The organism is Sphingomonas rhamnosi (genome assembly GCF_036663615.1).
GTDB lineage: Bacteria > Pseudomonadota > Alphaproteobacteria > Sphingomonadales > Sphingomonadaceae > Sphingomonas.
In genome coordinates this window covers 786,426-901,768 of the sequence record NZ_JAXOJJ010000001.1, presented here as the reverse complement: position 1 = coordinate 901,768, position 115,343 = coordinate 786,426, and the positions used below count along the sequence as shown (strand labels likewise).

The 115,343-nt window shown below is 65.2% G+C and carries 100 protein-coding genes, 2 tRNA genes and 1 pseudogene; 50 read left to right on the top strand and 53 right to left on the bottom strand.

What is annotated here, in order from left to right; all coding sequences use genetic code 11:
- The first annotated feature begins 119 nt into the window (after positions 1-119).
- The 8 genes from rfbC (at position 120) to U1701_RS04400 (ending at position 8,135) form a co-directional block, all read left to right on the top strand.
- Positions 120-692, top strand: a complete 573-nt coding sequence (gene rfbC / locus U1701_RS04435) for a dTDP-4-dehydrorhamnose 3,5-epimerase (protein ID WP_332781304.1) — start codon at positions 120-122, stop codon at positions 690-692.
- An 11-nt stretch (positions 693-703) separates the two neighbouring features.
- The gene (gene rfbB / locus U1701_RS04430) at positions 704-1,759 is read left to right on the top strand and encodes a dTDP-glucose 4,6-dehydratase (protein ID WP_332781303.1); all 1,056 of its coding nucleotides are present in this window, start codon (positions 704-706) and stop codon (positions 1,757-1,759) included.
- Complete coding sequence (rfbD, locus tag U1701_RS04425) at positions 1,756-2,643, top strand: dTDP-4-dehydrorhamnose reductase (protein ID WP_332781302.1); 888 nt, start codon at positions 1,756-1,758, stop codon at positions 2,641-2,643. Before rfbB ends, rfbD begins: the two co-directional genes overlap by 4 nt.
- Positions 2,640-3,503, top strand: coding sequence for a glucose-1-phosphate thymidylyltransferase RfbA (gene rfbA / locus U1701_RS04420; protein ID WP_332781301.1), 864 nt, complete (start codon positions 2,640-2,642; stop codon positions 3,501-3,503). Before rfbD ends, rfbA begins: the two co-directional genes overlap by 4 nt.
- 297 nt (positions 3,504-3,800) lie before the next feature.
- Positions 3,801-5,546, top strand: coding sequence for a hypothetical protein (locus U1701_RS04415; RefSeq protein ID WP_332781300.1), 1,746 nt, complete (start codon positions 3,801-3,803; stop codon positions 5,544-5,546).
- Between the two features lie 80 nt (positions 5,547-5,626).
- Complete coding sequence (locus tag U1701_RS04410; RefSeq protein WP_332781299.1) at positions 5,627-6,883, top strand: glycosyltransferase family 2 protein; 1,257 nt, start codon at positions 5,627-5,629, stop codon at positions 6,881-6,883.
- Between the two features lie 8 nt (positions 6,884-6,891).
- A complete protein-coding gene (locus tag U1701_RS04405; RefSeq protein WP_332781298.1) occupies positions 6,892-7,296 on the top strand; it encodes a GtrA family protein in 405 nt (134 codons plus the stop codon).
- On the top strand, positions 7,293-8,135 hold the full coding sequence (locus tag U1701_RS04400; RefSeq protein ID WP_332781297.1) for a class I SAM-dependent methyltransferase: 843 nt from the start codon (positions 7,293-7,295) through the stop codon (positions 8,133-8,135). Before U1701_RS04405 ends, U1701_RS04400 begins: the two co-directional genes overlap by 4 nt.
- Here U1701_RS04400 and U1701_RS04395 read toward each other — a convergent pair.
- Positions 8,132-9,391, bottom strand: coding sequence for a glycosyltransferase (locus tag U1701_RS04395; protein ID WP_332781296.1), 1,260 nt, complete (start codon positions 9,389-9,391; stop codon positions 8,132-8,134). The two genes, U1701_RS04400 and U1701_RS04395, sit on opposite strands and share 4 nt — an antisense overlap.
- A 966-nt stretch (positions 9,392-10,357) precedes the next feature.
- On the opposite strand from U1701_RS04395, the gene U1701_RS04390 reads away from it, so the two are divergent.
- Positions 10,358-12,901 carry a TonB-dependent receptor gene (locus U1701_RS04390; protein WP_332781295.1) on the top strand — a complete coding sequence of 848 codons (2,544 nt, stop codon included), beginning with the start codon at positions 10,358-10,360 and terminating at the stop codon, positions 12,899-12,901.
- Positions 12,902-12,967: 66 nt separating this feature from the next.
- On the opposite strand, the gene U1701_RS04385 is transcribed toward U1701_RS04390, so the two are convergent.
- Complete coding sequence (locus U1701_RS04385) at positions 12,968-14,251, bottom strand: metal-dependent hydrolase family protein (RefSeq protein WP_332781294.1); 1,284 nt, start codon at positions 14,249-14,251, stop codon at positions 12,968-12,970.
- Between the two features lie 34 nt (positions 14,252-14,285).
- Between U1701_RS04385 and U1701_RS04380 the strand changes: the two genes are divergently transcribed.
- Positions 14,286-16,496: a penicillin acylase family protein gene (locus tag U1701_RS04380; protein ID WP_332781293.1), complete on the top strand. Its 2,211-nt coding sequence runs from the start codon at positions 14,286-14,288 to the stop codon at positions 16,494-16,496.
- A gap of 30 nt (positions 16,497-16,526) precedes the next feature.
- Here the strand turns inward: U1701_RS04380 and U1701_RS04375 are convergent, their stop codons facing one another.
- The 6 genes from U1701_RS04375 to U1701_RS04350 form a co-directional block, all read right to left on the bottom strand.
- A complete protein-coding gene (locus U1701_RS04375) occupies positions 16,527-16,685 on the bottom strand; it encodes a hypothetical protein (RefSeq protein WP_332781292.1) in 159 nt (52 codons plus the stop codon).
- Positions 16,686-16,741: 56 nt separating this feature from the next.
- Positions 16,742-19,225, bottom strand: a complete 2,484-nt coding sequence (locus U1701_RS04370; protein ID WP_332781291.1) for a hypothetical protein — start codon at positions 19,223-19,225, stop codon at positions 16,742-16,744.
- 461 nt (positions 19,226-19,686) lie between these two features.
- Positions 19,687-20,046, bottom strand: coding sequence for a TfoX/Sxy family protein (locus U1701_RS04365; protein ID WP_332781290.1), 360 nt, complete (start codon positions 20,044-20,046; stop codon positions 19,687-19,689).
- A 51-nt stretch (positions 20,047-20,097) separates the two neighbouring features.
- Positions 20,098-20,532, bottom strand: a complete 435-nt coding sequence (locus tag U1701_RS04360) for a DUF3617 domain-containing protein (protein WP_332781289.1) — start codon at positions 20,530-20,532, stop codon at positions 20,098-20,100.
- 82 nt (positions 20,533-20,614) lie between these two features.
- Complete coding sequence (locus U1701_RS04355) at positions 20,615-22,714, bottom strand: phosphocholine-specific phospholipase C (RefSeq protein WP_332781288.1); 2,100 nt, start codon at positions 22,712-22,714, stop codon at positions 20,615-20,617.
- A 62-nt stretch (positions 22,715-22,776) separates the two neighbouring features.
- On the bottom strand, positions 22,777-25,152 hold the full coding sequence (locus U1701_RS04350) for a TonB-dependent receptor domain-containing protein (protein WP_332781287.1): 2,376 nt from the start codon (positions 25,150-25,152) through the stop codon (positions 22,777-22,779).
- A gap of 162 nt (positions 25,153-25,314) precedes the next feature.
- Here U1701_RS04350 and U1701_RS04345 point away from each other — a divergent pair, with 162 nt between their 5' ends.
- Positions 25,315-26,073: a DeoR/GlpR family DNA-binding transcription regulator gene (locus U1701_RS04345; RefSeq protein ID WP_332781286.1), complete on the top strand. Its 759-nt coding sequence runs from the start codon at positions 25,315-25,317 to the stop codon at positions 26,071-26,073.
- 6 nt (positions 26,074-26,079) lie between these two features.
- Here the strand turns inward: U1701_RS04345 and U1701_RS04340 are convergent, their stop codons facing one another.
- The gene (locus tag U1701_RS04340; RefSeq protein ID WP_332781285.1) at positions 26,080-27,297 is read right to left on the bottom strand and encodes a DUF5690 family protein; all 1,218 of its coding nucleotides are present in this window, start codon (positions 27,295-27,297) and stop codon (positions 26,080-26,082) included.
- A 713-nt stretch (positions 27,298-28,010) separates the two neighbouring features.
- Between U1701_RS04340 and U1701_RS04335 the strand changes: the two genes are divergently transcribed.
- From U1701_RS04335 to U1701_RS04305, 7 genes are all read left to right on the top strand, one after another.
- On the top strand, positions 28,011-29,600 hold the full coding sequence (locus U1701_RS04335) for a DUF4153 domain-containing protein (RefSeq protein ID WP_332781284.1): 1,590 nt from the start codon (positions 28,011-28,013) through the stop codon (positions 29,598-29,600).
- A gap of 11 nt (positions 29,601-29,611) precedes the next feature.
- Positions 29,612-30,322 carry a response regulator transcription factor gene (locus U1701_RS04330; RefSeq protein ID WP_332781283.1) on the top strand — a complete coding sequence of 237 codons (711 nt, stop codon included), beginning with the start codon at positions 29,612-29,614 and terminating at the stop codon, positions 30,320-30,322.
- Positions 30,319-31,890 (top strand): sensor histidine kinase, encoded by a 1,572-nt coding sequence (locus tag U1701_RS04325; protein ID WP_332781282.1) that lies wholly within the window; start codon positions 30,319-30,321, stop codon positions 31,888-31,890. The genes U1701_RS04330 and U1701_RS04325 overlap by 4 nt, the downstream gene beginning before the upstream one ends.
- Before the next feature lie 569 nt (positions 31,891-32,459).
- Positions 32,460-33,398: an alpha/beta hydrolase gene (locus U1701_RS04320; RefSeq protein ID WP_332781281.1), complete on the top strand. Its 939-nt coding sequence runs from the start codon at positions 32,460-32,462 to the stop codon at positions 33,396-33,398.
- 88 nt (positions 33,399-33,486) lie between these two features.
- Positions 33,487-35,976, top strand: a complete 2,490-nt coding sequence (locus U1701_RS04315) for a glycoside hydrolase family 9 protein (RefSeq protein WP_332781280.1) — start codon at positions 33,487-33,489, stop codon at positions 35,974-35,976.
- Entirely contained in the window at positions 35,976-36,857 is an 882-nt protein-coding gene (locus U1701_RS04310; RefSeq protein ID WP_332781279.1) for an alpha/beta hydrolase, read from the top strand. Before U1701_RS04315 ends, U1701_RS04310 begins: the two co-directional genes overlap by 1 nt.
- A gap of 798 nt (positions 36,858-37,655) precedes the next feature.
- Positions 37,656-38,837 carry a tyrosine-type recombinase/integrase gene (locus U1701_RS04305; protein WP_332781278.1) on the top strand — a complete coding sequence of 394 codons (1,182 nt, stop codon included), beginning with the start codon at positions 37,656-37,658 and terminating at the stop codon, positions 38,835-38,837.
- A gap of 117 nt (positions 38,838-38,954) precedes the next feature.
- Here U1701_RS04305 and U1701_RS04300 read toward each other — a convergent pair whose 3' ends face one another.
- Complete coding sequence (locus tag U1701_RS04300) at positions 38,955-40,550, bottom strand: primase-helicase family protein (RefSeq protein WP_332781277.1); 1,596 nt, start codon at positions 40,548-40,550, stop codon at positions 38,955-38,957.
- 138 nt (positions 40,551-40,688) lie between these two features.
- On the opposite strand from U1701_RS04300, the gene U1701_RS04295 reads away from it, so the two are divergent.
- The 3 genes from U1701_RS04295 (at position 40,689) to U1701_RS04285 (ending at position 42,332) form a co-directional block, all read left to right on the top strand.
- The gene (locus U1701_RS04295; protein WP_332781276.1) at positions 40,689-41,378 is read left to right on the top strand and encodes a helix-turn-helix domain-containing protein; all 690 of its coding nucleotides are present in this window, start codon (positions 40,689-40,691) and stop codon (positions 41,376-41,378) included.
- Between the two features lie 458 nt (positions 41,379-41,836).
- Complete coding sequence (locus U1701_RS04290; RefSeq protein WP_332781275.1) at positions 41,837-42,073, top strand: helix-turn-helix transcriptional regulator; 237 nt, start codon at positions 41,837-41,839, stop codon at positions 42,071-42,073.
- A 1-nt stretch (position 42,074) separates the two neighbouring features.
- The gene (locus tag U1701_RS04285) at positions 42,075-42,332 is read left to right on the top strand and encodes a hypothetical protein (protein ID WP_332781274.1); all 258 of its coding nucleotides are present in this window, start codon (positions 42,075-42,077) and stop codon (positions 42,330-42,332) included.
- A gap of 705 nt (positions 42,333-43,037) precedes the next feature.
- Here the strand turns inward: U1701_RS04285 and U1701_RS04280 are convergent.
- The 8 genes from U1701_RS04280 to U1701_RS04250 form a co-directional block, all read right to left on the bottom strand.
- A complete protein-coding gene (locus U1701_RS04280; RefSeq protein ID WP_332781273.1) occupies positions 43,038-43,784 on the bottom strand; it encodes a hypothetical protein in 747 nt (248 codons plus the stop codon).
- Positions 43,785-43,995: 211 nt separating this feature from the next.
- Positions 43,996-44,310 (bottom strand): recombinase family protein, encoded by a 315-nt coding sequence (locus U1701_RS18675; RefSeq protein ID WP_443025990.1) that lies wholly within the window; start codon positions 44,308-44,310, stop codon positions 43,996-43,998.
- Between the two features lie 302 nt (positions 44,311-44,612).
- Complete coding sequence (locus U1701_RS04275) at positions 44,613-45,158, bottom strand: recombinase family protein (RefSeq protein ID WP_332781272.1); 546 nt, start codon at positions 45,156-45,158, stop codon at positions 44,613-44,615.
- 539 nt (positions 45,159-45,697) lie between these two features.
- Positions 45,698-46,342 (bottom strand): hypothetical protein, encoded by a 645-nt coding sequence (locus tag U1701_RS04270; RefSeq protein ID WP_332781271.1) that lies wholly within the window; start codon positions 46,340-46,342, stop codon positions 45,698-45,700.
- 2 nt (positions 46,343-46,344) lie between these two features.
- The gene (locus U1701_RS04265) at positions 46,345-47,274 is read right to left on the bottom strand and encodes a hypothetical protein (protein ID WP_332781270.1); all 930 of its coding nucleotides are present in this window, start codon (positions 47,272-47,274) and stop codon (positions 46,345-46,347) included.
- Positions 47,275-47,875: 601 nt separating this feature from the next.
- Positions 47,876-48,910: a hypothetical protein gene (locus tag U1701_RS04260; protein ID WP_332781269.1), complete on the bottom strand. Its 1,035-nt coding sequence runs from the start codon at positions 48,908-48,910 to the stop codon at positions 47,876-47,878.
- A 24-nt stretch (positions 48,911-48,934) separates the two neighbouring features.
- Positions 48,935-50,119, bottom strand: coding sequence for a DNA cytosine methyltransferase (locus tag U1701_RS04255; protein WP_332781268.1), 1,185 nt, complete (start codon positions 50,117-50,119; stop codon positions 48,935-48,937).
- Positions 50,120-50,278: 159 nt separating this feature from the next.
- A tRNA-Ser gene (locus tag U1701_RS04250) sits at positions 50,279-50,371 on the bottom strand.
- A gap of 158 nt (positions 50,372-50,529) precedes the next feature.
- On the opposite strand from U1701_RS04250, the gene U1701_RS04245 reads away from it, so the two are divergent.
- Together U1701_RS04245 and U1701_RS04240 are read left to right on the top strand one after the other, a co-directional pair.
- Positions 50,530-51,273, top strand: a complete 744-nt coding sequence (locus tag U1701_RS04245) for a DUF1134 domain-containing protein (protein ID WP_332781267.1) — start codon at positions 50,530-50,532, stop codon at positions 51,271-51,273.
- Positions 51,274-51,430: 157 nt separating this feature from the next.
- Entirely contained in the window at positions 51,431-51,766 is a 336-nt protein-coding gene (locus tag U1701_RS04240; protein ID WP_332781266.1) for a hypothetical protein, read from the top strand.
- Here U1701_RS04240 and pyrC read toward each other — a convergent pair.
- On the bottom strand, positions 51,763-52,809 hold the full coding sequence (gene pyrC / locus U1701_RS04235) for a dihydroorotase (RefSeq protein ID WP_332781265.1): 1,047 nt from the start codon (positions 52,807-52,809) through the stop codon (positions 51,763-51,765). The two genes, U1701_RS04240 and pyrC, sit on opposite strands and share 4 nt — an antisense overlap.
- Positions 52,810-52,890: 81 nt before the next feature.
- Here pyrC and ygfZ point away from each other — a divergent pair, with 81 nt between their 5' ends.
- Positions 52,891-53,616, top strand: a complete 726-nt coding sequence (gene ygfZ, locus U1701_RS04230; RefSeq protein WP_332781264.1) for a CAF17-like 4Fe-4S cluster assembly/insertion protein YgfZ — start codon at positions 52,891-52,893, stop codon at positions 53,614-53,616.
- A 247-nt stretch (positions 53,617-53,863) separates the two neighbouring features.
- Here the strand turns inward: ygfZ and U1701_RS04225 are convergent, their stop codons facing one another.
- The 16 genes and pseudogenes from U1701_RS04225 to U1701_RS04150 all read right to left on the bottom strand — a co-directional run bounded on the left by U1701_RS04225 (position 53,864) and on the right by U1701_RS04150 (position 69,224).
- Positions 53,864-54,982 (bottom strand): OmpA family protein, encoded by a 1,119-nt coding sequence (locus tag U1701_RS04225; RefSeq protein ID WP_332781263.1) that lies wholly within the window; start codon positions 54,980-54,982, stop codon positions 53,864-53,866.
- Positions 54,983-55,248: 266 nt separating this feature from the next.
- Positions 55,249-55,749: a DUF2793 domain-containing protein gene (locus U1701_RS04220; protein ID WP_332781262.1), complete on the bottom strand. Its 501-nt coding sequence runs from the start codon at positions 55,747-55,749 to the stop codon at positions 55,249-55,251.
- Complete coding sequence (locus U1701_RS04215) at positions 55,746-57,875, bottom strand: phage tail protein (protein ID WP_332781261.1); 2,130 nt, start codon at positions 57,873-57,875, stop codon at positions 55,746-55,748. Before U1701_RS04215 ends, U1701_RS04220 begins: the two co-directional genes overlap by 4 nt.
- 396 nt (positions 57,876-58,271) lie before the next feature.
- Positions 58,272-59,078, bottom strand: a complete 807-nt coding sequence (locus U1701_RS04210) for a phage/gene transfer agent baseplate hub protein (protein WP_332781260.1) — start codon at positions 59,076-59,078, stop codon at positions 58,272-58,274.
- A gap of 399 nt (positions 59,079-59,477) precedes the next feature.
- A pseudogene (locus U1701_RS04205) lies at positions 59,478-61,744 on the bottom strand (DUF2460 domain-containing protein).
- Positions 61,745-62,053: 309 nt separating this feature from the next.
- Positions 62,054-62,590 (bottom strand): tail tape measure protein, encoded by a 537-nt coding sequence (locus U1701_RS04200; protein ID WP_332781259.1) that lies wholly within the window; start codon positions 62,588-62,590, stop codon positions 62,054-62,056.
- Positions 62,583-62,795 (bottom strand): phage tail assembly chaperone, encoded by a 213-nt coding sequence (locus tag U1701_RS04195; protein ID WP_332781258.1) that lies wholly within the window; start codon positions 62,793-62,795, stop codon positions 62,583-62,585. The genes U1701_RS04200 and U1701_RS04195 overlap by 8 nt, the downstream gene beginning before the upstream one ends.
- Positions 62,796-62,798: 3 nt before the next feature.
- Entirely contained in the window at positions 62,799-63,113 is a 315-nt protein-coding gene (locus tag U1701_RS04190; protein WP_332781257.1) for a gene transfer agent family protein, read from the bottom strand.
- Between the two features lie 83 nt (positions 63,114-63,196).
- A complete protein-coding gene (locus U1701_RS04185) occupies positions 63,197-63,604 on the bottom strand; it encodes a phage major tail protein, TP901-1 family (protein WP_332781256.1) in 408 nt (135 codons plus the stop codon).
- A gap of 167 nt (positions 63,605-63,771) precedes the next feature.
- Positions 63,772-64,158, bottom strand: coding sequence for a tail completion protein gp17 (gene gp17, locus U1701_RS04180; protein WP_332781255.1), 387 nt, complete (start codon positions 64,156-64,158; stop codon positions 63,772-63,774).
- Positions 64,155-64,466: a head-tail connector protein gene (locus U1701_RS04175; RefSeq protein ID WP_332781254.1), complete on the bottom strand. Its 312-nt coding sequence runs from the start codon at positions 64,464-64,466 to the stop codon at positions 64,155-64,157. Before U1701_RS04175 ends, gp17 begins: the two co-directional genes overlap by 4 nt.
- Before the next feature lie 148 nt (positions 64,467-64,614).
- Positions 64,615-65,613 carry a phage major capsid protein gene (locus tag U1701_RS04170; RefSeq protein ID WP_332781253.1) on the bottom strand — a complete coding sequence of 333 codons (999 nt, stop codon included), beginning with the start codon at positions 65,611-65,613 and terminating at the stop codon, positions 64,615-64,617.
- 128 nt (positions 65,614-65,741) lie between these two features.
- The gene (locus tag U1701_RS04165; protein WP_332781252.1) at positions 65,742-66,137 is read right to left on the bottom strand and encodes an HK97 family phage prohead protease; all 396 of its coding nucleotides are present in this window, start codon (positions 66,135-66,137) and stop codon (positions 65,742-65,744) included.
- Positions 66,134-67,243, bottom strand: coding sequence for a phage portal protein (locus U1701_RS04160; protein WP_332781251.1), 1,110 nt, complete (start codon positions 67,241-67,243; stop codon positions 66,134-66,136). The genes U1701_RS04165 and U1701_RS04160 overlap by 4 nt, the downstream gene beginning before the upstream one ends.
- Positions 67,240-68,565, bottom strand: coding sequence for a DNA-packaging protein (locus tag U1701_RS04155; protein ID WP_332781250.1), 1,326 nt, complete (start codon positions 68,563-68,565; stop codon positions 67,240-67,242). Before U1701_RS04155 ends, U1701_RS04160 begins: the two co-directional genes overlap by 4 nt.
- Positions 68,562-69,224 (bottom strand): hypothetical protein, encoded by a 663-nt coding sequence (locus U1701_RS04150; protein ID WP_332781249.1) that lies wholly within the window; start codon positions 69,222-69,224, stop codon positions 68,562-68,564. The genes U1701_RS04155 and U1701_RS04150 overlap by 4 nt, the downstream gene beginning before the upstream one ends.
- 372 nt (positions 69,225-69,596) lie before the next feature.
- Between U1701_RS04150 and U1701_RS04145 the strand changes: the two genes are divergently transcribed.
- Entirely contained in the window at positions 69,597-70,283 is a 687-nt protein-coding gene (locus U1701_RS04145; RefSeq protein ID WP_332781248.1) for a hypothetical protein, read from the top strand.
- Here U1701_RS04145 and U1701_RS04140 read toward each other — a convergent pair.
- The 4 genes from U1701_RS04140 to U1701_RS04125 form a co-directional block, all read right to left on the bottom strand.
- The gene (locus U1701_RS04140; protein ID WP_332781247.1) at positions 70,280-71,347 is read right to left on the bottom strand and encodes a beta family protein; all 1,068 of its coding nucleotides are present in this window, start codon (positions 71,345-71,347) and stop codon (positions 70,280-70,282) included. The genes U1701_RS04145 and U1701_RS04140 overlap by 4 nt on opposite strands.
- A complete protein-coding gene (locus tag U1701_RS04135) occupies positions 71,325-71,846 on the bottom strand; it encodes an ImmA/IrrE family metallo-endopeptidase (RefSeq protein WP_332781246.1) in 522 nt (173 codons plus the stop codon). The genes U1701_RS04140 and U1701_RS04135 overlap by 23 nt, the downstream gene beginning before the upstream one ends.
- Positions 71,843-72,181 (bottom strand): hypothetical protein, encoded by a 339-nt coding sequence (locus U1701_RS04130; RefSeq protein ID WP_332781245.1) that lies wholly within the window; start codon positions 72,179-72,181, stop codon positions 71,843-71,845. Before U1701_RS04130 ends, U1701_RS04135 begins: the two co-directional genes overlap by 4 nt.
- Before the next feature lie 448 nt (positions 72,182-72,629).
- Positions 72,630-75,350: a TonB-dependent receptor plug domain-containing protein gene (locus tag U1701_RS04125; protein WP_443025988.1), complete on the bottom strand. Its 2,721-nt coding sequence runs from the start codon at positions 75,348-75,350 to the stop codon at positions 72,630-72,632.
- 317 nt (positions 75,351-75,667) lie between these two features.
- Here U1701_RS04125 and U1701_RS04120 point away from each other — a divergent pair, with 317 nt between their 5' ends.
- Entirely contained in the window at positions 75,668-77,749 is a 2,082-nt protein-coding gene (locus tag U1701_RS04120) for a S9 family peptidase (RefSeq protein WP_332781243.1), read from the top strand.
- 99 nt (positions 77,750-77,848) lie between these two features.
- Positions 77,849-78,241 carry an acyl-CoA thioesterase gene (locus tag U1701_RS04115; RefSeq protein ID WP_332781242.1) on the top strand — a complete coding sequence of 131 codons (393 nt, stop codon included), beginning with the start codon at positions 77,849-77,851 and terminating at the stop codon, positions 78,239-78,241.
- A 160-nt stretch (positions 78,242-78,401) separates the two neighbouring features.
- Here U1701_RS04115 and glmM read toward each other — a convergent pair whose 3' ends face one another.
- Positions 78,402-79,739 carry a phosphoglucosamine mutase gene (gene glmM / locus U1701_RS04110; protein WP_332781241.1) on the bottom strand — a complete coding sequence of 446 codons (1,338 nt, stop codon included), beginning with the start codon at positions 79,737-79,739 and terminating at the stop codon, positions 78,402-78,404.
- Between the two features lie 66 nt (positions 79,740-79,805).
- Between glmM and U1701_RS04105 the strand changes: the two genes are divergently transcribed.
- Both U1701_RS04105 and U1701_RS04100 read left to right on the top strand, forming a co-directional pair.
- Complete coding sequence (locus U1701_RS04105; protein WP_332781240.1) at positions 79,806-81,080, top strand: dicarboxylate/amino acid:cation symporter; 1,275 nt, start codon at positions 79,806-79,808, stop codon at positions 81,078-81,080.
- Positions 81,055-82,047, top strand: coding sequence for an aldo/keto reductase (locus U1701_RS04100; RefSeq protein ID WP_332781239.1), 993 nt, complete (start codon positions 81,055-81,057; stop codon positions 82,045-82,047). The genes U1701_RS04105 and U1701_RS04100 overlap by 26 nt, the downstream gene beginning before the upstream one ends.
- An 88-nt stretch (positions 82,048-82,135) precedes the next feature.
- Here U1701_RS04100 and U1701_RS04095 read toward each other — a convergent pair whose 3' ends face one another.
- On the bottom strand, positions 82,136-83,929 hold the full coding sequence (locus U1701_RS04095; protein WP_332781238.1) for a peptide MFS transporter: 1,794 nt from the start codon (positions 83,927-83,929) through the stop codon (positions 82,136-82,138).
- A gap of 114 nt (positions 83,930-84,043) precedes the next feature.
- On the opposite strand from U1701_RS04095, the gene U1701_RS04090 reads away from it, so the two are divergent.
- From U1701_RS04090 to U1701_RS04080, 3 genes are read left to right on the top strand one after another with little or no spacing between them, the layout of a single operon-like run.
- The gene (locus tag U1701_RS04090; protein ID WP_332781448.1) at positions 84,044-84,622 is read left to right on the top strand and encodes a nitroreductase family protein; all 579 of its coding nucleotides are present in this window, start codon (positions 84,044-84,046) and stop codon (positions 84,620-84,622) included.
- A gap of 47 nt (positions 84,623-84,669) precedes the next feature.
- Positions 84,670-85,026 (top strand): GntR family transcriptional regulator, encoded by a 357-nt coding sequence (locus tag U1701_RS04085; RefSeq protein WP_332781237.1) that lies wholly within the window; start codon positions 84,670-84,672, stop codon positions 85,024-85,026.
- 14 nt (positions 85,027-85,040) lie between these two features.
- Positions 85,041-85,640: a DUF2238 domain-containing protein gene (locus U1701_RS04080; protein WP_332781236.1), complete on the top strand. Its 600-nt coding sequence runs from the start codon at positions 85,041-85,043 to the stop codon at positions 85,638-85,640.
- A 53-nt stretch (positions 85,641-85,693) separates the two neighbouring features.
- Here U1701_RS04080 and U1701_RS04075 read toward each other — a convergent pair.
- Positions 85,694-85,768 (bottom strand) — tRNA-Gly (locus tag U1701_RS04075).
- 140 nt (positions 85,769-85,908) lie between these two features.
- Here U1701_RS04075 and U1701_RS04070 point away from each other — a divergent pair.
- From U1701_RS04070 to U1701_RS04040, 7 genes are all read left to right on the top strand, one after another.
- Complete coding sequence (locus U1701_RS04070; protein WP_332781235.1) at positions 85,909-86,670, top strand: hypothetical protein; 762 nt, start codon at positions 85,909-85,911, stop codon at positions 86,668-86,670.
- A complete protein-coding gene (locus U1701_RS04065) occupies positions 86,579-88,108 on the top strand; it encodes a Y-family DNA polymerase (RefSeq protein WP_332781447.1) in 1,530 nt (509 codons plus the stop codon). Before U1701_RS04070 ends, U1701_RS04065 begins: the two co-directional genes overlap by 92 nt.
- Entirely contained in the window at positions 88,105-91,515 is a 3,411-nt protein-coding gene (locus U1701_RS04060; protein ID WP_332781234.1) for an error-prone DNA polymerase, read from the top strand. The genes U1701_RS04065 and U1701_RS04060 overlap by 4 nt, the downstream gene beginning before the upstream one ends.
- A gap of 62 nt (positions 91,516-91,577) precedes the next feature.
- Positions 91,578-92,471, top strand: coding sequence for a tetratricopeptide repeat protein (locus tag U1701_RS04055; RefSeq protein ID WP_332781446.1), 894 nt, complete (start codon positions 91,578-91,580; stop codon positions 92,469-92,471).
- Positions 92,468-93,082 (top strand): LON peptidase substrate-binding domain-containing protein, encoded by a 615-nt coding sequence (locus tag U1701_RS04050; protein ID WP_332781233.1) that lies wholly within the window; start codon positions 92,468-92,470, stop codon positions 93,080-93,082. The genes U1701_RS04055 and U1701_RS04050 overlap by 4 nt, the downstream gene beginning before the upstream one ends.
- 43 nt (positions 93,083-93,125) lie before the next feature.
- Entirely contained in the window at positions 93,126-93,272 is a 147-nt protein-coding gene (locus U1701_RS04045; protein WP_332781232.1) for a hypothetical protein, read from the top strand.
- Positions 93,269-93,460: a Trm112 family protein gene (locus U1701_RS04040; RefSeq protein ID WP_332781231.1), complete on the top strand. Its 192-nt coding sequence runs from the start codon at positions 93,269-93,271 to the stop codon at positions 93,458-93,460. Before U1701_RS04045 ends, U1701_RS04040 begins: the two co-directional genes overlap by 4 nt.
- Positions 93,461-93,547: 87 nt before the next feature.
- Here the strand turns inward: U1701_RS04040 and U1701_RS04035 are convergent, their stop codons facing one another.
- On the bottom strand, positions 93,548-94,762 hold the full coding sequence (locus tag U1701_RS04035; protein WP_332781230.1) for a UbiH/UbiF/VisC/COQ6 family ubiquinone biosynthesis hydroxylase: 1,215 nt from the start codon (positions 94,760-94,762) through the stop codon (positions 93,548-93,550).
- Positions 94,763-94,876: 114 nt separating this feature from the next.
- On the opposite strand from U1701_RS04035, the gene U1701_RS04030 reads away from it, so the two are divergent.
- The 5 genes from U1701_RS04030 to U1701_RS04010 all read left to right on the top strand — a co-directional run bounded on the left by U1701_RS04030 (position 94,877) and on the right by U1701_RS04010 (position 100,534).
- Entirely contained in the window at positions 94,877-97,183 is a 2,307-nt protein-coding gene (locus tag U1701_RS04030; protein ID WP_332781229.1) for a DNA translocase FtsK, read from the top strand.
- Between the two features lie 81 nt (positions 97,184-97,264).
- Positions 97,265-97,879: a LolA family protein gene (locus U1701_RS04025; RefSeq protein WP_332781228.1), complete on the top strand. Its 615-nt coding sequence runs from the start codon at positions 97,265-97,267 to the stop codon at positions 97,877-97,879.
- A 326-nt stretch (positions 97,880-98,205) separates the two neighbouring features.
- Positions 98,206-98,988 (top strand): exodeoxyribonuclease III, encoded by a 783-nt coding sequence (locus tag U1701_RS04020; RefSeq protein WP_332781227.1) that lies wholly within the window; start codon positions 98,206-98,208, stop codon positions 98,986-98,988.
- Positions 98,985-100,028: a GTP cyclohydrolase II gene (ribA, locus tag U1701_RS04015; RefSeq protein WP_332781226.1), complete on the top strand. Its 1,044-nt coding sequence runs from the start codon at positions 98,985-98,987 to the stop codon at positions 100,026-100,028. Before U1701_RS04020 ends, ribA begins: the two co-directional genes overlap by 4 nt.
- The gene (locus U1701_RS04010) at positions 100,028-100,534 is read left to right on the top strand and encodes a YdcF family protein (RefSeq protein WP_332781225.1); all 507 of its coding nucleotides are present in this window, start codon (positions 100,028-100,030) and stop codon (positions 100,532-100,534) included. The genes ribA and U1701_RS04010 overlap by 1 nt, the downstream gene beginning before the upstream one ends.
- Here the strand turns inward: U1701_RS04010 and U1701_RS04005 are convergent.
- Together U1701_RS04005 and U1701_RS04000 are read right to left on the bottom strand one after the other, a co-directional pair.
- Positions 100,511-101,185, bottom strand: coding sequence for an HAD family hydrolase (locus U1701_RS04005; RefSeq protein WP_332781224.1), 675 nt, complete (start codon positions 101,183-101,185; stop codon positions 100,511-100,513). The two genes, U1701_RS04010 and U1701_RS04005, sit on opposite strands and share 24 nt — an antisense overlap.
- Positions 101,182-101,838: a YggS family pyridoxal phosphate-dependent enzyme gene (locus tag U1701_RS04000; RefSeq protein ID WP_332781223.1), complete on the bottom strand. Its 657-nt coding sequence runs from the start codon at positions 101,836-101,838 to the stop codon at positions 101,182-101,184. Before U1701_RS04000 ends, U1701_RS04005 begins: the two co-directional genes overlap by 4 nt.
- Positions 101,839-101,859: 21 nt before the next feature.
- On the opposite strand from U1701_RS04000, the gene U1701_RS03995 reads away from it, so the two are divergent.
- Positions 101,860-102,375 (top strand): thiamine phosphate synthase, encoded by a 516-nt coding sequence (locus U1701_RS03995; protein ID WP_332781222.1) that lies wholly within the window; start codon positions 101,860-101,862, stop codon positions 102,373-102,375.
- Between the two features lie 19 nt (positions 102,376-102,394).
- Here the strand turns inward: U1701_RS03995 and U1701_RS03990 are convergent, their stop codons facing one another.
- Positions 102,395-103,090 (bottom strand): hypothetical protein, encoded by a 696-nt coding sequence (locus U1701_RS03990; protein ID WP_332781221.1) that lies wholly within the window; start codon positions 103,088-103,090, stop codon positions 102,395-102,397.
- A 274-nt stretch (positions 103,091-103,364) separates the two neighbouring features.
- Between U1701_RS03990 and U1701_RS03985 the strand changes: the two genes are divergently transcribed.
- Genes U1701_RS03985 through holA form a run of 4 tightly spaced genes read left to right on the top strand, consistent with a single transcriptional unit; the run spans position 103,365 to position 107,892 of the window.
- The gene (locus U1701_RS03985; RefSeq protein ID WP_332781220.1) at positions 103,365-103,808 is read left to right on the top strand and encodes a DUF3576 domain-containing protein; all 444 of its coding nucleotides are present in this window, start codon (positions 103,365-103,367) and stop codon (positions 103,806-103,808) included.
- A 9-nt stretch (positions 103,809-103,817) separates the two neighbouring features.
- Positions 103,818-106,385 (top strand): leucine--tRNA ligase, encoded by a 2,568-nt coding sequence (gene leuS / locus U1701_RS03980; RefSeq protein ID WP_332781219.1) that lies wholly within the window; start codon positions 103,818-103,820, stop codon positions 106,383-106,385.
- Positions 106,382-106,876: an LPS assembly lipoprotein LptE gene (lptE, locus tag U1701_RS03975; RefSeq protein WP_332781218.1), complete on the top strand. Its 495-nt coding sequence runs from the start codon at positions 106,382-106,384 to the stop codon at positions 106,874-106,876. Before leuS ends, lptE begins: the two co-directional genes overlap by 4 nt.
- Entirely contained in the window at positions 106,873-107,892 is a 1,020-nt protein-coding gene (gene holA, locus U1701_RS03970; protein WP_332781217.1) for a DNA polymerase III subunit delta, read from the top strand. Before lptE ends, holA begins: the two co-directional genes overlap by 4 nt.
- A gap of 8 nt (positions 107,893-107,900) precedes the next feature.
- On the opposite strand, the gene U1701_RS03965 is transcribed toward holA, so the two are convergent.
- From U1701_RS03965 to U1701_RS03940, 6 genes are read right to left on the bottom strand one after another with little or no spacing between them, the layout of a single operon-like run.
- A complete protein-coding gene (locus U1701_RS03965) occupies positions 107,901-108,803 on the bottom strand; it encodes a ParB/RepB/Spo0J family partition protein (RefSeq protein ID WP_332781216.1) in 903 nt (300 codons plus the stop codon).
- Complete coding sequence (locus tag U1701_RS03960) at positions 108,800-109,579, bottom strand: ParA family protein (protein WP_332781215.1); 780 nt, start codon at positions 109,577-109,579, stop codon at positions 108,800-108,802. The genes U1701_RS03965 and U1701_RS03960 overlap by 4 nt, the downstream gene beginning before the upstream one ends.
- Complete coding sequence (gene rsmG / locus U1701_RS03955; RefSeq protein WP_332781214.1) at positions 109,576-110,190, bottom strand: 16S rRNA (guanine(527)-N(7))-methyltransferase RsmG; 615 nt, start codon at positions 110,188-110,190, stop codon at positions 109,576-109,578. The genes U1701_RS03960 and rsmG overlap by 4 nt, the downstream gene beginning before the upstream one ends.
- Positions 110,187-112,019, bottom strand: a complete 1,833-nt coding sequence (gene mnmG, locus U1701_RS03950; RefSeq protein ID WP_332781213.1) for a tRNA uridine-5-carboxymethylaminomethyl(34) synthesis enzyme MnmG — start codon at positions 112,017-112,019, stop codon at positions 110,187-110,189. The genes rsmG and mnmG overlap by 4 nt, the downstream gene beginning before the upstream one ends.
- A gap of 58 nt (positions 112,020-112,077) precedes the next feature.
- Positions 112,078-113,355, bottom strand: coding sequence for a tRNA uridine-5-carboxymethylaminomethyl(34) synthesis GTPase MnmE (gene mnmE, locus U1701_RS03945; RefSeq protein WP_332781212.1), 1,278 nt, complete (start codon positions 113,353-113,355; stop codon positions 112,078-112,080).
- 5 nt (positions 113,356-113,360) lie between these two features.
- Positions 113,361-113,597: a DUF6489 family protein gene (locus U1701_RS03940; protein ID WP_332781211.1), complete on the bottom strand. Its 237-nt coding sequence runs from the start codon at positions 113,595-113,597 to the stop codon at positions 113,361-113,363.
- 145 nt (positions 113,598-113,742) lie between these two features.
- Here U1701_RS03940 and U1701_RS03935 point away from each other — a divergent pair, with 145 nt between their 5' ends.
- A complete protein-coding gene (locus U1701_RS03935; RefSeq protein ID WP_332781210.1) occupies positions 113,743-114,435 on the top strand; it encodes a dienelactone hydrolase family protein in 693 nt (230 codons plus the stop codon).
- 85 nt (positions 114,436-114,520) lie between these two features.
- Here U1701_RS03935 and U1701_RS03930 read toward each other — a convergent pair whose 3' ends face one another.
- The gene (locus tag U1701_RS03930; RefSeq protein WP_332781445.1) at positions 114,521-115,240 is read right to left on the bottom strand and encodes a TerC family protein; all 720 of its coding nucleotides are present in this window, start codon (positions 115,238-115,240) and stop codon (positions 114,521-114,523) included.
- Positions 115,241-115,343: the final 103 nt, after the last annotated feature.

Sequence of the window (115,343 nt, the reverse complement as noted above, 5' to 3'; positions counted from 1 at the left end):
GCTGCCCCGCGACACCGACGATCGCCTCCGTCCCCGCCAGCGAGGCGAAACATCGGGTGACCGCGTCGGCAGAGCCGCGCAGTTGCCCGTCGACCGGGCTTTGTCTATCAATATCCGCCATGATCGACAGCCCCGTGAAACTGATCCGTCCACGTCGCCACGGCGATGCGCGTGGCTGGTTTACTGAAGTGTACAACGTCGAGACCTTTGCCGCGATCGGCATCGATTGTCGGTTCGTCCAGGACAATCATTCGCTGTCGGTCCCGGCGTTCACGCTGCGCGGCCTGCACTTTCAGACCCCGCCGCACGGACAGGACAAGCTGGTCCGGTGCATTCGCGGCCGCATCTTCGACGTCGCGGTCGATCTTCGGGCCGAATCCCCGACCTATGGCAAATGGGTCGGCACCGAACTGTCCGCCGACAACGGGCACCAGCTGTTCGTGCCGGTGGGGTTCGCGCACGCGTTCGTCACGCTCGAGCCGGACTGCGAGGTGTCGTACAAATGCTCCGATCTCTACGCGCCCGATTGCGACGGCGGCGTACGGTGGGACGATGCGACGATCGGGATCGACTGGCCGCTGCCGGCGGGTACGAAACCCGAACTGTCGGCCAAGGATGCTGCATTGCCGGCACTGTCGGCATTCAACTCGCCGTTCGTCTATGACGGCCGGCCACTTCTCGACCTGGAATAGGGGCCACTCTCATGCGGATCTTCGTCACCGGCGGCGCCGGCTTCATCGGCTCGGCATTGGTCCGTCACCTGATCGAGAACACCGCGCACGACGTTCTGAACTTCGATGCGCTCACCTATGCCGGAACGCTGTCGACCGTCGAGAGCGTCGCGGACAGCGATCGATACCGTTTCGTGCACGGCGACATCTGCGACGCGCAGGCGGTCCGCGCCGCGATTGCGGAATTCAGGCCCGACGTGATCACGCATCTCGCCGCGGAAAGCCATGTCGATCGGTCGATCGACGGCCCCGGCGCCTTCGTCCATACCAACATCGTCGGCACCTTCACGATGCTGTCCGAAGCGCGCGCCTATTGGCTCGGGCTCGACGACGACGCCAAGGCGCGCTTCCGGTTCCATCACATCTCGACCGATGAAGTTTACGGCTCGCTGGGCGACGACGGCCTGTTTACCGAAGAGACGCCCTATGATCCGCGCTCGCCCTATTCGGCGTCGAAGGCCGGGTCCGATCATCTGGTCAGTGCCTGGGGCCATACCTATGGCCTGCCGGTTCTGATCACCAACTGCTCGAACAATTACGGGCCGTACCACTTCCCCGAGAAGCTGATCCCGCTGGTGATCGTCAAGGCGCTCGCTGGCGAAACGCTGCCGATCTACGGCAAGGGCGATCAGATCCGCGACTGGCTGTACGTCGAGGATCACGTCCGCGCGCTGCAGGCGGTGTTCGAGACCGGCAAGGTGGGGCGCACCTACAATGTCGGCGGCCACAACGAAAAGCGCAACCTGGAGGTCGTCGAGACGATCTGCACGATCCTCGATCGGTTGCGGCCGCGCGCCGACGGCGCATCCTATGCGACCCAGATCGGCTATGTCGCCGACCGTCCGGGCCACGACAAGCGCTACGCGATCGACGCCGGGCGCATCCACGACGAACTCGGCTGGGCCCCGGCCGAAACGTTCGAAAGCGGCATCGAGAAGACCGTCACCTGGTATCTCGGGAACGAATCGTGGTGGCGCGCGATCGTCGACCGGCATCAGGCCGACCAGCGTCGCGGGCTTGCCGCATGAAACGCGTCCTGGTCACCGGCGGCAACGGACAGCTCGGCACCGAATTGCGTCGCCATCACTGGCCCGACGGCTGGACGGTGACCGCGATCGACATCGACGCGCTCGACCTGCGCGATCCCGCGGCGATCACCGCAATGGTCGAATCGCAGCCGTGGGACGCCATCATCTCCGCCGGCGCCTATACCGCGGTCGACAAGGCCGAGACCGACAGCGTCACCGCCTGGGCGGTGAACGCGCTGGCGCCGGCCGCGTTTGCCACCGCCTGCGCCAAGGCCAGCATTCCGATCGTCCAGGTCTCGACCGACTATGTGTTCGACGGCGCGCGCGATGGCGCGTGGGAGGTTGACGACCCGGTCGCCCCGCTCGGCGTCTACGGCGCATCGAAGCTCGGCGGCGAGCTCGCGGTGCGGACCAGCGGCGCGCGCCACGTGATCGTGCGGACCGCGTGGGTCGTCAGCGCGCATGGCAGCAACTTCGTCAAGACGATGCTGCGCGTCGGTGCGACCACCTCGCCGCTGCGCGTGGTCGACGACCAGCGCGGCAGCCCGACCGCGGCGGCCGATCTCGCGGCGGCGCTGGCCACCATTGCGGTACGCCTGGCAGACGATCCCGCCGCGCCGACCGGAACCTATCATTTCAGCAACGCAGGCGCGGTGACCTGGGCCGGTTTCGCCCGCGAGATCTTCGCGCAGAGCGCGGCGCGCGGCGGCCCGAGCGCGGCGGTGGTCGGGATTCCGACCAGCGACTATCCGACCCCTGCCACGCGTCCCGCCAATTCGCTGTTGAGCCACGCCGCGATCATCCGCGACTATGGCATTCGCCCGGCGGCATGGCAGACCGGGCTCGCTAACATCCTCGACGAACTGATCGGAACACCACAGTGAAGGGCATCATTCTGGCCGGCGGATCCGGTACCCGGCTTCATCCAGCGACGCTCGCGGTGAACAAGCAGCTGCTGCCCGTCTACGACAAGCCGATGATCTATTATCCGCTGTCGGTGCTGATGCTCGCCGGCATCCGCGATATCCTGATCATCTCATCGCCCGAATTCATCGGCAATTACGAACGCTTGTTCGGGGACGGCAGCGCGTTCGGCCTGACGGTATCCTATGCCGAGCAGCCGAGCCCCGACGGGCTGGCCCAGGCGTTCACGATCGGCCGCGATTTCATCGGCAGCGACAATGTCGCGCTGATCCTTGGCGACAACATCTTCTTCGGCGCGCATCTGACCAACCTGCTCGCCAGCGCGGTGGCCCGGACCGAGGGGGCGACCGTGTTCAGCTACCGTGTCGATGATCCCGAGCGCTACGGCGTCGTCGAACTGGGCAAGGACGGCAAGGCGCTGAGCCTGGAAGAGAAACCCGCATCGCCAAAATCGAACTGCGCGGTGACCGGGCTGTATTTCTACGACAACAAGGTCGTGGACTATGCCGCCAACCTGCAACCGTCGGCGCGCGGCGAGCTCGAGATAACCGATCTCAACCGCCTCTACATGGAGGCGGGCGACCTGTACGTCGAGCAAATGGGTCGCGGCTATGCATGGCTGGACACCGGCACGCACGACAGCCTGCTTGAAGCGAGCGAATTCGTCCGCACGATCCAGCATCGCCAGGGCATCCAGGTCGCCTGTCTGGAAGAAATCGCGTACGAAAATGGCTTCATCACGCGTGATCAGGCCGAAGCGCGCGGACAGATGTTCAGCAAGACCGCCTATGGCCGCGCGATTCTTGCAGCGATCGCGTAACGACCGGGGAGACGCGCGCCGACGGCGGCCCTAGTGCGCCCATCGAGGACGGGCGCGTCAAAACCGTCGTCATAGCGACAACCCTGATCGCGAAGATGCGTGGCGGCGGGATCAGACGGGGTCGATCAACGGCGTATCGTTAAAGCTGCGGTCCGGTCTACACATTGCCCGGATAGGATCGGAGCCGCCGACGGCTGCGGAGAGCCCTTCGCGCCCGCGTAGCTTTTTTACCTCTCTCTTCTACGACCGGCATACCGGCAGCAGCCGAGCCACTTCCCTGCGCATTCAGGAGCCCCGATGCCCGAGCCACGGTCCGATCCCGCGTTGCCGCCGGTCCTGATGCGGTACGCCGTCTATATCGTCATCGTGACGGCGTTTTTGCGGCTGGGGTTTCCCGGCAACGGCACGCCGCTCTATCTCTTCCGGAGCCAGGATCTGACGAGCTTGGTGCTGATCGCGGCCATGCTGGTCGGGATCGCGGTAACGCTGGGGCGCGGTCGCATCATACCCCCTCCGGTCGTACCCCACCGGTTCGTTCCCGGGCTGATCATCGCCCTGATCGTCGTGCTGTGCGCGCTCGGCGCCTGGCTGGTGTTCGGCAACTACGCCTTTTCCCGCGACGAAGTCATGGCGGAGTTCGATGCCGATATCCTGCGCACCGGCCGGTTGATGGTACGCGCGGCGCCGGGCTGGATCGGCTATACCGATGCGCTCATCCCGCTGTTCCGCCACGAGGTGCCGGGGAACGTGGCCTGGATGTCGGACTATCTCCCCGGCAACGCGCTGCTGCGCGCGCTTGCCGACCGGACGGTCGGCCGGACCTATGCCAGCCCGTTGCTGGCAGCGCTCGCGGCGTTCGCGTTGTACCGGGTCGCACGCCGTCTGTGGCCGCAGGCGCCGGCCGCGCCGACACTGGCGCCGCTGCTCGCGCTGGTGCTCCTCGCAACCTCCCCCCAATTCCTCGTCACCGCGATGACGCCCTTTGCGATGACCGCGCATCTCGCGCTCAACATGGTGTGGCTGTGGTGCTTCCTCCGCGATGACCGGCGCGGCGTAGCGGGCGGCCTGGCGGTCGGGTTTCTGGCCACCGGGCTGCATCAGCTTGTCTTCCACCCCCTGTTCGTGCTGCCGTTCGTGATCGAGTTGCTGATCACCAAACGCTGGGCGCGCGCCGCCGCATACGGCGTCGGTTACGCAGCGATCGGCCTGTTCTGGATCAGCTATTGGCATGTCGCCTATGCGCTCAACGGCATCGTCGATGACGGTGGTGGCGCTGCGGCGAGCGGCGTCGTGCGGCTCGGCCAGGTCGTCATGACGCTGGCCAGCCAGTTCGACCTGGGCAGCATCATCCTCATGCTGCTCAACCTACTCAGGCTGATCGCATGGCAGCATATCCTGATCATTCCTCTGGCGCTGCTGGCCTGGCCTGCGGTGCGGCGTGGCGACGGGATCGCCCGTCCGCTCGCCGGCGGAATCGTGCTGACCCTCGCGGTCGCGCTGGTGCTGATGGCCGATCAGGGCAATGGCTGGGGCTATCGCTACCAGCACGGACTGCTCGGCAATTTGTGCCTGCTGGCGGTCTATGGCTGGCAGGCCGTGGCAAAGGCGGCCGACGCGGCTCGGCTGCGCACCGCCATGCTGATGGCGACCGGGTTCACGCTGTTCGTCCTGCTGCCGCTCGACGTCACCGCGGCCTATCGGCTGGTGCGCCCCTATCGAACCGCGCATGCCATGATCCAGGGCGCGGCGACACCGATCGTGCTCGTCGACCCGGCCGGATCGATGACCGCGCAGGATCTGGTGCGCAACGCGCCCGATCTTCACAACCGGCCGCTGACCCTGGACCTCGGTCAGCTCGGCACCGCACAGCTGCGCGCGCTGTGCGCGCGCTATCCGATCGCGCTGTTCGCACGCCGCGAGGCCGCGATCGCTGGCATACCCGGCGATCCCCCCGCCGACCTACCGGATCACCGCCGCACGCTGGAGGCGATCGGCTGCCGGGTGGTTCGCCCTGCCGCATGGGCGAGCGCGCAGCCGGGGTGACCCGCGCGGCCGCGCCGATCATCGTTAACCAAGTCTTAGCGCCAGCGCGGTAGGTTCGATCGGTCACAGCGGAGGTTTCAATGCGCAACGAACGGATTGCCGATTTCCGCTTAGCGATCAAAGCCGGTCGATCGATCGACGTGACGATCGTCATGCCGTGCCTCAACGAGTTCGACTGCCTGCCGCACTGCATTGCCAATGCCCAAGACGCGCTGGCGGCGATCCAGACCCAGCTCGGCCTTTGCGGAGAGATCGTCATTGCCGACAACGGGTCGACCGACGGCAGCCAGGCGCTGGCCGCGTCGCTCGGTGCGCGGGTGGTCGCGGTGCCGCAGCGCGGGTATGGCGCGGCGCTGATCGGCGGGGCGAATGCTGCGTTCGGTCGCTATGTGCTGATGGGCGATGCCGACGGCAGCTACGATTTCACCGACGGCATCGCCATGATCCGGTCGCTGCACGACGGCGCCGAACTGTGCATGGGCTCCCGCTTCAAGGGCGGGATCGCGCCGGGCGCGATGCCGTGGAAGAACCGCCATATCGGCAACCCGGTGTTGACCGGCATCCTCAACATCCTGTTCCGCGCGCGGATCGACGATGCCCATTGTGGCCTGCGCGCGATCCGAAAGGACGCCTTCCTCGGTCTCGGCCTGACCGGCACCGGCATGGAATTCGCCAGCGAAATGGTGATCAAGGCTGCGCTCAAGCAGCTGACGATCACCCAGGCACCGGCCAAGCTGCTCGCCGATCTGCGCGATCGCCCGCCGCATCTGCGCCCGTGGCGCGACGGTTGGCGGCATCTGCGGTATCTGTTCATGCTGAGCCCGACCTGGCTGTTCGCGGTCCCGGGGGTCGCCGCGATGGGGATCGCCGCCTGCGTGCTGCTCGTGGCGCTCGCGCATCTGCTGGGCGCGTTGCACGGCGAAACCCCGTTCGGCACCAGCTGGACCATCGCCGCAGGGTTCCTGTTCACGACCGGGCATCTGGCAGCGATCCTGGCGCTCGCGACGCATTTGTCGAGTGTCCGGCAGGGGTATCGCCGGCTGGGACGCGTGCTGACGCGTCACGCGCGTGCGCTGACGCTCGAAACGATGCTGGCCGCCGGGGCGGCGATGATTCTGCTGTCGCTGATCGGCCTGTTGGGGATCGGCTCCTATTGGCGGAGCAGCGGCTTTGCGGCGTTGCCCAACACGCTGCCGCTAGTGCTCGCGGCACTGTTGGGCGCGGTCGGCGCGCAGAACGTGCTCGGCGGATTCCTGCTGGCAATCATCGCCGGGCATGAGGCCAAGTTCATGCCCGCCCCGCCGCTGGCCGCCCTGCCGCTCGTCGACGCGGCGTAATGCCAATTTTGCCCAGACGCGAGCTGCGCTACGTCGGCGTGTCGGGCTGCTGCGCGCTGGTGAACAACGCCCTGCTGATCGGCCTGGATTCGGCGGGCCTGGGCGCGCTCGGCTGCGTACTGGTTTCCGCGATCGTGATGATTCCGCTGGCCTATATCCTGCACACGCGGTGGACCTTTGCCACCGTCGCCGAAAGCGCGGGCTTCGTGCGATACGCCGCGGTTGCGTTGCTGAACCTGCCCGCGTCGGCGCTGCTCGTGCTGCTGCTGCACGATTGGGTGCGGCTGCCGATGGTGGCCGTCGCCCCGATCGTCACGATCGTGCTGTTCTGCTTCAACTTCTTCGCGGCGCGCTGGTCGATCGCACGACAGCACGGCAGACCGCTCGCCACCTTCCACCGAGGACGCTCATGACCATTCCCACCGGCCTGCTCACGGACTTCGTCGCGCGTTATCCGGCCCAGCCGGCGACCGCCTTCTTCCGTTCGATCGAGATTGCCGTCCTGGCGCGGGCGATGCGCGGCCACACGGATGGCATCGGGCTCGACCTTGGCTGCGGCGACGGAATCCTGACCGATATCCTGTTCCAGGAAATCGGCGAACGTCCCGACCTGATCGGGATCGACATCGACCCGCTCGAAACCGAGGCGGCCGCGGCCTATTCCTTTTATCGCCGCATCCACACCGCCCCCGCGCAGGCAATCCCCGAGCCCGACGCCAACATTGACTATGTCGTTTCCAACTCGGTCCTCGAACACATTCCCGATCTCAACGGCGTGATCGCCGAGGTGGGCCGCGTGCTCCGGCCGGGCGGGCGGTTCTTCTTCACGGTCCCGTCGGCAGAATTCCGCGACAATCTGTCGGTCGACCTCAAGGGCCAGGCGCGCAGCCGCTATCTCGAGAAGCTCGATCGGCGGCTGGCGCATTTCCATTATCTGTCGGCATCGGACTGGCACGAGATGTGCGGCCGCCACGGGCTTACGGTAGAGACCACCGACGGCTATCTCGACTATCCCGAGACGCGGCGATGGGAAACGCTGTCGAACATGACGGGTGGGCTGCTCCACACACTGGCCGGTGGCAAGGATCGACCGATCGAGCTTCAGCGTAAATTGAAGGTCCGGCAGCTCCAGAACACGATGCGGATCCCGCGCCCGATCGCCTCTGCCGTCGCCAACGTCGTCAAGATGAACATGGCCGAGCATTCCGTCACGAACCGCCAATCCTGCTTGCTCGTCACCGGTCGACGCTAGGACGGCGTTCGCTGTCCGGCCGCGTCGGACAGCACGCTCTCGATCGACGTCTCGATCGAGAGCCGGGTCCGGTTGCGCGCATACCATTCGCGCGTCGACGTTCGCAGCACCGCGCCTGCCCGGTCGCAGGCGAGGATCGCCTCGGCAAGCGCGGCCGGCGTCGCGTCTGCCGCGACGAAGCCGTTCTCGCCGGACTGGACCAGCTCGACCGCGGCATTGTCGGGTCCGGGGACGACGACGACCGGAACGCCGCGCGCCGCCGCCTCGACGACGACCATTCCATAGCCCTCGCGTGCCGAGGGCTGAACGATCGCGATTGCGCCAGCCATCGCCTTTTCCATGACGGGCTCGTCGACGAACCCGGGCAGCGCGATGCGGTCGCCGAGCCCCAGCTGCGTGATCTTTGCGGACACGGCGGCGTGATCGGGACCCTGGCCGAACAGCGTGGCCCGAAGCGCGGGACGCTCGTGCATCGCGATCGCCAGCGCGTCGATCAGCAGCGACAGCCGCTTTTCTGGGATGAACCGTCCCGCATAGACGACGGTCGGGGGCGTCGAACTCTCGAGCAGGTCGTGATGCGCGTCGCTCGCGTAGAGACCGGGAAGCAACGCGGACTGGCCCTTGAAGCCGATCGCCTGAAGCCGTGATTGGTGCACCGTGCTGAAGCTGTACGCGGTTTGCGGCACCTTCGCGCACAGCGCCTGTACCCACCAGCCGACCGCACCGAGCGGCCCCAGATACTCCGCCCAGTAGGGCCGGCTCCAAACCTCGAACCAGTCGACCGCGATCGTGAACCGGGCAAATGGTCGCACCAGCGCGGCCGCCAGCAGCGAGAAGAACGGGAACGATGCGGTGTGGACCCGGTCGTAGCATCGCCCATGTCGCAGCAGATGGAAAAACACACCGATCCCGAACCGTATCGGCGGCCAGACCCGCCTTTTGCCGTTGCTGTAGAGCGGCAGGCGAGGCCCGACCGCCACCACGCGCACGCCGGCCAGTTCCGGTTCGTTCCCGGGGGCCCATTGGGTCAGGGTCAGATAGGTGACGTCATGGCCCGCCCGCGCCAGCGCCAGCGCGAGATTGCGGTACCAGCGCTCCGCCCCGCCGATCGTCCACGGATAGAGGCAGTCATACATGATACAGAACCGCTGTGCCGTCCGCCCGTCGGCGGAGGCGGCCCCGTGGCCATCTTTGCGCTCGGAACCAATTGCCGGCACGCCACCGATCATCGCCATCCGCTGCGGGGTGTTGCTCAAGCCGAAGCCCTTTTTCCAGCCGATATGCGACCGAATGCCCGGCCGATGAGCAGCTCGTGCGACCCAATGACCGACATAAAGCACAGCTTTTACCCCCGGTCGCAACCATCAATCCCACATCCGCGCGGATCCGCGACGACGGTGCTGCGCGGTCGCTCTCGCACCGTATCGTCGACGCGGTTTCGGCGCGAGGCGCGAACACCGCGTTGATCCTGTTCGCACTCACGTCGCCACGTCGAGGACTTCCAGGCGCTCAGTCGCTAGAGCGCATTTCCGAGGACGGACGTTCTTTCCTCCGCTCCTGAGCGCCACCAAGCGTGACGAGAACGGTTCAGGTTCGCCCTGTTACTGTAGCGCAGATAGAGGTTTGACAGGGGTACGACGATGCAGACCCATGCGGCGGCGACGGCGCGATCTGCTTGCCTAGCTTGCCTTTCAGCGTTGGTCGCTAGCTGCGCCTCAGTCAGCCCGGTCGAGGGACCGGTACGGTTGGGGCAGACCGCTTCGGTCAACGGACCGCGTGTACGTGCAGAGAGGGTGATTGAAGACAGCCGATGTCCAAGCGACGCGCAGTGCATTTGGGCCGGTCGCCTCATCGTGCGCACGCTTGTCCTAGGCGGTGGATGGTCGAAGCGGATCGATCTTACGCTTGGCGTACCCGAAAACGTCGCGGACGGCAGTCTGACGCTGATCGACGCAACGCCGGCTCGGAAGGTCGGGAAGCGGGGCAACAGGCAGTTTCCGTATCGCTTTACCTTCGCGTTTCGAGGCGGCCTCTGACCTTGTCGCCGGCCGGCTGGCGAACGCGTCCAAACGGGTGCCGCTGCCGAGACTGAGCCGGCCTATCGGTGCGGCATCGCCGTTGGCTGTCATGTCTTTGCAACCGAAGCTTCGCAAAATTGGCACGATCGGAAGGCACATCGCGCCTCGCGGGACCGCAAGAACGGCCGCGCTTGGGGGAACGTCATGATCCGATCTGCTACTAGCCTTTTCGCTCTGGCCGCAGGGCTTCTGTGCGCCGACGCCGCTTCCGCCCAGACGGCGAACGAGACCGGCGAGGCATCTTTGGGCGACGCCCCCATGATCGTCGTCACGGCGAAATCGACGCGGTCCTCGACGGCCATCGCGCAGAGCGAGATTCAAAAGATCCTGCCGGGTGTCTCGCCGCTCAAGGCGATCCAGACCCTGCCAGGCGTGCTTTACATCACGGCAGACCCGTGGGGCTACAACGAGCAGAACGCGCAGATTTTCATCCACGGCTTTGCCGCCAACCAGCTTGGCTACACGATGGACGGCATACCGCTGGGCGACCAGAGCTACGGCAACTACAACGGCCTGTCGCCGCAGCGTGCGGTGATCTCGGAAAATGTCGGGCGCGTGGTCGTCTCCACCGGTGCCGGCGATCTCGCCACCGCGTCCAACAGCAATCTGGGCGGGACGGTCGAGACCTTCTCGTCGAATCCGCTCGACAAGCTCGGTGTCCAGGCCGCGCAGACGGTCGGCAGCTATGGCACATCGCGCAGCTACGTCCGCGTCGATAGCGGCACCTTCGGCGGCAACAATTCGGGCTATGTCTCGGCCGCCCGGCAGCGCGCCCGCGCGTGGGATTTCGATGGCATCCAGGGCGGTTGGCAGGCCAATGCCAAGTTCGTGCACGACGACAGCGCGGGCAAGCTGACACTCTATGCCGACTACAACGACATGACCCAGCCGAACGAGGATGCGACCGTCTTCTTCAAGCCCTCGGCCGGCGGCACCGCGACCGCGGTCCAGCTCTACACGCCCTACACCAAGCCGTTCTTCTATCCCGATTTCACCGGCTACCGGACCGCCTACTTGAGCGCGCTCGGCAACTCTCCCGCATCCGCGGGCAGCAACTACCGCAACTATTATTCGGATGCGCAGCGCACCGACTATCTCGGCTATGCCCGCTACGACGCGCGTCTGTCGGACAAGATTACCTGGTCGACGACCGGCTATTTCCATCACAACGATGGCGCCGGCGTCGTCGCCGGCCCGCTCGGCCAGTCGATCACCACGGCGCAGCCTTATCTGGATCCGGCCTATGCGACGCTGCCGGCCAATTGCCGCTTCACCGGCAACAACAACGGCGTGCGCCCGGCAGCCTGTACCGCGCTCACGAGTGCCCAGGCCGCAGCGGCCGGCGCCGCGCTGGTCGCCGCGACCGGCGGATCCGGCCTGATCACCCGCACGACGGAATACCGCATCGATCGCGGCGGCGTCATCTCCGCGCTCACTCTCGACCTCGGCAATCACAAGGTCGAACTCGGCGGCTGGTTCGAGCATAACAGCACGACACAGTGGCGCCGCTGGTACGGCGTGGACGTCAACAATCCCGGTTCGAGCACGCCCTATATCCGCCCGCTCGAGGCCGCCCAACCCTTGTTCACGCAGTATCAGGGCGAGGCACGGATCAACCAGTTGCAACTGCACATCCAGGATAGCTGGCAGGTGTCAGAGCCGCTGCTCGTCAACGCCGGCTTCAAGACCAGCGCGCAGTGGGCCAACGGGTGGTTTCCCGTCCAACCGAAGGCGGGATCGTTGTCGGGGCTGTCGGGCGGCCTGCCCGAGGGGAGGATCAACACCTTGCGCTGGTTCCTGCCGGCGGTCGGAGCAAGCTACGAGCTCAACGATCACGAACAGCTGTACTTCAACGTTCAGAAGAACCTGCGTCAGTATCAGGCCTATCTCGCGGGCGGTGGGGGGCCGTGGTTCACCGGCAGCCAGGCTGCGTTCGATGCCTTTGCCGACGAGGGCAAGCCCGAGAGCAGCTGGACCTACGAAGCCGGCCTGCGCACGCGCCGTACCTTCGACGGCGACATCGGGCTCGACGCGCAGATCAACTACTATCACGTCGTGTTCAACGATCGGCTTCTGGCCATCTCGACCAACCCGGGCGGTATCGCCGGCAGCGGTATCACCGGCGGCACGTCGATCCTGGTCAATGTCGGCGACGTGAAGACGGACGGCGTCGATGCAGCCTTCACGCTACGCTTCGGTCGAACCTTCTCGCTCTACAATGCGACGTCGTACAACCTGTCCAAATACCAAAGCGACTACACCTCGGCGGCGACCGGGATCGGCGGCGCGACCGATAGCTGCATCGGCGGCTTCCTCGTCACCAACGGCGTGGTGCCGACCTGCGGCAAGCAACTGCCCGGCACGCCGAAATGGATGAACAAGACCGTGGCGACTCTCACCGTCGGCCCGTTCGACACGCAGTTGATCGGCGATTATGTCGGTCGTCGCTTCGCGACCTTTACCAACGATGCGAGCGTACGGTCCTATTTCCTGACCTCGCTGCGCGTTGCCGCCCGCGTGCCCGACGACGTGCTGCCGCTGCGGAAGGTAGAACTCGCGCTCAACGTGACGAACTTGACCGACAAGAAGGGCGTATCGACGGTGTCGATCGGGTCGGCAACGAACAGCTATTCGGCCTATCCGATCGCTCCGCGCCAGTGGTTCCTCACCCTGTCGGCCGCATATTGACCCGATGAGATGCTTGCCAACCGGTCCCGCCTATCGGGATCGGTTGGCACCGGTGATACGCAGCCTCTAGCGATCCTCCACGATCGTCCCGCCTTTCATGACCAAGCGAATCCGGCGGACGTCGGTGATGTCGACCGTCGGATCACCCGCCACCGCAACCAGATCGGCCAGCAGCCCGGGCTTTACCGCGCCCAGCCTGTCGGACATCCTTAGCCAGTGCGCGTTGCCGGAGGTCGCCGCGATCAACACTTGCGCCGGATTCAAGCCTGCGGCGGCCAGCAATTCCATTTCACGCGCGTTGCTGCCATGCGCGAACACCCCGACATCGCCGCCCATGCAGATCGGCACGCCCATCTTGATCGCCAGGCGGACGCTCTTGCGGCTAAGGTCTACCGCGGGCGGTGCAGGCTCGCTGCCGTTCCAGCCACGATACCGCGCCGTCGCGTCCGACGCGGCGAGCGTCGGGCACAACGTGATCCCCGCCTTGGCCATGCTCGCGAAGATTGCCGCGGTGCCGCCATAGCCATGCTCGATCGTATCGACTCCCGCGGCGATCGCACGCCGCATTCCCTCGGGCGTCGCGGCGTGAACCGCGACCGGCCGGCCCGCATCATGCGCAGCTGCGACCGCCGCCGTCATCTCGTCAAGGCTCAGCGTCGCTCGGCTGTCCTCGCCCGCCCGCCAGCGATAATCCGCATAGAGTTTGATCCAGTCGGCGCCCGCTGCAATCTGGCGCCGCACCGCCGCGACGATCTGATCGACGCCGGAAACCTCCTCGGCGCCCTGGGGGATCACGACGCCGGGCTCGAACCCCTTTGGGCCGTACGCGCCGAGCGCGACGATCGCGCGGGTCGCTACCGACAGGCGGGGCCCCGGCACGATATTCTGGTCGATCGCCGCCTTCAGCCCGACATCGGCGTAGCCGGCGCCTTCAGTGCCCAAATCGCGTTCGCTGGTGAACCCCGCGAGCAGAGTCGCCTTGGCGTTCGCCACCGCCCGCGCGGTGCGCAACGCCAGCGGCTCGTGCAGCACCTGATCGTCCCAGCTCGTCTCGTCATAGGGATGCAGGAACAGGTGGCCGTGCCCCTCGATCATCCCGGGCATCAGCGTATCGCCCGCGAGTTCGATCACGCGCGTACCCACGGGAACCGACAGATCGGGCCCGACCGCGACGATCCTGTCGCCGGTGACCAGCACCTGCCAGCCGGCATGGACCGCCGGATCGACGCCGTCGAAGACCCCGGCAGGCTTCAGCAGGACCGAAACGGGTTCCGCCGCTGGCGCCGCCCCTGTCGCGCCCCCGGACGGACCCATCATCACCATCGCCGCCACGATCGCCAGCCAACGCATGGTCTTTCCCCTATTGCCGCTTTACGCTGCGCGCATGAATACGGTCCTTCGGCGCGCGCGCAATCCGGTGATCCTGTTGGCCCTGCTGTCGACGCCGCTCGGCGCCGTCGCACGCAGTGGCCCGACCGATCTCGCGCGGTGGCAGGCCCAGGCGAGGCGGGTTGCGATCACGCGCGACGACTGGGGCATTCCGCATATCAAAGGCCGATCCGATGCCGATGCGGTGTTCGGGATGATCTATGCGCAGGCGGAAGACGATTTTCCGCGGATCGAGGCGAATTACCTGACCGCGCTCGGCCGTACCGCCGAAGCGGATGGCGAGGATGCGGTGTGGGCGGACCTCCGCCAGCGGTTGTTCGTCGACCCCGTCGCGCTGAAGGCGGACTATGCCGCGAGCCCACCCTGGCTGCGCACGTTGATGCAGGCCTGGGCGGATGGGCTGAACTATTATCTGGCGACGCATTCCCAGACGAAGCCCAAAGTGTTGAGCCGCTTCGAGCCGTGGATGGCGCTCAGCTTCACCGAAGGGAGCATCGGCGGCGATATCGAACGGATTTCGCTGAGCGACCTGAAGACTTTCTACGGTCAGCCGACTCCGCCGACCCCGGAAGAGCTCGGCATGATCCCGCGCGAGCCGTCCGGATCCAACGGTATCGCCATCGCCCCGCGACTGACCGCGAACGGCCATGCCTTGCTGCTCATCAATCCGCACACCAGCTTCTATTTCCGCTCCGAAGCGCAGATGACCAGCGACGAAGGCCTGAACGCCTACGGCGCGAGCACATGGGGCCAGTTCTTCATCTACCAGGGCTTCAACGCGAACGCCGGGTGGATGCACACCTCGGCCACGGTCGACAACGTCGACGAGTTCGCCGAGCGGATCACGCGGCGTGGCGACGGCTATGCCTATCGGTACGGGGGTAAGGGAATTGGCGGAGCCAGCCGGCCGGTGGTGGCGCGCACCCTCATGCTCCGCGTTCGCCAGCCCGACGGTACGATGACCGAGCGTCGCTTCACCACCTATCGCACGCATCACGGTCCGATCGTCGCCAGCAAGGGCGGGAAATGGATCGCCACCGCGCTGATGTGGCGACCGGTACCCGCACTCGAGCAAAGCTATCTGCGAACCAAGGCGACCGATCTCGCGGGCTATATGAAGGTCGCATCGCTGAAGGCCAATTCTTCGAACGACACGCTGTTCGCCGACAGCAAGGGCGCGATCGCGTTTCTGATGCCGCAGTTCATGCCGGTTCGCGACGACCGCTTCGACTATACCCGTCCGGTCGACGGCAGCGACCCGGCGACCGACTGGAAGGGCCTCCACACGCTCGCAAGCTTGCCGAGCGTGCTCAACCCGCGCGTCGGATGGGCGCACAACACCAATGACTGGCCGTGGAGCGCAGCCGGACCCGACAGCCCCAAGGCGGCGGACTATCCGCGCTACATGGATCAGGTCGGCGGCAACGCGCGCGGCGTGCATGCGGATCTGTTGCTGACGGGCAAGACCGGCTGGACGCCCGACACGCTGCGCGCCGCCGCGTTCGATCCCTACCTTCCCGCCTTCGCGCAGTTGCTGCCCGGACTGGTCGAGGCGTGGAGCGCGCTTCCCGCCGCCGATCCACGGCACCGGTCGCTCGCGGCACCGATCGCGTTGCTCAAGGGCTGGGACCATCGCTGGGCCTATGACTCCACCGCGACCAGCCTCGCGGTATTTTGGGGCGATCAGTTGTGGCGCGAGGTCGGCAGCTTTGCCCAGGCCGAACGGCTGAACGTGCCGGACTATATCGCCACCCGCGTCGGCCCGGACGCGAAGCTCGCCGCGCTCACCGCCGCCGTTGCCCGGCTGACGCAGGACTTCGGCGATTGGCGGACGCCGTGGAAAGAGGTCAACCGCTTCCAGCGACTGGACGACGCGATCGCGCCGCATTTCGACGACGCCCGCGCGTCGGTCCCGGTACCGTTCACCTCCGCCCAATGGGGCAGCCTCGCGTCGTTCGGCGCCAAGCCGTGGCCGGGGACGAAGCGATATTATGGCACCAGCGGCAACAGCTTCGTCGCGGTGGTCGAGTTCGGCCCGCGGGTAAAGGCAATGGCGATCATGGCCGGCGGCCAGAGCGGCGATGTCCGGTCACCACATTTCGCCGACCAGATGTCCCGCTACGCGCAAGGCCGGCTACGCCCGGTCTATTTTTACCCCGACGATCTGAAAGCCCATGCGCAGCGACCTTACGCTCCCGGGATGTAATGTCGGCGCCACTGCCCGTGGCAACGGTGATCAGGCGATTCCTTCCGTGGACGTAAGCGGCTTGTCGGCAACGACGATCCACATCAGCGAGAGGGCAACGCCGAACGCAGGCTTGGACTGCACGACCGTCATGCCCGGCGCGTCGAAACCGTAGTGGGCGCGCGCGGTCGGCGTGGTTCGCTGGGTCATATCGGCTATTCTGGGTTGCGGTTGTCGGTGGAGGACCAGTGGCGACTGGACACCGATCAAAAGAGTTTGCGGAGCGACAGGATGACGCTGCGCCCGACCGCATCGAGCAGGTCGGGCTGGTACCGGTAGGGCACCACGCCATTGGCATCGCGCACGCGTTGGCGCGCATCGGTGATGTTGGCGATTTCGAGCTTGAAGCCGAGATGCCTTGCCCAATCCTGGTGCGGCAGGAAATGATGGACGCTGAGCGAGCCGGTGACGTTGACCTTGCACAGGGGCTCGAACCGGAGAGTCGACGCAGCAACCGCGCCGCGAACGCGCGCGCTGCCGGTGCAGTAGAAGTCGAAGGTGCCGCCATTTCCGAGATAGCTCAGCCCGCCATAACCATAGCCGGACAGTCGCTGTGTCGTACCGCCCGTCACCGTATCGCCAGCCAGCAGGTCCAGTGTCGGCGCCCCCGGCCGCAGCTCGAGCCGGTCGGAAAACCGCACCGTCGGCCCGATCCCGCCATAAAAGCTGGGCCGATCGGGCAATCGTCCACCTGGGGTCGCCGGCGGTTTGGCACGGCCGAGCTGGCCGTTGGCGGCGAGCGTGAGATTCAGCGTCCGCCGACGCTCGCGGAAGATATTGGTCGGACGGAAGGCCACCGATACGAGCGTGCCGCTCGCGTCCCGGACGAACAGGTCGGGCAGCACCGCCTGGGTCACCGGGGTCAGCGCGTAGATGGTCTGGACGCCGTTGCGTATGTCCGCGACCTCGTAGGTGGCACCGATCCGGATCTCGCTCTTGGCGAAGGGTTTCACGGTCGCGCCAATCGACCGCGTGCGGCGAAGCTCGGCGGCCAGCGCAGGATTGCCGCCGAGGAACAGTGTGACCAGCGTCGAGCGGCCGGTCGCGAAATCGAACAGCGACAGCTGCGGCGCCGAAATCTGCGGCGCGGCGAGTTGGTCGAGCGTCGGCGCGGCGGCCGAGCGATTATACTGCGCCAACAGCTGAAGCCCGGTGAACGGCGCCCAGTTCAGGCCCAGCGTCCTGTCCGACAGAGTCCCGAACCCTTCGATTTGGCGCACGGCGGCGGAAGCGTTGGCCGACACTTCGCCAGCCCACGGCCACACGTCCTCGCGGCGCGAGGTGATCGGCAGATCCAGCGCCACTGCACTTTCGATCCGGCCGCGTCCGAACGCGATCGAGGCAATGGTAGCGCCCCGTGTCCTGCTGTCGGTGCCGATTTTTTCCGCCTCGACGGTCGCCGTCAGCGTGACGCGACCGGCGGGCAGGCGCAGCGGGGCGTTGGTCGCGACGAACTTGGCACCCGCGCCGTAGGTGGATTGGATCGTACGATCGACGAGCCGGCCAGCGACGAGGTCGGGGTCGAGCGGTCGGAACGGATTGGCTCCGGCGGCGATCGCAGCGTTGGCGCGCGTCACGTCGATCGCCTTTGCGACGACGCCATTCTTGCGCAGCGTATCGAGCGTGCCGGTCAGGTCCCATTGCCACCCGCGCCAGGCACCGCGCGCGACCCCGCCGGCGTGCAGCGTGGTGGTATCGGTACGCTGACGCAGCGGCGGCGCCTCGACGAGATAGCGCTGGAGCAGTACGTCCTGAGCGAACGGCGAATAGGGATTGCCCGCAGGAACGACGAGCGTCGCGCTGGCGGGACCGAACACCGTGACTTCGCGGCTATGATCGGCGGTCAGCGTCAACGCGCCTGAGAGCCTCGGCCCGATCCGGTCGGCGATCACCGCCTCGCCGTGAAAGGTGTCGTTGGACGGCGCCAGCGCATGAAACGGCGACAGGTCGAACAGTCGCGGCTGATTGGCCTGCGTGACGAAGCTACCGAGCCCGACGCTGCCGACAGACGGCGATGCGATCGGCACGGGTACGATGGCCACGACCTGGCCCGCCAGCGCGGACAAGGCCGGGTCGATCTCACCCCCCGGGCCCAGCCCCGTGATGTTCCCCCGCGCATCGAACGGTACGTCGGGATCCGGCCGGACACGACGCCGCGATTGCAACAACGCATCGGTATGCCGCGCGTCGAGCGACAGCGTCAGCCGACTATCGTCGTGAAGCCGCGTGAAATCGGAATGCGCATTGGCGTTGTCGGCGCCGCCGCGCGTCGACGTCCCGACGGCCTGTTTCAGTGCGAGCTGGTGAAACCGGCGCTTCGTAACGAAGTTGACGATCCGCCGAGTCGGGGGATAGCCGTATTGGAGCGCCACCGGCTCCGGAAAAACCTCAACCTTCTCGATCGCTTCCGGCGGCAGGTTTCCGATCTCCTGATACCCCGACACGCGCTGCGCGTTGAGGAGGAAGATCGGCTCCTGCCCGTCGCCCGATTGTGTCACGCCGCGGATGGTGCGGAGCAGCTCGCCGATCCCGGTGGCGCCGGTGGCGGATATCGCCTGCGCATCCAGCGTCGCCAGCGGCTGGAACACGGTGTCCACCGCGCCACGCCGACCGACGATCACGATCTCCGCGTCGCCGCCCGGTTCTTTGGACTGGCCGGGTGGCGGAGTCGCATCGATTTTGACGGGCATTTGAGACTGGCCGAAACCCGTCACCGACCAAGCTAGCAAGATGGTCGAGAGGCCGAGGCGGGTGCTGATGCGGGCGAAACACCAAGCCCGTCCGCTTCCCGCGAGAACCACGGGCGGCCGGTGGCACAGTGTGGCAGGAGGCAAACGCATGCGCCTGCGACGATCGGTATCAGCCACATCCGGCCATTCCATGATCGCCGACACCATTCAGCGGGTTTCGGCTGTAACGACCTCTCTCGTCAACACGTTACCCATGCGCGTTCGCATCCATAATCAATCCATCCCGACATGACCGCCACCGCGTTGCACTTGGCATAGGCCGCGCCGCTGCGGCCCGTTTCGACGATGAAGCGACCTACGTCAGCGGAATCGAGGTGGCTGGATCACTCGGCTGACGGCGGTGACGACCCACTTCCGGCCGCCCAGCGCAGTGCAACCGGACCCCTGAAGCGGACGCGCATTCATGTGGAACGATCGGCGCCTGGCTGAAGCTTTTTCTTGTTTTTCGGTTTGGGCATGGGCAGCTCGGCCGCGGTGCGGCGGAACAGTTCGCCCAGCCACTCGCGGTCTTCCAATTGTCCTGCATCGATCACAAGGCAGGGCTTCGCCCCGGGGTAAGGCGGCGCGGTGCCGGTGTCCGGTGCGTACGCTCGCCCCCCGTTGGTGGGCTTCACGAACAGCTGGTCGTCGCACACGAGCGCGACGAGTTTGCCGTCCAAGTATAGACCATATTCACCAAACATGGCGCGACCGGTTATCCCGCTTGCCGCTCCGCCGGCCTGGTCCACGATAAAGGCAACGGTTCCTGGGTCTGAAGACATGGTGCCGATCCTACGCGCTCGCGAAGCAGACTGGAAGCAAGCGTTCCGCAGCTAGTCGCTGACGCGAGCAGCACGCTGCTGCAGGACCATGTGCACCGGCCCCTTGCGCGAGCTGCCAGCGACCGTGGCCTCCCCGCGGAAGCCCGACGCGTCGTAGGTGCCCGAGCGGACGATCCGCATCGGCTCGCCGCCCTTCTGCGGGCAACTGAGCGCCTGCGCATACCGGCTGGATGCGACGTGTTGCGTCTCGACCTTGCAATGCGCCTTGGGATCCGGCGTCAACAGCGCCTCGATCCCCTGCCCCGCCGACACGAGCTTACGCTCGGCTTTCGACTTGCCCTTGATCATACGCTGGATGAAACCCGGAACTCCGGGCAGGGATACATCGACGACCGTAGAGGTGATCGCCCATTTCCCAGGCCGGATTGGCTCGGCCGAAGCGCCCGCGGACGACAGCGCAAGCACGAGAATGATATGTCTCAGCATGTTGCACCATAGCGCGTGGCACCCTCCCGCGCGAGCCTGCATATCGTCCGCGGCCGATGATCAGCAAACGAGATGACCAGACTCAGACCGGCCGCGACGGGAGGAACGGATCGCTGCACGTCATGCGCCCGGGCGCGTCGACCCGTCCCGATACCCGGCGCAGATAGTTGGGGACCGTCGCTACGCCGACCGTGATGTCGTACCATCCATAGCTCTTGCTCAAGGGCCAACGGCACTGCGCTTCGGTCAGCTCGGTGATCAGGGGCGTCGTGCCGACGCGTTCGGCACGCGCGACCAGCTTATGGCTGCGGTGCCCGTCGGGAAGGAGCAAAGTGATCTCGGTCGCGGTCGCGCGCCAGACCAGCCCAGACACCAGCGTCGGGTCGTCGCGATGCCCCATGAAATGGCGGTGAAACCCGTTCGGGCCGAGCACCCAAAGATCATACCGCCCCTCTCCGTCGAACGCCCAGCGCCCGTCCAACGCACGGCCCGGCTCGACCGTGAAACGGCGCGGGGGGTGCGACAGGTCGATCCGATCATAGACGTGGAACACGGCGGCCTGGCTGCCCTCGGCCGCGAAACGCAGCGTGATCGCGCCTTCGGTGATCGCTTCGCCGACGGTCAATGCATAGGGTAGCGGGCGGGCACGGCGGATGCCGGGCTCCTGCCACGGGAGTGCAGAGCTTGCCGGCGCCTGGGGACTGGGCTGTTTCGGGATTGCCGCGGCGCGCGCGGCGTCGCTTCGCGGATCGGGCATGGCGGCGAACGGCGCCGGATCGGCGGCGGTGAAGTCGAACGCCGAGGTCAGGTCGCCACACACAGCACGGCGCCACGGCGCGATATTGGGTTCGTGAAACCCGAACCGCCGTTCGAGGAAACGGATCACCGAGGTTTGATCGAACACCTGCGAATTGACCCACCCGCCCCGGCTCCACGGCGACACGACGTACATCGGCACGCGCGGCCCCAGACCGTAAGCACGGCCGCGATAGGCGGGCTGGTCGAGCGCAGCATCGCCCTTGCTGGGTTTCGTGTGGTAGCTGCCGGTCAGATCGACCGTCGACCCGCCGAGCATCGTACCGTCGACATCGTGCGACGGCGGTGCCGGCGGGGGGACATGATCGAAGAACCCGTCATTCTCGTCGAACATGATCAACAAGGCGGTCCGCGCCCAGATTTTCGGGTCCGCCGTCAGCGCGTCGAGGACCTCGGCGGTATAGGCGGCCCCCTGTGCGGGGCTCGACGGCCCCGGATGTTCGGAGCCTTTCGCCGTGGCGATGACGTACGACACCTGCGGCAGCCGCCCGGCCAGCACGTCAGCCCGCAGCACGTCGAGCCCGCGTGTCGTCAGCGCGCGATCGCGCAACGCCGGGTCTCCGCTGCCCTGGTGCGCGTCGCGGAACGCGGCGAAGCCGACCAGCGGATTGTCGGTGAAATTGTCGGCCATGTCCTGATAGATGCGCCAGTCGACACCCTTTTCCTGCAACCGCTCGACCACCGTCGTCCAGCGATAGGGTTCGGGATAGCCGCCATCCTTGGGAAAGCTGTCGTGCGAATTGCCGATCGCCGGACCGCCTTGCGTGCCGCCGGGATCGTTGGTCCCGCTCCACAGGAACAGCCGGTTGGTGTTGGTCCCCGTCTGCACCGAGCAATGATAGGCGTCGCACACGGTGAACGCCTCGGCGAGCGCGAACTGGAACGGGATATCCTCGCGCCGGTAATGCCCCATCGCGCGCTGGCTCTTGGCTTCGGGCCAATGCGCCATCCGCCCCTCGTCCCAGCCCCGCTGCGCATCGGGCCAGCTGTGCGGCGTGCCCTCCATCCGCATCAGATCGAAATTCGCGCGCGTCGCAAGGTGGAAGGGCAGCACGGTACGGGCGCCGCCGGGCGTCGTCCGGTCGCGCTGGTACCAGATCGGCGCAGGGTCCGCCGCACCGGTCTGCGCAGGCACGGGGATCGGCAATCGGTCGGCGAACCCGCGCACGCCGCGCAACGACCCGAAGTAATGATCGAAGCCGCGATTTTCCTGCATCAGGATGACGACATGTTCGACGTCCATGATCGAGCCCGTCTTCACATCGGGCGCGATCGCCGCCGCGCGCGCGATCGCGGCGGGAAACGTCGACAATGCCACCCCGGTGAGGCTGGCACCGAGCAGCGAACGGCGCGAAACTTCGGTCATCCGGGCAATCCCAAGGTGGACGGCATGGTCCGCCAACGTCGGCGAACCATGCCCATATCGCGTTAGAAGTCGAGCGACAGCGACGCCGTCACCGTCCGCGGCGTGCCCAGGAAGGCGGACCCGCCATCGGCGCTGGAGAGATAGCGTTCGTCGGTCAGGTTGGTCGCCTGCACCGTGAACGACACGCCCTTCAGCTGCGCGCTGACCGCTTCCAGATCGGCGCCGACATAGCCGCTGACCAGCGTGAAGCTGCCGGCCTGCGATTTGCCCTGCGTGTCGATATTGCGGTCGCCGGCGAACTTGGTGGCGACGCCCGCCTTGAAGAACGACTTCTTATAGTCCGCCGACAGCACCCACATGGTGCGCGGCGAATTGATCACCTGCTGCCCGGGCGTCACGCCGACATCGGCATCCTGCGCGGCGTTGCCCGTGCCGATATAGGTCGCGTGATTGTAGGTGTAGCTGCCCGACAGCGTCAGCGGCGCCGAGACGCGATAGGCCAGCGCCGCCTCGATCCCGCGGCTCTTCACCCCGCCGACGTTCAGATAGACGCTGTCCTGCTGTTCCAGATAGTCGATCCCGGTCACGAGGTTCGACGAGATCGAGACGATCTGGTTCTTGAACTTGATGTCGTAGCCGGTCAGCGAAGCCTGGATGCGGCCGGTGTTGTAGCGGGCGCCGATCTCGATGTTGTTCGCGGTTTCCGGGCGCAGGTTGCGGATCGTCTCGGGCGGCTGGCCGAGCGGGCCGTTGCCGATCGCCGCGAAATTCTGCGAATAGCCCGCGAACAGCTCCATGCCGTGCAGCGGCGTCGCATAGGTCAGGCCGGCGTTGATCAGCGGATCGGAATGCGACTGGATCGATGTCGTGCTGAGATCGCCGAGCAGCTCGGTCCGGCTTTGGTCGAGGAAGAACTGCTTGACGCCCAGGCGCGCCGTGAGCGGGCCGTAGGTCAGCGCGTCCTCGGCGTAATACATCACCTCGTCGAGGCCATAATCGGTGCTGAACTGGACGTAATAGGGCGCGCCGTCAAAGGCGGGGCCGACCGCCGCATTGGTGACCTTGTGCCAGTCGCGAAGCTGGTTCGCGCGGCTGTGCTCGAACCAGAACCCGGCGCGGAACTGGTTCTGCACCGCGCCGAAGTCGTGCTGCCAGTCGACATCGCTGGTGAAGCCCATGCGGTCGTTCTTATAGTGGGTATGCCGGTAGGACATGACCGCCGTCGCGCTGGCGGCGTAGCAGCTCGGCGAATATTGCGCGGGCACGCCGGCGGTTCCCACGCAACCCGGGGTCGGCGTCGCAGCGGCACCCGTCGGGGTGACGAAATAGATCATCCCCAGCGCGTCGCTGCCGCGGACCGTGGACCCGCCGGCATATTCGCTTTCCGGCTTACCGGCGCCGTCATTGGTGACGTCGACGAGATACGGCGGCGCGAAATCGCCGCGGCCGCGCATCCGGTGATAATAGCCCGCCGCCTGAAGCTTCACCTCGCCGATCTCGGTGCGCGCCTTCAGATAGCCGAACAGGTTCTTGCGCAACGCGCGCGAGGTCGAACGATAGGCCTGATCGACATAGGGCAGCCCCGTCCAGTTGTCGGTATAGGCGTCGTGGTTCGGGTCGTTCGCGAACTGTTGGGTCGATACCGATCCGAATTCGGATTCGTCGGCATCGTCGTACGAGACGAAGCCGGTCAGGTCGACCGAACCGACCCGGCTGAGCAGCTTCGCATCGACATGGTCGCGGCTGGTCTTGCCCGATCCGCCGATCCAGTCGCGAACCCGCGAGGTCGATGCGCTGATATAGGCGGTGGTGTTCGGCGCGATCGTGCCGGTGTCGCCGCGCACATAGAATTTCCGCGCGCCAAAGTCTCCGCCCGCGGCGGTGAAGCGCAGGCGGCTGTCGGTGGTGGGATCGGACGTCACGTAATCGAGCGTCGCACCGAGCGCCTCGTTCGACCGCGACGAGATGTCGGCCGTGCCCTGCGACACGTTGACGGTCTTGAGGTCGAGCACGTCGATATAGCGGTTGGCGCGCGATCCGCCGCCATAGCCCGATCCGCCGTTCGGCAGGCCGTCGATGGTCGATCCGATCTGCTGTCCGCCGCCGCCGCCGCTGTTGAAGCCGCGGATGCTGATCGACGTCACCCAGTCGGACGAGCCGAATGCATCGCCCTCCGCCACGAACACGCCGGGCAGTTCGTTGATGACGTCGTTGACGCTGGCGAGCGCCGACTGGCGTTCGATCATGGGGGCGGTGACGCGCGTATTGGCAAAGGCGGTGGATTGCCCCGTCACGACGATCTCGTCATTGCGCGCCTGATCCGTATCGCCGGCAGGGGGCGTGGCGGTCGCGGCCGGTGTTTCCGTCGTCGATTGCGCACGTGCGTTCGTCGTCGCCGCGATCGCCATGATCGCGGCCCCCATCATCCACTTGGTCATGTCGTCTCCCCGTGCCCCGGTCCGAATGTCGCCGGGCCTCACCGTCCCGACGCCCCTGCAAGCATCGTGTGACGTCAGTGTGACATTATGTGGATATAGTTGGTATTTTGTGGGTTGTCCGAACCACGGTAATGGGGAAACAGGCCGGAGGGGAGAAGCCGCGTGACGCAGTCGGATCGCATTACCAGTCTGGTCGCGTTGCTCGAAGCGCGCGGATCATGTTCGATCGCGATGCTCGCAGAGCATTTCGCGGTGTCGGACGAGACGATAAGGCGTGATGTCCGCCAGCTCGAAGCGAGCGGCCGGGCGTACAAGGTCCATGGCGGGGTCAAGCTTCCCGACAACCGGCTGGAGGCGCCGTACCGATTGCGGATGCAGGCGCAGTCGGACGCGAAGCAGGCGATCGCGCGCCGTGCGGCGACGCTGATCGAGGACGGCATGACCGTGCTGATCGATTCGGGCACCACCTCGTGCTGGGTCGCGCGGGCGCTGGCCGATCGGCGGCAATTGACGATCGTCACCAACAATCTGGAGGTGGCGGGAGACATGCTGGGACGCGACGGGATCCGCGTGTTCTTCGCGGGCGGCGCGGTCAACGTCGATTACCGCGCGACCTTCGATGCGGAGGCGATCCGATATTCGCGGCGGTTCTCACCCGACGCGACGATCTTGTCGATGGGCGCGATCGAGGCGAAGCGCGGCTTCATGGACTTCGAGCCCGACGAGGCGGCGTACAAGAGCGCGCTGCTCGATGGCGCGCGGCGGGTGATCGTCGTCGCCGATGCGGAAAAGTTCGATCGCGCGGGCACGGTCCACGTCGCCGACTTCGCGCAGGTCCATGATCTCGTCACCGATCTGCCCGCGCCGCCCGCGATCGCCGATGCGGCGACGCGCGCGGGCGTCCGGCTGCATACCGCCTGAGCGCCGTTACCTGGGCCGCGGCTGACCGACGAACCAGATCGCCGAGACGAAGGTCAGCACCAGCAACACGGCGCCGGTAACTACGCCCGCATCGAGGAACAGCCCGAGCCAGTCACGCCCCGGACTGGTCGTGCTCCGCATCAGCAACAGTCCGATGCTGCCCGAATAGCCGAACGCGTCCGCCAGGTAGATCAGGAATCCGGCCGTACCCGCCGAGGGGCTGGCCGCCATGATCCGGTCGAACAGGATCGCGCTGAACGGCGCATAGGCGAGATAGATGCCGATTCCGGTCAGGATCATGCCGGTGACGGGCCCGATCGAACCGGCGCGCAGCGCGATCATCGATCCGGCCAGGATCGCGGCGCCCGCCATGATGACGCCGTGGATCGTGATCACCGCATGACGGTTGTCGCGCACCAGCCCCAGCATCGCCAGGCCGATCAGCACGATCACCGTCACCGGGACTTCGGTCGCCACATACAGCGCGGGCGTTGCCGGATGGTGGAGCCCGATCCATAATTCGGGCGCGAAATTGTCGCGCAGATCGCGCAGCGCCGCGAGCATCGTATAGCCTGCGATCAGTGCGGCCATCGGCATCCAGTGCCGCCGCAGATAATCGCGTCGCGCTGCCGCATCCATCGGCCCCCGCGCGCCTCTCGCGCGAACGTCCGCCCCGTCCGGCGGGGGCGATCGCGCCAGCGCGGCCATCCCCGCCAGCAGCAGCGGGGTGAAGACCAGCCCAGTCAGCGCCGGCATCCAAAAGGGGCTGACGCCGTGCTCGAGCAACAGGCTGCCGACCGATCGGCTCGCGCCCGACGACAGGATGAAGCTCGCCGTCAGGATCGACGCCAGCACCTCCGAATTGCGCCGCCCCTCCAGGTAGCTGAAGACCAGCCCCCAGATCATGCCGAGCGGCAGGCCGTTCAGCAGCATCGCCAGCGGCCCCCACCGGGCGGGTAGCAGCGCGAGCAGCAGCAGCGCCGCCCAGGCCGCGCCGATCAGCGACAGGATCAGCCGCGTGCGATGCTCCGGCCGATGGACAGAAACGACGTGCACGCCGATCAATTTCGACAGCGCATAGCCGACCGCCTGCGACAGGATCAGCGCCGTCTTGTAATCGAGCCCCGCAAACGCCGCCGGGACGCCGTCGAACCCGGCCGCTGCGATCGGCTTGCGAAACCCGTACATCGCAAAATACACGCAGAACGCGGCGATGCCCGGCATGATCGTCGATAGCCTGGCCGGGAAGCGGTTTGTCGACGACGGAGACCATGAGTTCACCCGCAGGCGCTATGCGCCATACGTTTCACCAGCGTGACACCCTGCTGGCCGTCCATAAACTCCAGAGCGGATACGGCGCGCGCCATCGATGCGACACCCGCACTCACCGAGTTAGCGGCGAACGACGATGGATTTGATGCCGTGTTACCGATGTAGTGATGCCGCGATGTCGGGACCAAGATGGGGCAGAAGATCCAGTTCCCGGTCGTTAACGCCCTCAAATTCACCACACCCCACGTCTGCGCCCCCTCATCGGTATGTACTGGAGATGTTAGCGGCGGCTGAGGGTCCGCCGGCAGCGGACGTTCAACAGCCGATGAGCAAACGTCCGAGAGCAATTGGTCCGTGTGGTTACCGCTGCGAAGCGAGCGCCTGCACGAAGTGACCAACGAGAGGCTAACGTATTGGCAGGGTAGGAACGGCCGATCGGGTTAACTTCGGGCGCGTCATGACGCGAGCATCTCGGAGGTTGACGTCCAGGCCGCTCTACCGCGGTGGAACGTCGAGGCCTCGGCGCGATAAACCGGGGCCGTCAGGTAAACCGATCGTGCTCCTGCACAGGTTCTGCATCGAATCAGATCGTGTTCTGCGGGGAGTACCGCATCCGATCCAGATGCACGTCCGCCATAAATGCTTCTCACTATCGGGAGACCATGATGGACGCGCGCGCTAATCCGACGGACCGGATGATCTCCAAGATCGGGGCGGTGCTGACGCTGGTGGCGATCGCCGAATTCGTCGTCGACGGCAATGATTTGGGCGCGGTCGTCGGTGGGTTTGCTGTCCTCTGGCTCGCCCTCATGCTGGCGACCCGACGCGCGGTGCTACGCGACGCGACCGCGCGCGTCGCGGCGATCGTCGCCAGCCTGTTCGCCGTGGTGCTGGTCGACGATCCGAGCCTACTCGCCTGGCTGCTGTTCTGCATCTCGTTGGCGCTCGCCAGCCTTTTGCCGCGCCGCGGGTTCGACGATGCGCTCGCTTGGGGATTGCGCGTGGCGTGGCTCGGCTTCACCGCTATTCTGTCACCGGTGCGGGATGCCGCACGTATCGCCATCGTCCGCGAACGCCAGGGGCGGACGGCAGGCGGTGTCCGCGCCGTGATTCGAATGCTCGTCATCCCGATCGGCGGCGGCGCCATTTTTCTCGCGCTGTTTGCGTCCGCCAACCCGCTGATCGATCGTGCCCTTGCCACCATCGTCTTACCCGACACCGTGACGATCGTCTGGCGGAGCCTGCTCGCAGCGCTGGTCGTCGTCGCCGTATGGACGACCCTGCGGCCGAGTGCGGCAGCAACGCGATTGGCACGCGACGCCGACCGTCCGACGATTGCCGCACGCGATCCCGGCATGGCGACGCTGACGCTGTCGCTCGTGACCTTCAACGCGATCTTCGCGATCGAGAATGCGCTCGACATCGTCTTCCTATGGAGCGGTGCGCGCCTGCCGGCCGACGTCACGATGGCGGACTACGCGCATCGCGGGGCATATTCGCTGATCGTCACCGCGTTGCTGGCCGCGCTGTTCGTACTCGTGGCATTCAGGCCGGGAAATGCCGGCGCGACGCGGCCGATCGTACGCCGCCTCGTAGCAGTGTGGATCGGGCAAAATTTGCTGCTTGTCGCCTCCAGTGGTTTGCGCACGCTCGATTATGTCGATGCCTATGGGATGACCGTTCTTCGGCTTGCCGCACTGGCGTGGATGGCATTGGTAGCGACGGGGTTAGCGCTGATCGGCTGGCGTCTGCTGACGGGGCGGTCGACGGCATGGCTGATCAACGCAAATGCGCTTGCGGCGGCGACGGTGCTTACGCTCGCAAGCGTCATCGATCTGGGCGCGACCGCGGCGGCGTGGAATGCGCGGACTGCGCTGACGGCAGGCACGTCGGGGCCCCCGCTCGACCTGTGCTACATGGCGCGCCTCGGCTCGTCTGCGCTCGTGCCGCTGGCGACGCTCGAGCGGCATACGCCGCAGCCATTGGTTCGCGATCGTATCGCCTGGTTACGGTGGGAGGCGCAGCGCGACACGATGCAATCCCAAGCCACGTGGCGGAGCTGGACACCGCGCGCCGCGCGCAGGCTCGACACAGCCGAAACGCTCGTCGGCGTCCGCCCGCCAGTCGTACGCGCCGCCCCGAACGGCCGAGACTGCGACGGATCCGTGAAACCACCACCCCCGGCCATCCGGGTTACGCCGACCCCGCTCCCGACCCCGCGGCCGACCCCGTTGACGGCAGGGGCGGAACGATGATCCTGTGCCCCATGCCCCGCACCATCCTGATCGTCGACGACGATCCCCATATCCGCCAGCTCCTCGTCTTCGCGCTCGAGAAGGCGGGACTCGCCGCGATCGAGGCCCAGGACGGCGAGGCGGCACTGGCGCTGGCCGCCGCACAGTCGCCGGACCTCGTCATCCTCGACATAAACATGCCGCGGATGGACGGGCTTGAAGTCTGCCGCCGCCTGCGCGCGCGCGGCGATACCGGCGGCGGTGTCCCCATCCTGTTCCTGTCCAGTCGTGACGACGAGATCGACCGTGTGCTCGGCATCGAACTCGGCGCCGACGATTATGTCATCAAACCCTTCTCGCCGCGTGAAATCGTCGCGCGTGTCATGGCCATCCTGCGCCGCACCGCAGCGCAGGCGCCCCCCACTGATACCGGGCGCGACCTGACCCAAGGCCGCCTGCGCCTGGAGCTCGATGGCTGGCGTGCGCTGTGGGACCATGCCGACGTGCCGCTCACCGTGACCGAGTTCCAAATTCTCCGCCTGCTCGTCTCGATGCCTGCCAAGGTGTTCAGCCGCGATGCGATCATTGATCGGCTTCACGGCCCCGGTTTCGCTGTCACGGACAGGACTATCGACAGCCATATCCGCAACCTCCGCGCGAAATTCGCACGTGTCGATGCAGCGGATCTGATCGAGACGCGGGCGGGAATCGGCTATCGCCTGGGCGCGTGTACGGGGACGTGATTGCCGTCAAAGACTGGGCGAAACGCCACTGGCCACAATTGCGGCTGCGCACGATCCTGTTCGCGACGCTGTTCGCCGTGGCGGCGATGCCCGGCGTCGGTGCTGTGTTCCTGCGCGTCTACGAGAACACGCTGGTCCGCCAGACCGAGGCCGAACTGGTCGCGCAGGGCGCCGCACTGGCGGCTACCGCCGCGCTCGTCTGGCCCGAGAGCCCGCCCGGCCGTGGCGTCCCTTTTGGCGTGGCGAAGACCATCGACCCGTACGACTCAAGCGCCACCACCTCGGGGGTTGACCTGAGTACCACGCCGATCCTCGACGAACGTCCCGCCCCCACCCCCGCGGGACCTGTTTCGCCCGATGCGGCAAAAGCGATGTCACGGCTCCAGCCCGTACTCGATGCGACCCGCGCGACCACGCTTGCGGGGATGACCCTGCTCGATCGCAACGGACGCATCGTCGCAACGCCCGCCGGCGGCAGCTATGCAGCCCTGCCCGAGATCGCTGCCGCGCTTGCGGGACGATCCACGACGATCCTGCGCCGCAACGGCGCCTACCGCGCGACCTATCGGTTCGAATGGCTCTCGCGCGCCGCCGCGATCCGCGTCCATTACGCTCGACCCGTCGTCGTGAACGGTCGCGTGGTCGGCGTGCTGCTGCTATCCCGTTCCGCCCGCGCGTTGTTCAAGGGTCTGTACGAGGATCGCGGCAAGATCCTGATCGGTGTGGCCGCGATCTTCCTGGCGCTGGTCGCGCTCAGTGGCGTCATCTCGCGCGGCGTGACGCGACCGATCGAGCAGCTTGGGATCGCGACACGCGCGGTGGCGAGCGGTCGCGGCCGTGTGCCCGACGCACCGGTCACGGCGGCGATCGAGATCCAGGGCCTCTACGCCGATTTCGCCGCGATGGCGGCAGCGATCGACCGTCGCTCGCACTATCTGCGCGACTTCGCGCATGCGGTCAGCCACGAATTCAAGACGCCGCTCGCGGGCATCCGCGGCGCGATCGAACTCCTGCAGGATCATCCCGATATGGCGGCAGCCGACCGTCGCCGGTTCCTCTCCAACGCCGACGCCGATGCCAATCGCCTGGCTTTGCTCGTCACGCGCCTGATGGACCTGGCCCGCGCCGACATGGCGGAACCCGGTGCAACAACGACGACCGATCCCCTCGCCGTCATCGGTCGTGTGGCCGATACGCTGCGCGATGCCGGCGTAATCGTTTCGCTGCCCGCGGACCTCCCCTCACTGGCGGTGCCCGACTCGACGCTAGAGGCAGCCGTAACCACGCTGTTCGAGAACAGTCGTCAGGCGGGCTCACGCATGATCGATGTGCGCGCGGTGGTCACCCCCACCGAGGTTTCCTTATACGTCAGCGATGACGGCTCCGGCATTGCCGCGGGCGACCGGCACCGCGTGTTCGAAGCCTTTTTCACGACCAAGCGCACGACCGGCGGCACCGGTCTCGGCCTTGCCATTGCCCTATCGTTGATCGAGGGCGCGGGCGGCAGTTTGAGACTCGAAAATGAAGCAGATTCGACGTTCGTGATGGTCATGCGGCGCGCTGCATGATTGCTGGTAAGAAAAGCCGCTTTCGCTCTGCCAGATGCGTTCAGCATGAGCCCTCACCTCGCTGCATCGGCGACTCTGCCTTCCAAGAACGCCGGCCTTGAAGCGAGCTGCAACAACTGTGAACCATTCGCTTCTAGCGAGATCAACAGGCGGTTGCGTGGTCAGGCGCTCTTCATGTTAGAGCCCGCGTTCGGCGACCTGAAGCGGTTGCAGGTTAAGCTCGAATATGTTTCGGCCTATAGCCTGCTTATCGCAAATGGGAGCGGGCAACCGCGGCGGCGGACGCCTATGCCTCCTGCGACATGCCAAGTGAGTACCCTCCGACAGTATCAGCCTCTCCTTCGCCCTCGATCAGCTTGCCAGCGCCGTCGACGAATTAAAGAAAGAGCGCGCGGTACCGGGTTCCTCGGATGCGGCAACGCTCGAGACTGCGACGGAAACCGCCATTAGTTCATGGTGCAGTCTTCGCTGCCGAACGAACTCGAAAACATTGTGCTATGGTAGCGCTATCGATATCGTGGAGAAAAGAACGATAAGACAGGAGAGCGATTGTGAGATTCGGGTTCCGAATGTGTTCAGCCCGTCGATGGGTTGGCCACCGTCTTGTGGGCCTGTCCGGCCTAACGATCGCCCTCACAGGGCCAGCGCTCGCGCAAACCGACGTCATGGCGCCGATCGCCGTACCGGCTCAGCCCGATGCAATCGTGCTTGGTACCGGTACAATCCCTGGAGCCACCGCATCGGAAGCGTGGCACACCCAATATGGCAGCGTGTTTGCGCGCAACGTCACCGTCGCGACCCTGACCCCCTTCCTGCCGGAGCCTGCCAAGGCAACCGGCACGGCAGTGATCGTGGCGCCGGGTGGCGGGTTCCGCACATTGTCGATGCAGAATGAGGGATGGGACGTGGCGCGCGCACTTGCCGCCAAGGGCGTCGCTGCATTCGTGCTGAAATACCGCCTGAACCAGACCCCGCAGGATCTGGCGACGTTCGCGCGCCCGGCGCCACAGGGCTCCCAACCACCCCGCCGTGACCCTGCCGCGATGATGGCGGGCCTCGCGCCCCAGATCGCCGATGCGCGTGCGGCGTTCGCGATCGTACGCAAGCGCGCGGGCGAATGGCATGTCGATCCCAACCGCATCGGCATGGTCGGCTTTTCGGCGGGTGCGATGTTGACGATGGCAACGACCGTCGCGGTGCAAGACCCAGCGCAGGACGCGAAACCGGCGTTCATCGGCAACATCTACGGTCCCCTCGCCGCGATGACGGTTCCGGCCGATGCACCGCCGATGTTCGTCGCGCTGGCGGCGGACGATCCCTTGGTCGGCAATAGCGGCTTGGGGCTAATCGACAGCTGGCGCGCGGCAAAGCGGCCGGTAGAGTTCCATCTGTTCGAACAGGGCGGCCACGGCTTCGGCATGTACCCGAAAACGACCACCAGCACCGGCTGGTTCGAGGAATTCGCGCGCTGGATGGACATGCACGGCTGGCTGAAGCCGGCGAAATAACGACGCCGATTTAGAGTTCTACGACATTTCCGCTGGATAGCTGCGCATGCAGGCGCGCACCGGCCACGATACCCAACAGGAGAGATATGTGCCACGCAAGGTCATCACCACCTTGCTCACTTCGGTGGGCCTTTGTACATTTTCCAGCGCGATCTACGCACAGTCGCTGACGGTATCTCCGGGCGAAACGCTGGAGACTCAGGGACTGAGTGTCATCGTCGACCAGAACCAGTTCAGCCCGATCTTCTTCGACGAGAAGAATGCCGGTATCCAGATCGTGCTCCACGGCGACCGGATCGCCACCGACGGCGCGGTGCGGCTCGACAATACGCCCGAGCAATGGGCGCAGGTTCCAGCCTTTATCAGCCGTACGCGCGGTACCGAACCCAACCAGCTGGTGGTGCGCTCGGCCTACAAGACCGCAAAGCTCGACTATGCCGTCAAGGTCACCGCGGAAGGTGACGGGTTCCGTATCGCCGTCGATCTAGACCGCCCATTGCCCGCGGAACTGGTCGGCAAGGCCGGGTTCAACCTCGATTTTCTCCCGACCGCCTATTTCGGCAAGACGTATCTGATGGATAGGGCGCCGGGATTGTTCCCCCGCCACCCAACCGGGCCGATGGCGAAGGATGGCTCGGGCGACCCGCTGCCGCTGGCGACCGGTGGCAAGTCGATCACGCTCGCGCCGGAAGACCCGATGACGCGCGTCACCATCACGTCCGACCAGGGGCCGCTCGCGCTGTATGACGCGCGTGCGCGCGCGCAGAATGGCTGGTTCGTCGTGCGATCGATGATCGCGGCGGGCGCCAAGGACAACGCGGTCGTTTGGCACGTCCGCCCCAACGTGGTAAAAAACTGGACGCGTCAGCCGGTCGTCTCGTTCAACCAGGCCGGCTATACCCCTGCCCGTCCCAAGGTCGCGCTGATCGAGCTCGATCCGAACTTCAAGGCGCCGGCGGAAGCGGAGCTGGTTCGGCTCACGGCCGACGGGGGAAAACAATCCGTGCTCCGCGCGAAAATCCAGCCGCGAGGACACTGGACTCGCTATGATTACGCCGCGTTCGATTTCTCGAGCGTGCGCGAGCCCGGAATCTACGCGATCTCCTATGCGGGGCAGACGACAAACCCGTTTCGCATCTCGGCAGACGCCTATGACAGGATCTGGCAGACCTCGCTCGACACCTTCATGGCCGGACAGATGGACCATGTCGGGATTCGCGAGCAGTACCGCGTCTGGTCCGCCCCCTCGCATCTCGACGACGCGCGTCAAGCTCCGCCGAACATCGTGCATTTCGACGGCTACAAGATGGGCGCGAACCTCGACTCACCGTTCAAGGCAGGCGAGCATATCCCGGGCCTAGCGGTCGGTGGCTGGCAAGATGCGGGCGACTATGACATCCAGACGCCGGAGAACGCCTCGGTGTTGCGCGACCTTGTGTGGGCGCGCGAGTTGTTCGGGCTCGACTGGGACGAGACGAGCATCGACGAGGCCGCACGCGCGGTCGAAATCCGCAAGCCCGACGGGGTCGAGGATTCGCTGCAGCAAATCCGTCACGGCACGCTGCAGCTGCTCGCGCAGTACAAGGTGTTCGGGCATGCGATCGTCGGCATCGTCGATCCGGCGCTGCGGCAATATGCCCATTTGGGCGACGCGGGGTCGCAAACCGACGGGCTGAGGTTCGATCCATCGCTGAAACCGACCGAGCGCAAGCCTGGTGCCTCGGGCGCGCAGGATGACCGCTGGGCGTTCACCACCGATCGTCCCGCGATCAATCTGATGGTCGCGGGCGCGCTCGCCGGCGCTGCGCGTACGCTTGCTGCAAGCGATCCGAAAATGGCCGCGGAAGCGCTGGCCGCCGCGAAGGCCATGTGGACCAGACAGCAGAGCGGCGTCGTTGCAGCAGGCGACGGGCGCGACGACTCCACCTCGCCTCGCTCCGCTGAGGGGGCTAACGTGGCTGCGACCGTCGAACTGCTGATCACCAGCAAGGGCGACCCGCTCTATGCCAACCGCCTGCGCGCACTGCTGCCGGTCATAAGCCGGAACTTTCGGTGGGTCGCGGGGCCGGTCGTGCGTGCCATCCCCTATATGGATGACGCGTACCGCTCACGGTTGGAACCGCTGGTCCGCGACATGAAAGCCAAGGCCGACCAGGATCAGGCGAAAAACCCGTTCGGTGTCCCGATCAGCGACGGGGCCTGGGCGGGATCGAACCAGGTCGTCAGCTTCGGCACGACGATGTACCTGCTGCACAAGGCGTTTCCGGAGTTGGTCGGAACCCGGTACACGCTCGACGCGATCGATTATGTGCTGGGGCGGCATCCGGCGAACAACCTGTCACTGGTGTCGACCGTCGGCACGGCGTCGAAGCTGGTCGGCTATGGCCACAACCGGGCGGACTACAGCTTCATTCCCGGTGGGATGGTGCCGGGCGTGCTGATCGTCAAACCCGACTTTCCGGAGCTGAAGACCGACTGGCCGTTCCTGTGGTTCGAGAACGAATACACCGTCAGCACGACGTCGGCCTATATCCTCGCCGCACGGGCAGCGATGGCCGCGACCGCGGAGGCGAAGTGATGCGCCGCGCATTGCTCGCCGCCGTCGCGCTGCTGGCGGCGGCTCCGCTGGGCGCGCAGGATCCAGCGCCAGAGCAGCCACCGCACTACACCATGATCAAGCTCTGGCCGAACGGTGCGCCGGGTTCGGCGACGCGCCGCGGCGAAGCGGAAATCGCGCGCGATTACTGGGTCCGGAACATCCACGATCCGTCGCTGATAGCCTTCCCCGCCGCTCCCAAGCACCGCAACGGCGCCGCGGTCGTGATCATTCCAGGGGGCGGCCACAAGTTGCTGGTCTGGACCAACGAGGGCACCAAGGTCGCGACCGCGCTCAACCGGATGGGGGTGACCGCGTTCGTGCTTAAATACCGGCTCGCGAACGAGCCCGGTTCGAAATATTCCATTGAGGGCGACGCGGCGGATGACGCGCGGCGCGCGCTGCGCTGGGTCCGTGCGCATGCCGCCGACTACGGGATCGATCCGGCGCGCGTAGGTGCGATGGGCTTTTCGGCCGGAGGCGAACTCGTGTCGCTCATCGCCGACAACCCCGAGCCCGCAAGTCGCAGCGCGGTCGATGCAGTCGACATGCAATCCGCGCGCCCCGATTTCCAGGTGCTCGTCTTTCCCGGACCACGCGGCATCCCGGCGACCGCGGTCAAGACCGCACCGCCAGCATTCCTGGTCGCCGGCAGCCTCGACCCTTGCTGCGCGGCGCCCACCGTCACACTCTATGAACAGTTGCGCAAAAGCGGGGTGTCCGCCGAACTGCACATGTATGCCGACAGCGGTCATGCCTTCAATCTCGATGAGTCGGATCGGATCTCGATCCTGCACTGGCCGGATCGCCTGAACGACTGGCTCGCCGACGGCGGCTGGCTGTTACCCCGGCCTGCGAAGTGAGACTCTGATGATAGACATCCTTCGAGTCCATCATCCGCGGCGGCGTTCCTTATTCTCGACCCAGTCGCGGACGTTGAAACCTCTCGACTCGCTTCCCGTAAGCGGCCGCTCGTTCAGCTCAGCTGCCTTACCGCTACTAAAGTTGCGCCGCTGCTAAATCGCCTATGATCGGCCATTAGCGGGCATTCCTTATCTTCTAGCAGGATAGTTTACCCACCGATCCGGCGCGCGCCTGGCTCCAGCCAGTCTGGCATTCAGCTTCAGGAAGGCATCGAGCGTCAGGTGCGGGATCGGCTCGGCGACAAGATCACGATAGACGACATTGAGGTTCGGCTCCGTTTCCCGAAAGTGCTCGATGATAGCGTCCGCCCGCTACCGCGTCAGCGGCTGGCACCCTGCAACGGAGAAACTGCGCGAAGCGCTCCGGCTTGCTTCTTCGAATTATATTTAACCACGCGGAAATAGTTCTGTGTTTGCGAAGGGTGCCGCCGACATGATCCGATGGTCGATTGCCGAACGATCGGCCCGATATACCACAAACTGACGCTGCACGCAGCATCAACACAACGTACGAACCAATGTAGGAACGACAGCATCTCGTTCCTTATACGTCCGCTATTTCAACGGTTTAACTTACGGCCGTGGCGGAGACGGAGTCCGCCATCTTCATATCCGCAATGATCCGGATCGGTCCATGGTCACGTTGTATATCAATACCTTAGGTCAGCCTTCCTTCCGCCCCAATCCGATCTAATCCGCCACCTTCCACATCGATATGTTGGACGCTATGTAGGGCGCATGAGTGGCAGCAAGCCTAACGGGCAACATCGAGAGAAGCGGCTTACGGCAGTCGCAATTCGAAACCTCAAGGGAGCGGGTTTTTACGCTGATGGCCATGGTCTCTATCTAAAAGTGGACGCATCCGGCGCAAAGCGATGGGTTCAGCGGATTGTCATTCATGGCAAGCGGCGCGACATAGGATTGGGGTCGGCCAGCCTCGTGACGCTCGCGGAAGCGCGGGAACTCGCGCTGGAACAGCGAAAGCAAGCTAGAGCAGGTGAAGACCCTGTCGCCCTCAAACGGGCCTCTACGAGCATCCTGACGTTCAAGGAAACCGCTTTACGGGTTCATGACCTTTCAGCACCAACATGGCGCAATGAAAAGCACGGTCAACAGTGGCTAAATACCCTAGAGACCTATGTTTATCCATTTTTTGGGTCAACAAGGGTTGACCACGTAACGGGCGCTAATGTCCTTACAGCACTAACTCCATTGTGGAATTCCAAACCCGAAACGGCCCGCCGCGTAAAACAGCGTATTGGCACGGTTATGAAGTACGCCATGGCGCAGGGTTGGCGCGGCGACAATCCGGCCGACGCTATTACAAAGGCACTTCCTAAGCACGATCGTTCTACAATTAAACACCATGAAGCCCTGCCCTACGATCGGGTTGGCGCTGCCCTAGCCAGCATCAAGGGGAGCGGCGCAGGTAAAGCGACGAAGCTCGCCTTTGAGTTCCTTGTCCTTACTGCTACTCGCTCCGCCGAGGCGCGAGAGGCCAAATGGGCCGAGTTTGACCTAGACAAGGGAGTGTGGACGATCCCCGGCAGCCGCATGAAGGCGAAAAAGCCTCACAGGGTGCCGCTGTCGCCTCGTTGCCTACAGATTTTAAAGGAGGCCAAGCTCCTGCTTCGAGACGATGGCCTCGTGTTCCCCGGTACGAAGCAGGGTAAGCCGCTTTCCGACATGACGCTGTCCAAGCTTGTAAAGGAACTTGGCATTGCCGCCGTGCCTCATGGCTTTCGGTCATCATTTCGCGATTGGGCGGGTGAAGCAACTCACCACCCGCGGGAAGTTATTGAGTTCGCATTGGCACACGTTATCCAGGACAAAGCTGAGGCCGCATACGCGCGGTCGGATCTTTTCGACAAGCGCCGAGAGCTTATGAATAATTGGGCGAATTTCGTCAGCGCCCAATGACGGCTCAGCCGTAAAGCACCGTTACCATGCCTTTCTGAGCGCCGTCGTGAACGTCGATGGCCCTCAAACAAAAACGGGCCCCCGTGAGGGAGCCCGTTGCGGCCGTGTTTCAGTTGGTCAGTGCAGCGTAGATGAACTGTCGTGCGGGCTACCGTCGTCTGACCCAGTGATCTTGATACCCTTAGTACGGAGCACATGCTCGCGGCACTCGCTCAGCGGGGGAAACGCGACCCACCGTCCGTTATTCATCTTACCCTTCTTCCGCTCTACGATTGCGCCGAACCATTCAACAACGCGCGGCTGGATCATGTCAAACGTCGCAGCCTTCTGTCCCGTAAAATGATCGGCGAGATAGTCCTGAGCCGCAATCCGGATATCCGTCATGCTATGTTCCGTGGTTTCGTCCTCATTCAGCGTGATCGCCCCATCGGCGCACTTTTCGCACTCATAAATTCCATTAGACAGCAGTTCGTACATGAAGCGGTCGAGACCACGGAGCGACTCAACAACCTGCTCGCGGAGGCCCGAGCTTGCCGGCGGGGTGCGGAGGATGTTCCAGCCATTCTCAGGCTTCCAATTCAGCAAGTCGTAGAGCATTGCCTCAAGGCCACCATTTCCCATCTGGCTCTTCATGTTTCCGAAGTATTCGATGTCGTTAATGTGGGCGTTCGTGGCATCCAATACGGCGAAGCGGCGCTCCCGGCCGCTTGCCGGGACGACCCACTTCTCGTTGGAAATCATGGCAACACGCATGAAGTTTTCGGCCATGTACTTGTCAACACCCTTGCGCTCGATCGGAATAAGTGGGCTAGTGATCAAATCCTTCAGAGTAGACTCGTTAGCCTGATCTCCGGCCCAAAATGCTTCCTCCATGAGCAATAAAAGCGTGTGCTCATACTGCGCATTGAAGTTGCCAACCACGCGCTTACCGTTCGCCTCCTTGAAGAAGTAGCTCGGCATGAGCTTATGAACGAAGTCGAACACGATCGACTTTCCCGTTCCTTTTTCACCACGGATAACAACCGCTACGGAGCCCTTTTCCCCGGGACACTGAAAGATGTGCGCCAGCCAAGTCATGAACCAGGCGTACTGGTCGAGCTTGCCAGCACAGATTACGTTGAGAATGTGACTGTGAAGGATCGACCAATCGCCCTCGCGCGGCTCAATCGGGAAACCACGGAAAAGGTTATAGATGAGCGGATCATCGTTGCCCGGGGCGAACTTGATCTCATCATAGGCGCGGTGACCATCCCACTCCAACCAATGCTTGAACGCCTTGATCTTCTTCAGGGAACCTTTGGTACTGCCTTCCATCCAGATCAGGCGGGCCGATTCCCGTAAGGCGGCATCCGCTGCAGAAAGGAACTTGGCCGGTTTGCCGTTGCCGGGTTCGAAAATGATCCGGAACGAGCTTCCCAAAAGGCCGGTTGCATAGTGCTCGTTCAGTTCCGGCAGGTGCTTTTTTTCGTCCTCGGTAAGATTGCGGGCATGCGCCGTGTCCATCCACTTCGGCTGCAGATGTTTCGATTTGCGCTCCTCAGCGGCTTCAGCTCGGCGGGAGTGGCGGTTGACCTGAAAATCGTCCGGTTTGCGGAGACTGCCTCCAAAACGGCGCCGGAGCGCGTCCAGGCGCCTGACGTGGTCGGGCTGATCGTAATTTTCCATTTTGTCTTTCTTATTGGATGAGCTCGGCAACGTCCGGCGCTTGGCCATGGAACAAGGGGGCTCTGAATGAACTGAGACAGACCTAGCTGGCCAATCTTTCCTCGATCTACCTGAAAGATTTACACTTGTCAAGTGTCACGCACACGTCTATCACTCTGAAAGTGATGCGCACGAAGGAATTGCAAAATGAGTGAGTCGCCTGTGGATCAGTCTAATTGCGCGCCCACGCTCGAAACTGACGACGAGCGCAAAGAGCGCTGGAAGGAGATGGGCGCCAGGATCAAAGCCGCTCGTGGCACCAAGAGCCAACAGAGCGTTGCCGATGAGCTGTCCGCTATTGTTCCTGAGACGCGACGGCGAACGCGTGCTGCGATTGCGCAATATGAGTCGGGCGCTAATCCGCCATCGTTTCAAACGATGTATGACCTCTCTCACGTACTCGGCGTGGACGCCGAGTACCTGATCTTCGGCGGACTGAGGTCTGCAATCATGGATACCACCAGAACAATGGCAATCGATTGGGCGACTAGAGACAATAACGCCGCCATGTACTCGCTGCCGCCGTCGCTAATCGCGGAGTTTGGGATAGGCGAAATGCGCCTAGATTACCTGCGGCTGGCTGTGGATGCCAGTGCACTGGGCGCACAAGTTGGAGACTACGTCTTGGTTGATAAGGGCGGCTCGGTGATAACAGCGGATGGCCGTCTGTACGCCCTAGAAACCCCCGCGGGGGCGTCACTTGTGCGCGCCGAAGCCATCCCTACCAGCGATGGCACCGTAATGCTCACGACGGGCAAGAACGCGACAATCGCGATCCAGCAGGCCTCGATCACCGCGCTCGGCCGGGTGGTCGCCGTTATCAAACGGAACCTCTGATATTCGCTACCCGATCGACAGAACCCAGGCCCGCCCCCAGGCTTCGCTTGATGCGGCCACCACGATCCCGAGTGCTCAACCTCAAGGCGTTGTGCGGTTTGTTGACTTTCCTATCTTTTCTACAAGCTAAGATCATTCAGAATGAGATAACCTTAGGGACAGACCAGGGGTTCTAGAAAACTAGGAAACAGCGGAAACGAGCATAGCCGCCTCTATCGCTGAGGCCGGCGCCCGAAAATCCGAAGCAGTGAGCCGGAACACCTGTTTGACTAGGCTTAGGAACATAGAGCTTTCTCAGCCAGCCGAAGAGAGCATGGTTGTGAGGCCTCCGGCAGCCTCAATGACCCTCATCCACAAAAGGGCGCGGGCGAGCACACCAGGCCAAAGCGATCCGAATCTTGTTGACAGTGTCACTTACATTGTGTATACGGGGCATCCATCAAAAAAGGACTGAACTCATGACCCCCGATTTTATCGGAGGAGCCGCTGCGTCTGCGCTCCCCGTTTCACCTGACCGCTTTCTTCGCCTGTCCCAGGTTATGGAACTGGTAGCCTTCAAAAAGAGCCACATCTACGCGATGGTTGCATCCGGCACCTTCCCCGCTCCTTTGAAGCCGGGTGGCTCGGCTTCACGTTGGAGCCAAAACGATGTCCTGGATTGGCTCGCCAGCTTTACTTCAACGAAGGTACACTGAGATGGCTAGCTCAAAGCAGGACCTATTTGCTGAAGCTCTGAATACCGGCGAAGACTATTTCAATGCTAGCGTTGATTTTATCGTCTCCCGCTTTGGCAAAAGGGTGGCGGAGCAGAACCTTGTTGCCGCCGGTCTTGGATCTTTGACCATGGCCTTCGACTTTCACTCCAGTACCATGCGTCGTCATACCGACCTTGTCGAGAAGAGTCTAGATCAACTGTCCTCCACCCTCAACGACCTGAACTGCAAACTAAACTAATAATACCAGTCTCGCCGCTTCTATACGGCGCCGCGAGATATAGAGTTGCCCGCCGGAGCTTCGGTATCGAAGTATTACGGAGTGCGCAATCGGATATCCCCCCGACAACGCGCTACGGGTTGCCCCGTAATGCATTTGACAACAGCGAAGTTCTACAATACTTTGATCTTGTAAGCGAAGATTTATCATCACTCACCACGCATCACATTCCATCACGGCTTGGGGGATACAACACTACGCAGCCCCCACGTCGTGTATTGGTCAGGTCATAATTCGGGTTACTGGGCAATTATCACATGATGTTTGCCTTACGAGTTCTTCCTCGTGGTTAGATCGCGGTCGTTAACCCGGCACTACGAAAACAAGAGTACTGAGCGTTAGCCGCATTGGGCGTGATGCATCACCACAGCGGGTTGGACGCTCTCCAAGTGAGTAGTTCGGCGAAGTCATATAAGGTTTGAGGCAGTCGCCGCGTCCGGCGCTGCCTCATGACCGGCTCTACCGCCAACTAATAACTTACGCTCCCCCCAGTTCGTGGTGGCATGTTTATGACGGCGTAAGCCACGCCAAACTGCCAGCGAGAAAAAACTCCAGTGATCCGCGACGATAATCTTGCCTAGCGGCGTTCGTCCGTTGCGCTAGTCAAATGTCGCTATTATCTTCACCAAATAATACTGAATTTGTGTGTGTCTTCGCCGAATTGGCTTAACTCTTCGGCCAAGCGAGCCCCTTGACGTCAAAGGTAAGAGGCTGGTTTCCGGCTTGATAGAACTGGAGCTGGACAATCATCTGCTGCGCCCCTTTTATTCCGCGTTCGATAGATTTGCGGTCGGCGATAAATATGATGTTGCTCGCGTTGTCGTCGGCTCCACCTGCCGCCATAGATCTTACGTTGTTTTTGTCAAAGCGTACCCGCACTTGGCAACCGGAGTATTCACAAAGGATCTGACCGTCTTTTTCCAGCGCTACGAAAACGTCTCTCCCATGTTGAGGGCTGTTTCTCAGACACAGGCGGGCACGAGTAGCCTCATAAGGTGAGTTAAGGCGTGCCGTGTCACGCGAAGCGATACATGCCGTTTCGATCCTCTTATCTGTCAGCGGATCAACCGTTGAAGCATATTCCCACTTCTGGTTCACGTTGTCCCGTGGATACTGCGCATCGATACTTTTAAGCAGCTCTTCGCTCTCGGCGAGGGTCTTGTTCGTATCCTCCATCATCTCCCGATGACTGGCCATACTCCAGCTACCGAAGACCATTAAGACGCTTAGGACAATCGCGGTGATCTTCCGCTGGTGGTTAAGCGACGGTCGTCCACTCCCTGCGACGCGATCCCACAGCGGTTCATACAGACAAAGCACCACAATCAGGGTCATTACCCAGCCGACCGACGTGCTGATAAGCATCCCCAATATCAGCACTGCCGCGATCCAGAGCCAACGTAACGACTTCATTTTTCCCTATCCCCTTGTTCGTGCCCCTTTGGCCTAAGGCTATTCCACTGATCTGCCCAGCTTGATAGCCGCGGACCGATCCCAGGCCTCTACGGGATGCCCCCCCCCCCCCCCACACACACATCGGTCAGAGAGCCGCCGCTTCGTCGCCGCGGCAATAGTACGCACACATGATGCCCGGTCGGGGGGTGGGCGTAATACCGTGGTGCGCCTACTTGTATTGACTTGGGCGGGAGCTCAAAGCGCTATTGTATGCGCTGTGCGGTATACCCCCTTGGGTCCCCCCGCGGGTGTATTTTACGTGCTTCTCCGCGCGCCTGATCGCGGCCCGGCTCACGCCATACCGCTTTGCTAGTAGGCCCAGCGAGACGCGACCGCACGATCGATTGAAACTTGTGTCCGTTGCGCGCCCGAAAAAGCAGGCTACAGCGTTTGCCGATTTTGCACGGGCAAGGCCCGCTTTAGTCCGTTCGACTAACAAATCTCGCTCAAACTCTGCAACCGCGCCTATGACGCCCGTCGTCATCTTTCCTAGAGGCTGGTTAAATCGACTCCGCCAAGCGCAAGGCAGTGGACGCGAACGCCATCACTGGCCGGGCGGACAACCGTCGTTCTACATCAAAGGCGTTACGGCCAAGCTGCTCCCACTCGGCTACAAATCATAACGTCGCCAGCTTTAAGATGATCTACCAGCTCAGCGGGACCCGAGCACTCGATCGCAGCTACGCGCTTGATCGGACCGCAACGAGGATAAAGGCATCGTACGCCTTCGCGCTGTAACGACTCCCAACATTAAAATGCACAGTTTCCAACGGACGCTAAACGATATTACGCCTCCAAAGCCCGGTAAACACTCGCTCTACCGATCCCCAGGCGCTTAGCGATGTCGCTAGGGCCTACGCCCTCATTACGCAGCGAACGCACCGCAGATACGTCTACAGAAGGCTTTCGGCCCTTATAGGCCCCGTTCGCCTTAGCCTTCGCGATGCCCTCTAGCTGGCGCTCTTTGCGGATCGCCGTCTCGAACTGCGCAAACACACCGAGCATTTGAAGGAAGGCAAGGCCGGCGGGGGTGGAGGTGTCGATGGACTGTTCGGTCGCCCGTAGAAAAGCACCCTTCGCCCTCAACGCCGCCACGATCTTCTCCAAGTCCGCTACCGACCTCGCAAGCCGATCTATCCGGGTGACCATGAGCGTATCGCCGTTACGAATGAAGGAAAGCAGGGTGTCTAGTTCGTGCCGCCCTTCGGTCGTCGTGCCGCTCTTCTTCTCGGACCGAATGAGCGTGCAGCCGGCAGCGCGAAGGGCATCCTCTTGCACCGAGCAATTTTGATCGTTGCTGCTAACCCGCGCGTAACCAATGATCGTTGTCACAGCGAAGTGTCCCAATAGCTTCTTAGAGATTCGTTCTTACGTGTCTCAAAGATCAGGAGTCAACCCTATCGGTACGAGTCCCTTGTACCGCACGTTTGTCCCCTAGAGGTTTACCCTATTCAGACGGCTTTGTAGTTCTGGCTTGGACGTCTACGATCGCCGAAAGGAGATATCGATGACGCGAGAGGTTGCTGTCCTGTGGTCCGAACCGACAAATCCGCCAACAGCCTCTTCGAAGCAGGATCGCTTTGATTATGGCACTGACTTGAAGGCCTCTCTTCGGGAGGCTCGCACAGGCGACGCACCTAACGCCGGGTTAGTTGGCTTTGTCCGTCCAGGAAGCGGCGCGTTGGGTAGCACCGTGTTTGACCCCGCCGCCGTCGCCATCCTGTGTGACGAGTTCGCCCTAGGGGGATTATGATCATCCGCCCTCCGAATGCCTCAGTGCTTAAGCAGCGTCAGAAGCGCTTCGATCTGGATGACCCCATTAGGAGGGTATTGAGGTCTTTAGCCTTGTCGATTGCGCAAGCTACCATAACCTAGGCTCCCAAATTTTCCTCGGGCGAGTTGACTGTACGCGCTTGGTCGACCTCTGGCTCCTGTTCGTAGAGCCTCTCCACAAGATAATACAGCCCGCGCAGTGTAGTTACCGCTAAGCTACCGAGCGGAATTGAGATTGCGACGATAGCAGCACCGCGTAGCCATCTGTGACTCCAGGTCGAGTAATGATCAAACGCTTTAAAGGTAACGGAAAAAGGCGTAAGCAAGGGTGCAAGAGCAGTTATTAGCATTGATCCCAGCGCTAACATTAGCGATACCAGGGCCATATAGCCAAACATATAGCAAATATACTCTCGACGGCTCAACTTCTCGCCTAAGACAGCGCCTTTCGGCGGCTTTCTAATAATTCCAACCTGTATTGTTTTATCCAAGTCCGCAAATGATGAACTAAGTGTTGCTACCGCGATAAGCGCAGCCACGTAGAATCCTAGCAGGACGGACGAAAAGCTACCAACTTTGTCAAGGAGGCCGTCTTTATGAAAGTAATTGGCTTTATCGAACACAATGAAAGGAACTGAAAGCGCCGATGAGAACAGCAACCATCCCCATATATCACGCCTTATAACCCTCGCACCTGACGAGCTACGCAGGCCAAGATAATCAAGGGGAAATAGCAGCTTCATTTCTACGGCATCAGCTTGATTGCGGCGTTAACAATTCTAGTTACCACGCTAGTAGAGCAGGAAGGCAAATCATCTTTGAAAGTCAACAACTCCGATCTCACGAACAAAATTTCTGCCGCTGCGTTATCGCGGTCTATTACTACCGTTCTCTGTCTATCATCATCGAGCTGAACTTCGACGGTAACCTGATCCCAAGAGCCCTTCGTCCCCTCCACGAAATCTTTAAACTTCGCTTTCCATCTCGCGCTCGTCGGGTCACCTACTACCTTATATCGGGCCCGCTCTGATTTAGGCTCTACAATACCTGCGCCGTCTGGCACGTCTACGGCAGCCGTACGAGTCAGCGTAAGATATCGAAGCGCTGATTTGTTTTTTAGTGCGGCATCCAGATTCTCAGACTTTACACCTTCCGCCTTAAAGGTTGTATTGGTATCTAGGCTTTTCTTCTTAAGAGTGTATGGATACTTGAAGTCGTGGAGCACGCGACGAACAATCCCTAATACGGTCGTTGCGCTTAGCCCCGGTATTTCTTCTAATACTGCGGGATAGCCGCCATCATCGCCGGGACTCGTACTAATAACAAAATGACTCGAGACCACCTGATCCTCATCAAGTTGCTTAGCGGTCTGACGGAGCACAACTTCGTTTTTAATCTTGCGTCGATAAGCTGGATCCGCGGCGTTCGGACTAGTACGGTGGAATAGAAGAACTACGACCCCCTTAGCTTCAAGGTGATCTGCCTTGATCAAATCAATCGTGTCTTTGCCCTCGGACGCCGTTGCCTTACCAAGGACGATAGCTCGCCGTAACGCAGCTACGATACTGTAAGGGCCCGTCGGAGTGACCAAAGGAAGTGCCGGCGACCCCGACTCCCTCCCCTTCCAACGCACATTGTAACGTCTAAAATATCTTTGCCGCTTGTCTACCAGCATTCGAAGCCCCCCTAATACCTCAACATGGCGGTTCCACCGGGGGTTGCCAAGCCAGACCGGTCTAACAATAATGTTCGATGAGGCGGGGACGGGTGGTATCCCCCGATCATCGGGCTGTAATCCCCGCTATCCCTGCCGATCGCAAGACCTAGGGGTATCGCAGCGCGAGCTTGCCCGACGTTTGCCCAAGCCACCGTCGTCCGTCTGCAAAGCTGAGCAGGTTGAACGCCGCCTGGACGTGCTGGAATTGATCACGATAGCCGAGACCATAGGAATGAGGGAGCCGGTGCTCACTGGCACCCTACGTGCCGCTCTGCACGCCAACTTCAAGCTACCCCCGCTCGAGTGCAACGCAGCGAGGCAACGACGCAGCCCACCTGTACGCAATCGGCGCTCCCAATGAACAGGGCGCGTCCGGTGCGGTACCCTAGATTTCGATACGGCTACCCGAACGGCACGGAATCGACCGTTTTCGATGCACACGGCAAATCTTCACGACCGTTTTAGCGGGCTTCTCCGCCAACCGCTGGAACGACCTAACCTGTCACACCGCCAAAGCACCGCTTCGTATGGTGACCATAAGAACCGCCGCAAGCATGATTCACGATGGGACGGAGTCTGTGTTACCATCGCCGAGCAGTTCCTTGGGTGGATTGGCCAAAAGGTACGCCGAAAGCTTCTCCCGCAACCGCTGTGCGTGCTCGTCGTCGATCTGGTCGAAGCGCGCAAAGAACTCCTCGTTGATATGCGGATTGTTTAGCGTCGACCCTCTGTTAATCAGGTATCTGCAACGGTCTCTGATAATCTCCAGCATCGCCGACGGAGAATATGACGCCCTGATATCGACTAAAGTCTGTAAGCCCTTCTTTGTCGCGATGCTTTTAATGAGTGATGACGCCTTCTTGGCGCTAATCCCTTCTGTGATATTCACGCCTTCTCGATCAATAATCGAAGGCGGAAGTATGTTCGCGATCTGATCGCCATCTACATGCCGGCCGGAGACCTGTTCAGCGATAATCTCCAGATTACTTTGATAATTTACTAGTTTGAGGATATCCTCGACGGCATAAACGTCTTTGAATCCAATATTCTCGGCAAACCAGTCGTCGGAAACAAACGGGCATCTCGTACGATTGAACGCAGATGGGGATATCCCGCCCGACAAATCGCATTTCTCGATATATTCAGACGCCGTGTATTGCTTCTTATTAATCGATTTAGCTTCGTTTACTGAATAGCTGTTCTTCTGCCCAAACAAATCATACAAATCGTCTATGGTTATACGCTTTGCCGCTATGTCAGCGAAGGCGAAATCTACCTTAACGTATTCCCATATTTCGTCAGTCCACTTCTTCATATCGAGTGGGGTTAAATAATAGCAATATGTTGGAACTTGAACGCCTGACTTAAAAAAGCCGACGATCCAATGCATCTCTAACCATTTTTTTATATGGTCTGGACCGAAGTCACGCACAGTCGATATGCTGTTATTCGTCGTGGATTTAAGTTCAAATAAGAAGCGATGGCCCTGATGATCGAGGAAGGCGTCGGGATCGTGACGGGCGCGGTCGGGGGCCTGCTTTAGATTGAACATCGCGACCATTACGTTTTCACGCGAATCATCCTGAACCGCCATAGCCGGAATTCCTTTCAATCGCTGTTAGAGAGCGGCGGCGATGGCGGCTGCTACTGCATACCCCATGGGCGGCGCTACGGAGTTTCCGATAAGCCCCAAGGCCTTATAAACCGGTGGTTCAATAGGCCAATCGGCCGGAAAACCCTGCAAGACCATACAGTCCAGGATTGACAACCTAAAATGATTGTCTTTTGCAATAAATGCCGATGCTGCCTCCCGAGTCGGCGCAACGCCGTTAGGCCAAATAGCTAATTGAGCCCATTGCTTTGCCGCGGTAGCGCTATTGACTACACTGGTCGTATGGCGGGGGCCAGTTAGGCCACTACGCAACGTTGGTGCGAGCGCGTCTACGCCAATATCGCCTAGACCTAATGCGGACCGTGCACCCATGGTAAATGGAAGGTTCGACAGCACGCCCGTATCCAGTTCCCATTGATGAGTGGGACGGGGCGGTTCAAATCTCCTTGCCGCAGCCTTAGTCTTAAATCCGACCATAAACACCCGACGGCGGCGTTGTGGAACGCCGAAGTCGGAAGCCTCTAGCTTAAACATAAATATTGAATATTTGGGAGATAGTGGGTCGAAGAAATATTCCTTCAAGTACGGTTCGAACTTTTTCGTTGCGAGCCCAGAAACGTTTTCACAGAGAAATGCCTTGGGCTCTACGTCAAGAACTGCCCGAACGAATTCTGGGATCATATCACGCGCGTCCGCCGCACCTTGACGATTTCCTGCGTGGCTAAATGGCTGGCAGGGCGGTCCGCCATGTAGTACGTCTACACGACCCTTATATTTGCTCCAGTCAACCTTAGTAACATCACCATCGTCACCTGAGAAGATATTCCAGTCCGGCCGCGCAGCCTTCAAGAGATCGCCGGCAAACGATAGCAATTCATATGACGCTACGTGCCGGTAACCTGCCCTCTCGAAACCAATATCTAAACCGCCGCCGCCGCTGAACAGACTTAGCGCGCGTATCTTGTTTTCCGGCAACTGCGGCATCAAGCTCGAAGGACTGAGATTCGGAGTAGGTATCTCATATTTCGGCTGGAGGCATTCACCGCTAACCGCGCGCTTTTTGGCCTCTTTCGAAGCAAGGCTGATATCCCGAAAACGCGCGCGCTCTCGATCGTCAATATCTCGCCCCTTGTACCACGGCGCCTCGGTTCCGCTCGATGCGTAGGGCTTATCGCTCAGCCGCGTTGCCAACTCAAATTCCCGTCTTCAAATTCAAAGCCCGTCGTAAACCACAAGCGATTCGTTTGATAAGCGGAAAAATCGAACCAAGATCGTATGTTGGGCAGCTTGTGGGCTGCCGATCAAAGATCAAGATAATTCCGAGTTTTTTCAAGCCCTTAGCCAGGCGGTTGGCGGAGACGGAGGGATTCGAACCCTCGGTACCAGTAAACCCGGTACGGCGGTTTAGCAAACCGCTGGTTTCAGCCACTCACCCACGTCTCCGGACCCGGCGGCAAGCGCGGGCTATAGCCGGGGTCGGGCGTGCGATCAACGCCTTGCGGACACGGTTCGGCACGAATTCGACGGCCGCCCCTCAGTCGTTCATTGCGCCGTAACCCGCGGCTTGGTTTAGTGCGCATTCGGTTTGGGGAACAGGTTACATGCGTCATTTCTGGCTGGGCCTCGCCGCCCTTGCGACCTTGGGCAGCGGCAGCGCGTCGGCGCAGGTCCGCACGATCGATCCCAACCAGGCGATCGACGCCGATCTCTCGCCCGCGCCGCGCCCACGCGCTAGCGTGCCACAGCGCGAACCGGCGCCGAGTTACCCGACCGAACAGACGCCGGTCCAGCCCGCGCCCACTCCCGTGCCGGCCGACCGCGCATCGCAGGAGGCCCGCGCGGAGGCGACGACGCAGGCCGCCGATACCTATCAGCGCGACGACCTGCTCGCGGCGGGCGAAGGCGTGTTCGGCCAGGGCGCGGCGGGACTCGGCGGCATCCTCGAAAACATCCTCAAGGACCAAGGCCAGCCCAACGCCTATATCGCCGGGCGCGAGGCGTCGGGCGCGTTCATCCTCGGCGTCCGCTACGGCTCGGGCATCATGAGCCACAAGGTCGAGGGGCAGCAGCCGGTCTATTGGACCGGGCCGTCGGTCGGCTTCGACGTCGGCGGCGACGCCAACAAGGTCTTCGTGCTCGTCTACAACCTGTACGACACCGAAGAGCTCTACAAGCGCTTCCCCGCGGTCGAAGGGCGGCTCTACCTGGTCGGCGGATTCGCCGCGACCTATCTGCGCCGCGGCAACGTCGTACTGATCCCGATCCGGCTTGGTGTGGGTTGGCGGGCCGGCGTCAATGTGGGGTATATGAACATCACGCATAAAAGCCGCTGGTTGCCGTTTTAAGGCGAAGCGCGGCAGCGGCTACGCCGCTGACTCGCGCAAGCCCGGCCGGCGGCTGAAAGCCGTCCGACGACGCGCCTGTCCTGAGCGCCTGCCTTGCAGGCAGTCGAAGGGGGCTTTGCCCGTGGCGGGCCTCCGACTTCTCCCCTAGGCTCATCCCATGGCCAAACCCGACCGCCTCGCCCGCCTCGACGCCCAGCGCGAGGATCTCGAATCCGAGTACCGCGACACGTTGATCGCTGCGCTGGAGAAGACCGCGCGCGGATCGCTCGGGCTGTTCGGCCACGGCACCGACCGCCGCGTCCGCGCCGCCATCGCACCCACCATCGACACACTCACCGAGCTCGGCGACACGATCGACTCGATGCGCGAACGCCTGCTGATGGAGCCGTTCGCGCTTCACCGCGCGTTCTTCGCGGCGCGCGGCCCCGTCACCGCCAGCGCAGTCGGCGAAGCCAAACAGGCGAAGGCCTGGCTCGAACGCCTGACGGACTAGCCCGTGAACCGCCACCCCAGCGTCGTTCCCGCCAGGAACGGCACCACGGACGAATCGCCCTCGCCGATCCGATCCGGCACCACGACGTCCTCGCGCACCAGAGTCACGGTGCCTTCGTTGAGCGGCAGCCCATAGAAGCGCGCGCCATGTTCGGACGCGAACCCTTCGAAATGCGCGAGCGCCCCCTCTTCGTCGAACACGCTCAGATACGCCTCGAGCGCGAACGGCGCGTTGAAGATCCCGGCGCAGCCGCAGCCCGATTCCTTCGCACCGACGACATGCGGCGCGCTGTCGGTGCCGAGGAAGAAGCGCGGGCTGCCCGATACCGCCGCGGCGCGCACCGCCAGCCGATGCGCCTCGCGCTTCAGCACCGGCAGGCAATAGGCGTGCGGCCGCAGGCCCCCGTCGAACAGCGCGTTGCGGTTGATCATCAGGTGCTGCGGCGTGATCGTCGCGGCGATCGGGTGATCCGCCTCGGTGACGAACGCCGCGGCCTCGGCCGTGGTGATGTGTTCGAGTACGATCTTCAGCGCGGGATAGTCGCGCGTCAGCGGCGTCAGAATGCGCTCGACGAACACCGCCTCGCGGTCGAAGATGTCGATATCGCGCGCGGTCACCTCGCCGTGGATCAGCAGCGGCATCCCGATCCGCTGCAGCGTCTCGAGCACGCCCGTCAGCGCGCGGATATCGGTGACGCCGTGCGCCGAATTGGTCGTCGCGTGCGCAGGGTACAGCTTGCACGCGGCGAACACGCCCTCGGCATAGCCACGTTCGATCTCCGCCGGGTCGATCCCGTCGGTCAGGTAACAGGTCATCAGCGGGGTGAAGTCCGCCCCCCCGTCCGCCGCGCCGACCGCCGCCATGATCCGCGCGCGATAGGCCGTGGCCGCCGCGACGCTGGTCACCGGCGGCGTCAGATTGGGCATGATGATCGCGCGCGCGAACTGCCGCGCGCTGTACGGTGCCACCGCGTCCAGCATCGCGCCGTCGCGCAGATGGAGATGCCAGTCGTCGGGGCGGCGGATCGTCAGGCTATCGGTCATCCCGCCCTGTTATCGCCGCGCGCTCCCCTGCGCCAGCCGCGCGACGCTTGGAAATCGGGCGGTGCGCACTAGGTGAGGAGGATGGACCAGCCCGCGCCCGCAACCACCCTCACCGATCGGGCGGTGATCCGCGTGTCCGGCGCCGACGTCCGCGGCTTCCTGCAAGGCCTCGTCACCGCGGATACCGCCGCGCTGACGCCGACCACCCCCGCCTGGAGCGCGCTGCTCTCGCCGCAGGGCAAGGCGCTGTTCGATTTCATCCTGTGGGCGGACGACGAAGACGTGCTGATCGATGCCGAGGCGACGCAGGCCGACGCACTGGTGCGCCGCCTGTCGCTCTACCGCCTGCGCCGCGCGATCGCGATCGCGGTCACCGATCTGGCGGTGCACTGGTCGCGAGTCGGCGGGGCCGGCGTGCCCGATCCGCGGCTGGCCGCGCTCGGCACCCGGTGGATCGCCCCCGCGACCGCCCCCGTGTCCGGCTGGCTCGCGCACCGCCTGTCGCTGGGCGTGACCGAGGGGGTCGGCGAGTTGGGCAATGGCGAGACGCTCTGGCTCGAATGCAACGCGCGCGAGCTGAACGGCGTCAGCTTCACCAAGGGGTGCTATGTCGGCCAGGAAAACACCGCGCGGATGCACCACCGTTCGAAGGTCAACCGCCGCCTCGTCGTCGCGCCGCTCGGCGACCCCACCGACCGCACCCGGTCGCGCTATCCCGAGCTAGGGCTGATGGTCGAACACCGCCGCATCGATGCGCTCGGCAATGCGCGGATCCCCGACTGGCTGGCCGCCGCACTGCGGGATTAGCACTGCCCTAAAGGCCGCCCCCCAACACCCGTCATCCCAGTGCAGGCTGGGATCTCCAGACGCACGCGCGAAACGCAGCCGCAAGAGACTCGCGCTAAGCCGGACTGGCGAGGCCGGCGCCGGATCGCCGATCCAACGCAAGGTGGCTCTCCGACGCCCGCCAAGCCCCGCACCACGAAAAAGGGGGGCCGGCTTGCGCCGACCCCCCTCTTCAACTTTCAGCTCAAGTCCCGAAGGATTTGAAAGCTTACTGGCCCGAACCCGGACCGTACGTGACTTCCACGCGACGGTTCTGGACTTCGCGGACGCCATCGGCAGTGTCGACGCGCGGACGGCTCTCACCGAACGCTTCGGTCGAGATGACCGAGTCAGGGATGGCATGCGACGACAGGTAAGCCTTCACGCCGTCAGCGCGACGCTGCGACAGACCGACGTTGTACGACGCGCCACCCGACTTATCGGCGTGACCGGCCAGCATGACCTGTGCGTTGCCGCACGACTGGTACTGCGTGACGGCGTTGTCGAGGATCGACGCGGCCTCAGGCGTGATATCCGACTTGTCCCATTCGAAGAACACGATGAACGGACCAGGCGAGCAGACGACTTCCACCGGTGCCGGGGGAGCGACGGGCTCAGGCGGCAGCGGCGCAGGAGCAGCGGGCTCCGGCGGCGGGGTCGGCGTACCGAAGTTGTACGTCACGCCACCCAGGATGCTGTGCGAACGGTAGCGACCGTCGAACGTGCGGTTGGAGACGTCGACCAGCTTGACGTTGTCGGCATTGAAGAAACGATACTTCAGCGTCGCGTCGATGTGGTCGGTCAGCGGTGCACGGATACCGGCGAGGCCCTGATAGGCGAAGACGGTGTCCGAATCGTTCAGCAGGTCGCCGTTGTTGTTCAGGGCGTACTGTGCCTTGACGCGAGCGACACCAACGCCGCCGCCGACGAAGCCCTGGATGCCATCATCCGGACCGAAGTCGAGCAGGCCGTTCAGCATGAAGCTGAGCGCCGAGGTCGAACCACCAGCATAGTCATAGCTGCCGGCCGCTACGTTGCGACGAACGCCGGCGCCCGTGAAGGCGGGCGTGGTCGTGGTCGACGAATAGCCGTCCACGGTTGCCTTGCGGTAACCGACTTCGGTTTCGAGGCGGAAGCCACCGAAATCATAGCCCATCACGGCGTCGACGTCATAACCATAGTCATGGTCGACGGTGGCTGCATTCTTCAGTGCAGCGATGTCGTAATCGATATCTTCAACGATCATCGCACCGCCTTCGACGCCAACGTACCACGACTTGTCGCGGGCGAGGGCGGGAGTGGCGAGTGCGGTGGAGGCGAGTGCCAGAACGACGGCAAGCTTCCGCATACTAAATCCCCTTATCATGAGTGTCACACGGACATCGCAAACTCCCTATCCCGCGGTTGGTTTCCACGCAAGCGAACAAAAGCCAGAACTGTTGCTTTGCCGCCACAGTCGCAAGCCTATCACTTTTCCACCCGCGTCGTACGGGGGCCGGGTTTCGCGCCGACCGCTTCACCGCGTCGCCGACAGGGGTATGGCGCCCACGATGACAAGGACGGGATTAACGCGCCGACGCGGTGAGGGAACCACCGAATTGCGGTGAACCGCGCTCAGGACGCGATCAAGCCATGCCCGCGCAAGATGTTCAGAACGGCCACGATCGACGCGCGCGCGACCGGATCGACCACCGAACCGCCCGTCGGATCGACGATGGCGGGCCGCTGCGCCCCGACGACCGGCACCCCGTCGATCGCCAGCCGACTCGCCGCGACGATTCCGACTCGCCATACGCCTGCGGTGAACCGCGCGTCACGTGCCGCTGCGATGCTCCACACCGCCATGCCCTCGCGCGCGGCGACGAACCGCCATCCGCCGGTGGTCCAGCCGGCAAGCGCGTTGGCGTACGCGGCCCACGCCCCCGTGGGCGCGGTGCCGACCACCCACGCCTGCCCGATGACCGGCGCCGCCGGCGGATCGTTGACGCCGACCGCCACCACATTGGTCTGCACCGCCAGGTCCAACAGGGTCAGCGCCTCATTATGGGTCCATTCCTTCTGCGCCTGCCCCGGCATCATCAGCGGCAACCCCAGCCGCACACTCGTTTCGCTCATGCCATCCCTCCCGCTGCCGGAACCACCAGAGCCGCCGCGTTCGACTCGCCGAACACGCCTGCCTGCCGCACACTCACCGTTACTCCCGCGGCGCGTTCCGCCGCGGTCAGCGCGATCTCGGGCGTCGTGCAGGCGACGATTCGCGTGCCGCCCGCGCCCGACACCGTCACCCGGTACGCCTCGATTTCCTCGCCGATCGGTGCATCGACTCCGTCGATCCAGCCCCAGCCCGCCCGGCTCCGCCGCACCCAGCGCACGGTGGCGCCCTCGGCGCGCAGATGCACCGGTGCCGGCGGCATCACCGAAGCGCCGCCGATCACGCAGCGCGCCTCGACCGGCGCGTCGTCGCCGACCCCGGACGCCATCACCCGCACCGTTCGCCCCAACGCCGAGACCGGCAGCGCGATCGTCCGCGCCGCCGCGGCCTCCAACACGACGAACCGGTCTCCGGCCACCGGCGTCGCGCCCTCGGTCCCGCGGCGCCCGCGCAGCAACCGCGTCAGTCGCCAGCGTCCGCCGCCGAGCGGTTCCGCCGATCCAAACTGCACCAGCTCGGTCCCGACCACCGCCAGATTGACGCCGCGGTCGAGCGCCGCCGCATCCGCGTCCCCCAGGTCCATCGCGTCATGCGCCAGCGCCACGACGATCGCGCCGTGCAGGTCGATCAGCGTCGAAGGCGCGGGGGCTGCCGCGGCTTCGACCACCCCGATCGCCGCCGCCGCCGCGGTCGTCCCCGCCGCGGTCCAGCTCGCGCCGTCGTCCAGACTGTAGAGCAACGCCGCGCGCCGCCACCCCGCCCCCGTGCCCGCCGCCGCGATCGTCAGTCGTGGCGCCGACAGCGGCACATCGTCCAGTCCCGGCGTCTCGAAGGCCGCAAGAACCGTCGCGCCGATCGCCGCGTCCGCAGCCCCGACCACCCGCCCGCTCGTTGCCCGCGCCGGCAGCGACGCCAGCTCGATCGGCACCAGCGCCAGCCGCGTCACCATTCCCTCGACCATCACCTCCGCGACCCGCCAGATGCCCGCCTCGCCCGCGATCGCGACGCACGCCCCCGGCGCGATCGCCAGCCCCTCGAACCCGCACGTCACCGTCCGCCGCACCCGCCCCGCCTCGGCCCGCGCCAGCATCGCCTCGGCCACCGTCTTGGCAGCCCCCGCGTCCAGCACCGCCGGGACCTCGACCCGCTCGTCGCGTGAGCCCGCGCCGGTCCGCGTCGCGCGCTGCAGCCCCGCCTGATAGTCGCGCGCCGGATCATAATGGCCGACACTCACCGTCCGCGGCACGCTCTCGATCGCCGCCACCGCGCGAGTCCTCCGTCCGCGATCGCCAAAGCCCGCGTCGGCAACCGTCACGACGTCACCCGTACCGTCGCGCATCACCAGCACGGCGCCGTCCGCGGTGAACCACGCCCCGCTCGCCTGCCCCAACGTCGCCAGCACCGCACCCACGCTGCCGCCCGACGCGGCAAATCCGCCGACCGTCATCGCCGCGTCACCGCGCAGCTCGGTCGCCAGCGTCCGCGCGATTCGCCCCACCGACACCGCGCCGGGATCGGCGGTCACCTCGAACGTCAGCGACGGAATCCGGTTGCCATAGTCCGCCAGCTGCATCCCTTCGAACACCGCGTACGCGCACCCGCGATGCGCCGGCGCCTCCGCTTCCGCCGACGCGATCAACGGGTCGGCCGCCTGGTCCTCACCGCCCAGATGCAGCCGGAACCCCGTCGCCGTCTTGAAGTCCCCCGCGCTCCCCCGCAGCAACTTCCCCTCCGCCCAGATCCGCCCGACGCCCAGGATCGCACGCGCCGACAGCAGCACCGCGAACGACGCCGAATAGCTGTACGTCGTCGTGTTCGGCTGCCCCTTGCCGCCCCGATCGGTCCCGCGACTCTCGACCAGGTCGGTCGCCCAGATCACTGTCCCCGCCACCCGCATCGTCCCGAACAGCTTCGGGATCTGGCTGCCATAGGACGATGTCTGCACCGCCAGCTCGGTCAGCCGGGGCCCCTCGCGCCGTTTCGGCCGGAACACCGCATGGTCGATCGCCTGCCCGACCAGCGCACCGATCGCGCCGCCCACCGGTCCCCCCACCGCCGTCCCGACCACCGTCAGCACCAACGTCGCCATGTCCGTCCTCCCGTAACCGCCACGCGCCCAGCACCGGCCAGTCCGCCCCCCCACGCGCCGAGGCCCGCTCCACCACCCGCCGCAACCCCGCATCGGCATGCACGAACCCAAATGCCGTCCGGACCGCCAGATGCAGCTGCCCCGGCCCCGTCGCCATCAGCAGCACGTCGCCCGGCATGCGTCCGTCACCCCGCACCAGCCCCGCATCCAGCAAAGCCGCCAACCGCGCCGGATCACCTCCGCGCAAGGCATAGCCACTCGGCACATCGCCAGAATATCCGCCAGCCCGCAGCGCCACCGCCACCACGCCCACGCAGTCCAGCCCATGCGCCACGTCGCGCCCATGCAGCCGAAACCGCGCGCCCACCGCTGCCAGGGCAGCGTTCGCGACGGCACTCACCCCGGATACCGCGTCAGCAGGTCGATCCCCGGCAGATAGGGCTCGCCGCGAAAATTCAGAACATTCCCGAAGCGCGTGCCACACGTCGCGAGACTCTTGTCGCATCCCTCGATGATCTCGACGAGCACGCCCGCGACAACCGCAAACCCCGGCACCGTCCGCAACGTCACCACCGCGCCGTCGGAGCGCGCCACCGCGCTCTCCAGCCCGCTATTCGCCCCGCCGAACCAGCGCAGCAGCCCCCCGCCATAGGCATCCGCCACCGCCTCGACCGCATCCACCGTCACCACCCGCCCCTCGCACGACACCACCCGCGCGAACCGCCGCCGCCCCGCCATCGCCACCCGGCACCGCCGATCGCCGATCGCCGCGCGACATTCGGGCGAGGTCTCCTCAACCACCGTCCGGTCCAGCGCCGCGCTCGCCCCGCGCAACTCGGCGGTAAATCCGTCCGCGGTCAGCTCGACCGCGCCGATCGTCCCCTCGCCCAGATCCACCCGGTTCGCGACATCGGTCCAGTCCACCGCGAACACCGCCACCCGCGCCCCGTCCCAGCGCCCCGCCAGCAGATCCGCCTCCCCGATCGCGCCGCTCGTCAGCGCCCCCGCGACGTCCATCGTATCCGCCTCGAGTCCCCCCGACCGCTGGATCGCCGAAGGCGTCATCCCCGGCGCCGCCCGGTGCAGCAGCCCGTCCACCACCAGATCCCGGTCATGCGCGGTAAGCCCCACCGCGACCCCATCCCGCCGCTCGATCCGCCAACACAAAGCGATCGTCGCGAGCTCTTGCGCCAGCCACGTCATAGGAACCTCCGGAAGAAGGGATTTTCACGCAAAGCCACGAAGACGCGAAGAGAAGGAAGACGGAAGGCACCCTCGGAAGAATGGTTCGCGCAGAGGCGCAGAGAACGCAGAGAACGCAGAGCTACACATCCCGCCGCAAAGCGGCTGCCAACCCCAGGCCGATGACAGTCCACGACGCTGCCGCAGACGAATCCCCTCTGCGCCTCCGCGCCTCTGCGCGAACAAACCCTTCTCTTGAAAACCCAGAAGAAGTGGGTTCACGCGGAGGCGCGGAGACGCGGAGGAAGTGCGCCCGCGGCAGCTTCAGTCCTTCCATCACGACCGACTGCGACGACGCGGATTGAGAGGATGCCTCTCGGCATCAACCCTCCGCGTCTCCGCGCCTCCGCGTGAACCAACCTACCCTTCCCGAACCTCGACCAAAGGCACAGACCCCGCCTCCCCCGCCAGGAACGTCGCCAAATTCACCCGCAACCGATCCTCCGCAAACCGCACCGGCACATCGAACGCGAACCCCGCCGTCACCACAGCCCCCACAACCGGCGCCGCGTCCAAAACAACAAAGCCCCCGCTCTCGACCGAGAACCCCACCGAAACCCCATCGACCGCGACAGAAACACTCCCCGCCACCGGCCGCGTGATCCGCCGCTCCGCCGCTCCGTAATGCTTCACCAGCGCGAACCGGCGCAGCACCCCGTCCCCCACCCCGACCCGCTCGCCCACACCGACGCTGTCGAACGGATCCCGCAACCGGAACGCCCGCGCCGGCCCCATCCGCGCGCGAAAGAACGCCAGCAGCGCGCCGATATCCTCCGCACTCCGCACCCCCGGCCCGACATCGTACGACGTCCGCGCCTCCGCCCAGGCCGCACTGCGCGCCTCCACCCCGCCCGCACTGGTCAAAATCGCCGTCGAGAACCCCGGCGTCACCGCAGCCTCGCGCCCCAGCGCCAGCGGAAACAGCACGTCGTCGAACGCATCCATCGCCTCATCCTCCGTATCGAAATGCACGAAGCCGTCGCGCATCACCTGCGGCAGCGCCCAGAGGAACGTCGCCGCCACCCCACGCGCCCGCGCCCGCTCCGCCGCCGCCTCGATGAACCGCCACTCGGCCGCCTGGTCCGACCGCAGCACGAACCCCGACAGATAATGCTGCCGCGCGACCGGATAGCCCAGCCGCGCCTCCGCCGCCGCGATACCGCGCGCGGTCGACCCCGCATCCCCCGCGGTCACCCAGTCATAATCCTCGAGCTGCAGCACATCGAACGCGGGATACGCCCACCCGACCGGCATGTTCGCGCGCTTCGCCTCGGGCGCCGCCGCATCCAGCACCGTCGGCAAATAGGTCAGCAGATGCGTGACACACCCCGGCGCCACGCTCTTCGCCGCCCCCGCCAGAGCCGCCGTAGACGCCGCCAGGCACGCCCCCGCCCGATCCAGCGTCGCCGTCTGCGCAGCGCTCATCGCGCCCTTGATCGTCGGCAGGGCAACCGGCGCGAACGCCGCCACCGCGCTCGCATCATACAGGCAAGGCCGCCCGTCCGGCATCACCCACCACCACGGCTCGCCACCTGGAACTTCGGCACCAGCCCCGCCGCGACCGCGATCCCCATGAACGCCCGCGCCACCGCCTGCAGATACCCCATCGCGCCACCATGCGCCGGCGACAGCAAGGTCGACGGCGGCACCCACCCGGTCAGCGCCGGCGCGCCATCGCTGCTGCGCTGCTTCCAGTCGTTCCAGCAATGCGCATCGAACAGCTCGTAGCTCAGCGACCAGATCACCCCGAACCCCAGCGCCCTCGCCCGCACCGCAAAGTCGCGATGCCACGCCGCACACGCCGCGTTCAGCACGCCGCCGGCCAGGCTCACATAAAACCCGCCGCCCAGCGCCTCGAGCCGGAAATAATGGCTCATCCCCACATAATGCGTGATGTCGCCGCGATACCCCAGATGCAGCGCATTGCGCAGCAACCGCGCCGGCGTCAGGTTGTAGCTGTCGTCGAACCCGCTCGCGATTCCGATGCCGTGCTCGGGCACCACCACATCCCCGATCGCGATCACCGCCCCCGGCCCCTCGCACGCGATGTCGGTCAGCTCGACCCACCCCTCGCGGCTCCCCGCCAACGGCGCGTCGGTTTCGGTATAGTCGGGCGGCACCAGCGACACGAACATCCGGTCGATATCCCCCGCCCACACCGGATCCGCATCCTCGGGCAACTCGAACCCGCCGACCAGATCGGCGAAATCGATCGAAACCCGCGCATCCTCGGGCGTGCCCACCGCATAGTTCCACAGCCGCACATACCAGGCCTTCGCGACCCCCGCCGCATCGCGCCCCTCGATCGTCAGCGTCGGGCCATTGATGGCATCCAGCGCCATCACGCCACCCGACCGCCACCGGAACGACAACCGGCAATCCCGAAAATCCCGCACCGTCTCGTAGCGCAGCAACGGATGATCGACGCGGTCCTCCGCCTCCCAGATCAACCCCGCCAGATCGTCCGCGCGGTAGAACACCGCATCCACCCGCAGCGCATCCGGCCCGGTCGTCACCACGGCCGCCATCATCGGCCGCGGGAAATTCACCGTCCAGAACCGCGGATCGAACCGCGAGATCGTCCCCTCGACCTGCACCGTCCGCTGCGAACACAACCAATGCCCCATCGCCCCGCCCCCCTTCGTCACCCCGGACTTGGTCCGGGGTCCACCGTGCCGCCAATCCGACGTCCGTTGCCCGCGCAGCCCGATCGCCACTGCCGAAAGAAGAATGGTTCGCGCAGAGGCGCAGAGGACGCAGAGAGACAGCATGCGCCGCGAAGCGGCCCTCCCTCTCGGCCCCGTTGGGAAGCGGTTCGCTGCCGCGGACGATACATCTCCGCGTCCTCCGCGCCTCTGCGCGAACAAACCTTCCTTCTCTTCGCGCCCCTTCGGCGAAGCTCAGGGCAGGCTTCGCGCCTTTGCGTGAAAACCGTTCTACTCCGCCAGTGCCGCCTTCACCGCCCGCGCCACCTGCCGGCTCGACTGCGCCAGCATTGCCGGCGCCGCATCGCCGCTGGCGTTCACCGTGATCGCCACCCGAACCTCACGCACGCCCGAACCCGACGCCTCGACCCGCCCGGACGACACCGGCACGAACAGCTCAGGCCCCCGCTCGCCGACCAGATAGGCACGCCCCGGCGACACCGGCCCCCCGGTCGCCCGTCCCGGCTGCCCACCGGTAACGGCAGGTTCCGTCGCGACGCTGCTCAGCACCGACTGCACCCCCGCCTCCAGCGCCCGCCGGGCGATCGCATCCATCGCCGCCAGAGCGACCGCCTTCAGCTCCTCGAACCCGAGTTTCCCGCTGCGCACCGCACGCAGCAGCGCGGTCTCGATCCGCGCCGCCGCGCGCTCGGCCCCCGCGCCCAGCACGCCCTCCAGCTCGCCCCGCATGATCCCGAGATCGCGCGAGAACCCCGCGGTATCGGCGCGCACGCCGACCAGCACCCCCTCGTTCATCAGGTCATCCATCCGGAAACGCCTCCCTCAACCGCGCCAGCACATCCGCACCGGGCGGCGGCGCCTGCCCCCCGTTCAGCGCCCCCGCCACCGCCGCCAGCTCGGCCGGCGTCGCCCGCCAGAACGCGTCCGGGCTCCACCCCAGCACCGCCCCCGCAAACCCCGCCAGCCGCCCAGCCCTCTCCGAAAACGCGCTGTCGGCGAATATCTCTGCCACAGGTCAACGCCCCTGCAGGATCTGCCGCAGCAGCACGCGCAGCACCGGAGTCGCCGCGGCGATCCCCGCCTCGATCACCGCCTCGCCCAGCTGCTCGCGGGTGACGCCCTCGGGCGGATCGCGCAGGCAATGCCAGAACAGCGTCACCATCTCGCCGATCCCGAGTTTGCCCTCCGCCGCGCGCTCGACCAGCGCGAACAGCGACCCCAACGCCTCCTCCGCCGCCACCAGCGCGGCGAAACTGGGCCGCAGCACCAGCGTCTCGCCCGCCACCCGCACCGACGCTTCCCCGCGCACGGGGTTTGCCATGTCCGTCATGATGATCTCCTCCTGTACGCCAGCGCCGCCCGTTCTCCCCTCCCTGGAAGGGAGGGGAGCAAACCGCGGCGGCATCGCCCACCTTACGCCGCCACCACCGCGCCCGAACTCTCCAGACTCAGCGTGTAGGATCGCTCCCCGTTGAAATCCCCGGCATAATCGAGCCGCGACACCAGGAACTTGCCCGTCATCGTCTCGCCGCTCTCGAACGCCAGCCGATAGTCGTCGAGCACGCCGGTCAGCGCATTCCCGCGGATCCGCGTCTCCGCGGCCGACCCGGTGAACACCCCCGCCCCCGACACGCTGACCGACCGCACGCCAGCCCCCGACAGCAATTGCCGCCACCCGCCCGAATCCTTGGTGGTCACGACGACGCTTTCGCCGTTGACGCTCAACTGCGTCGTTCGCAGCCCCGCCACCGTCGCGTACACGACCGGCGCCGCCCCGTTCCCGACCTTCAGCAGGAACGCACTTCCCTTCTCCACCGCCATGTCGATTCTCCCTTGGGTGTCCGAACCACATCCGAACTAGACTTTCCGTCACCCCAGCGAAGGCTGGGGTCTCTTGCGGCTCCAGCCCCCGCGCCGCCTCACGAGATCCCAGCCTTCGCTGGGATGACGGAGTGGGCGAGGTGGCGCAGCGAACCCCCTCGCCCCGCTCAGCTCTCCCGGTACAGCCGCACCGCAAACTCGCTCACGCCTCGCCAGCGATCCTCGGTCGTGCGCGCCAGCCGGCTCCGCACCAGCCGCGTGGCCGTCAGCCGCCACCCCTCGCCGACATCGCCCGACAACGCCTCCATCGCGTCCTCGATCGCGCCGACCAGCCCCCGCAACCGCACCGGCCGCTCGCCCGAATCATAGGACACCACGGTCACCGCGCCGGTCCGCCCCGCGATCCCCGCCGCGTCCGCCTGTTGCAGCACCGGTTCCTCGACCACCGCATAGGGCAGCCCGCCCCGCACCGGCGGCGCATCGAACACCCGCAACCCGGCGATCGCGTCGAGCCGCGTCACGATCGCCGCCTGCAACCTCGTCCGCGCGCTCACAGCCGCACCTGTCGATACGGCCGCCACAGCGCCGCCACCGCAGCCGGCGGCGCACCATCGTCGCTCCGCGCCTCGAACAGATACGCGACCAGCATTGCCACCCCTTGCGCGATCGGCGCCGGCACCGCGGCCCAACTCGCGGTCGGATCGTCACGCGGCACCAGCACGGTCCCGGTAAATGCCTCGGCCGTCAGGATCGCAGTCTCCGCCAGCCCCGCCAGCACCCCCTCGTCGCTATCCACCCGCAACCAAAGCTTCGCCGCCGCCACCGCATCCGCGATCACGCCCGGCGGAATCGATCCGCTCATCAGGAGTCTCCCAAAACCTCGATCCTCCCCCGCCAGGGGGAGGTGGCAGGCGCAGCCTGACGGAGGGGGCGGACACGCAACCTCGGTTCCGTATCCTCCCCCTCCGTCACCTTCGGCGACACCTCCCCCTTGCGGGGGAGGATCGCAGTTACGACACCGCGAACTTCATCAGCTTGATCGCCTCCGAATTCGTCACGCACCCGCCGACCCGCTTGGTCGCGTAGAAATTGACGAACGGCTTGTTCGAATAGGGATCACGCAGGATCACCGTCTCGGTGCGCTCGGCGATGATGTACCCCGCCTTGAAGTTGCCGAACGCGATGCCCAGCGCATTCGCCGCGATATCCGGCATGTCCTCTGCCTCGATCACCGGATAGCCGAGCAGTGTCGCCGGCTGCCCCGCCGCCAGCGAGGGCGCCCACACGAACGCGCCGTCCGACGTCTTGAACTTGCGGATCCGCGCCAGCGTGCTCGCATTCATCACGAAGCTCGCGCCCTGCCGATACGGCGCGCGCAGCGACTGGACGAGGTCGATCAGCCGCTCCTGCGGGTTGGCCGCGAAATCCCCCGCTGCCCCGCTCGCCAGATATTGCAGCGTCCCGAACGGCCGCGTCGCATCCCCGGTCGCCGCGGTCGCCTGCGTCAGAAAGCCCTTCGGCCGCGACACGCCCGACCCGGCCACGAACGCCGCGCCTTCCGCCTTGGCGAACTCCATCGCGATCTCGCCCGCCAGCCACGCCTCGACATCGAACGCCGCATCGTCGAGCATCGCCTGGCTCGCCGACGGATTGGCATAGAGCTCGCCCATCGGCGGCGCGATCTCGACGAACACGGGCGACGCCGTCCCCGGCCGCGCATCGGTTTCCGCCGCCCATCCCGACGGCGTGCCCCCGGTCGTCACCAGTTTCCGATACCCCGCCGAGCCCACCTTCACCACATTGGCGATCGAACGGATCGGCGAGATGCCCTTCAGCACCCGGTCGATCTCGGCATCGATCTCCTTGGGGATGGCAAAACCGCCGGCATCCCCGGTCACCCCGGTGAACGCCTTCATCTCGATCGTCGCGCCGCTCCGCACGAACCCCTCGAACGCCGCATTGCCCAACGGCGCCGCACCCTCCAGCACCGGCCTGTCGATCACGTCCATGTCGCTCTCCCACAAAAAAGGCGCCCCGCAGGACGCCGAAAAAACCTTGTTGAATAAGCCGTTCCCCGGCGAAGGCCGGGGCCCAGTTGGGAGACGACCATGAAGACCGCCGCGCCCAGTTACCCCGGCTATCCCACCTGGGCCCCGGCCTCCGCCGGGGAACAATAGTCCACCCGCGCCAACCGCTGCATAGGCACCGCCACTAGGCTCACCTCCACCAGCGCCACGCGAAGCAACTCCCGCCGCGCCCCCAGCCGAACCGAAACCGCCCGATACCCCACCGACAACCCCGCCACCGCACCCGACCGCACCGCCGCCGCCAGCTCGGCATCCGCGATCACCCCCGCGACCCTTAGCCCCCGCGCATCCTCCGCAACCGACGTCAGCACCCCCACCGGACCCCCGCGATGCTGCCACAGCAACGGCACCAGCCCCGCCCCCGCAAACGCCCCGGCCCGCGCGACGTCCCCTGCCCGGTCGACCACGTCGAACACCGCCGCATACCCCGCGAACCCCAGCGTCACGACGCCACCGCCTTCACGTCCAGCATCGCCCGCTTCTCCTCCGCGCTCAGGAAATCGGCGGCGGACACCATCGCCCACAGCTTCGACCGATCCTCGACCAGCGCCGGCACCCGATCGAGATCGATCCCCAGCGTCGCCCCCTCGAACCACCCGCGCAGCCCCTCCGCGATCCCGTCGAGCACGTGATGCGCCATCGGCAGCACCGCCAGCCGCCACAGCGCCCGGTTCGCCTCGCGGTAGTTCGCATAGCTGTTGTCGCCCGGCAGCCCGAGCAGCATCGGCGGCACCCCGAACGCCAGCGCGATCTCGCGCGCCGCCGCCGCCTTGGTGCCGGCAAAATCCATCTCCGCGGGCGACAGCGACAAGGCCTGCCACTTCAGCCCCCCCTCCAGCAGCATCGGCCGCCCCGCATTGCCCGACCCCGCGAACGACGCCTCCAGCTCGCCCTTCAACCGGTCGAACTGGTCCGCCGACAGCGTCGATCCATCCCCCGGATCATAGACGAGCGCGCCACTCGGTCGCGCCGCATTGTCGAGCAGCGCCTTGTTCCACCGCGCCGCGGCATTGTGGATCGCCACCGCCCCCGCCGCCGCGCCCAGGCACCCCAGCCCATAATGATCGTCCACCGGGTGAAAGCTCTTCAGGTGGATCACCTCGGGCCGCACCGCATCGGCGTGCAGCCGCGTCACCCGCTCGCCCACCTTGTAGCGATACGCGACCGGCCACCCGCCCGCATCCGCCTCGACGCTGACCCGCTCGGGCCTGAGCGCGAACAGCTCCGCCGCACCCCCGTCGGCATCGCGCAGCACCTGGATGAAGGCATTGCCGTGCAACAAGAGGTGCGCGACCACCGTCTCGACCAGGGTCTGCCCACCCGACCGCCGGGTCGCCAGCCGGATCAACGCCGGATCCGACGCCTCCAGCGGCGCCCCGCCGATCGTCTCCATCACCAGCTTCACCGCGCGCTGCGCGATCGCATTCCCCAGATACGCCTCGCGCACCTGCGCCTCATAGGACCGCGGCCACTCCCCCACCGCCGGCCCGTAGCCGGCGCGCGACAAGGCCGGCCGCGAGTCCTCGCGCCCCTTCCACCCGAACAATTTCATGGTTCGTCTCCCACCGTCCGCACCCGCGCCACCCCGCGCGCGCCCAGCATCAGCGCGGTCATCGCCCAGACCAGCGCATCCGCGCGGTCCGGCGACCGCCCCGGCCCCTCATACCCCCCGCCGACCACCAGCCCGCACAGCTCGTCCTCCAGCGCCGGGAACCCCCCGACATGCCACGCCCGCCCGCTTTCGTAGAGCGCCGCCACCGGCTCCGCCCGCGCCACCTTGCCCAGCGCCGCATGCACCAACGTCAGCGGCATCACCCGGTCGGCACCGCGCAGCACGCTCTCGACCATCGCCCCGCCCTGGTTCTTCTCCGCGATCACCCGGTCGGCGCCGTGCCGCGCCACGCAGTCCGCCACCGCGCGCGCCCATCCCTCGGGCGACAGGCCCGAGACGCTGGCATCCTCCAGCACATAGGCGAGGTCGTCCGCACCCCGCGCCACCACCACGATCCCGCACGCGTCGCCCCCGATGCTCGCCGGCGGATCCACCCCCACCACCACGCGCGTCCGCGCCACCGGCATCGCCCGCACCCGCCGCGTCTCCAGCCCCGCCCGCGTCCACAGCGCGCCGACCACCTCGTCGATCATCTCGCCGTCGAGCTCCTGCCGCCCCAGCCGCGTGCCGCCGTACAGATCCTCCATCTGCGCGACCCAGCCCGCATCCAGGTGCAGATTGTCGTGCGTCCGCCCCCGCGTCTCGATACAGTCCTTCATCGCCATCACCCGCCGCATCAGCCGGGTCGGCCGCGGCGTCGTCGTCACCAGCACCTGCGGCCGCTCGCCGATCCGCAGGCCCAGCAGCAGATTGTCCCACGCCGCATCGCCGCGCCGCCATTTGCCGATCTCGTCGCACCACGCCGCGTCATGCTCGGGCCCGCGCAGCGACTCCGGCACCTCCGCCGAATAGGCGTACGCCCGCGCCCCGCTCGCAAAGTGGAACTCGCCGTCATACCGCCGCCACGCATAGGGTTCGTGCGCGCGCGCCACCGCGATCAGCCCGCTCTTTCCCTCGATCATCACCCGGCGGACATCGTCCATCGTGCCCCCCACCAGCGCGATCCGCGCCTCCGGCCGCGCCCGCGCGATCGCGCTGACCCATTCCGCCCCGGCGCGCGTCTTGCCGAACCCGCGCCCCGCGCGGATCAGCCACACCCGCCAGTCGTCGCGGTCCACTGCCTGCCCGTCATGCGCCCATAGCGGCCAGTGATCCGCCAGCGCGCGAAGCTCAGGCGTGGTCAGCCGCCGCAACACCCCCAGCCGTTCGGCCGCGGGCAGCGCCACCAGCCGCGCGCGCAACGCGGCAAGCGTATCGCTCACGGCTTCGTCCTCCCGTCGGCACCCCCATCAGACCCGCCTCCCGCCCGACCGCCCGGACGCGTGCCGAGCGCCCGCCGCAACCGCCGCTCGGCGATCTCGAGCTGCTTCATCACCGCGCGTTCGACCTCGGCGATCGGGACCGTCTTGTAGTTGCGCTTCTGCGTCTTGCGCGGCCCGGTCGCGGCGCGCCGCAGCGCCAGCAGGTTCAGCCCCAGCGCCGGGTCGATCGGCCCCGCCCCGGCCCCCATCCCCATCCCCATCGCGGCGCGATCGCCATCCGGCGCGATCGCGTTGACGTGAGCGCTCACGCGGCCCTCCGCGCTCTCGCTCTCGACCCCGTTCTCGCCCCCAGCTTCACCCAGCGCACTGCTCAGCAATTCGGCTTCGAGCCGCCCATAGCCCTGTTCCAGCGCCTCCTCCCACAGCGCCGCGAACGCAGCGTCGCGCCGCCGCAGCGCGTAAGCGCCCGTCAGGCTCATCCCGACGTCCTGCGCCGCCATCCGCACATTGGCGGTCGCGGCCACCATATCGAGGAAGCGTTCGCGCTTGTCGTGCGTCCACCACGTCGCCGACGCCCGCTTCACCTTCGCCCCACCGCGCGTGCACGGCGAGACCAGCACGGCCGCGTTCCCGGCCCCGTTTCCGCTCTCTTTCGTCATGCCACCCCCCGAACCCGCCGACCCAAACGCGAAAAGCGCGGAAGCCTCCCGGCTCCCACGCTCATCTCCCCGACCCGCAATTCCTCAGCGTTCCTGTTATGTACCTGGAGAGCGTGACGATGTCAAGCGGAATGTACCAGATGGGTTATTCCGGGCTCAGCTGTTGGTTGATCCGGCAACACAACAGGCTTGTAACCCCGTCCGGGATGATCCGATGCCTAATGTCTGCATTTAGTGGAAACCGGAACAGACGTTCTGGGGCATTAAGCCGGTGTAAGCTGCCTTCGTTCAGGCTCAACTGATCGGCAGCTAGCCGACTATACATTGACAGTCTGACGATGCACCGCCATCGGCCCACCCAGCGAGTGTGACATGGACGAAAATGGCATCAAGGCAGTAGCTCTAGCGCGCATCCGGCGGGAAGCTCGGGGGCGCGTTTTGCCAATCGTGACAAGTGAGTTTTCGCTGAACGGCACTGGAATTCGTGCCGATCTCGCGTTGCTGGACCGTGGCACCTTTTATGGGGTCGAGATCAAGAGCGCATCAGACACGTTAAAGCGCCTGCCATCCCAGATGGAGGGGTACGCCCGTTATTTTGATCAAACCGAGCTGATCGTTGCCCCCAAGCATGTCCATGGCTTACGGGATATAGACCTGCATGGAGCTAGAGTGTGGCGGGCCGAAGTTTTGAACGACTGGCAGCTTCACGCGCCGGGGAAGTCACGTTGCATCAGCGGCCAGTGGCTGCTCCATCTACTGACAGCTGAGGACGAGCGTCGTGCGACCCGCGCCATCGAACGGCAGACCGCTGAACTCTCGGCTATCGACATCGATCATGCGCGACGGAGTGAGTTCGAACGCGCCTTTTGCAAGCGCTATGGCGAGACTAGTGCTCGATTTTGGGAAGCCGTTCGAGGTCGGCCGATCCGTCTCGACGATCTAAAACTGCTCAGCCGATATCATGCCGGACGCCAGCAACGGCGAGAAATCGAGCAAGAACGAGCAGAGCGTTGGGCGACTTGGGTCGAGGCGATGCAAACGCCGTTACACGCTGTTTAGTCTTCCCAGTCATCCTCAGTGTCTTCAACCGCCCCTGGGTTGTCGTGAAAGGTCTGCAACTGCAGATGTAGATTGATGCGCGCGGCGGTGGCCTTACTTTGCGTATCGATAGCGGAAGCATCACCTCTCGCCGTTCGTTCGATCATCTGCGTGCCCCAAACCCGCAGATCACCATTCCAGAGGGCATGCGCCATTAGGATCTGGGCTTGCTCGATGTAGCCGTCGAGCCCCGTCTCTTCAGAACGAAAAAACGTCCACTGCTCGAAATCAGGGTAATCAATTCGAGCCGGGATCACTCCGCTCCCTCCACCGAGTGGGTCGGCCCGTGCGCTGCCTCGATCGCCATAGATCAGTCGATCGCGACCAAGCTGGCCTGCGACTTCGTCGAACAAACGTCGCTCAAAGATGAGCTGCCGAGGGAGGTTCGTGAAGCTCGCCGGGAACGACGAAGCGGATACTGAGACGGTAGCCAACGGCGCCGACGCCCAAATCGTTCTGATCAATCCTACAGTTTGAGCGGCAACAAGCAGATGGTCGGCACGGACAGCGCCATAATCGATAACAAAGCAGACATCGCGTCCACCTCCAGTCAGTTGACTGATCTGTACGGCCAACCGACCTAGACCACCAAAGGCGTTACGTTCCACACGAACCGCCAGTCCACGGTCCAGCGCGTGGAGGCGGGCAATCTGGTTGCGCTCTGCTGCTGGATCAGTGCCGACTTGCGCAACGGGGATATACGTTTCGTTCCGCTCGATGAACTCGCACCAGTTGTCGAAACCATCGTCTGGGTCTCGAAGCGCTTCCAACTCCCCAAACACCGGACGTGGTTTTGGCACCTCACGCTCCCCAACCTCGACAAGGATTGGGCGATCGCCATAAGATACAGCAATCCGATCTATCGAACTGTCCAACCGATGCGACCCGACCCACGGCCTCAGCGAAACTAGTGGAAGCAAGCGGTCTTTAGTCTGATCCGGCAACTCTTCTAAGGCGCGCATTTCTGCAGGCTTGAGAGCGAGGAAAGGCAGGTAGGAAACGCTATCCCATGGCCTGAGCGGCATCGACGACTCCTAACTGTTCTAGCTTGATGCGCATTGCGCCTTCCGATGCAGAAAACTGCTCGGCCAGGAAGAGTATTAAGTCGCCGACCCCCTTTTCACGCGCCTCGTCAACACTGGCCAGAACCAGGTCGTCGGGCATCAAAATGTCAGCCGCTAATCGGTTCGCTTGGGCTTCCCGCTTGTCGGACAAGGAAGACCGATAGAGCACGTCGTCTGAGAGGCCGCGAGCATCGATCTGGTCAGCATGGAGTAGGAAATGGGCGAGCTCGTGAGCTACCGTGAACCGTTGGCGCTTCGAAGGATCGTGTCGGTTTATCCTAATGACAAAGCCGTTTTCCTGAGGCCTGATCTCACCGGAAATTCCGGGCGCAAGCGTTGCCGCTTTAACTGGAACACCAAGCGCTCGGGCAAGATGAGATAGCCGCACAGGTGCCGTATCCTGGTGTTCTTCGATCGTTGCGCGCACGCGATCGCCTAGGTTACGCCATTCGGGGCTCATTGGTCGTCTCCATCTTCATCGTCGTCGAGCAGCCGATCGTCCGGTCTGCCGAGGACGATCTGGTCTACCCGCGCTCTAACGCGCCGATCGAAATCGGGGGACGCCACGATCTCAGAAATGCGCGTTTCCACTTCCTCCAGTATATAGCGTCGGATTGATCCGTTCTCAATCTGTTCACGAGTCTCGGCGAGCGCAGCGTTAGTGGCGCTACGCACCGCCTCGAGCTTCATCTGCTCGAACCCCCAGAACGCGGCGATTGCCAGAACACCGCCGAAAATGGCGACTATCACCCCCACCGCCGAGAGCAGGATGGCAGCAAGGTCGGCGTAGGTCATGCCGTCCGCTTTAATACCACCGGTGGAAAGAAAGGCGATAAAGGCCGCTCCGAGTATTGCACCGAGGAACGATGCGAGCACAAGGGAGGGGCGAGCTGGAGCATATACCGGGGTACCGTCTGGCTGTTTTCCAGTTACCACGCCATCTCCCCGATTTAATCCTAGCCGGTAATACATACAGTGAAGGACGCCACGTCAACTTATCCAATGGAGACCCGTTTATAATCCTCCGACAAGAAGCCGACACGATGTTGTTCGCTGTATGCTGGCAGCGCGTGCTGCCTCCGCCTCCGCCTCGGCCTCGGCAACGCGGGCATTTTCCACAGGCATTGTTCTGCTGGGCGATCTAGCCCGTAGTGGAATGACGCCAGAACTGCGTAATTCCACGCAAGAAATCTGAAGACTATGCCAGACGGAACCGGGGGCGCCGAAGCGCCCCCTCACCCCATCAATATTTCACCCGCAGCCGCGTGTAATAAAACCCGCCGTTGAACCCGAACGGTCCGCCGTTGCGCGCATACACCTGCCCGTCCGACGTGCCGCCGGTCAGCGGATAGATCTGCACCGTCGAGGTCGCCGCCAGCCGGTCGGGCTTCTCGTCGGTGAAGTTCTGCGCGCCCACCGACAGCGTATAGTGATCGGCAAAGGTGTAGCTCAGCTCCAGGTCGGTGGTGAACTTGCCGCCGAACCGCTGGTTGGCATAGCCTTCGGCGGGCGTGGTCGCGGTTGCCGCCTTGGTCACGGTGACGCCGTAATCCTGCGCGCTGGTCCATGAGCTGTAATAATTCTCGCGGACGTTGAAGCTGAGGTTGCCGAGCGACCAGTTGCCGTTCCACACCACGCGGTGCTTGGGCGCCAGATTCTCGGCATCGATCAGCTGCGCCAGCCCGATGATGCGGATGTCGTAATCGGTGACCTTGGTGTTGTTGTAGTTGTACGCCAGCGAGAAGTTGAGCTGCGCGTCGCTCAAGCTCGTGCGCCAGGTGCTGACCACGTCGATGCCGCGGGTGCGCGTCTTGAAGCCGTTGGTGAAATACTGCACCTGCCCGTCGACGCCGACCGGCAGCAGCAAAGGCTGCGCCGCGAGGTCCGCCGCGGTGACGATGAACGGTGAGGTCAGCCCGATGCGGTTGCGCAGATTGATCTGATAGCCGTCGACCGTCAGCGTGAAGCCCGGCAGCGGCTCTAGGATGACGCCCAGGCCGTAGTTGGTCGATTTCTCCGGGCGCAGATTGGTGGCGCCATAATATTGCGCGACCGCGGTGTTGGTCGGATAGGTGCCGCTCTGGAACGCGACGCCGTTGTTGAACGACGTCGTCACGATCGACACGTTCGACTGGCCCGGCGACGGCGCGTGGAATCCGGTGCCGAAGCTGCCGCGGATCGAAAGCGCGTCGGCGACCTTGTACAGCGCGTTGACCTTGCCGACCCAGGCGTCGCCGAAGGTGTTGTAATGTTCGTAGCGGCCGGCGGCGCCGACCGTGAACGCCTTGGTGATGTCGGTTTCCAGCCCGACATAGGCGGCATAGGCGGTCTGGCTGAATTTCCCCGCGGTCTGCGGGCTGGTGCCGGCATAGCCGCTCGCGCCCACGCCTTGCGCCGCGGTGGTGCCCGATGCGACGTAGACGCCCGGCGCGGTCTGGGTGAAGAGCCGCTGCGCGACCGCATAGGGGCCGGCGGCATAGGACTGCAGGTCGCCCGCGGTCTGTTCGTAGGTCTCCTTGCGATATTCGCCGCCCGCCGAGATCGTCAGCGGCGCCGCGAACCCGACATCGGCGGCATAGGTGAAGTCGGCGTTGAAGTTGGTCTCCTTCTGGATCAGGTCGCCGAAGTCGAAGCTGGTCTGCGTCGCGGGCCCGAACGAGAAATTGGCGGAGTTGTACATCGACAGCGAGAGCGTGTTGCGCGCGAGCGTGCCCGACAGGTCGTAGCTGAAGGCGCCGGCCGTCCCCTTGTAACCGAGCACGCCGTACACCTCCTGCGTCTTCCCCACGAACCGCGGCGTGAACCCGGCCGGGTAGAGTTTGGAGAACTGGAAGGTATTCGTGTCCCGCACGAATCCCCCTGCCGGGCACGTCGCGTTCCCCGCCGGGCACGGCGTCAGAAAGAAGGTGTTGTTGAAAGCCCCATTAGCCCCCTGATTCCGCACCACCCCATTGGTATCCACCGCGGTACTCGAAACCGAAGCCCGATAGTTGAAACTCTGATTCCCCTTGGATTCCGCATAGTTAGCAAACACATAGATCTTGCTGTTATCAGTAACATTAATCGCCGAATTGTAGACGGATTTAAAACCATGCGATGGAGAATTACCCCAGATCTGCACCGGCAGCGGATAATTGGGCAGCTGGGACGCCAGCGCCGGGAAGTTGTTGGCGAAATTCGCCGCCGACGGCCGCGTACGGCCCCTGCTGGTCTGCCCATCGTCAGTATATTCGGCAGTGACGTTGATAAATCCCCAATCGCCCTTCACGCCAGCATTGCCCGCGATCTGATAGCTTTCGCCGTCGCCCGCATAATATTGCCCGGCGCGGCCGACCAGTTCGATCCCCTGGTCCTCGCGCAGCCCGTAGTTGAGCACGCCGGCGATCGCGTCAGATCCATATTGCGCGGTCGCGCCTTCGCGCAGCACCTGAAGGCTGCCGATCGCGAGCGACGGGATCGCCGAGATGTCGGGCCCCTGCGCGCCGCGCCCGAGGCCGGTGTCGCTTCCGCCATAGACCTGCACCAGCGCCGAGCGATTGTAGCGCTTGCCGTTGATCATCACGAGCACCTGATCACCCGACAGACCGCGCAGCGACGGCGATCGCACGAAGGTCGACGCGTCGGAGATCGAATTCTGCCCGGCATAGAAGGACGGAACGATGTTCTTCAGCTGGTCGATCATGTTCGCGGCCGGCTGCACGGCCAGGTCGGCCGCGCTGATCACGTCGACGGGCGACGGCGAATTGGTGAGAGTCCGGTCGGTGCGGCGTGTGCCGAGCACAATGATGTCGTTGTCAGGGGCATTGCCCGGATCATCGGAGGCGGTGATACCGGACGATGCCGAACTATCCTGTACCGCCGTCGCTTGGGGTGAGGCTACGAGATCAGGCTCTGCTCCATAGGCGGCAGATCCATAAAGAAAAGCGATCGCCAGCGCGGCGCTCGAAGTCGTGTGTCTCATCATCTAAGCCCCTTTGAGATGTAACTTTCCGAAAATCCTTTCCGCTCTGTTCCAGATCTCGATGCCGATTATGATCGACGTCGGACCGCTGATTTATGCGCCCTGCGATTAATGCGACGACGTCGTTACGAATGCATCGCCACTGCGCGGTAAGTCGCCACAGTTATTGCGTTTTGACAATCGAAAACGGAGACGATCGCTAACGTTATGTTACGTTGTTGCAATTCTGCCGCAATAGGTCAGGGTTGCGTCTGTTGTCGGCGCAAGGCCGGGCATCAACACGCGCTTCCGCCGGCCGGAGACCCGCGGTACATGGGCGCATGACGAACACGCCCACCTCCGCTTCCGATCTTGCCGCTCCCGTCGCGCAACGCCGCGACCACAGCTTCACCACGCACGGCGTCACCATCGCCGATCCCTATGCCTGGCTGAAAGACGCCGGCTATCCCGAGGTCACCGATCCCGACATCCTCGCCTATCTCGCCGAGGAGAACGCCTATTACGAAGCAGCGATGGCGCCGCACGCGAAGCTGGTCGACACGCTTTACGAAGAGATGAAGGCGCGCATCAAGGAAGACGAATCGTCGGTTCCCCAGAAGGACGGCGACTGGCTCTACTGGACCGCCTACGAAACCGGCGGCGAGTACCGCAAATGGTGGCGCAAGCCCGTCGCGGGCGGCCCCGACGAGCTGCTGCTAGACGAACCCGCGCTCGCCGAAGGCCACGAATATTTCCGCCTCGGCGCCTTTTCGGTCAGCAATGACGGCCGCTATCTCGCCTATGCGATCGACGACAATGGCTCGGAACGCTTCGAGGTGCGCGTCAAGGATCTGTCGACGGGCGAACACCTCCCCGACGTGATCCCGGGCATGCTGTCGGAGATCGTCTGGACCGCGGACGACGCCGGCTTCCTCTACGGCCTCGCCAACGAGCAATGGCGCACCGACAATGCCCGCTTCCACCGCCTCGGCACGCCGATCGAGCAGGATGTCGTGCTGTTCCACGAAGAGGACGAGGGCTTCCGCGTCGGCGTCGGCGAGACCAGTTCGCGCAAATGGATCACGATCGCGACCAGCGATCACGTCACCAGCGAGATCTATCTCCTCCCCGCGCACGAACCGCTCGCGGTCCCGATCCTCGTCTCCGCACGCCAGGTCGGGCGCGAATATGACGTCGACGACCATGACAACACGCTGTTCATCCACACCAACGACACCGACCCCAATTTCCGCCTGTGCACCGCGCAATTGGAGGAACCCGGCGTCTGGACCGAGCTGATCCCGCCAAGCCGCGATTTCTACATGACCGGCGTCGAATGCTATCAGGACTTCTTCGTCGTCTACGGGCGCGAGGACGGGCTCGATCAGATCGCGATCCACCGCTACGAGACGCCCACCCAAGGCCGCCGCATCGCCTTCCGAGAGGCGAGCTACGTCGCGGGCCTCGGCGACAATCCCGAATACGACATGACGGTGCTGCGCCTTGGCTACGAGTCGATGGTCACCCCCGGCTCGGTCTACGACTATGACGTCGACACCGGCGAGCGCACGCTGCTGAAAGTCCAGGAGATTCCGAGCGGCTACGACGCCGCCAGATACGGCACCGAACGCCTCAAGATCACCGCGCGCGACGGCACCGAGATTCCCGTCTCGATCGTCTATCCCGCAGGCTTCAAGCGCGACGGATCCGCGCCGCTCTTCCTCTACGCCTATGGCGCGTACGGCTATGCGATCCCGCCGGGCTTCTCGACCGGCCGGATGAGCCTGCTCGACCGCGGCTTCGCCTATGCGATCGCGCATATCCGCGGCGGCGACGATCTCGGCCAGCAATGGTATCTCGACGGCAAGCTCGAAAAGCGCACCAACACGTTCAACGACTTCGTCGACGTCACCAAAGGCCTGATCGCGGAGAACTGGACCGCCCCCGGCCGCATCGCGATCGCCGGCCGGTCGGCAGGCGGCGAGTTAATGGGCGCGGTCGTCAATTCCGACCCCGATCTCTGGGGCGCGGTGATCGCCGACGTCCCGTTCGTCGACGTGCTCAACACGATGCTCGACGACAGCCTTCCGCTGACGCCCGGCGAATGGCCCGAATGGGGCAACCCGATCGAGGACAAGGCCGCGTTCGACCTGATCCGCAGCTACAGCCCCTACGACAACGTCGCCCCCCACGCCTATCCGCCGATGTTCATCAGCGGCGGCCTCAACGATCCGCGCGTGACCTATTGGGAACCCGCCAAATGGGCGGCGAAACTGCGCAGCGTGAAGACCGACGCCAACATCCTGCTGCTGAAGACCAACATGGGCGCCGGCCACGGCGGCAAGTCCGGCCGCTTCGAAAGCTTGCGCGAAGCCGCGGAGGAACACGCCTTCGTGCTCTGGCAGCTGGGCGTCGAAGCCTGACCGTTCTCCCGCGAAGGCGGGAGTCCAGGGTTACAGGCCGCAACGCCCGCCGCTCCTGGACCCCCGCCTCCGCGGGGGAACAGTAACCGAAGGACCAGCATGACCCGATTCACCCTGACCATCACCGCCACCCCCGCGGACATCGACGAGCTCGGCCACGTCAACAATGCGGTCTGGGTCCGCTGGATTCAGGACATCGCGACCGCGCACTGGGATGCGATCGCGCCGCCCGAACACCGCGCCGCCTATGTCTGGGTCGTGACGCGCCACGAGATCGACTATCGCGGCAACGTGCAGGCGGGCGAGACGGTCACCGGCGAAACTTGGGTCCCCGAGCCCCCCAAGGGCGCCCGCTTCGACCGCCACGTCCGCTTCACCGGCGCCAATGGAAAGGTGAAGTTGGACGCGATTACCACCTGGGCGCTGATCGATCGAGCGACCGGCCGGCTCCTGAGGGTCCGCTCGGACATCGCGGCGCCGTTTTTGGCTTAGATTTTGAGGGTCTGCGGACGCCCAAACTCCCGTTCGTGCTGAGTAGAGACCGAGCGAAGCCGAGGGCTCGTATCGAAGCACAGGTTCCGCGCGCCAACCTGTCCTTCGATACGCGTCTTCGCCTTCGCTCAGCCGCTACTCAGGACGACCGGTAACGAGCCTAAACCGCCGCCCTTACCGCCTCACAAATCCGGTCCACCACATGCTCGACCTGCCCCGGGTCGTCCCCCTCGGCCATCACCCGGATCACCGGCTCGGTCCCCGACGGCCGGATCACCAGCCGCCCGCGCCCGGCCAGCTCCTCTTCCGCCGCCGCGATCACCGCCTTCACCGACTCCGCCTCCAGCGGCTTGCCCCCCGCAAACCGCACATTCTTCAGCAACTGCGGCAACGGCACGAACCGGTGCAGCACCTCGCTTGCCGGCGCCCCCGCGCGCTTCACTTCGGCCAGCACCTGCAACGCCGCGACCAGCCCATCACCCGTCGTCGCATAGTCGCTGAGGATGATATGCCCCGACTGCTCGCCGCCGACATTATACCCCCGCGCGCGCATCGCCTCGAGCACGTGGCGATCACCCACCGACGTGCGCACCAGCCCCAGCCCCTGCGCCGCCAGATGCCGCTCGAGCCCCAGGTTCGACATCACCGTCGCGACCAGCCCGCCGCCGGCCAGCCGCCCGGCCCGCGCCCAGCTCGTCGCGATCGTCGCCATCAGCTGGTCGCCATCGACCACCGCGCCCTTTTCGTCGACCACGATCAGGCGGTCGGCGTCGCCGTCGAGCGCGATGCCGATGTCGGCGCCGCTCGCGACCACGGTCTCCGCCAGCGTCTGCGGCGCGGTCGATCCAACGCCGTCGTTGATGTTGGTGCCGTTCGGCGTCACCCCGATCGCGACGATATCCGCGCCCAGTTCCCACAAAGCAGATGGCGCCACCTTGTACGCGGCGCCGTTCGCGCAATCGATCACGATGCGCAGGCCATCGAGCCGCAGATTTTCGGGAAAGGTCGATTTCGCGAAGTGGATATAGCGCCCCTGCGCGTCGTCGATCCGCCGCGCACGGCCGATCTGCGCGGAGGGCACCAACGCGACGTCGCTGTCGATCAGCGACTCGATCGCTTGCTCCGCCTCGTCACTCAGTTTGTACCCGTCAGGCCCGAACAGCTTGATCCCGTTATCAGCGAATGGATTGTGGCTGGCGGAAATCATCACCCCGATGTCCGCGCGCATCGATTGCGTCAGCATCGCCACCGCGGGCGTCGGCATCGGCCCGACCATTACGACATCCATGCCGACGCTGGTGAAGCCCGCGACCAGCGCGGATTCGAGCATATAGCCCGACAGCCGCGTATCCTTGCCGATTACCACGCGATGCTTGTGCTCACCCCGCAGAAAATACGCACCCGCCGCCATCCCGACCTTCATGGCCAACTGCGCGGTCATCGGCGCGACGTTGGTCGCCCCGCGAATTCCATCCGTACCAAAATATTTTCTTGCCATCGGCATCGTCCTGTCCCGCTATCTCGCTTCGGTCGTTCTTAGCGCGGCACAGTAACAAGGGCGAGCATGTCGCAGACAACACGTATCCTGATCGCGCTGATCGGCGGCATCGCGCTCGGCATTGCCGCGGCGGCGTTCGTACCGGCCCAGGCGCTGGTCGCAACTGCGATCACGCAGCCGATCGGTGCCGCCTGGCTCCACGGGCTGCAGATGGTGATCGTTCCGCTCGTTGTCGGGCTACTCGTGACCGGTATCGGCGCTACCACAGAGGCCGCGCGCGCCGGGCGGATCACGGCGCGCGCGATGGTGATGATCGTTATCATCCTGTGGAGCACGACGCTGATGTCCGCGTTCGTGATGCCCCTGATCCTAGACGCCTTCCCGTTGCCCGCGGGTTTGGGGGCCGCGCTGCGCGAGGCGCTGACCGGAGCCGCGCCAGTCGGCCCGGTGCCCGGGATCGGCGCGTTCTTCGACACCATCGTCCCGACCAACATCATCGCGGCCGCCGCGAGCGACGCCTTCCTACCGCTCACAGTCTTCTCTCTCGCCTTCGCCTTTGCGGTGACCAAATTGCCGGACGATCAGCGCCGCATCCTAACCGGCTTCTTCCGTGCGGTGGTCGAGGCGCTGCTGGTCATCATCCACTGGGTGCTAAAGCTCGCGCCGATCGGCATCTTCGCGCTCGCCTACGGCGTCGGGGCACGCACCGGCACTGCGGCGTTCGGCGCGCTTCTGCATTACATCGTCTGCGTCTCGGCGATCGGGTTCATCGTGCTGCTCGCGGCCTATCCGATCGGCATGATCGGCGGCCGCGTCAGCCTGCGCCAGTTCGCGCGCGCGGTCGCGCCCGCGCAGGCGGTTGCGATCAGCACCCAGTCGTCGCTCGCTTCGCTTCCCGCGATGCTCAAGGGATCGACCGAACTCGGTGCATCCCCCACCACGGCGGGCATCGTGCTGCCGCTATCGGTCGCCGTCTTCCGCGCCACCAGCCCGGCGATGAACCTCGCCGTCGCGCTCTACGTCGCGCACTGGTTAGGACTGCCGATCGGCCCCGGGCAGATGGCTGCCGGTGTCGCCACCGCCGCGATCACGACGATGGGGTCGATCTCGCTGCCCGGCACGATCAGTTTCGTCGCCTCGGTCGCCCCCGTCGCGCTTGCGATGGGCATTCCGCTCGAAGTGCTGGGTCTACTCATCGCAGTCGAAACCATACCCGACCTGTTTCGCACTGTCGGGAACGTGACGATGGACACCGCCGTTACCATCTCCGTCGCAGCCCGCACCGAAAGCACCGGTGCCGGCCAGGAGATTCCCGATGACATATCGCACGCTAGGCCCTGATTTCGAAGTTTCCGCGCTCGGCCTCGGGCTGATGCCGATGGCCGGCATCGGAAAAGGCATGTACGGCGTCGCCGACGAGACCGAGAGCATCGCCACGATCCACCGCGCGATCGAGCTCGGCGTCACCTTGTTCGACACCGCCGAGATATACGGTCCGCTGAAGAACGAGGAACTCCTCGGCAAGGCGATCCGGGGAAAACGCGACGGCGTCGTCATCGCGACCAAGTTCGGCTTCCGTTACGACGACAATGGCATGACCGGCGTCGACAGCACCCCCGCCAATGTCCGCCGCGCCTGCGAAGGCTCGCTCAAGCGCCTCGGCGTCGAGACGATCGACCTGCTCTACCAGCACCGCGTCGACCCGAACGTGCCTATCGAGGACACCGTCGGCGCGATGGCCGAGTTGGTGCGCGAGGGTAAGGTGCGCCACCTGGGCCTTTCGGAAGCGGGCGTCGCCACGATCCGCCGCGCTGCCGCGACGCACCCGATTGCCGCGCTGCAGAGCGAGTATTCGCTGTGGGAACGCGACGTCGAGGAGGAAATTCTGCCCTTGTGCCGCGAACTCCGTATCGGCTTCGTGCCGTACAGCCCCTTGGGCCGCGGCTTCCTGACCGGTCAGATCACCAGTCGCGACGACCTGCCCGAAGGCGATTACCGCCGCAACGATCCACGCTATTCGGACGAGAATTTCGCCAAGAACATGGAAATGGTCGCGGTGGTGAAGACTATCGCCGACACCAACGGCGCGTCGCCGGCACAGGTCGCACTCGCCTGGCTGCTCGCGCAGGGTGACGATATCGTCCCGATCCCAGGGTCCAAGCGCCGCCTTACACTCGAGGACAGCATGAAGGCGGCAAACGTCACGCTGTCAGCGGCCGATCTGACCAAACTCGACGCTGCCGCGCCGCGCGGCGGCACCGCCGGCCCCCGCTACGGCGAACGCGCCATGGCTATGACGCGGATCTAACGTCCCGTCATCCCGGGCTCGACCCGGGGTCCCGCTCTTCGTCGTTGAGGTAGCGGGACCCCGGGTCAAGGCCGGGATGACCGAATTCTCACTGAACTCCGTGCATCCACTTCTTGATCAGCGGTGAGATCAGCAACAGCACCACACCGATCCCGGCGGAGACCAGCCCGATCGTCCAGAACACGCCGACATAGGTATCCAGGCTGACTTTCAGGTTGGTCACCTGCCCGCCGACCGTCTCGACGCTCGCCACCTGTGCGACCACGCCCGCGACATATTGCGCGACCGAGATCGACAGGAACCACACGCCCATCATCAGCCCGACGACGCGCGCGATCGACAGCTTGGTGATCATGCTGAGGCCAACCGGCGAGATGCACAATTCGGCGAACGAGTGGATGAAGTAGAGCCCTGCGAGCCACCAGATCGCGACCTTGAAGGTCGGACCGACCATGCTCGCGCCCCAGACCAGGAACAGGAAGCCGACGCCGACGCCGATCAGCGCGATACCGAACTTCACTGGAATGGACGGCTCGATGCCCTTCGCCGCCAGCTTGGTCCACATGATCGACATCACCGGTGCCAGCGCGACGATGAAGAACGCGTTGAAGAACTGCGTCTGCCCCGCCGAGATGCTGAACAGCCCGAACACGTTAAGATCGGTATTGCGATCGGCGAACAGCGTGAGGCTCGACCCGGCCTGTTCGAACAACGTCCAGAAGACGACGTTGAACACGATCAGCACCATCGCCGCCAGCATCATCTGGAACTCGCGACGCTCGCCGTTGACGAACGACCAGATCAGGATGCCGGGCACCGCGACGATGAACGTGCCGAACAGCAATTTGCCCATCAGCGACAGCGACGCGATATAGCCGATGATCCCCGATCCGGGCACCGGCGGCTCGGCGTTCATGAGATTGACGAACAGCAGGTAGAAGATCGGGATGCCGAGCAGCGCGGCGGCATAGATGCCCAGCGCACGATCCGGTCCGGTGCGCACCGGTGGCTCGCCATAGCCGTTCAGCTTGCCGCCATCGAACTGGATCAGCGTCCACGAGAACAACATGCCGATCGCGGCGAGGCCGAACCCCGCCCACCAGCCGAACGCGACTGCAAGGAACGGGCACAGCAGCTGCGAGAACAGCGACCCCAGGTTGATCCCCATGTAGAAGATCGTGAACCCGGCATCGCGTCGCTTGTCACCCTGCGCGTACAGCTCGCCGACCATCGTCGAGATGTTGGGCTTGAAGAATCCGTTGCCGACCGAGATCATGCACAACGCCAGCAGCATGATCGTGACATAGAAGCTGCTACGCTCGGCGCCGGATTCGAACCCGCCCTTTTCGACCGTCCGCGCGGTCGATCCATCGGCGGCGAGCAACGAGACGGTGCCGTCGTCGTTACCCTTGATCTTCAGCTTGTTCGCGCCGTCGACCAGATAACGGACCTCGCTGTCGGCCTGATCCACGACCTGGATTTCATACTGCTGGTTGGCGATCGTCGCATAGGGCTTGGCGGTCTCGCCACCAAAACACAGTAGCAGATAGCCCAGCGCCATGATGATCGCGCCGAACTTAACCGCACGCTTGGAGCCCAGATACTGGTCCGCCAGATAGCCGCCGATCAGCGGCGTCAGATACACGAGAGCCGTATAGCCGCCGTACAGCCCGGTCGCCTCACGGTCGCCGAACACGAAATGCTTGGTGAGATACAGCGTGAGCAGCGCACGCATGCCGTAATAGCCGAACCGTTCCCACATCTCGGTGGTGAACAGACGGGCCAGCTGCCGCGGATGACCGAACCAGGTCTCGCCGTCGGCCGGGTTGACGTGCGTGATATCCGGCTCGCGCGGGGTGTCCGCGGTCGGGGTGTCCACCATTCATACGCTCCCTGATACTGGACACCGTCGCATGCGGCGTCGCCATGGTCGCGCGACCCTAGCGGCAAAGCCCGCCCTGTAAATATCGCGGTGCAGCGCCTATCTCCGCTCGCGATGCTCAACGACACCTCCAGCCCGCTCGCGATGCTCGCCACCCGCCGCTCCGGCAAGCCGCGCGATCTCGTCGCGCCCGGTCTCGACGCCGATCAGCTCGCGCGCATCTTGCTGATCGCCGCGCGCACTCCCGATCACGGCAAGCTCGCGCCCTGGCGCTTCGTCGTGGTCGGCGCGGACCAACGCGCCGCGCTCGCCGCGCTGATCATCGACGCCTATCGTACCGAACGCCCACAGGCGTCGCGCACCGAGATCGAGGCGCTCGACCAGTTCGCGCATCAGGCGCCGACCCTCGTCGTCGTCATGGCCTCGCCCAAGATCGACAGCCATATCCCGCTCTGGGAACAGGACCTGTCGGTGGGTGCCGCGTGCATGAACCTCCTCCACGCGGTCCATGCTCAGGGGTTCGCGGGCGGCTGGCTGACCGGCTGGCCAAGTTTTTCCGACGCCGTCCGCGATGCGTTCGGCGAAGCGCCTGAGCGGATCGCCGGCTTTATGTTCATCGGCACGCCCTCGCGCGCCCTTGATGAACGCCCGCGCCCCGATATGGCACGGCTCGTCTCGACATGGCGGCCTTGATCCAAAGCAGGACTCGACGTTTTAGCCAATTGCTGTATTAAGTCAGCATGACAGCGCTAAGCAGCGACGACAGCCCCGTATACATCCGTCTCCGCGGGACCATCGCCGCCGGAATCCTGCGCGGCGATTATCGTGCCGGTGATCAGCTCCCTTCGGTCCGCGCATTTGCCGCCGAACATGGCGCCAATCCGCTCACCGTGGCCAAGGCCTATCAAAGCTTCCAGGACGATGGCTATGTCGAGGTCCGCCGCGGCGTCGGCATGTTCGTGCTGCCCGGTGCCGCCGAAGCGCTGCGTGTCGCGGAGCGCGAAACCTTCGTGCTCACGCATTGGCCGCGCATCCGCAGCCATATCGACCTGCTTGGCCTCGACGCGCACGACCTGCTGACTCGCGAGCACGTCTGACGTTGGAGCACCCGTTGCGGGGCATCGCCGCGCTGACCCTTATCTGGGTCGTCGGGCTGCTCGTATCGGGCTGGCACCCCTATGACCGGGCCACGTGGTGGATGGAGGTAGCACCCGCGCTGATCGCACTGCCGATCCTCTGGGTTACCGGACGGCGCTTTCCACTGACGACCCTGGCCATCCTGCTGATCGGCCTGCACGGACTCGTGCTGATGCTGGGTGGGGCCTACACCTATGCGCGGGTGCCGATCGGCTTCGACGTGCAACACATCTTCGGCTTGGCACGTAATCCCTACGATCGCTTCGGCCATTTCATGCAAGGGTTCGTGCCCGCGATCGTATTCCGCGAACTGCTGATCCGCCGCGGTGGCCTGCGCCCCGGCGCGTTGCTCGCGAGCCTGGTCGTCGCCTGCTGCCTCGCCGTCAGCGCAAGCTACGAACTGATCGAATTCGCCGCAGCGATGGCGCTCGGCCAAGGCGCCGACGAGTTCCTCGGCACGCAAGGCGATCCTTGGGATACGCAATGGGACATGCTGATGTGCCTGGTCGGCGCGCTGATCGCGCTACCGCTTCTCTCCCGGCTTCATGATCGTCAGCTAGGACATCACCGCTAAACGCAAAAATGGCCGCTTGCGCGGCCATCTGTAACCCAAATCTGTAGAAAAACTGGAGCGGGCGAAGGGATTCGAACCCTCGACCCCAACCTTGGCAAGGTTGTGCTCTACCCCTGAGCTACGCCCGCTCTGGCGCCTAATCCGCTAGCGACAGGCGCTAGTGGCTGGGTGAGGCGCGGCACTAGCCCGACCTTCCGTGAACCGCAACCCCCAAGTGCAGAGATTTCCCGCTTGGCGACTCGCCCAATAGAACATAACAAGAACATATATGGCCGACTCGACCGCCCTGCTTGCCCATCTGCGCAACCTTGCCGCCCCCGCGGTACCGCGCCAAGCCGATTCGCGCCCCGTCGATGCCTGGCTCGGCGCGGGGTTGGCGCGCGCGCAATTGCACGAGGTGTTCGCGGTCGAGGTCGATGACGCGCCCAGCGGCGCCGGCTTCGCGATCGCCTGCGCGCTGGCGGCGGACGCGATGCCGCTGCTGTGGCTGCGGACCGAGGCGAGCGAGCGTCAAGGCGGGCGGCTGCATGCCACCGGCCTTACCGAGCTCGGTATCGACGCATCCACCCTGCTGATGGTGCTGGTCGCGGATGAGGCCGCGCTGTTGCGCGCCGCCGCCGACGCCGCACGCTGTCCGGGCCTCGGCACGCTGCTGATCGAATCCTGGGGCCGCGCACCGGGACTCGACCTGACCACGACGCGGCGCCTGATGCTCGCGGCCGAATCGTCGGGAGTCACCGTGCTCTCCTTGCGTGTCGCCGCCCAGCCGGTACCGAGCGCCGCGGCGACGCGCTGGCGCGTGACCGCCGCGCCGTCGCGCGCGCTGGAAGCGGACGCGCCGGGAGGCCCCGCCTTTCAAGTCGAATTGTTGCGCCGACGCGGAGGCCATGCCGGCCTCGGCTGGTGCGTGGAGTGGAACCGTGACACGCGAAATTTCGATTCCCCGGCGCTATCTGGCGCTGGTCTTCCCCTGGCTTCCGGTGGAGCGGCTGCGGACCGAGCGCCCGCATCTGTTCGTCGGTCGGGCTGAGGCCCCGCTCGCCTTCGTCGAATCGGTCGCTGGCGGCATCCGCCTGAAGGCGCTCGACCGCGAGGCGATGCGCGCCGGTCTCACCGCCGGGCTGACTCTCGCCGACGCGCGCGCGCGCGTTCCCGAACTCGAAGTCTATCCGCACGATGCCCATGCCGATCACGCCTGGCTCGAACGGCTGGCGGACGGGTGTCAGCGCTACACGCCCTCGGTCGCACTCGATCCGCCCGACGGGCTGATCCTCGACATCGCCGGCTGCGTCCACGAATTCGAAGGCGAACGGCGGCTGGCGGCCGATCTCGAGGATCGCCTGGCGCGGCGCGGCCTGCTCGTCCGCCACGCCTTCGGCGACACGCCAGATGTCGCGCGCGCGCTCGCCCGCTTCGCCGGCGCTCCCGCCCCCGACGAGCGCCGCGCGGTGAAGCGCCTGCCGGTCGCCGCGCTCGGCCTCGACGACGACGATACGACCGCGCTGGTCCGCGCCGGGCTGAAGACCGTCGGCGACGTCATGTCCCGTCCGCTCAGCGTCATTGCCGCGCGCTTCGGCGAGGGCGCAGCGATGATGGTCCGCCGCCTGAACGGCGAGGTGAAGGGCCCGATCGTTCCACGCCGCACTGTGCCCAAGATCGGCGTCGAGCGCCGCTTCGCAGAGCCGATCGCGCGCACAGATTATGCGCTGGAGGTGCTGGCCGAACTCGCGACCGAGGCGGCGGACACGCTCGCCGAACGCCACGAAGGCGGCAGGCGGTGGGAGGCGCGCCTGTTCCGCGCCGACGGCCTCGTCCAGCGGCTGCGCGTCGAAACCGGCACCCCGACGCGCGACGTCGCGCTGCTGATGCGGCTGTTCCGCGAACGCATCGACAGTCTCGCTGATCCGCTCGACCCCGGCTTCGGCTATGATCTGATCCGCCTCGACATCGCGCTCGCCGAGAAACTCGATGCAAGCCAGCTAAAGCTCGAAGGCGGCGAAGCGCAAAAGGGAGAGGTCGTCCAGCTGCTCGACCAGCTCGGCACCCGCCTCGGCCGTACCCGTGTCCGGCGCTTCTCGGCGCGCGACAGCCACATCCCCGAACAGGCCGAACTCATGTTGCCGGCCAGCGACCCCGTCCCCACCGCTCCCTGGGTTCCCCCGGAAGAGGGCGAGCCGCCGCTCCGGCCAATCTACCTGTTCGATCCACCACAACCGATCGATTCGATGATGGCGGAGGTCCCCGACGGGCCGCCCAACCGCTTCCGCTGGCGCCGCACGGTCCATGAGGTCGCGCGCGCCGAAGGGCCGGAGCGAATCGCCGGCGAATGGTGGCGCCGCGACGACATCCCTACCCGCGACTATTTCCGCGTTGAGGACCGCAAGGGCCGCCGCTTCTGGATTTTTCGGCATGGCCTTTACACCGAACTAGAGAGCCCGCGCTGGTATCTCCACGGGCTGTTCGCATGAGCGATGCGCCGCCGAGGTTCGTCGAACTCGTCGCGGCGACCAATTATTCGTTTCTCGATGGGGCCAGCCAAGCATTCGATGTCGTCGCCACGGCGGCCGTCTTGGACCACGCAGGCGTCGGCATCGTAGATCGCAACACGGTCTCCGGTGTCGTGCGCGCGCATTCCGAACTCGCCAAGATGCGCACCGGACAGCGCGGACCGATGATTCCCCCCGACAATTTCAAGCTCGTCGTCGGCGCGCGTCTCGTCTTTGCCGATGGGACACCCGACATCGTCGCCTATCCCACGACGCGGCTCGGTTGGGGCCGGCTGACCCGCCTGCTCACGGTCGGCAATTTGCGGGCGGAAAAGGGCAGCTGCATTCTTGGGCTGGGGGACCTGATCCGTCATCTTCAGGATCTGCTGCTGATCGTCCTGCCGAGAAGCAGCGCTAGAGCCACGTCGCCGCGACGCGGTGCCCTGCTTCCGCCGCGCCGGTCGGATGCCAGCCTCACCACGACGCTCGCCCGCCTGAAGCGCGCTGCACCCGATCGCGTGTGGCTTGGTGTGACGATGACGCATGCCGGACGCGATCGTCGCGCGCTGGTGCGGCTCGCGCGGGTTGCCGACGGCATTGGCGTGCCGATGCTGGCGACCGCCGATGCGCTCTATGCGCACGCCGACGACAAGCCGCTTCACGACATCATCACCTGCATCCGCGAGGGCGTTACCGTGCATAAGGCCGGCCGGATCCTGGCGGCCAATGCCGAGCGCCATATCAAGCCACCCGGAGAGATGGCACGGCTGTTCGCCTCCCGGCCCGAGGCGATCGCCGAGACGATACGCTTCCTGGGCCGCATCACCTTCGATCTTACAGACCTGTCCTACGAATATCCGCACGAGCCCGTGCCCGATGGGTGGGACCCGCAGGCATGGCTCGAAGAGCTCAGTTGGACCAAGGCCCGCGAGAGATTTCCAGACGGCGTTCCGGAGCGCTTGGTCAAGCTGCTCGAGGAAGAGCTCCCGCTGATCCGCGAACGCAACTACGCCTATTATTTCCTGACGGTGCACGACATCGTGAAGCACGCGCGGTCGCTCGATCCACCGATCCTGTGCCAGGGCCGCGGGTCTGCAGCCAATTCAGCGGTCTGCTGGCTGCTCGGCGTCACCTCGGTCGATCCGATGAAATACGACCTGCTGTTCTCGCGCTTCGTCTCGTCCGAGCGCGACGAACCGCCCGATATCGACATCGATTTCGAGCATGAGCGGCGTGAGGAGATCATCCAGTACATCTATGGTCGCTATGGCCGTCACCGTGCGGCGATCGCGGCCACCGTCATTCATTACCGCCCACGTTCGGCCGTGCGAGAAGTCGGGCGGGCGCTGGGGCTGAGCGAAGACGTCACAGGCCGTCTGACTAGCACCGTATGGGGCAGCTTCTCCGATCGGTTCGAGAATGATCGGCTGAAGGACAGTGGTTTCGATGCGGACAACCCGCAGATCGTGCAGCTGTGCGATCTTGTCCGCCAGCTGCTCCAATATCCACGCCATTTGTCGCAACATGTCGGCGGTTTCGTGCTGACCCAGGGTCGGCTCGACGAGACCGTGCCGATCCATCACGGCGCGATGGAGGACCGCACCTTCATCGAATGGGACAAGGACGACATCGATTACCTCAAGATCATGAAGGTCGACATCCTCGCGCTCGGCATGCTGACCTGCATCCGCAAGGCGTTCGACCTGATGGCGGTCACCGGGCACGCCACGCCAGATCTCGGCACCGTCGCCACAGACGAGGACGATGCCGTCTACCACATGCTGCAGGACGGCGATTCGGTCGGTGTGTTCCAGGTCGAGAGTCGCGCGCAGATCAACATGTTGCCACGCCTCAAGCCGCGCGAATTCTACGACCTCGTCGTCCAAGTCGCGATCGTCCGCCCCGGCCCGATCGAAGGCGACATGGTGCATCCGTATCTGCGTCGGCGTGCAGGCAAGGAAAAGCCCGAACTCCCCTCACCCAAGCCGCCGTACAATCAAAATGAGCTGCGAGACCTCCTCCGCTTCACCTATGGCGTGCCACTGTTCCAGGAACAGGCGATGAAGCTCGCGATCGTCGCGGCCGAGTTCACCCCCGACGAAGCCAACCAGCTCCGCAAGGCGATGGCGACCTTCCGCAACGTCGGCGGGATGCACGACTTCAAGGCGAAACTTGTCGGGGGCATGGTCCGGCGGGGGTATGAAGAGGCATTCGCCGAGCGCTGCTACAGTCAGATCGAGGGGTTCGGTTCCTACGGCTTCCCCGAAAGCCATGCGCTCAGCTTCGCGCGGCTGGTCTATGTGTCGTCATGGATCAAATGCTTCTTTCCTGCCGTGTTCGGCTGCGCGATTTTGAATTCGCAACCGATGGGCTTCTACGCGCCCGCACAGCTGATCCAGGATGCCGTCGAGCATGGCGTTGAGGTCAAACCGGTCGACATCAATCATAGTGGCTGGGACAATAGGCTGGAGTCCGTCTCGCCAGGCCGCATGAACCGCGTGACGCGATCGTCCAACCCGGCGCGCGGGGGTCGTCAATGGGATCCCGATGGCCGCAAGGATGGCGCATGGGCCGTCCGCCTCGGCTTCCGCCAGATCGACGGGTTCCGCGAAGACTGGGCCAAGGACATGGCAAAGGCCGCCCCGTTCGCCTCCATCGAAGACCTCGCCCGCCGCGCGAACCTGCCCCAGCGCGCGATGAACCTGCTCGCCGACGCCGACGCGTTCCGCTCGATCGACAAAGGGCGCAGGGAAGCACTGTGGGACGTCCGCCGCACGCCCCCCAAGCAGCTGTCGCTGTTCGCCGCCGCCGGCGCCCCCGAACTCGGGCAGGAACCCGACGCGCGGCTGCCCGTGATGCCGCTCAGCGAAGAGGTCGCCGCCGATTACCAGACCACGCGGCTGTCGCTGAAAGGCCATCCGATGGCGTTCCTCCGCTCGCACTTCGCCGCCGAAGGCATCCTCACCTCCGCGCAGGCCAACGCCACCAAGGACGGCCGCCGCGCGAAGGTTGCCGGCGTGGTCCTGGTCCGGCAGCGCCCCGGCAAGGGCAACGCGATCTTCATCACGATCGAAGACGAGACCGGCGTCACCAACGGCCTGATGTGGGCACGCGACTTCGAGGCCAACCGCCGCGCGGTGATGGCCTCGCGCCTCATGGTCCTCGAAGGCGTGATCCAGCGCAGCGAGGAAGGCGTCACCCACCTCATGACCGCGCGCGTGCAGGACCGCAGCGACATGCTGCGCCTGCTGTCGGAAGATCACGCGCTGACCCCGCCGCTTGCGCGATCCGACGAGGTGATCCGCCCCGTCCTCACGCGCAGCCCCGATCCGCGAACGCGCCACCCGCGGGACGTTCGCGTGCTGCCCAAGTCGCGGGACTTCCATTAAACGACGCGCGGCCCCAAATAGGCGCCTACGCCACGAAGGAGTCTGTTTTGGCCACGCTTGGAATGTCGCCTGCCGAGAAGGACGCCGTCGAAGCGTTCCGTCGCGACGTCGTCGAACCGTCGATGACGCACCTCGTGATCATCGATTTCTGGGCGGAATGGTGCGGCCCCTGCAAGGCGCTGACCCCGACGCTCGAAAAGGTCGCCGCCGACTATGCCGACAAGGGTGTGGTGCTGGCCAAGGTCGACACCGACAAGAACCAGTTCATCGCCGCCCAATTCCAGATCAAGTCGATCCCGACGGTCTATGCGATGTTCCAAGGCCAGCTCGTCGCCGACCTGACCCCCGCGCGCACCGAATCGGCGATCCGCGTGATGCTCGACCAGTTGCTCAAACAGCTCCCAATCGAATCCCCCACCGCCAGCGCTGAGGCGGAGATCGAACCGCTGATCGCGATGGGCGAAGAAGTGCTGGCCGAAGGCGACGGCGACCGCGCGCTCGGCATCTTCCGCCAGATCGCCGAAATGGCGCCCGATCATCCCGCGGTCCATGCCGGCTTCGTCCGCGCGCTGGTCATGACCGGCCAGCTCGACGAGGCCGCCGACTGGCTCGCCAACCTCGATCCGACGATCGCCAAGGACCCTGCCGTCACTCGCGCCCAGGCCGCACTTGCACTTGCCCAGTCCGCCCCCCCGGTCGAGGATCTGAGTCCGCTGATCGCCGCGGTCGACGCGAACCCCGACGATCTCGCCGCGCGCTTCGCGCTCGCCAACGCGCAGATGGCGGTAGACCGCGACGCCGCGGCCGATGGTTTCTTGGCCATCATTGCGACCGAGCGCGACTGGAACGAAGGGGCGGCGCGTGCGCAATTGCTGAAACTGTTCGAAGTCGTCGGGCTCGAAGATCCCTGGGTCTCGGCGCAGCGCCGACGCCTGTCTGCGATCCTGTTCGGATGAGCACGCGCCTCTCGATCTTCCCGCTGCCCGGCGCGTTGCTGTTCCCAGGCATGCAATTGCCGCTGCACGTCTTCGAGCCGCGCTACCGCGCGATGATCAGCGACGCGATGGCGCGCGACCGCCGCATTGGCATGATCCAGCCACGCAGCGGGCCGAATGCCGATGGCAGCCAGCTCTACGACATTGGCTGCGTCGGCAAGATCGCCGAGGTCGAAGCGCTTGAGGACGGCCGCTACAATCTCGTGCTCGAGGGCGTCGCACTCTACCGCATCGTACGCGAACTGGATGTCACCACCGCGTTCCGGCAGGTCGAGGCCGAATTGCTGCCCGCGATCGAGAACGACTCGTTGTCGCTCGGCCGTCGATCGTCGCTCGAACTCGAATCGCGGCGTTTCGCCGACATGCAGGGCTATGCGGTCGACTGGGATGCGGTCGGCCGGCTCGACGACGAGAGCCTCGTCAACGGCATCGCCCAGATCGCCCCGTTCGATGCCGCCGCCAAGCAGGCGCTGCTCGAAGCGCCGAATATAGAGACGCGCGCCGAACTGATTATCCAGTTAATGCAGTTCTTCGGCCGCCACGACGGCGACGAACAGGTCACGCTGCAGTGAAGTCCGACCCGCGCCGGAAAGGCCGACGCCATGGGCGGCGATGATGGCGCGGATGTTCTTCGCCAACCTGTTCGAACCGAAAAAGGCTGCGGCGATCGAACACATCGCGACACAGACCCGGATCGGCAGTGAGGCAGCCCGCACGACCCGTGCCGCTGCCGCGCCACCATCTGCTCAACAGGACGAATGATCATGATCGACCCCTGGCTGCTCGAACGCCTGGTCTGCCCGGTCACGCGTACGCCGCTGCGCTACGATGAGGCCGCGCAGGAACTCGTATCCGAAGCGGCGGGTCTCGCCTACCCGATCCGCGAGGGAGTGCCGGTCATGCTCGTGGAGGAAGCGCGCCAGGTCTCCAACCCCGTCATGCCAGCGTAGGCTGACATCTCAAGCGATAACGCGCGCCGCCGACCCGAACTCCAAAACCTCTGGAGACCCCAGCCTTCGCTGGGGTGACGGACCGGATCAGACCATCAGCCCCTGCAACAGCTTCGGCAGATCGCCGCTCTCGCCACGCGCCTCGGCCATGAACCGGTCTTTCAGCGGCGGGATCGCGTTCACGGCGGAAATCCCGAAGCGTCGCACCGCGCTCGCGGTCTTGCCCGGCACCCCGAACAGCCGCGTCAGCGAGTCGGTCGCGATCGCGACCATGAAGGTGTCGAGCCCGCGCCAGCGCTGATACCGGTCCAGCAGCGCCGCATCGCCCAAATCGAGCCCGAGCCGTTTGCCCTCGACCAGCACCTCCGCTAGCGTCGCGACGTCGCGGAACCCCAGGTTCAGCCCCTGCCCTGCGATCGGATGGATCCCGTGCGCCGCGTCACCGACGAGCGCCAGCCGCGTATCGGTGATCCGCGCCGCATGATGGAAGCCCAGCGGATAGGACGCACGCGGGCTCGCGTTCGACAACGCGCCCAGGAACCCACCCATCCGCTTTTCCGCCTCGGCCAGGAACGCGCGGTCGCCGAGCTTCAGCATCGCCGCGCCATCCTTAGCATCGACCGTCCACACGATCGCCGAACGATGCCCCTCGTGATCGTCGGGCAGCGGCAACAGCGCGAACGGCCCCGCCGAATAGAAGATCTCGTATGCGGTATCCCCATGGCTCCGCTCGTGGTGGAAGGCACCGATGATCGCGGTGTGATCATAGCTCCACCGCGCTACCGAAATGCCCGCCGCTTCGCGCGTCGGCGAGTTGCGCCCCTCGGCCACGATCAGCAGCGGCGCGCGGACGGTATCGCCCGAATCGAGTGTCGCGACCACGCCGGCGGCCGATCGATCGACCGTCACCGCCCGGGTCTTCATCCGCAGGTCGACGCGAGACGCACCGCTGGCCGCATCGAACAGCGCGCGCCGCAACAGCTTGTTCTCGTACATCGTACCCAGCGCGCCATCGTCGGCGTCGGGGATGAAATCGAGTGCGCCAGGCTCCAGCCCGTCGCTGACCCGGATATGCCGGATCGCGCACCCCTTACCCGCCAGCGCCGCGCCGACCCCTATCGCGTCGAGCATCCGATGGCTGGCGCTCGCGACCGCCGAAGCTCGCCCGTCGAACCCCGGTGCCAGCGTGACGGCGGGATCCGCCGGATCGATGACGATCGAGGAAAGCCCGTGCACGTCGAGCGCGACCGCGAGCGTCGCGCCTACCAGCCCGCCGCCGAGAATGATTACATCTGTATCCATGATGTCGCTTTATCCTGCCAACCCTCCCGTGCCAACGCGCCAATGCCCTCGCCGACTTGACGACGGACTCGGCGAGGACGATGAAAACGACGTGCAGACATTGGGGATGACGACATGGCGAGCCGCGCGCAGCCAGCCTTGTGGCGTGAGACGGTAAAGGCCGGCGCGGTGCGCAGCGGCGCGCTGATCGCGAGCATCGCGATCTTCCTGATAACGCTGGCGATGGCGGTCGCGCTGGCCAGCTATCACGCCAGCGATCCCGCGCTCAACACCGCGTCGGGCGGCTATCCCGCCAACCTCATCGGCCCGCCGGGCGCCTGGTTTGCCGACATCTCGCTATCGCTGTTCGGTCCCGCCGTCGCGCTGCTGCTACCGGTCGGGCCGATCGTCGCGATGCGGCTGTGGCGCGACCTGCCCGCGGGGCGCTGGGCACGGATGCTGCGCCACGCCAGCCTTGGCGTCGCGTTGATGGCGAGCGCGCTTGCGTTCGTGTCCGATTCCTCGGTGCTCGCGCTTCCTGCCGGCTGGGGCGGCGTGATCGGTCTTGCGGTATCGAACACCGTGGAGTGGGCGCTGTCGTTCATCGGCGAACCCGTCGCCGAACTCTGGTCCGCGCGCGCGTTCGGGCTGGTGCTCGGCGTCGCCGGCGCGATCGTCTGGGCCCGCAGCCTGGAGATCGAGCTCGGTGACCGCAGCTGGCGGTTCCGCCGCACCGGCCGTGCCGATCTCGATCCGCAGGACCTGGGCTATGACGATATCGACGACCAGGAGCCGCTGACGCTGACGCGCAAGCCGGTGACACCGCGCGCCGTCGCGGAACCCGATCCGCGCCCCGCCCCGGTCATCGCGGACCGGCAGGTCGCGCCGTCGCAGGCCAAGCCCAAGCCACAAACGCAGCTCGACCTGCGCGACAACTACACGCTGCCTCCGCTCGACCTGCTCACCCCCTCGCCGCCCAGCCAGGGCAATGTGATCGACAAGGCCGGGCTGGAGCGCAATGCGCGGCTGCTCGAAAACGTGCTCGACGATTTCCACGTCAAGGGTCAGATCATCGAGGTGCGGCCCGGTCCCGTCGTCACGATGTACGAACTCGAACCGGCGCCCGGCATCAAGGCCAGTCGCGTCATCGCGCTGGCCGACGATATCGCGCGCAACATGTCGGCAATTTCCGCGCGCGTCGCCGTGATCCCGGGGCGCAACGTCATCGGCATCGAGCTGCCCAACGCCCGCCGCGAAGCCGTCAGCTTGCATGAACTGGTCGGCAGCCAGACCTTCGAGGACCAGCAGGCGCAGCTGCCGATCATCCTCGGCAAGAACATCGCCGGCGATTCGGTGATCGCCGATCTCGCGCCGATGCCGCATCTGCTTGTCGCGGGCACCACCGGCTCGGGCAAGTCGGTCGGGCTCAACTCGATGATCCTGTCGCTGCTCTACAAGCTGACGCCGAGCCAGTGCCGGATGATCATGATCGATCCGAAGATGCTCGAACTCAGCATGTACGACGACATCCCGCATCTGCTCTCGCCGGTCGTCACCGATCCCGCCAAGGCGGTACGCGCGCTGAAATGGGCGGTCGAGCAGATGGAGGACCGGTACCGCCAGATGTCCTCGGTCGGCGTCCGCAGCCTTGCGAGCTTCAACGACAAGGTCCGCGGCGCGAAGGCCAAGGGTCAGCCGCTCGGCCGGAAAGTCCAGACCGGCTATCACCCCGACACCGGCGCGCCGATGTACGAGGAGGAAAAGCTCGAATACGACGTGCTGCCGCAGATCGTCGTGATCGTCGACGAGCTCGCCGACCTGATGATGACCGCGGGCAAGGAGGTCGAGTTCCTGATCCAGCGCCTCGCGCAAAAGGCGCGCGCGGCGGGCATCCACCTGATCATGGCGACGCAGCGTCCCTCGGTCGACGTCATCACCGGCGTGATCAAGGCGAACCTGCCGACGCGGATCAGCTTCCACGTCACCAGCAAGATCGATTCGCGCACCATCCTCGGCGAACAAGGGGCGGAACAGCTGCTCGGCCGTGGCGACATGCTCTACATGCCCGGCGGCAAGGGCATCGTCCGCGTCCACGGCCCGTTCGTCAGCGACGATGAAGTCCGCGCGGTTGCCGATCATTGGCGCTCACAAGGCCTGCCCGACTATATCTCGTCGGTCACCGAGGAGCCGGAGGACGGCTTCGTCCTCGACGGCACGCCGACCGGCGAGGATTCGGCGGAGGACCAGCAATATCGCAACGCCATCCAGCTGGTCTGCGAAAGCCAGAAGGCCTCGACCTCGTGGCTCCAGCGCCAGCTCCGTATCGGCTACAACTCGGCCGCGCGCCTGATCGAACGGATGGAAAAGGACGGCATCGTCGGCCGCCCCGACCATGTCGGTCGTCGCGAGGTCCTGCGGGACACCGAAGGCCACGCGATCTAGCGGATCGATCGCTACGGCCCCCGACCGGGTTCAGTGCGCGTTCAAGCGGCGACCCGCAGACGCGGCGCCTAGGAGAATTTCATGTACCGTCCTCTGATCGCCACGATCGCCGCCGTCACGATGAGCGCGCCTGCCGCGCTGTCGGCGCAGGCGACCGGCGACCTCGCCGCCGTCCAGCGGCATCTCCAGTCGGTGACGACGATGACCGCGGACTTCTCGCAATCGGATCGCAACGGCAAGGTGCTGACCGGCGTGCTGACGCTGAAGAAGCCCGGCAAGCTGCGCTTCCAGTATCAGAAAGGCGTGCCGATCCTGATCGTCGCGGAGGGCGGCGCGCTGACCTTCATCGACTATTCGGTGAAGCAGGTGCAGCGCTGGCCGATCAAGAACTCGCCGCTCGGCGTGTTGCTCGACCCCAGCCGCGACATCACGCGCTATGCGAAACTCGTGCCGGGCTTCGACAATCGCCTGGTGTCGGTCGAGGCGAACGACCCAAAGCACCCTGAATATGGCCGGATCACGCTGGTGTTCGCGCGCGACGCTGCGGCGCCCGCCGGATTGATGCTGCAGGGCTGGGTCGCGCTCGACAGCCAGAACAACCGCACTACGATCCGTTTGTCGCACCAGCGGTTCGGCGGCCCGGTCAGCGACAATACATTCCGGTGGAACGACCCGCGCCGCACGACGACCCGATAATCTGCCCGGTAAATCTGAACGCGATCTTACACTCCATTCATCCGCGCGACAGGTTAAGAGTCCTAAGGGGCTCTCGCGGATATGGGGCTGCCAGGATTTTCCCCCCTGTTGCCTGGTCGGTCCATATTTTGCCTGCGTGACGAACGCTGAGTCGGCCCTCGCTCCACGCCCCCGGGAGCGGGGGCCTTTCGCGTAGAGCGGCAGCAGGCAAGCCTGCTGACTCGCTCAAGCGCGGCCGGCGGGGCAAGGCCCCCTCCGACGGCATGGGCTTTGCCCGTGTCACGCCCATCTTGTGACACAGCCTCCACAAGCCTACCTACCCACCCGTGAAAATCGTCTCGTGGAACATCAACTCGGTCCGCTTCCGGATCGGCATCGTCGAACAGTTCCTTCGCGAGAACGAACCCGACATCCTGTGCTTGCAGGAAACCAAGGTCATCGACGGCGACTTCCCGCTCGAGGCATTCCGCGCGCTCGGCTACACCCACATCGTCCTGCACGGCCAACGCATGCACCATGGCGTCGCGATCCTCAGCCGCGTGCCGATCACGCTCGACGACCGGCTCGACTGGCAGGCGAACCAGGAGGCGCGTCATGTCGGCGTACGGCTTGACAACGGCGTACGGCTCGAAAACGTCTACGTGCCCGCGGGCGGTGACGTGCCCGACCGCGAGGTGAACCCCAAATTCGGCCAGAAGCTCGACTTCATCGACCGCATGACCCGCTGGTCGGAGAGCCTCTCCTGCCCGACGATCCTGGTCGGTGATTTCAACATCGCCCCGCTCGAATCGGACGTGTGGAGCCACAAACAGCTGCTCGACACGGTCAGCCACACGCCCATCGAGGTCGCGGCACTTGCCCAGCTTCGGGCGGCCGGCGACTGGACCGATCTCGGCCGCCATTTCCACCCCGCCCCCGCCCGCCTGTTCACCTGGTGGAGCTACCGCGCCAAAGACTGGCTGGCGTCGGATCGCGGGCGCCGGCTCGACCATATGTGGGCCACCAAGGGTGCCGCCGAACACGCCACCGCGCACACGGTCTTCGAATCGTGCCGCAGCTGGCTGAAACCATCCGACCATGTCCCGATCATGACCGAGTTCGCGTTTTGACCGCGCGCGCCGCGGCACGCGCGGTCGACGCGCTCCGCCGCGGCTGGCCGATCGCGATCGACGGCCTGACCCTGCTCGCGGTCGAGACCGCCGACGCCGATCGGCTAGCGGCGTTCGATCCCGACGCAACCGGCGGCGTGTTGATCTCGTCCGGCCGCGCAGTGACGTTGAAGCTCGCCAACCAGCTCGAAGCCGCCGATCCCACCGCCCCCGTCCTGATCGACCGCGCACCGTGGATCGACTTCGCCGCCGCGACTGCGCTCGCCGACCCGCAATTCGACCTCGCGACGCCGCTCAAAGGTCCGTTCCGCACGATCCCCGTGCCGGATCCGCACGCCGCGAGCGCTGCGCTCAGGCTTGCGAGGATCGCCGGCCTGCTCCCCGCGTTCTTCCTGGGAACCGGAGCGCCCGAGGTGACGATCACCGCAGCCGACATCGACTCACACGAGGACGCCACCCGCCTTACCATCGCGACCCGCGCCCGCCTGCCAGTCGATGGCGCCGAGGATGCCGAAATCGTCGCGTTCCGCTCCCCCGAAAGCGCCGACGAGCATATCGCGCTGCTGATCGGCCAGCCCGACGGCCGGCCGCCGCTCGTCCGGCTGCACAGCGAGTGCCTGACCGGCGACGTGCTCGGCAGCCTCAAATGCGATTGCGGTCCGCAGCTCCACGCAGCGATCCACGCGATTCGCGCCAGTGGCTGGGGCATCCTGCTCTACCTGCGCCAGGAGGGCCGCGGCATCGGCCTGGTCAACAAGCTGCGCGCCTATGCGTTGCAGGACCAGGGGTTCGACACGGTCGATGCCAACACGCGGCTCGGCTTTGCGATCGACGCGCGCGATTTCGGTGTCGCCGGACGCATGCTGACGCTGCTCGGCCAGCGCGAGGTGCGCCTGCTGACCAACAACCCCGCCAAGGTTGCAGGACTCGAAGCCGCCGGCGTCAGCGTGGTCGAGCGCGTCGCGCACCATCTACCGCCCAACCCGCACAATGCGCGCTACCTCGCCACCAAGCGGGATCGTACGGGTCACCAGTTCTGATGAACGCGCCGCGCCGCCTGATCGTGATCTTTGGCGCGGCGGTGCGGGCGGATGGTCGCGCCAGTCCGACGCTCGCGCGGCGGATCGCCTATGCCGAGGCAGCGGCGCGGCGCTACACCGAAGCGCACATCTTCTGCTCGGGCGCGAAGGGCGCGCATGGTCCGTCCGAGGCGTCGGTGATGGCGCGAATCCTGGCCGAGACGATCGACCCTGCCCGCATCCATCTCGACGAAGCGAGCATCGACACGCTCGAACAGGTCCGCGCCGCGGTCCGGTTCGCCAAGGCGCATGGCTGCGACGAATGCCTGACCTGCACCGACGGCTATCACCAGCCGCGCGTCCGGATGCTGTTCGCGCTGCTCGGCATGAAGACGCGTCCGGTGCGCCTCCCGCACGCCGGTCGCAGACGCTACCGCGCGAAGATGTCGCTGCGCGAGGCGCTGGCGCTGCCCTATGATCTGGTCGCGGGCACCGCGGTCCGGTTACGCCGGCGCAAGCCCCAGTAACCGCGCGACCGCGCCGAAATCCTCCGCGATCGCGTTCGCGCCGATCGCCTCCAGCCGCGCGCCATGATCCGCCGCGCAATGCGATCCCGCGCACACGCCGATGACATAGCCCCCCGACGCCACCGCCCCGGTCGCGCCCACCGGCGAATCCTCGAGGATCGCGGTCCGCTCGATCGCGACGCCTAGTCTTTGCGCGCCGTACAGGTACAGGTCCGGCGCGGGCTTGCCGTTCGCGACATGCTCGCGGCCGCTGTACAGATGCTCGCCGAACACGTCGCGCAAGCCGATATGGTCGAGGTGTCGCGCGATCCACGCGGTCGAACTCGACGATACGATCGCCTTGGGCAGATCCGCGGGCAGCGACCGTACGAACGCGATCGCACCCGCAACCGCGTCGACGCCCGCCGCCATCACCCGCGCATCTTCCGCCTTGCGTGCGGCATGAAAGTCCGCGGGCAAGGGCCGGTCGATCCAACGCTCGATCGCGTCGACGAATTGCGGTCCGGCGAGCCCCATGAAGTTCGCCATCGACTGTTCCGCGGTGGTCGGATGCCCCGCCGCTGTCAGCCATTCGGCGATCTGGCGGTTGCCTGCCGCCTCGCTCTCGATCAGGACGCCGTCGAAATCGAACAGCAGCGCGTCGAACCTCATGCCCGCGCACCGAACAGCGCGCTGCCGATCCGGACATGCGTCGCGCCGAGCGTCACCGCGGTCTCGAAATCGTCGGACATACCCATGCTGAGCCCCGCGAGGCCGGCATCGCGCGCGAGCTTCGACAGCAGTGCGAAATAGGGGGCCGGCTCGACGTCCGCCGGCGGCAGGCACATCAGCCCAGCGATCGGCAAGCCCGCCGCCTGCGCGGTCGCCAGCAAGGCCGGCAGATCGGCGATCGCGCAGCCGCCCTTTTGCGGTTCGTCGCCGATATTGACCTGGATGAAGCAATCGGGCCGGCGATCGGAGGCCGCGATCGCCTTGCCCAGCGCCTCGACCAGCGACGGCCGGTCGACGCTGTGGATTGCATCGAACAGCGCAACCGCCTCGGCCGACTTGTTCGACTGGAGCTGCCCGATCAGATGGAGTTCGACACCCGGATAGGCATCGCGCAACGCCGGCCATTTGCCGGCCGCCTCGGCGACGCGGTTCTCACCGAACACGCGGTGCCCCGCCTTCAGCAGTGGTTCGATCGCCTCGGCGGAGTGAGTCTTCGAAACGGCGATCAGAATCACGTCACCGGGACGGCGATCGGCGATAGTGGCAGCCTTGGCGATGCGCGCCTGGATTGCGGCAAGAGTGTCGGATGTCATGCCGCGCGCTATAGCAGCGCGGTGCGTACTCGAAAGCCCATCCCGATCCGCTGGCTGATGACCGACGAGCGCATGGGCGATTCGCTGTGGCCCGCGCTACGGCGCCTGCCGCCGGGATCGGGGATCGTGTTCCGCCACTACGCGACCCCGCCGGCCGAGCGCCGTGCCTTGCTCCGACGGATCCGCCGCGTGGCAAACGCGCGCAGGTTCATCGTCGTGGTGGCCGGCATCGATCGTCTGCGCGCCGACGGGGTTCACGGGCCAGCGCCAACGAACGGACTGCGAACCTGGGCTGCGCATGATCGCCGCGAGGCGCTCGCCGGCAAGCGCGCGGGTGCGGATGCCCTGTTCATCTCGCCGGTCTACGCGACCCGCTCGCATGCAGGTGCGGGTGGCATCGGTCCGTCGACCGCAGCACGGATCGGGCACGGGCTCGGCCTTGCGATGATCGCGCTTGGCGGCATGACCGAGCGTCGGTGGCGCAAGCTAAACGGTTTTCACGGCTGGGCAGCGATCGACGCGTGGTTGGCCCCTTAGGGCTCAACCGTGTCAGCGTTTAGAACCGGAACGCGGTGCCCAGATAGACCGCCTGGCTATCGCGCCGGGTATCCTCGGTCCGCGCGAACTGTTCGCGGTCCGAACGATAGCGCACGCCGGCTGTGACGGCGAGGTTGCGCGTCAGCGAATAGGAGCCGCCCAGGTCGACCGAATAGGTCGGCGACTCCTCGATCAGGCGCGGCGCGGTCGCCAGCGGACGATCCGTCGCCGCCTTCACGCTGCCCGTGAAGCGCTTGGCCGAATAGCTGACCGCGACGTCCGCCGATTCGCGGCTGCCGGGCATGCCGGCCATGTCGATACGACCGACGTCACCCGAGATCGCGAATCGCTTCCAACCCACCGACATGCCGAGATTATACGCGATCGGCGCAAGTCCGACCGTCGGTGCCGGGGTCGCCGCAGCGAGATGCGTGGTGTCGGCGCTGCGGTTCGTCCGCGCGCGCACCGCAACCGTCACCGCACGCGTGTCGCGCCGCGTCTCCGCAGGCGTGAAGCGGAAGCTGCCGGCATCGACACCGCCGCGGGCGAACAGCGCCGCGAGTCGCGGGTCGGCGGCGGCCGGCGTGAAGCCACCGAGACCGCGCATGCCGACCTGCGCATGACGCGCGACCTTGGCGGGCTGTTCGGAGGCACCGAAGGCGGGCGCGACAAGGGCGCCGGCGGTGACGAGCACCCCAGCAACCATTCCCGCCATCACACGCCTGCTAACCACCGACTCCACCCCTTTGACATTCCGTCGTTGAACGGCGCCTACCACGAAACGATCCGGGGCAAATACCGCCACGGGCGCCCGTCGCGTGATTATTCGAAAGTGTTGCAATCCGCACACATACGACCCCATTCGGCAAAGCATCGCAGCGGGCACCCCGTGCGATATTGGCCCACGGTTCTGGCGTGCGGCGTCGGCTTGCGGCCCCCCGGTCGCACCTGTAGAGGCAGAGCCTAGTTTTCTTGCCAGGATGATGCCCATGTTCCGCCGCCATCGCACCGCGCTCGTGGTCGCCACTCTCTCGGCCACGCTTTCCCTAGCCGCATGCGGCGGCGGCAACGCCCGCCCCAAGGCCGATCTGGCCGCGTCGAAGATCACCACGATTGGCGTCAACGCCTATCTGTGGCGCGCGAGCCTCGACACGCTGTCGTTCATGCCGCTGCTGCAGACGGACTCGAACGGCGGCGTCATCGTCACCGACTGGTACGTCAACCCGCAAACGCCGGCCGAGCGGATGAAGGTCACCGTGTCGATTCTCGACCAGGATCTGCGCGCCGATGCGTTGCGCGTCGCCGCGCTGCGCGAGGTCAACCAGAACGGCCAGTGGGTCTCCGCGCCGGTCCAGGCCGCGACCACGCAGAAGCTCGAGGACATCATCCTCACCAAGGCTCGCGACCTGCGCCGCGCTTCGATCGCGGGCTAAGGATACCTCATGGCGTCGCGTTTCAACGCACTGAAGGCGGACGCGGCGTGGCAGAAGGTCTGGGACGACGCCCAGACCTTCGCCGCCGACGATTCGTCCACCAAACCCCGCAGCTACGTGCTCGAGATGTTCCCCTATCCGTCGGGGCGCATTCATATGGGCCATGTCCGCAACTACACGATGGGCGACGTGCTCGCACGCTTCCGTCGGATGAACGGCATGGAAGTGCTGCATCCGATGGGCTGGGACGCGTTCGGCATGCCCGCCGAGAATGCCGCGATGGAAAAGGGCGTGCACCCCGGCAACTGGACCCGCGCCAACATCGCGACGATGAAGGCGCAGCTGAAGCGCCTCGGCTTCGCGCTCGACTGGTCCCGCGAACTCGCGACCTGCGAGCCCGATTACTACGGCCACGAACAGGCGCTGTTCCTCGATCTGTTCGCGGCGGGGCTGGTCTACCGCAAGGAATCGGCGGTCAACTGGGACCCGGTCGACATGACCGTGCTCGCCAACGAGCAAGTGATCGACGGCCGCGGCTGGCGCTCGGGCGCGCTCGTAGAGCGGCGCAAGCTCAGCCAGTGGTTCCTGAAGATCACCGACTTCGCCGACGAGCTGGTCGACGGGCTCGGCGCGCTCGAACATTGGCCCGACAAGGTCAAGCTGATGCAGGAAAACTGGATCGGCCGCAGCCAGGGCCTGCAGTTCCGATTCGCGCTGTCCGCCAATGCTACCGATATCGGATCGGTCGAGGTCTTCACCACCCGCCCCGACACGATGTTCGGGTCGAGCTTCGTCGCGGTCGCCGCCGATCACCCGATCGCTCGCGCGATCGCCGAGACGAACCCCGAGGCGGCGGCCTTCATCGAGCTCTGCAAGCGCGGCGGCACCACCGCGGCGGAGCTGGAGGCGCAGGAGAAGCTCGGCTTCGACACCGGGCTGCGGGCCACGCATCCGCTTGATAAGACGTGGCAACTGCCAGTCTACATCGCCAATTTCGTACTGATGGACTATGGCACCGGCGCGGTGTTCGGCGTCCCCGCGCATGATCAGCGCGACCTCGATTTCGCGCGCAAATACGACCTTCCGGTCAAGCGCGTCGTCTCCGAAGGCGACGACGAAGCGCCGGTGTTCGTCGGCGACACCGCCTGGACCGGCCCCGGCGCACTGGTGAACTCGCACTTCCTCGACGGCATGGATATCGAGGACGCCAAGCGCACCGTCATCGAGCGCGCCGAGGGCGAAGGCTGGGGCAAGGGCACCACCGTGTTCCGCCTGCGCGACTGGGGCGTCAGCCGTCAGCGCTATTGGGGCACGCCGATTCCGATCATCCACTGCGATGCGTGCGGCGCGGTGCCGGTGCCCAAGGACCAGCTGCCGATCGTCCTGCCCGAGGACGTCAGCTTCGACATTCCCGGCAATCCGCTCGACCGTCATCCGACCTGGAAGGCCGTACCATGCCCGTCCTGCGCCGGCCCCGCCCGCCGCGAGACCGACACGCTCGACACTTTCGTCGATTCGTCCTGGTATTTCATCCGCTTCGCCAGCCAGCCGGACGCCAAGCCGTTCGACCGCACCGGCGCCGAGCAATGGCTGCCGGTCAACCAGTATATCGGCGGCGTCGAGCACGCGATCCTGCACCTGCTCTACGCGCGGTTCTGGACCCGTGCGCTCAAGCATATCGGCATGCTCGACATCGCCGAGCCGTTTGCCGGACTGTTCACCCAAGGCATGGTCACGCACGAGACCTATTCTCGAACGCATTTTTCAATGGCCGGCGCACTCGATGATGAGGGCCAGCCAATTCCACAGACGTGGTATTATTCGCCGGATGAGATTGTTCGGACTCCGACGGGCGCAACATTGCGTGACGGGACCGAAATAGACGTCGGTCGCGTACAGAAAATGTCGAAGTCGAAGAAGAACACGATCGATCCCGAGCCGATCGTCGACCAATATGGCGCCGATGCGGTGCGCTGGTTCGTGCTCTCCGATTCGCCGCCCGAACGCGACCTCCCCTGGTCCGAATCGGGGATCGAGGGCGCCTGGCGCTTTGTCCAGCGGCTGTGGCGCGTGGTCGAGACCGAAGGGGGGCCGGGCACCGGCGAGGACATTCCCCTTCGCAAGCTCGCGCACCGCACCACGCAGGACGTCGCCGGCGATATCGAGGCGCTGCAGTTCAACAAAGCCGTCGCGCGCCTCTACAGCTTCGTCAGCGCGATCGAGAAGGCAGCGCCCTCCGCCGACCGCGACACCGCGGTGAATACGCTGATGCGGCTTGCCAGCCCGATGGTGCCGCACGTCGCCGAGGAAGCCTGGGCGGCTGCCGGAAACGCCGGACTGATCGCCAACGCCGCCTGGCCCGAGGTGGACCCCGCTTTGCTCGTCGATGACGAGGTCACGATCGCGATCCAGGTCAACGGAAAGCTGCGCGACACGCTCGTCTTCGCCAAGGGTGCACCCAAGGACGAGGTCGAGGCCGCCGCACTCGCCTCCGACAAAATCCTCCGCCTGCTCGATGGCAAGCCGCCACGAAAGGTCATCACCGTGCCCGACCGTCTCGTGAACATCGTCGCATGATCCGCGCAGCCCTTTTGGTCACGGCAGCCCTGTCGCTGTCCGCCTGCGGTCTTCACCCGCTCTATGCGGGCGGCAGCAGCGGCCCGGTCGCATCGACGCTCGGCCAAGTCGAGGTGGCACCGATTGAGGGCAAGTCGGGCTGGCTGATGGCCAATGCGCTGCGCGACCGGCTTCAGGCGTCGGGGACGCCGCTGTACCGCCTCGAAATCCGTCTCGACGACCAGATCAGTGGGCTCGGCGTCCGCAAGGATGACAGCGTGTCGCGCGAACGCCGTGTGCTGCGCGCACGCTATCAGCTGGTCCGGCTGACCGACGGGACGGTTTTGCTCGACGCGACGGCGGGGTCGGATGCCGGCATCGACGTTGTGCGGTCCGAATATGCGACGATCGCGGCGGAGAACACGGCGCTGGAGCGGCTGTCGACGATAGTCGCGGACCAAATTGTCGCGCGCGTCGCGCTGTATGCGCGGCGTACGCCCGCTAAACCGTGAAGGCCAACGCCGGCCAGATCCGCAGCGCGCTATCCAGACCCAGCGCTGATATCCGCCTGTACCTGCTCCACGGCCCCGATGAGGCGGGCGCCTCCGATCTCGCACGCGTCCTCGGCAAGGCGATGGGCGCGGATGCCGAACGCGTCGACCTCGACGGCGCGACGCTCAAATCTGATCCCGCGCGGTTGGTCGACGAGGCGGCCGGCATGTCGTTGTTCGCCACCGCCCGCTATGTCCGCGTCGCCCCGGTTGGCGAGGAAAGCTTCGACGCACTGACCGCGCTGCTGCAAGCCGACCGCGCTGGCAATCCGGTCGTCGTGATCGCACCGACCGTCAAGACCAGCGCCAAGATCGTCAAGCTCGCGATCGATTCGCCCCGCGCGATGGCGTTCGCCTGCTACGCCCCAACCGCGCAGGACGCCGAGCGACTGGCCGCGACGATCGCAGGCGAGCAGGGCCTGCGTCCCGCCGGGGGCATCGCACGGCGCTTGGCCGAGACCACCGGCGGCGATCGTGCGGTGATGGCGCGCGAGATCGAGAAGCTCGCGCTGTATCTCGATGCCGCGCCCGACCGCCCGCAGGATCTCGATCACGACGCGCTCGACGCGATCGGCGCGGATCTCGGCGATGCGGAGATGACGCACGCGATCGACGCGGTGATCGAGGGACGCGTAGCCGATCTCGGTGCAGGGCTCGCGCGGCTCGAAGAGGCCGGGACCTCGCCGATCCCCTGGTTGCGCCAGCTCGTGCGCCGGCTGATCGCGCTCGCCGACATGCGCGCCGAGATCGATCGCGGCGAGTCCGCCGATACGGTGATGAAACGCCACCGCGTCTTCTACAAGGAAGAGGCACAGACCGCCCGGTCGCTGCGCCGCTGGTCGCCGGTCATGCTCGCCTCTGCGATAACGCGGGTCCGCGCCGCCGAGCGCGCGGTGATGGCATCGGGCAATGCCGGCACCGTCCTCGCCGAAGCCGCGGTCACCACGCTCGCCCAGGCCATCGCGCGCCGCAATTAGGCGCCTGCCTAGATCTCGCCGCCCGTCAGCCGCTGGCAGACCATGTCGAGCTGATCGAGCGTTGAATAGCTGATCGTCAGCGTACCGCCGGTCTCCGCATGGGCGACACGAACCTGCAAGCCGAGCAGATCGGCCAGCTGGCGTTCCAGCGCGGCGATATCGGCGTCGGGACCGCGCGACTCAGTCATTTCGCGGCCACCGCCGTTTCGCTGGCGGGCGGGCTTCGCCTCGCGCGTCAGCTTCTCGGTTTCGCGCACCGACAGTCCGCGGGCAACGACCTGATCTGCAAGCGCCTCGACATCCGGCGCACCGAGCAACGCCCGCGCGTGGCCCATCGACAGCGATCCGGTCACCACCTGCGCCTGCACCGTCTCGGGCAGTTCGAGCAACCGCAGCAGATTGGCGACGTGGCTGCGCGACTTGTGGACGATCTTGGCGAGCGCGTCCTGCGTATGGCCATATTCGCCGGCAAGCCGTTGATAGGCCTGCGCTTCCTCGATCGCGTTGAGGTCCTGGCGCTGGATGTTCTCGATCAGCGCGATCTCGAGGGTTTCGGCATCGTCGAAGTCGCGGACCACGACCGGGACTTCGTGCAACCGGGCGCGCTGCGCTGCGCGCCAGCGCCGCTCGCCGGCGACGATCTGATAGTCGTGCCCGTGCGGCCGCACCACGATCGGCTGGATCAGCCCGCGCGACGCGATCGACGCTGCGAGCTCGTCGAGCATCGCCTCGTCGAAATGCCGCCGCGGCTGGTCCGGATGCGGTGACAGCGAGCTGACCGGCAGCATCCGCACACCCGACGATACCGGCGCGCTGCCCGGCGCGACCGGTGCCTCGCGCGCCATCTCGCCCAGCAACGCGTTGAGGCCACGTCCTAGCCCCGGACGGCCGCGCTTCATTCCCTCGCTCATGCTGCTTTTGCCGCAGCCGGCAACCGCACGAGAAGCTCACGTGCTAGCGCGATATACGCCTGCGACCCCGAGCATCGATGGTCGTAGATCAGCGCGGGCAACCCGTGACTGGGCGCCTCTGACAGCCGCACGTTGCGCGGAATCACGGTTTCGAACACGACTTTCCCCAATACCGCGCGAACGTCGGCTGACACCTGATCGGTCAGCCGGTTGCGGCGATCATACATGGTCAGCGCGACACCCAGGATCGACAGGCCCGGATTGAACCGCTGCCGGATCCGTTCGACGGTGCTGAGCAGTTGCGACAGTCCCTCCAGCGCGAAGAACTCGCATTGCAGCGGTACCAATAGCGAGTCCGCCGCGACCATCGCATTGATCGTCAGCAGCCCCAACGACGGCGGGCAATCGATCAGCGCAATGTCCCAATTGCCGCGCGCCGCCTTCATCGCGCTGTCGAGGCGATGCGTGCGGGCGTCGAAGTCGACCAGTTCGATTTCCGCCCCGGACAGATCGACGGTGGCCGGGATCACGTCGAGACGCGGCACCTTGCTGTGCACGACCGCATCGTCGATCGAGGTCTCGCCGACGAGCACGTCGTAAGTCGACCGCTCGCGCGCCGCGTGGCCGATGCCGAGCCCGGTCGACGCATTGCCCTGCGGATCCAGATCGACCAGCAGCACGCGCATCCCCGTCGCCGCGAGCGCGGTGGCGAGGTTGATGGCACTGGTGGTCTTGCCCACCCCACCCTTCTGGTTGGCGACGGCGATCGTGATCACCGTGCGCTGACCTTGTCCAGAACCACGATCGACGACTCCGCGTTCGTGACGCTTTGTTCCACGTGGAACATAAACCGCCAGTGTTTCTGCAATGCGGCGAGTTCATCCTCATCAAGGCGCCCCCGCGGAAGAAGCCACCGCGACATCGTTGTGCCGCAGTGCGCGGCTGCGCGCAAAAGGTTTTCCACCGAAGCGACCGCGCGCGCCGATATGATGTCGGCGGTCGCTACGACGGATTCGATCTTTTTGGCTTCGACCGACACGCGATCGCCGAGACCAAGCCGGGCGATGCACAGCCCCAGGAAGTCGGCGCGGCGGCGTCTCGGTTCGACCAGGACCATCCGAACCGGCGCGACGATCGCGACCGCGAGTCCGGGAAAGCCCCCGCCCGTGCCGATGTCGATCCAACTCTTTGCGTCTTCCCGACCAAAGGGGATCAGTTGCAGCGAGTCGACCGCATGCCGTGCCCAGATCGATTCGATCGTCGACGGCGCGATCAGATTCTGATGCGGCGCTTCGGCGACGACCATCTCGAGGAATGCCGCCATCTTGGTGACGGCCTCGTCGCCGAACTGGGCGGCGATCCAGGCTTTCGCATCGTCCTCGGTCATGCGGCGCGCCTCGTATGCAAAAGGACCGCGGTCAGCGCGGCGGGGGTAATCCCGCGAACCCGCGCAGCGGCAGCGAGCGACGCCGGTCGGGCGATGCTCAGGCGATCGATCATTTCCTGCGACAGACCCGGTACCCGGTCATACGCGATCGAGTCCGGCAACGGGGTCGCCTCATCGATCCGCATCCGCGCGACCTCGGCAGCCTGACGTTCGACATAAGGCGCATAACGTGCGTCCTCCAGCCCCTCGGCGACCACCGCTGCCGACAGACCCTCCGCCGCCGCGGGCGCCACATGCCCCAGCGTCACGCCATCGAACCGCAGCCAGTCGAACGCGGTTCGCCGCGCGCCGTCACGACTCACCGCTACGCCCTGATCGGCAATCTCGGTGGCGGTCAGTTCATGCGTCAACGCGGACCTGAATACGGCGCGATCGGACTCGCGCCGCGCCTGGTGCGCGCGCCGCTCGCCCCCCAAACATCCGGCCGCCTGCGCGATAGCACCGAGTCGAGTCTCCGCATTGTCGGCGCGCAGCGACAGTCGGAACTCCGCCCGCGCCGTCAGCATCCGATAGGGTTCGGTCACCCCCTGCAGAACCAGATCATCGATCATCACGCCAAGATAACTCGATGCGCGGTCGAGCACGATCGGTGCCAGATCGCACGCAAAGGCCGCCGCATTGAGTCCGGCGATCAGCCCCTGCCCCGCCGCTTCCTCATACCCCGTCGTCCCGTTGATCTGCCCCGCACAGAAAACGCCCGTGATCGCGCCGAGTGCCAGCGTCGCATCGAGCGCCCGCGGATCGATATGGTCATACTCCACCGCATAGCCCGGCACCGTCACGCGGACGCGTTCCAGCCCCGGGATCGTCGCCAGCAACGCCACTTGGACATCGGTCGGGAGCGACGTCGATAGTCCGTTCGGATACACCGTCGCGTCGCTCAGCCCCTCGGGCTCAAGGAACACCTGATGCCCGTCGCGGTCGCCGAACCGCTGCACCTTGTCCTCGATCGACGGGCAATAGCGCGGCCCCGCCCCTTCGATCGCACCACTGAACAGCGGCGAACGATCGAACGCCGACCGAATCACGTCATGCGTCGCCGTCGTCGTCCGCGTGATCGCACAGGCGATTTGCGGCAGCAGGCGCGCGGGCGTCATCGGCGACATCGTCCACGGTTCGGCGTCCGACGTCTGTTCCGCCAGCACGGCCCAATCGATCGTCCGTCCGTCGAGCCGCGGCGGTGTCCCCGTCTTCAGCCGCGCCATCGGCAATTCCCGCGCGCGCAGCTGCGCCGCGAGAGGCTTCGCCGCGCGTTCGCCTATCCGCCCGCCCTCTTCGCGCTCATCCCCGCGGAACAGTCGCGCGCCCAGGAACGTCCCGGTCGCCAGCACGATCGCGCGTGCAGAAACAACCGTGCCGTCGGCGAGAACAACACCCATCGCGCGATAGCCCGCGAGCACGAGTTCGGTCGCCTCACCCTCGATAATCGACAAATTGGGCGTCGCCGCCAGCATAGCCTGGATCGCGCTGGCATATAATTGGCGGTCCGCCTGCACCCTCGGCCCCCACACCGCAGCACCCTTGCTACGGTTGAGCATCCGATAGTGGATCGCCGCGGCATCCGCAGCACGGCCGATCAGCCCGTCGAACGCGTCGACCTCACGGACGATATGCCCCTTGCCCAACCCGCCGATGGCCGGGTTGCACGACATCGCGCCAATCTGTCGGGCGTCGAATGAGAGCAACGCGGTCTTCACGCCGCGCCGGGCCGACGCTGCAGCGGCTTCGGTTCCGGCATGGCCGCCACCAATGACAAGTACGTCGAACATGGCTCGCTCTAGGGAAAGCCGTGCCAAGGGTCAAAGTCGTGATGTTCCACGTGGAACATCATTTTCCGATACAGAATCGCACAAACAGCGCGTCGAGCATCTCCGACGTCGCATCAAGACCCAACACCGTCGCCAACGCTCCCCGGGCCTGTCGCAGATGCTCACCCAAGATCAACGGGTCCGATGTCGGCGTATCGAGCGCGTCGACCGCCGCTGTGCATCGCATCCGCTGATCGCGCTTCAGCACGATCGAGTCAGGCCGCGGCAACAATGTCGATGCCCGTGTACCCAGCGCGTCCCAGACCAACGCAATCGATCCGGGATCGCACTGCGCAATCCCGAACGCCCGCTCCTCGGGAACCTGCTCGCGGCCCGGAACATCCGCCCGGGCGTGGAGCCATATCGCATCCGTCCGCGGTGGCACTTCGTCTCCAAGCCACAAGACGATGTCCGCCGCCCCGATCGCGTCTTCCGCGCGCGCCACACCGATCGCCTCGATCGGATCGTCGGTGCCGATCAGCCCCGCGGTGTCAGTCAACACATACGCCACCCCGCCGCGCGTCACGGGTACTTCGATCCGGTCTCGCGTCGTTCCCGATATCGCCGAGACGATCGCCGCATCGCGCTCCCCCAACAAGTTGAGCAAGGTCGATTTGCCGCTGTTAGGTGGCCCCGCGATGACGACGCGCAAACCGTCCTTCACGCGTTCCACTGGCGGGGCGTCCATCACCGCGGCGATGTCGGCGACCAGGTCCGCAACGTCACCACGCACCGCGTCCATCGCCGCCGCGTCGTTGTCGACATCGTCCTCGTCGGCAAAATCGAGCATCGCCTCGACGCGTGCCGACAGCATCGCAACGCGGTCCATCCATCCGCGCACCGCCGCGCTGACGCGGCCCTCGGTCGCCGTCAGCGCCGCAACTCGCTGGCCTTCGGTTTCAGCCTCGAGCAGATCCGCCAGCCCTTCCGCCTCGGCCAGGTCGATCCGACCATTGGCCAGCGCGCGTCGCGTAAACTCACCTCCGATCGCAGGCCGCAATCCCGGTATCCGTTCCAGCGCACGCTCGATCGCCGCAACCACCGCACGGCCACCATGACACTGAAACTCGACCAGGTCCTCGCCGGTCGCGGTCGCCGGTCCCGGAAACATCAGAACCAGTGCACGGTCGAGGATCACACCGTCTTCGTCTCGGAGTGCACGCAGGCTCGCGCGTCGTGGTGCCGACAACGGACCCGCCAGCCGTTCGGCGGCCGTCCGCGCCTGGGGCCCGCTGATGCGCACAACTGCGATCGCGGCGGGCGGACGCCCGCTCGACACCGCAAAGATCGTATCCATCGTGGTTAGTTACCGCCGGTCTTGGTCGCCGGATCGAACAGGCCGTTCCAAAAACTCATCCCCTTCTCGCCCATCGGCTGCCAGCTCCGCATCAGTGTCGCCAACGTCTCGGGCGGGATTTGCCCCTGCATCGTCTCCATCACCATCGCGACATAACGATCGTGGATCGGGGTAAGGTCGGGCAATCCCACAGCGCGGCGCGCTTCTTCGGGAGTACATTCCAGATCGATATGGACCTTCATCATCTGTCCCTCTTGAGCGGCCCGGCGGGGCGCTGCATAGCTCTTGGCGATCTATGCGCGCGATGCCGCCCTCCTCGCAACGCCTAACGGTCGACTGCACCGGTGGCAGTGTCGGCGTCGATCCGCGATCCCAAGGAGCATTGTCATGACCATCACGATCGACACCCTCGACGGCGCCGGCACCTTCGCCGCCTATGTCGCCAAGCCCCAAGGCACGCCCAAAGCCGCGATCATCGTCATCCAGGAGATTTTCGGGGTGAACTCCGGCATTCGCCGCAAGTGCGATACGCTTGCCGAAGCCGGCTATGTCGCGATCGCGCCCGACCTCTTCTGGCGAATCGAACCCGGGATCGAACTCGACCCCGACGTTCCCGCCGAATTCCAGCGCGCGCTGGGCCTGTTCGGCACGTTCGATCAAGATAAGGGCATCGCCGACATCGAGGCCACGATCGACGCCGCGCGCGCGCTGGTCGATGGCGGCAAGGTCGGCGTAGTCGGCTACTGCCTCGGCGGACGCCTCGCGTTCATGACTGCCACCCGGACCGATGCGGATGCGAGCGTCGGCTATTACGGCGTCGGGATCGATGGCCTGCTGGGCGAAAAGCACGCCATCGCCAAGCCGGTGTTGCTGCACATTCCCGAGGAGGACCATTTCGTCGACAAGGCCGCGCAGACGGCGATGCATGCCGGGCTCGACGATCACCCCAAGGTCACGCTGTACGATTATCCCGGCGAGGATCACGGCTTCGCCACCGAATTCGGCGCGCGCCGATCGGATGCGGCCGCCAAGCTGGCCGACGAGCGCACCGCGGCGTTCTTCGCCGAGCATCTGAAGTAACTACCGTGCTCCTGCGGAAGCAGGATCCCAGGGTACCAAATCATTCCCGGTAACCCTGGGCCCTGCCTCCGCAGGAGCATCCAACTCACATGAACAGAGTCGCCAGACCCAGCGTCTCGCCGGTTCCCGTCCAGCCCTCATAAATCATTTTGCCGGCGACCACGAGGATTACAGCCAGCCCGATATAGGCGATCCAGCGATACCGATCGATGATCCGAGCGATGAAGTTCGCTGCCAGGCCCATCAGTGCGACCGACAGCAACAGCCCGACCACCAGGATCCCCGGATGCTCGCGCGCCGCGCCGGCGACCGCCAGGACGTTGTCGAGGCTCATCGACACATCGGCGACTGCAACCGCCCATGCCGCGGCCGCAAAGCTCCGCGCGGATTTGACCCCCGAATGTTCGTCGCCGTCGATTTCGTCGGACCCGGGATTGTGGCTGCCGGCACGGATCTCGCGCCAAAATTTCCAACTGACCCAGAGGAGCAACAAACCGCCGGCGAAGATCAGTCCGACGATCCCCATCAGCCACGTCACGATCAGCGCGAAGAAGATGCGCAGCACCAGCGCCGCGCCAATGCCGATCAGGATGACCTTCTTGCGCTGTTCCGCGGGAAGCCCCGCCGCCAGCGCGCCGACGACGATGGCATTGTCGCCCGCCAGCACGAGATCGATCATCAGCACCGATCCGAACGCCGCAAGCGCGGCCGGATCGCCGAGGTTCGAGAAATCCGCGACGATGTGGTGCCAGATGTCCAGCGGCGAGCCCGGCCCGGCGACCGACGTCGCGGCAGTGGCCAGCATGGCGATGATGCTCAAAATGTCAGCTCCCGGTGACGTGAAGGCGCTTCAATAGCAAAGCGGCACGCGAAAGCCATTGCCCTCGCGTGCCGCTGTGTCTTGTCAT

Bases quoted from the DNA above. Each gene is read 5' to 3' on its own strand.
- rfbC (WP_332781304.1), top strand. From the start codon at position 120: ATGATCGACAGCCCCGTGAAACTGATCCGTCCACGTCGCCACGGCGAT.
- rfbB (WP_332781303.1), top strand. From the start codon at position 704: ATGCGGATCTTCGTCACCGGCGGCGCCGGCTTCATCGGCTCGGCATTG.
- rfbD (WP_332781302.1), top strand. From the start codon at position 1,756: ATGAAACGCGTCCTGGTCACCGGCGGCAACGGACAGCTCGGCACCGAA.
- U1701_RS04415 (WP_332781300.1), top strand. From the start codon at position 3,801: ATGCCCGAGCCACGGTCCGATCCCGCGTTGCCGCCGGTCCTGATGCGG.
- U1701_RS04410 (WP_332781299.1), top strand. From the start codon at position 5,627: ATGCGCAACGAACGGATTGCCGATTTCCGCTTAGCGATCAAAGCCGGT.
- U1701_RS04400 (WP_332781297.1), top strand. From the start codon at position 7,293: ATGACCATTCCCACCGGCCTGCTCACGGACTTCGTCGCGCGTTATCCG.
- U1701_RS04390 (WP_332781295.1), top strand. From the start codon at position 10,358: ATGATCCGATCTGCTACTAGCCTTTTCGCTCTGGCCGCAGGGCTTCTG.
- U1701_RS04385 (WP_332781294.1), bottom strand. From the start codon at position 14,251: ATGCGTTGGCTGGCGATCGTGGCGGCGATGGTGATGATGGGTCCGTCC.
- U1701_RS04380 (WP_332781293.1), top strand. From the start codon at position 14,286: ATGAATACGGTCCTTCGGCGCGCGCGCAATCCGGTGATCCTGTTGGCC.
- U1701_RS04375 (WP_332781292.1), bottom strand. From the start codon at position 16,685: ATGACCCAGCGAACCACGCCGACCGCGCGCGCCCACTACGGTTTCGAC.
- U1701_RS04370 (WP_332781291.1), bottom strand. From the start codon at position 19,225: ATGCCCGTCAAAATCGATGCGACTCCGCCACCCGGCCAGTCCAAAGAA.
- U1701_RS04365 (WP_332781290.1), bottom strand. From the start codon at position 20,046: ATGTCTTCAGACCCAGGAACCGTTGCCTTTATCGTGGACCAGGCCGGC.
- U1701_RS04360 (WP_332781289.1), bottom strand. From the start codon at position 20,532: ATGCTGAGACATATCATTCTCGTGCTTGCGCTGTCGTCCGCGGGCGCT.
- U1701_RS04355 (WP_332781288.1), bottom strand. From the start codon at position 22,714: ATGACCGAAGTTTCGCGCCGTTCGCTGCTCGGTGCCAGCCTCACCGGG.
- U1701_RS04350 (WP_332781287.1), bottom strand. From the start codon at position 25,152: ATGACCAAGTGGATGATGGGGGCCGCGATCATGGCGATCGCGGCGACG.
- U1701_RS04340 (WP_332781285.1), bottom strand. From the start codon at position 27,297: ATGCCGGGCATCGCCGCGTTCTGCGTGTATTTTGCGATGTACGGGTTT.
- U1701_RS04335 (WP_332781284.1), top strand. From the start codon at position 28,011: ATGGACGCGCGCGCTAATCCGACGGACCGGATGATCTCCAAGATCGGG.
- U1701_RS04330 (WP_332781283.1), top strand. From the start codon at position 29,612: ATGCCCCGCACCATCCTGATCGTCGACGACGATCCCCATATCCGCCAG.
- U1701_RS04320 (WP_332781281.1), top strand. From the start codon at position 32,460: ATGTGTTCAGCCCGTCGATGGGTTGGCCACCGTCTTGTGGGCCTGTCC.
- U1701_RS04310 (WP_332781279.1), top strand. From the start codon at position 35,976: ATGCGCCGCGCATTGCTCGCCGCCGTCGCGCTGCTGGCGGCGGCTCCG.
- U1701_RS04305 (WP_332781278.1), top strand. From the start codon at position 37,656: ATGAGTGGCAGCAAGCCTAACGGGCAACATCGAGAGAAGCGGCTTACG.
- U1701_RS04300 (WP_332781277.1), bottom strand. From the start codon at position 40,550: ATGGCCAAGCGCCGGACGTTGCCGAGCTCATCCAATAAGAAAGACAAA.
- U1701_RS04295 (WP_332781276.1), top strand. From the start codon at position 40,689: ATGAGTGAGTCGCCTGTGGATCAGTCTAATTGCGCGCCCACGCTCGAA.
- U1701_RS04290 (WP_332781275.1), top strand. From the start codon at position 41,837: ATGACCCCCGATTTTATCGGAGGAGCCGCTGCGTCTGCGCTCCCCGTT.
- U1701_RS04285 (WP_332781274.1), top strand. From the start codon at position 42,075: ATGGCTAGCTCAAAGCAGGACCTATTTGCTGAAGCTCTGAATACCGGC.
- U1701_RS04280 (WP_332781273.1), bottom strand. From the start codon at position 43,784: ATGAAGTCGTTACGTTGGCTCTGGATCGCGGCAGTGCTGATATTGGGG.
- U1701_RS18675 (WP_443025990.1), bottom strand. From the start codon at position 44,310: ATGACGACGGGCGTCATAGGCGCGGTTGCAGAGTTTGAGCGAGATTTG.
- U1701_RS04270 (WP_332781271.1), bottom strand. From the start codon at position 46,342: ATGAAGCTGCTATTTCCCCTTGATTATCTTGGCCTGCGTAGCTCGTCA.
- U1701_RS04265 (WP_332781270.1), bottom strand. From the start codon at position 47,274: ATGCTGGTAGACAAGCGGCAAAGATATTTTAGACGTTACAATGTGCGT.
- U1701_RS04260 (WP_332781269.1), bottom strand. From the start codon at position 48,910: ATGGCGGTTCAGGATGATTCGCGTGAAAACGTAATGGTCGCGATGTTC.
- U1701_RS04245 (WP_332781267.1), top strand. From the start codon at position 50,530: ATGCGTCATTTCTGGCTGGGCCTCGCCGCCCTTGCGACCTTGGGCAGC.
- U1701_RS04240 (WP_332781266.1), top strand. From the start codon at position 51,431: ATGGCCAAACCCGACCGCCTCGCCCGCCTCGACGCCCAGCGCGAGGAT.
- pyrC (WP_332781265.1), bottom strand. From the start codon at position 52,809: ATGACCGATAGCCTGACGATCCGCCGCCCCGACGACTGGCATCTCCAT.
- ygfZ (WP_332781264.1), top strand. From the start codon at position 52,891: ATGGACCAGCCCGCGCCCGCAACCACCCTCACCGATCGGGCGGTGATC.
- U1701_RS04225 (WP_332781263.1), bottom strand. From the start codon at position 54,982: ATGCGGAAGCTTGCCGTCGTTCTGGCACTCGCCTCCACCGCACTCGCC.
- U1701_RS04220 (WP_332781262.1), bottom strand. From the start codon at position 55,749: ATGAGCGAAACGAGTGTGCGGCTGGGGTTGCCGCTGATGATGCCGGGG.
- U1701_RS04215 (WP_332781261.1), bottom strand. From the start codon at position 57,875: ATGGCGACGTTGGTGCTGACGGTGGTCGGGACGGCGGTGGGGGGACCG.
- U1701_RS04210 (WP_332781260.1), bottom strand. From the start codon at position 59,078: ATGACGTGGCTGGCGCAAGAGCTCGCGACGATCGCTTTGTGTTGGCGG.
- U1701_RS04200 (WP_332781259.1), bottom strand. From the start codon at position 62,590: ATGGATGACCTGATGAACGAGGGGGTGCTGGTCGGCGTGCGCGCCGAT.
- U1701_RS04190 (WP_332781257.1), bottom strand. From the start codon at position 63,113: ATGACGGACATGGCAAACCCCGTGCGCGGGGAAGCGTCGGTGCGGGTG.
- U1701_RS04185 (WP_332781256.1), bottom strand. From the start codon at position 63,604: ATGGCGGTGGAGAAGGGAAGTGCGTTCCTGCTGAAGGTCGGGAACGGG.
- U1701_RS04175 (WP_332781254.1), bottom strand. From the start codon at position 64,466: ATGAGCGGATCGATTCCGCCGGGCGTGATCGCGGATGCGGTGGCGGCG.
- U1701_RS04170 (WP_332781253.1), bottom strand. From the start codon at position 65,613: ATGGACGTGATCGACAGGCCGGTGCTGGAGGGTGCGGCGCCGTTGGGC.
- U1701_RS04160 (WP_332781251.1), bottom strand. From the start codon at position 67,243: ATGAAATTGTTCGGGTGGAAGGGGCGCGAGGACTCGCGGCCGGCCTTG.
- U1701_RS04150 (WP_332781249.1), bottom strand. From the start codon at position 69,224: ATGACGAAAGAGAGCGGAAACGGGGCCGGGAACGCGGCCGTGCTGGTC.
- U1701_RS04145 (WP_332781248.1), top strand. From the start codon at position 69,597: ATGGACGAAAATGGCATCAAGGCAGTAGCTCTAGCGCGCATCCGGCGG.
- U1701_RS04140 (WP_332781247.1), bottom strand. From the start codon at position 71,347: ATGCCGCTCAGGCCATGGGATAGCGTTTCCTACCTGCCTTTCCTCGCT.
- U1701_RS04135 (WP_332781246.1), bottom strand. From the start codon at position 71,846: ATGAGCCCCGAATGGCGTAACCTAGGCGATCGCGTGCGCGCAACGATC.
- U1701_RS04130 (WP_332781245.1), bottom strand. From the start codon at position 72,181: ATGACCTACGCCGACCTTGCTGCCATCCTGCTCTCGGCGGTGGGGGTG.
- U1701_RS04125 (WP_443025988.1), bottom strand. From the start codon at position 75,350: ATGATGAGACACACGACTTCGAGCGCCGCGCTGGCGATCGCTTTTCTT.
- U1701_RS04120 (WP_332781243.1), top strand. From the start codon at position 75,668: ATGACGAACACGCCCACCTCCGCTTCCGATCTTGCCGCTCCCGTCGCG.
- U1701_RS04115 (WP_332781242.1), top strand. From the start codon at position 77,849: ATGACCCGATTCACCCTGACCATCACCGCCACCCCCGCGGACATCGAC.
- glmM (WP_332781241.1), bottom strand. From the start codon at position 79,739: ATGGCAAGAAAATATTTTGGTACGGATGGAATTCGCGGGGCGACCAAC.
- U1701_RS04105 (WP_332781240.1), top strand. From the start codon at position 79,806: ATGTCGCAGACAACACGTATCCTGATCGCGCTGATCGGCGGCATCGCG.
- U1701_RS04100 (WP_332781239.1), top strand. From the start codon at position 81,055: ATGACATATCGCACGCTAGGCCCTGATTTCGAAGTTTCCGCGCTCGGC.
- U1701_RS04095 (WP_332781238.1), bottom strand. From the start codon at position 83,929: ATGGTGGACACCCCGACCGCGGACACCCCGCGCGAGCCGGATATCACG.
- U1701_RS04090 (WP_332781448.1), top strand. From the start codon at position 84,044: ATGCTCAACGACACCTCCAGCCCGCTCGCGATGCTCGCCACCCGCCGC.
- U1701_RS04085 (WP_332781237.1), top strand. From the start codon at position 84,670: ATGACAGCGCTAAGCAGCGACGACAGCCCCGTATACATCCGTCTCCGC.
- U1701_RS04070 (WP_332781235.1), top strand. From the start codon at position 85,909: ATGGCCGACTCGACCGCCCTGCTTGCCCATCTGCGCAACCTTGCCGCC.
- U1701_RS04060 (WP_332781234.1), top strand. From the start codon at position 88,105: ATGAGCGATGCGCCGCCGAGGTTCGTCGAACTCGTCGCGGCGACCAAT.
- U1701_RS04055 (WP_332781446.1), top strand. From the start codon at position 91,578: ATGTCGCCTGCCGAGAAGGACGCCGTCGAAGCGTTCCGTCGCGACGTC.
- U1701_RS04050 (WP_332781233.1), top strand. From the start codon at position 92,468: ATGAGCACGCGCCTCTCGATCTTCCCGCTGCCCGGCGCGTTGCTGTTC.
- U1701_RS04045 (WP_332781232.1), top strand. From the start codon at position 93,126: ATGGCGCGGATGTTCTTCGCCAACCTGTTCGAACCGAAAAAGGCTGCG.
- U1701_RS04040 (WP_332781231.1), top strand. From the start codon at position 93,269: ATGATCATGATCGACCCCTGGCTGCTCGAACGCCTGGTCTGCCCGGTC.
- U1701_RS04035 (WP_332781230.1), bottom strand. From the start codon at position 94,762: ATGGATACAGATGTAATCATTCTCGGCGGCGGGCTGGTAGGCGCGACG.
- U1701_RS04030 (WP_332781229.1), top strand. From the start codon at position 94,877: ATGGCGAGCCGCGCGCAGCCAGCCTTGTGGCGTGAGACGGTAAAGGCC.
- U1701_RS04025 (WP_332781228.1), top strand. From the start codon at position 97,265: ATGTACCGTCCTCTGATCGCCACGATCGCCGCCGTCACGATGAGCGCG.
- U1701_RS04010 (WP_332781225.1), top strand. From the start codon at position 100,028: ATGAACGCGCCGCGCCGCCTGATCGTGATCTTTGGCGCGGCGGTGCGG.
- U1701_RS04005 (WP_332781224.1), bottom strand. From the start codon at position 101,185: ATGAGGTTCGACGCGCTGCTGTTCGATTTCGACGGCGTCCTGATCGAG.
- U1701_RS04000 (WP_332781223.1), bottom strand. From the start codon at position 101,838: ATGACATCCGACACTCTTGCCGCAATCCAGGCGCGCATCGCCAAGGCT.
- U1701_RS03990 (WP_332781221.1), bottom strand. From the start codon at position 103,090: ATGGCGGGAATGGTTGCTGGGGTGCTCGTCACCGCCGGCGCCCTTGTC.
- U1701_RS03985 (WP_332781220.1), top strand. From the start codon at position 103,365: ATGTTCCGCCGCCATCGCACCGCGCTCGTGGTCGCCACTCTCTCGGCC.
- leuS (WP_332781219.1), top strand. From the start codon at position 103,818: ATGGCGTCGCGTTTCAACGCACTGAAGGCGGACGCGGCGTGGCAGAAG.
- lptE (WP_332781218.1), top strand. From the start codon at position 106,382: ATGATCCGCGCAGCCCTTTTGGTCACGGCAGCCCTGTCGCTGTCCGCC.
- U1701_RS03965 (WP_332781216.1), bottom strand. From the start codon at position 108,803: ATGAGCGAGGGAATGAAGCGCGGCCGTCCGGGGCTAGGACGTGGCCTC.
- rsmG (WP_332781214.1), bottom strand. From the start codon at position 110,190: ATGACCGAGGACGATGCGAAAGCCTGGATCGCCGCCCAGTTCGGCGAC.
- mnmG (WP_332781213.1), bottom strand. From the start codon at position 112,019: ATGTTCGACGTACTTGTCATTGGTGGCGGCCATGCCGGAACCGAAGCC.
- mnmE (WP_332781212.1), bottom strand. From the start codon at position 113,355: ATGGATACGATCTTTGCGGTGTCGAGCGGGCGTCCGCCCGCCGCGATC.
- U1701_RS03940 (WP_332781211.1), bottom strand. From the start codon at position 113,597: ATGAAGGTCCATATCGATCTGGAATGTACTCCCGAAGAAGCGCGCCGC.
- U1701_RS03935 (WP_332781210.1), top strand. From the start codon at position 113,743: ATGACCATCACGATCGACACCCTCGACGGCGCCGGCACCTTCGCCGCC.
- U1701_RS03930 (WP_332781445.1), bottom strand. From the start codon at position 115,240: ATGCTGGCCACTGCCGCGACGTCGGTCGCCGGGCCGGGCTCGCCGCTG.